Below are 115,343 nucleotides of genomic sequence, written 5' to 3' on the forward strand. Positions count from 1 at the left end.
GCCGAAAATCCGTGTTTCATATGCGGGATTGGCTGCTTCCAGTGCAATGGATGCACCCTTGCGGCGGAACCGCTTCAACGTCGCTTCCTCATCATCGACGAGCGCCACCACAATCTCACCCGGATTGGCGCTTTCACCGCGTTTGATTATGACTGTATCGCCATCGAAAATCCCGGCGTCAATCATCGAATCGCCCTTAACCTCAAGCGCATAATGCTCGCCAGCGCCGATCATTTCAGGTGGAAGGCTCAGGAAATGCGTTTGATTCTGAATCGCCGAAATCGGTACACCCGCAGCGATGCGCCCCATTACGGGCACCGACACGGTCGCGGACGTATCATCATTCGTCGCGACTGGAGCAGGGCGACTTGGCTGCGGTGGGGCTTTACCCAAACTGCCTTCTATGACGCTTGGAGCGAATTTCTTCTGCGAATTCAGCCCCGGAGCGATGGAGTCGGGCAGGCGCAACACTTCAAGCGCCCGCGCCCTATTGGGCAGACGACGGATGAAACCACGTTCTTCCAAAGCCGTAATGAGACGATGGATACCAGACTTTGAGGCCAGATCGAGCGCTTCCTTCATTTCATCGAAAGATGGCGGAATCCCCGTTTCTTTCAGACGTTGATGAATAAACAGCAGAAGCTCGTGCTGCTTGCGGGTCAACATGCGACACCCTCCCGGCCCAGAATAGAGAAAAACAAAACCAGAACGAACACTATATGTTCCAGTCTTGTTCTGCAATGGTTTTAAAATGATTAACGTGCGGTGGAGTGTTTCCGTGCGCGCTCCGGCGTCGGCCGTGATCGCCATGCCAGATTGTTATAGATAGAAAATATACGTTATATAATAATTAGTTATGGAAACTTTCTTACCTATATTCTCGTACGATTTCCGTTGTCGACTCAGAGCATAAGAACGCGACAGACATCGCCGGCGGCGGCGGCGGGTGCATCTTCATCGCGGATAAGCAAGGCTTTCGATCCGACAAGAGCGGACAGCATCGACGAATCCTGAACCGGAAAAGGCCTGGCTATCAGCGTACCGTCAGGCGCTGATTCGACGGTCGCGCGGATATAATCGCGACGATGGTCGTTTGCGGGAAGGGCTGTGCCGAGTTTCGCGGACCGAATGTCGGCTTCAATGTGAGCGCCCGCGAGCCTCGCGACCAGAGGACGGAGAAAAACCAGGCTGCAAACGAGGCTGGAAACCGGATTTCCGGGCAAGCCGATAACGTGTACGGTTTTGCCTTTCACCTCGATGCGGCCATACATCAGGGGCTTTCCGGGGCGCATGGCAATTTTCCAGAAGTCGAGATCAACCCCGCATTTCTGCAGCGCACCGTGAACGAAGTCGCGGTCACCAACCGAAGCGCCGCCGATGGTCACCAGAATATCGGCTCCGCTTTGTAGTGTGTCAGCGATTGCGCGCTCCGTTGCGGCCGGATCATCTCGGATGATGCCGAGATCGTCGGGAGTACCGCCCGCGCGGCGAACGAGTTCAGCGATCCCGACGCTGTTCGATGCGACGATCTGATCTGGACCGGGAGTTTCGCCTGGGAGGACCAGTTCGTCACCTGTTGCCAGTATCGCCACACGTGGCTTCTGGAAGACTTCCAGCGTCGCGTTACCGCTTGCGGCGGCGAGGGAGAGCGCGGACGGGTCCAGCTCTCTCCCAACCGGGATGACGATATTGTCGGGGGAAAAATCAAGGCCAGCCCGGCGGATATGCCGTCCCGGCTGGATTCCCTCATTTATTATCAACCTGTCGCCGGAACGTTCGGTATGCTCCTGGATGACGATCGTATCCGCCCCGTCGGGGAGTGGTGCGCCGGTAAAGATGCGAACCGCCTCACCGGTGCCCAATTTGCCATCGAAACGCTTTCCCGCAGCCGATTCACCTATGACGGTGAACTCCGCAGGATAGGTTACGCCGTCCGGAGCGATGAGTGCATAACCGTCCATGGCGGATCCGTCGAAAGGGGGCTGCATATAATGCGCCAACACCGGAGACGCAACGATACGACCTCCGGCCTCTGCCAAGGCGACCTGTTGTTTACCGCGTGGTTCTGCGGATTTCAGGATTCGAGTCAGGGCTTCATCGACGGGAAGAAGGGACATCGCGTTTCCTCTCGAACTGAATTTTTTGCGTTATTTAGCACAGGGAGAAATCACGGGAGTTGATCCTGCGCAAAGTTCAGCGCTCAGGCTTTCCAGTCGCCTGATTTACCGCCGCTCTTTTCCGTAACCCTGATGTTGCGGATCTCCATGTGCCGATCGACGGCTTTGGCCATGTCGTAAATCGTGAGACACGTGACGGAGACGGCCGTCAGCGCTTCCATCTCCACGCCGGTGCGTCCGTTCAGCTTGACCAGTGCCTGCACACGTAGCCCCGGCAGGGTATGGTCAGGCTCGATATCGACGGCCACTTTCGTCAGCATGAGAGGATGGCAGAGCGGAATCAGATCGGAGGTTCTTTTGGCCGCCATGATACCTGCCAGGCGAGCCGTGCCGATCACATCCCCTTTTGCGGCATTACCTTCCAGAATGAGCGCCAGCGTTTCCGGCTTCATTCTGACCGAACCCTCGGCGACGGCCTGACGTTCGGTTTCGTCCTTGGCGCCGACATCCACCATGTTGGCTGCACCGGTCTGGTCGATATGGGTAAGCTTGCCCGCCATTGTTCAGACCGCACCGATCAGCAGTTCGCGGGTGGCGGCGGTAACGTCCGCCTTGCGCATCAGGCTTTCTCCGATGAGAAATGTTCCGATCCCGGATTTTTCCAACCGCAGGCAATCTTCGTGAGTGAATATGCCGCTTTCGCCAACCAGCACCCGATCGGCAGGCGCCATTTTTGAAAGGCGTTCTGAAACCGCGAGGTCAACTTCGAAAGTGCGCAGATTGCGATTATTGACGCCAAGAAGTCTGGAAGAGAGTTTCAGCGCACGCTCCATTTCCGCTTCATCATGAACTTCGATAAGCGCATCCATGCCGAGATCGAACGCGGTTTCTTCCAGCGCTTTCGCCAGATCGTCGTCAACGCTTGCAAGAATGATAAGGATGCAATCCGCACCCCAACTACGGGCTTCATGCACCTGATAGGTATCGAACAGAAAGTCCTTGCGCAGCGCTGGCAGATTACAGGCGTTGCGTGCCGCAGTCAGAAATTCGGGTGCGCCCTGAAAGGAAGGCGTATCGGTGAGAACGGAGAGGCAGGCCGCACCGCCAGCTTCATAAGCTTTTGCAAGCGCTGGCGGATCGAAGTCGGGGCGGATCAGGCCCTTTGATGGGCTTGCCTTTTTGATTTCGGCAATCAGCGCGAATTCACCGGTCGATCGTTTTGCTTCGAGAGCCTTCAGGAAGCCGCGCGGCGCTTCCTGATCGTGCGCCCGAGACTTGAGGTCGCCGAGGGGTCGTTGAGCCTTGGCCGCAGCAATTTCTTCACGCTTATACGCCTCGATCTTGCGAAGAATGTCGGTGGACATACGCGATCCTTTCCGTCAGGCCGCTTTATCGTTCGAAACGGCAATCACCTTCTGCAAGACGGCGAGCGCCGCACCGCTGTCGATTGACTGCGATGCCATCGCAATGCCATCCTTTACGTCCGCCGCCTTGCCGGCAACAACAAGTGCGGCACCGGAATTGAGCAGAACAATATCCCGGTAGGCATTTTTCTTGCCTTCGAGAACACCCAGCAAGGCGACCGCATTCACCGAAGCTTCACCGCCCTTGAGTTCCGCCGGATCACAGCGCCGGAGGCCGATCTCTTCCGGTGTGATTTCAAAGGTCCGAATGGTACCGTTTTCCAAGGCCGCGACCTGTGTGGTACCTGCGGTAGTCATTTCGTCCAGTCCGTCTCCATATACAACCCAGGCAGATTCGGAGCCGAGTTCCTTAAGCACCTGAGCCAGCGGTGTGACCCATTGCGGGGCAAACACTCCGACCAGTTGGCGCTTTACGCTGGCAGGGTTGGAAAGTGGTCCAAGCAGATTAAAGATGGTGCGGGTGCCAAGCTCCACGCGGGAGGCCCCGACATGACGCATGGCGGAGTGATGCATAGGCGCAAACATGAAGCCAAGGCCCGCTTCCGCGATGCTGCGCCCGATGGTGTCCGCATCGGCTTCGATATTGATGCCGAGTGCAGCAAGGGCGTCTGCCGCGCCGGACCGTGAGGAAAGCGCGCGATTGCCATGCTTGGCAACCGGAACACCGGCGCCTGCAACGACGAAGGCGGAGCAACTTGAGACATTGTAGGACCCGGACTGGTCGCCTCCGGTCCCGACAATATCAATTGCGTCGGCGGGCGCCTTGACCGGCAGCATACGGGCGCGCATTGAAGACACGGCGCCAGCGATTTCCGGCACGGTTTCACCGCGCACACGCAATGCCATCAGAAATCCACCGATCTGCGATGGCGTCGCCTGGCCTGACATCATGATGTCGAAGGCGGCTTTGGAATCTTCCAGCGAAAGCGGCTCACCGGATGCGGCTTTCGCAATATACGGTTTTAGATCAGCCATTTGGATATCCACCAGCCTTAAAACGCCAAGGCGTTGTTGATGACGGTCTGGTTTATCTTCACTGGATACTGCTTCTGCAGTTCTCCGACGAGTTGTTCAAGAACATCGTCCGATAGCGAGGTCGCCAGATATTTCTGCTGCTGTTCCGGAATGGCTTCCGGCCCCGTTGCGGCGGGTTCGGTCACTTCCGTTACCTTGAAAAGAATCTGTGCATCATCCGACGGTGCAGCTGCACTGCCGGTGAAGTCAATCGGACCACGGAATATCTGCGCAGCGGCAGCCGTTCCGATATCGGCATCATTGGTGGAGCGGATTACGCCGCGCTTGGTCTGCTTTTCAGTGCCTAGTTCGGTAGCGATGGTTTCAAGTGTCGCACCGCCATCGAGACGCTTCTTCAGTTCGTCCACACGCTGATTGAGGCGCTTCACAGCCTCTTCACCCTTCCATGCAGCCACGACCTTGTCCGTGACTTCGTCAAGCGTACGGTCACGAGCGGGCGTGATACCGTCGACCTGATACCAGAGGTAGCCGATAGTGCCCATGGTGAGCGGATTATTGTCAAATCCCTGATCGGCCTGGAAGGCAGCGGTGAGCAATGCCTCGGCGTTCGGCAACTGTGAAGGATTGCCGGAAGGATCGTTGCCTTCGGCGTCGACAGCCTCGACCGTGACGGATTTGAGGCTAAGTTTCTTTGCAACATCCGTCATTGAAGCGCCATCGGAACGTTCCTGTTCATAGGAATCATGAATGTCGTTGATGCTGCTCGCGGCGATATTGTTTGCCAGCGTCGTGCGAATTTCGCCTTCCACTTCGGAAAGCGCCTTTACATGAGCAGGCTCGATCCGGGTCACACGCAGGATCACGGGGCCGAAGCTGCCTTTAACGACAGGACTCACACCGTTTTCCGAAAGCGCAAATGCCGCTTCAGCCATTGCCTGATCGGGAATGGCGGATTTCTCGAAAGTGCCAAGTTTCAGATCGTCTTCGGTTTTGCCCTGTTCCTTGCCGATATCGACGAAGCTCGTACCGGCGGCGATCTTCTGGTGCGCTGCTTCAGCGGCTGCATCGTCCGCAAAATTGAGCTGTTCGATGGTCCGCTTCTCGACCGTGCTGAAGCGATCCTTGTTCTTCTCGAAATATTCGCTGATTTCGTCCTGTGTGACGGCGGCCGGATCGGCAATGTCAGCCGGTTCCAGTTTCACATAGGTGATTTTGCGGTATTCGGGCGCCTTGTATTCGTCCTTATGTTCATCGAAATAAGCTTTGAGCACGTCGTCTGCAGGGGCAGGGACGGCATCGGCCTTTTCGGCCTGAATGGTCACATAGTCGACGCTACGGGTTTCGCCCTGATGGAGCGCCAATGCCTTGAGGGCCGCGTTCGGAAGTTTCATCCCATCGGTTGCCGCTTCAACGATCTGCTGGCGACGAGCCACTTTGGCGCGGTTTTCGAGATAGTCCTGCGCGCGAATGCCTGACTGGCGCAGCACCGCATCGAACTGGGCGCGATTGAAATTGCCGCCTGCATCGTGAAAAGCCGGGTCTTCCGCAGTCAGGCGGGCAATTCCGTCCTTCGACAGGCCGAGTTGCATGTTGCGCGCGCCTTCATCCAGCACAACGCCAGCGGCAAGCTGGGAGAGGACCTGATTTTCGACGCCTATGGCTTTTGCCTGTTCGCGTGTCAGCCTTTGGCGGAACTGCTGCGACAGGCGCATCATCTGCTGTTCATAGGCAAAACGATAATCGGTGGCACTCACTTCAGAACCGCCTGCGATCAGGGCGGCATTGCCCGCAAGGCTGCCGCGGAAGACATCGGAGATGCCCCAGACTGCAAAGCTCAGAACAAGCAGGCCAAGCAGAAGTTTGGCGACCCAGGATTGAGCGGCGGAACGCAGGCTGTCGAGCATTGGAAACCCTTCAAGAACAAATCGAAGCTCGGATTTTATAAATTGAGCCAGTCAGGGGATAACCTCAAGCAAGCCCCATATGCAAGGTCTCATTGCATATGGAGGCCCAAGAACATTTGCATTGCAGCACGAATACGCTTAGTCAGTGGCAAAATTTGGCGCTGGTCTGCTTCGGGAGTGCGGCCGCGCCTGCTGTTTTAAACAGGCGAGGAGAATGAAATGACTCCGGGAATCCGTCCGCTGGTTGCTGGCAACTGGAAGATGAATGGTACAGGGGAATCCCTGACCGAATTGCGCGCTATCGCCGCCGGACTGAGCTCCGATCTCGGCCGTAAGCTCGATGCTGTCGTCTGTGTGCCAGCGACGCTCCTTTCTCGCGCAGCGGAAACGCTTGAAGGCGAAACGGTCGGTCTCGGAGGTCAGGACGCACACCATAAGGTATCGGGCGCGCATACCGGCGACGTTTCGTCCGAGATGCTTAAGGAAGCGGGCGCGTCGCATGTCATTATCGGCCATTCCGAGCGTCGGACCGATCATCACGAAAGCAATGAGACTGTTCACGCCAAGACCGAAGCGGCATGGGCGGCGGGTCTGGTTGCTATCGTTTGTGTCGGTGAAACCGCCGATGAGCGCAAGGCCGAGCTTACGCTCGATGTCATCGGCAAACAGCTCGCCGGGTCCTTGCCGGACAATGTAAATGCCGAGAACACCATTATCGCTTATGAGCCGGTGTGGGCTATCGGCACGGGCCTTACCCCCACGGTTCAGGATGTTCGTGCCGCGCATGCTTTTATGCGTGAACAGCTGATCGAACGTTTTGGCGCCAAGGGCGCGCATCTGCGGCTTCTCTATGGCGGTTCCGTCAAGCCTTCCAACGCCGCCGAATTGCTCGGCATTGCGGATGTCGACGGTGCACTTGTTGGCGGAGCAAGCTTGAAGGCAACCGATTTTCTCGCCATATGCGAGACCTATCGAAATTTGTAACCGGTAAATCGCTCCGCCTATCTTGGCCATGGGGCTTGGATTATCGGATAATAGCGTGTAAAGAGCCGCTCTAGTTTTAGGGATATAAAGACCGTAACCCATGCAGACCGTACTCATTGTCATTCATTTGTTGATCGTGCTGGCGCTTGTCGGCGTTGTGCTCATCCAGCGTTCGGAAGGCGGCGGCCTTGGCATCGGCGGCGGTTCGGGGTTCATGACGGCACGTGGCGCGGCAAACGCGTTGACCCGCACCACGGCGATCCTTGCCATCGGCTTCTTCGCTACGTCGCTGATCCTCGGTATCATGGCGCGTTATGGCGAAAAGCCGACGGACATTCTGAACCGTATTCCGGCGGCAACCGATGGTCAGACGGCCCCGGCTGGCGGTAATGGTGGCGGAATTCTCAACCAGCTTGGCGGCGAATCCTCGCGCACCAACACCAATGAGGCCGCGCCAGCGGCTCCTGATGCTACGCAGCCGCAGGCTCCGGCAGTTCCTGAAACTCCAGCCAATCCGGTTCCAAGTTCACAGTAATAGCTGATGACATGGCGTGAATTGCAAAACCGGCCCTTGAGGCCGGTTTTCTTTTTGTTAACCGTGAGGCCACAAAGTGTTGCAGTCAGGCAATACGCGGCCGCGAATCGCAATGCGAAACTGCGGCGGTGAATTGAGAACGAGAAGGCTTTGAAGTAAGGAATGCAAAAGCCTGACTTGTCGCTCATTGTGGCAGGCTGTTTCCTTTGTGCTTGAATTTTCGGGACCCGATCATGTTTTCACGCCGTATTCTGATTGCCGGTGTTGCTGGCTTCTGCATTGGAGCGACCGCTCCGGCATTTGCCGCGTCGCCGATAAATGCTGAAGCGCAGCTCAACCAAGCCGCTGCGTCGGTTCAGCAGGTTGCGCTTTCAAGCGAAACCAAAGCCAACCCGGAAAAGCCGAAGAAAAAGAAGAAGGCTTCCAAAAGCGGCAATACGGTCAAGGCGAACAAGTATAATATTGATCCGAAGTTCCGTCCGCAGGACGTGGCTTTCACAGGCTACAAGCCGGGTACGATTGTTATCGATCCGAAGAAGCGCTTTCTCTACCTCGTAGAAACGTCCACGACTGCCCGCCGTTACGGCATCGCCGTTGGCAAACAGGGACTCGAGTTTCAGGGCAAGGCTACGATCAACGCCAAGCGCGAATGGCCACGCTGGATCCCGACCAAGGAAATGATCGAGCGCGATCCGGCTCACTATGGACGTTTCAAGAACGGCATGGATGGTGGTCCGGGCAACCCGCTCGGTTCACGCGCGATGTACCTCTTCCAGGGCAATAAGGACACCTACATTCGCATTCACGGCACGGTGCAGCCATGGACTATCGGCAGCTCGGCTTCCAACGGTTGCTTCCGCATGATCAATGAAGATGTCATGGATCTGTACGAGCGTGTCGGTCTTGGTACGGAAGTGGTTGTACTTTAATTCACGGGCAACTATCTGAATGAGGCTGGGCTCATCGAGTCCGGCCTTTTCTTTTGCGTTTGACTGTTTCAGGAAGCGGAAGCTGTGGATTTCGAGCTTCGACGTGGCTTTCTGGGAATAGGGGCGCTAGAGAATGACTGACGTATTCGCTCCGGGGTTTCTGGCTCCGGTTTTTCTTTGTGCAACGACGATTTTCGCCTGACCCCGGCAAAAAAATGCCGCCGGGAAGCATTTTTTTGTGGCGGAATCAATCAGGAAAGTCTAACGAGATAAGCCCATGGCGCGATATGTATTCATCACTGGCGGCGTGGTTTCTTCCCTTGGAAAAGGCATAGCTGCCGCAGCACTGGCTGCACTCCTTCAGGCACGTGGTTACCGCGTGCGTATCCGTAAACTCGACCCTTATCTGAATGTCGATCCCGGCACGATGTCGCCTTACCAGCATGGTGAGGTGTTCGTTACTGACGATGGTGCCGAAACCGACCTTGATCTCGGTCATTACGAGCGGTTCACCGGTCGTCCAGCAAACCAGCAGGACAATATCACCACCGGTCGCATTTACCGCAACATCATCGAAAAGGAACGCCGCGGCGATTATCTCGGTGCGACGGTTCAGGTCATTCCGCATGTGACCGACGAGATCAAGAATTTTGTCCTCGAAGGCAATGACGATTATGATTTCGTGCTGTGCGAGATAGGCGGTACGGTCGGCGATATCGAAGCCATGCCGTTCCTCGAAGCGATCCGCCAGCTCGGCAACGAGTTGCCGCGTGGCACGGCAGTTTATATCCATCTGACGCTGATGCCCTATATCCCGGCTGCGGGCGAATTGAAGACCAAGCCGACCCAGCATTCCGTTAAGGAACTGCGTTCTATCGGCATTGCGCCGGATATCCTTCTGGTCCGCGCTGATCGCGAGATTCCTGAGTCGGAACGTCGCAAACTCTCGTTGTTCTGTAATGTGCGTGAAAGTGCGGTCATTCAGGCACTTGATGTGGCGACCATCTATGATGTGCCAATTGCCTATCACAAGGAAGGTCTTGATTCCGAAGTGCTGGCGGCTTTCGGTATTGATCCGGCGCCCAAGCCGCGCATGGACCGCTGGCAGGAGGTTTCCAATCGCCTGCATAATCCGGAAGGCGAAGTCACCATCGCCGTTGTCGGCAAATATACCGGCCTGAAGGATGCCTATAAGTCGCTGATCGAGGCGCTGCATCACGGCGGTCTGGCCAATAAGGTCAAGGTCAATCTCGACTGGATCGAGGCGGAAGTCTTTGAAAGCGAAGATCCGGCTCCTTATCTGGAAAAGGTGCACGGCATTCTCGTGCCGGGCGGTTTCGGCGAACGCGGTGCAGAAGGCAAAATTCTCGCTGCGAAATTCGCCCGCGAACGCAAGGTGCCCTATTTCGGCATTTGCTTCGGTATGCAGATGGCCTGTATCGAAGCGGCGCGTAACCTGGTCGGAATTGAAAATGCTTCTTCCACCGAGTTTGGTCCGACGAAAGAACCGGTTGTTGGCCTGATGACCGAATGGCTCAAGGGCAATATGCTCGAAAAGCGCGCGGCTGCGGGTAATCTGGGTGGAACGATGCGTCTTGGTGCTTACGAGGCAGCGCTGAAGTCGGGCTCGAAGATCGCGGAAATCTATGGGTCTACCGATATTCACGAACGCCACCGGCATCGTTATGAGGTCAATATCGACTATAAGGATCGCCTCGAAGGGGCTGGTCTCAATTTCGCAGGCATGTCGCCGGACGGCGTGTTGCCGGAAACTGTCGAATATCCCGATCATCCGTGGTTCATTGGCGTTCAGTACCATCCGGAACTGAAATCGCGCCCGTTTGAGCCGCATCCGCTCTTCGCCTCGTTCATCGAGGCGGCAATCGAACAAAGCCGGCTTGTATAAGATAATACGCGCCCTTCAGGGGCGCGTATTTGTTTTGCGGCCTTGTTTTTGAAGCCGTTGCACGCCAGATAAAGCGCCTGAACAGGTGCAAGGATTCGAGGTTCATGATGGCGACCGCCAATTCCTCCGTTAAAATCGGTAATGTCACTTTTTCCAACAGTGCGCCATTCGCATTGATTGCGGGTCCGTGCCAGATGGAAACACGCCAGCACGCTTTCGATATGGCGGGCCGTTTGAAGGAAATGACCGATAGGTTGGGCATCGGGCTCGTCTATAAGTCGAGCTTCGACAAGGCCAACCGCACGTCTCTGAAGGCAGAGCGTGGTATCGGTATCGAAAAAGCGCTGGAAGTTTTCAGCGATCTGAAGAAGGAATTCGGCTTTCCGGTTCTGACTGATGTTCACACCGAGGAACAATGCGCCGAGGTTGCGCCCGTCGTCGATGTGCTCCAGATTCCGGCTTTCCTGTGCCGTCAAACTGATCTTCTGATTGCTGCCGCCAAAACCGGCCGCGTGATCAACGTCAAGAAGGGCCAGTTTCTGGCGCCGTGGGATATGAAGAACGTTCTGGCCAAGATCACCGAGAGCGGCAATCCCAATGTGATGGCTACCGAGCGCGGCGCTTCATTCGGCTACAATACGCTTGTCTCCGACATGCGCGCATTGCCGATCATGGCCGGCTTCGGTTCGCCAGTAGTGTTTGACGCCACTCATTCGGTTCAGCAGCCAGGCGGGCAGGGCGGTTCAACGGGTGGGCAGCGTGAATTCGTGGAAACACTGGCGCGCGCTGCCGTGGCCGTCGGCGTGGCCGGGCTGTTCATCGAAACCCATCAGGACCCGGACAATGCTCCGTCGGACGGGCCGAACATGGTTCCGATCGACAAGATGCCCGTTTTGCTGGAAAAACTGATCGCTTTTGATCGCATCGCCAAGGGAATGTAAAAATTCAAGGGTAATTGTGAGAGGCGGGGGATTTTCCTCCGCCTTTTGTTTCGGTATTGAAGGCTCGCATCGGATTTGTTTAGCAGCTCCGCGCATGACGCGGGGCGAGATCTATAGGGAAGGACTGGCTCCTATGACTGCAATCATCGACATCGTCGGCCGCGAAATTCTTGACAGCCGCGGCAATCCGACCGTCGAAGTGGACGTGGTGCTTGAAGATGGCTCTTTCGGCCGTGCCGCGGTTCCGTCCGGCGCATCGACCGGCGCACACGAAGCCGTCGAATTGCGTGACGGTGGCAGCCGCTATCTTGGCAAGGGTGTGGAAAAGGCCGTGGAAGCCGTCAACGGCAAGATTTTTGACGCCATCGCCGGCATGGATGCCGAAAGCCAGTTGCTGATCGACCAGACGCTAATCGATCTTGATGGCTCCGCCAACAAGGGTAATCTTGGCGCCAATGCCATTCTCGGCGTTTCGCTGGCTGTTGCCAAGGCTGCCGCTCAGGCAACCGGCCTGCCGCTCTATCGCTATGTCGGCGGAGCTAATGCGCATGTGCTGCCCGTACCGATGATGAATATCATCAATGGTGGCGCCCATGCCGACAATCCGATCGACTTTCAAGAATTCATGATTCTGCCAGTTGGCGCTTCATCGATCCGTGAGGCTGTGCGTTACGGTTCGGAGGTTTTCCATACGCTCAAGAAGCGTCTCAAGGATGCCGGTCACAACACCAATGTCGGCGATGAAGGCGGCTTTGCGCCGAACCTGAAAAACGCGCAGGCAGCACTCGATTTCATCATGGAATCCATCGAGAAAGCCGGTTTCAAACCGGGTGAAGACATTGCGCTTGGCCTTGATTGCGCTTCGACCGAATTCTTCAAGGACGGCAATTACGTCTATGAGGGCGAACGCAAGAGCCGCGATCCAAAGGCGCAGGCCAAGTATCTTGCCAAGCTTGTCGGCGATTATCCGATCGTCACCATCGAAGACGGCATGGCTGAAGACGACTGGGAAGGCTGGAAGTATCTGACCGATCTGATTGGCAATAAATGCCAGTTGGTTGGCGACGATCTTTTCGTAACAAATTCGGCTCGTCTTCGCGACGGTATCCGCATGGGCGTTGCCAATTCGATCCTCGTCAAGGTCAACCAGATAGGCTCGCTGTCGGAAACGCTCGACGCTGTCGAAACCGCGCATAAGGCCGGTTATACCGCCGTCATGTCGCATCGTTCGGGTGAAACCGAGGATTCGACGATTGCCGATCTGGCAGTTGCCACCAATTGCGGTCAGATCAAGACCGGTTCACTGGCTCGCTCCGACCGTACGGCGAAGTACAACCAGTTGATCCGCATCGAGGAGGAGCTTGGCAAGCAGGCCCGCTACGCAGGCCGTAACGCTCTGAAATTCCTCTGATCCTTTCTGGAAATCCCTAAAGGCGGGCTTCGTGGCCCGCCTTTTTTGTTTCGCGCTCGATATGGCATCAGGGTTTGACCTAATGTAACTATATTGATATCAATGTTATTGCAATGATGTTGAATCTAGAGGGAGCGGCGTGGAATTCGCATGATGGCGCCGTGGGCGGGAAACTTTCACGGGAGAGAGAAAATGGCTTACATTGAAGGATTTGTCGTCGCTGTTCCGAAGGCAAACAAGGAAATCTACCGTAAACATGCAGCAACGGCTGCGGAACTGTTCAAGGAATTCGGCGTCACTCGGATGGTGGAGGCGTGGGGCGACGACGTTCCCGATGGCAAAGTGACGGATTTTCGTCGTGCGGTGCAGGCCACACCGGACGAGGAGGTGGTTTTCTCCTGGTTCGAATATCCCGATAAGGCGACGCGCGATGCGGCCAACAAAAAGATGATGAGCGACCCGCGCATGAAGGCAATGGGCGACCAGATGCCTTTCGACGGCAAGCGCATGATCTTTGGCGGATTTTCAACGATTGTCGATATTTGATCGAGCCCGTTGCTTCGCTTGCCGAGCTTGTAGTTGATCAATTATGCGTACCCCTCCGGGAGATGGTTTTCCCGGAGGGGCTTGTCGGCGTTCGTTTCCCGTTATCATTGGTGCTTCGGTGAAAAGGAGGCGGATGGCATCCGTGGGCCGAAAAGCGGAGCCGTTTTTATGGTCCGTTCATCCCTGGTATTGGTTCATGGTAAATCTCTGTTAAGCAAAATCGCGCTTTATGGTGGAATTCGGATTTATGGCCGGTCTCGGGCGGGAGTCTGTTCCGAGAGGCGAGAAGGAAGCGGAAATGTGGACCAAGCAGAAGCGTAGATCGATCCGTGGGCGTCTCGTCTTGCCTGTCTTGACAGTCGCGTTTCTGAGCTATTTCGGTTTCCACGCCTATCACGGAGAGTACGGTCTCTATTCTCGCATTCAGCTCGAAGAACAAAAGAGTCTCCTTGCCGGGCAACTCGATCAGGTTACGGCAGAGCGTAATGCGCTGGAAAAGCGAGTGACGCTTTTGCGCGACGGTTCCATCGAAAAGGATATGCTTGACGAGCAGGCGCGCAGGGCGCTTAATCTCTCCCATCCCGACGAGGTGACGATTATCACTTCGAGGGAAGATCGATCGAATTAACTGAAATCAAGTTAATTTTCTTTTTGTGATATGTTTTTAAGGGCTTGGCGGCATAGCAGCTATGCTCTGGGTGCATATTGTATCTTGTGGTATGCCCGTATAACGTCACGAGAGAACGACAATACTAGGGAGCGAGATATGGCACCGAGGGCTAAAAAGATGCCTGCTGGCAAAATGCAGGCATCTTCTGTGACGGCACCCAAGGCACCTGCGCCAGCGAACTTCGATAAAAAGCAGGAGTTGGAAGCCTATCGCGAAATGCTGATGATTCGGCGTTTCGAGGAAAAGGCCGGCCAGCTTTATGGCATGGGCTTCATTGGTGGATTCTGCCATCTTTATATCGGACAGGAAGCTGTCGTCGTCGGCATGCAGACCGCATTGAAGCAGGGCGATCAGATCATCACGTCCTATCGCGATCACGGTCATATGCTGGCGACCGGCATGGAAGCGCGTGGCGTGATGGCCGAGCTGACCGGCCGCCGTGGAGGTTACTCCAAGGGCAAGGGCGGTTCGATGCACATGTTCTCCAAGGAAAAGGGCTTCTACGGCGGTCACGGCATCGTCGGCGCTCAGGTTTCGCTTGGAACGGGCCTTGCCTTTGCGAACAGGTATCGCGGCAACGATAATCTCTCGACCGTCTATTTCGGCGATGGCGCGGCCAATCAGGGACAGGTCTATGAAAGCTTCAACATGGCCTCGCTGTGGAAGCTGCCTGTGATCTATGTCATCGAAAACAACCGCTACGCCATGGGCACGTCCGTTTCGCGCTCGTCCGCTGAAACTGACTTCTCCAAGCGCGGCGTGTCGTTCAATCTTCCCGGCATTCAGGTGGACGGCATGGATGTGCGCGCCGTTTCGGCGGCTGCGAAATTTGCTGCCGACTGGGCGCGTGCCGGCAAGGGGCCGCTGATTCTTGAAATGCTGACCTATCGCTATCGCGGGCATTCCATGTCCGATCCGGCGAAGTATCGCTCCAAGGAAGAAGTGCAGAAGATGCGCTCCGAGCACGATCCGATCGAGCAGGTCAAGCAGCGCCTGATCGACAAGGGCTGGGCAACAGAAGAAGAGCTGAAGGAAATCGACCGCCAAGTTCGCGACATTGTCGCCGATGCCGCCGATTTCGCTCAAAACGATCCGGAGCCGGATGTTTCCGAGCTCTACACGGATATTCTGCTCTAAGTTCTGGAAAGGTGTTGTCATGCCCGTAGAAATTCTCATGCCCGCCCTTTCTCCGACGATGGAAGAAGGCAAGCTTTCCAAATGGGTGAAAAAGGAAGGCGACAAGGTTACGTCCGGCGACGTGATTGCCGAGATCGAAACCGACAAGGCGACGATGGAAGTCGAAGCTGTTGACGAAGGTGTCATCGGCAAGATTCTCGTGGCCGAAGGCACCGAAGGCGTGAAGGTCAATACGCCGATTGCCGTGCTGCTTGGCGATGGCGAAAGCGCTTCCGATATCGGTTCGGCGCCGGCTGCCAAGGCCGAAGCGCCCAAGGAAGAAGTCAAGGAAACGCCGAAGGCGGAAGAAAAGCCGTCGGCCAGCGTTCCGGCTGCTCCGAAAACCGAAGTTGCCGCCGACCCGGATATTCCGGCCGGTACGGAAATGGTTTCGATGACGGTGCGTGAAGCGCTGCGCGATGCCATGGCCGAAGAAATGCGCCGCGACGACAATGTCTTCATCATGGGTGAAGAAGTTGCCGAATATCAGGGCGCTTATAAGATCACGCAAGGCTTGCTCGATGAATTTGGGGCCCGCCGCGTTGTCGATACGCCGATCACCGAGCATGGCTTTGCCGGTGTGGGCGTCGGTGCCGCCATGGCCGGCCTGAAGCCGATTGTCGAATTCATGACCTTCAACTTTGCCATGCAGGCGATTGACCAGATCGTAAACTCTGCCGCCAAGACGTTGTATATGTCGGGCGGTCAGATGGGTGCGCCGATGGTATTCCGTGGTCCTTCGGGGGCTGCTGCACGCGTTGGCGCCCAGCATTCGCAGTGCTATGCGGCATGGTATAGCCATATTCCGGGCCTGAAAGTCGTGATGCCGTACACGGCGGCCGACGCCAAGGGTCTGCTCAAGGCTGCGATCCGCGATCCCAATCCGGTCATCTTCCTCGAAAACGAAATTCTCTACGGTCATCATTTCGATGTGCCGAAACTCGATGATTTCGTGCTGCCGATTGGCAAGGCGCGGGTTCACAAGCAGGGCAAGGATGCGACCATCGTCTCCTTCGGTATCGGCATGACCTATGCCGTCAAGGCTGCGGAAGAACTGGCCGCACAGGGCATTGACGTCGAAATCATTGACCTGCGCACGATCCGCCCGATGGATATTCCGACCGTGGTGGAATCGGTCAAGAAGACCGGCCGTCTGGTGACTGTCGAAGAAGGTTTCCCGCAGTCGTCGGTCGGCACAGAAATCGCTACCCGCGTGATGCAGGAGGCTTTCGATTATCTTGATGCGCCGATCCTGACCATCGCTGGCAAGGACGTGCCGATGCCTTACGCCGCCAATCTTGAAAAGCTGGCGCTGCCGAATGTTGCCGAAGTGGTGGAAGCGGTGAAAGCCGTGACCTACAAGGCCTGAGGAGGAACGGGACATGCCGATCAATATCACCATGCCAGCGCTTTCTCCGACGATGGAAGAAGGCAACCTGTCGAAATGGCTGGTCAAGGAAGGCGACAAGATCTCGTCCGGCGATGTGATTGCCGAAATCGAAACCGACAAGGCCACGATGGAAGTCGAAGCCGTCGATGAAGGCACGGTTGCCAAAATCGTGGTTCCGGCTGGAACCGAAGGTGTCAAGGTCAATGCGCTGATTGCCATTCTTGCCGCTGAAGGTGAGGATGTTGCGGAAGCAGCCAAGGGCGGCGCTGCTGCCCCGAAGGCTGAAGCCAAGGCCGAAACGCCGAAAGAAGAGCCGAAGAAGGAAGCCGCCCCTGTTGCTGCTCCCGCTCCGGTACAGGCTGCACAGCCTGCTGCTGCACAGGTTGCCAAGGGCGAGCGCGTCTTCGCATCGCCGCTGGCGCGTCGCATTGCCAAGGGTGCAGGTCTTGATATTGCGAGCGTGAACGGCACAGGCCCACATGGCCGTGTCGTTCAGCGCGACGTAGAAGCAGCAATTGCTTCCGGTGGCGCAAAAGCTCCCGCCGCAGCGCCGCAGACGGCCAGCGCACCTGCCGCAAAGCCGATGTCGGACGATACCGTTCTCAAGCTGTTCGAGGAAGGCTCCTACGAGATCGTGCCGCATGACGGCATGCGCAAGACCATTGCGCGTCGTCTGGTGGAATCCAAGCAGACGGTTCCGCATTTCTACCTGACCATTGATTGCGAGCTTGATGCGCTTCTGGCGCTGCGTGCCCAGATCAATGCGGCGTCGCCCATGCTCAAGACGGAAAAGGGCGAAGTTCCGGCCTACAAGCTTTCCGTCAATGACATGATCATCAAGGCAACCGCTTTGGCGCTGCGTGACATCCCGGAAGCCAATGTTTCCTGGACCGAAGGCGGCATGATCAAGCACAAGCGTTCGGATGTTGGTGTTGCCGTTTCCATTCCGGGCGGTCTGATCACGCCAATCGTGCGCCATGCGGAGCAGAAGACACTTTCCGCCATCTCCAACGAGATGAAGGATCTGGCGAAGCGCGCGCGCGACCGCAAGCTGAAGCCTGAGGAATATCAGGGTGGTTCGACCTCGGTGTCGAACCTCGGCATGTTCGGGGTCAAGGATTTTGCCGCCATCATCAACCCGCCGCATGCGACCATTTTCGCAATCGGCGCGGGCGAGGAACGCGTTGTGGTGAAGAAGGGCGAAATGAAGGTCGCGACCGTCATGTCGGTCACACTTTCCACCGATCACCGCGCAGTGGACGGCGCGCTTGCCGCTGAACTGGCGCAGGCCTTCAAGCGCCACATCGAAAACCCGATGGGTATGCTGGTCTGACGAGAACGAGCCGCGCCGGATTATATTCAGCGCGGCCTTTCGTCTTTCGAGAGCAAGGAAAAGATTATGGCCGATATTTACGACGTTATTGTTATCGGATCGGGCCCCGGCGGTTACGTCACGGCGATCCGCGCCGCGCAGCTTGGCCTCAAGACGGCTATCGTCGAGCGCGAACATCTGGGCGGTATTTGCCTCAACTGGGGCTGCATTCCGACCAAGGCGCTGCTGCGTTCGGCGGAAATCCTGCATTTTGGCGAGCATGCCAAGGATTATGGCCTGACGCTGGAAGGCAAGATCACGCCTGACGTGAAGGCGGTTGTTGCACGTTCGCGTGGTGTTTCGGCGCGGCTCAATGGCGGCGTTGCCTTTCTTATGAAGAAGAACAAGATCGACGTGATCTGGGGCGAAGCCAAGCTCGTGAAGGGCGCTTCCGGCTCCAATCCGGCGGAAATTTCTGTCGGTAAAACGTCGAAGCAGCCGATGCTGCCGCAAAATCCGCTGCCGAAAGGCGTTCTGGGCGAGGGCAGCTATAAGGCGAAGCACGTTATCGTTGCGACTGGCGCGCGTCCGCGTGCGCTGCCGGGCATCGAGCCGGATGGCAAGCTGATCTGGACCTATTTCGAGGCTATGGTTCCGCAAGACCTGCCCAAATCCATGCTGGTTATGGGATCGGGCGCAATCGGCATTGAATTTGCCTCCTTCTATCATGACATGGGCGTCGATGTGACGGTCGTGGAAGTCATGCCGCAGATCATGCCGGTGGAAGATGCGGAAATCTCCGCCATCGCTCGCAAACAGCTTGAAAAGCGTGGGCTTAAGATTGTCACTGAAGCCAAGGTTTCCAAGGTGGAGAAGGGCGCAAACAGCGTCACCGCCCATATTGAAACCAAGGACGGCAAGGTGCAGACGCTGACCGTTGACCGGATGATTTCCGCCGTTGGCGTTCAGGGCAATATCGAAAATCTTGGCCTTGAAGCGCTGGGCGTGAAGACGGATCGCGGTTGTGTTGTCATCGACGGCTATGGCAAGACCAATGTGGACGGCATCTACGCCATTGGCGACGTTGCCGGTCCGCCGATGCTGGCACACAAGGCCGAGCATGAAGGCACGATCTGCGTCGAAAAGATCGCAGGTCTTCCGAATGTCCATTCGCTCGACAAGGGCAAGATTCCGGGCTGTACCTATTGCAATCCGCAGGTCGCATCGGTTGGCTTGACGGAAGCCAAGGCTAAGGAACAGGGCTTTGACATTCGGGTCGGACGCTATTCTTTTGGTGCCAACGGCAAGGCGATTGCGCTTGGCGAAGATCAGGGCCTCGTGAAGACGATCTTCGACAAGAAGACCGGCCAGCTTCTGGGCGCACATATGGTTGGCGCGGAAGTGACGGAACTCATTCAGGGCTTTGTCATTGCGATGAATCTGGAGACGACGGAAGAAGAACTGATGCATTCGGTCTTCCCGCATCCGACATTATCGGAAATGATGAAGGAAAGTGTTCTCGACGCCTATGGTCGCGTCCTGAACGCATAAGGAGTGAACCATTCCGCTGATCGAAAATGGAGGGCCATGGCGGCGCGCCGCCTGGCCCGTGATCAAATGGTCTACCGTCACGGGTCTTGCGCTCGGCTTTCTTGCCGGCGTCTTGAGTCTCTCAAGCGGTAACACCATATCGGTCAACGGAACGGCGATTGCCGGTTGGTATGGCGTCTGGACACTGACATTGGCGCTTGGCGTCGGCGGTCTGGTCTTCGGCGTTATCTGCGCTCTGGTTTTCAGGGCGCTCGGGATGGCTGCCCGGCATTGAATAGCCGATGGTCCAAGTTGACAGGGCCGGGGGCAAGGATTAGACCGGCGCAAATTGAGACGATTGCGGGTATGACCGCAAAAGCGCTCTGGATAGGCAGGATACAGCATGGTTACAGTTGTCGATACGGTCAATCAGAGCGCACGTCTGCGGCACCCGGAAAAGGCGCATCGCCCCGACAATGAAATCCAGAAGAAGCCGGACTGGATCAGGGTCAAGGCTCCGGTTTCGCGCGGCTATAGCGAAACGCGTGACATTGTCCGCTCCAACAAGCTTGTGACCGTCTGCGAGGAAGCGGGTTGCCCGAATATTGGCGAGTGCTGGGAAAAGAAGCACGCCACTTTCATGATCATGGGCGAAATCTGCACACGTGCTTGCGCCTTCTGCAATGTCTCGACCGGTATCCCAACCGCGCTCGATCCGAGCGAACCGGAAAATCTGGCCAAGGCTGTCAAACAGATGGGCCTGACCCATGTGGTCATCACCTCGGTTGATCGCGACGATCTGGCCGATGGCGGCGCGCAGCATTTTGCCGATGTCATCCGCGCCATCCGTGAGGCAACACCTGCAACGACGATTGAAATCCTGACACCGGACTTCCTGCGTAAGGAAGGCGCGCTTGAAATCGTGGTCAAGGCGCGGCCCGACGTGTTCAACCACAATTTGGAAACGGTACCGTCGAAATATCTGAAGGTCCGTCCCGGCGCGCGTTATTTCCATTCGATCCGCCTGTTGCAGCGCGTGAAAGAACTCGACCCGACCATTTTCACCAAGTCTGGTATCATGGTGGGGCTGGGCGAGGAGCGTAATGAAATCCTTCAATTGATGGATGATCTACGTTCGGCGGACGTGGATTTCATGACCATCGGCCAATATCTCCAGCCGACGCGCAAGCACCATCCGGTAATCCGCTTTGTCACGCCTGACGAATTCAAATCTTTCGAGACGATTGGCAGGACGAAGGGCTTCCTTCTCGTCGCTTCCAGCCCGTTGACGCGCTCTTCGCATCATGCGGGCGACGACTTCGCAAAATTGAGGGCGGCGCGAGAGGCGCAGGTTGCGGCACAGGCTTCGTAAACAATGCCACAATTTACGACCGTCAGGCGGGTGCATCATCGGGCTGAGCAGATGTTCAGCCTCGTTGCGGATGTAGAAAAATATCCGCAGTTTCTGCCTATGTGCGAAGCTTTGTCGGTTCGTTCTCGCAAGGAACGGGACGGGAAGGCGCTCCTCATCGCTGACATGACCGTTGGTTATAAGCTCATCCGTGAGACATTTACCAGTCAGGTGCTTCTCAAGCCCGATGAAGATACTATCGATGTGAAATATCTCGACGGTCCGTTTCGTTACCTCGATAATCGCTGGACATTCCGGCCCGCTGGCGATGGGAGCGAGTGCGATGTCGAGTTTTTCATCGACTATGAATTCAAAAGCCGCACGCTTGGCCTGTTGATGGGCACTATGTTCGATCTGGCGTTCAAGAAATTCTCGGAAGCATTCGAGAAGCGAGCCGATCAGATTTACGGACTGGCCTGAAGAAGGCCCCGGTTTTCCATGGCTTTGCTGTTACTGTGCCGTGTAGCCGCCATCGACCAGTATGGAGGCTCCAGTAACGAATGAAGCGTCGTCGCTTGCCAGAAACAGAACGACATTTGCTACTTCTTCGGCGCGTCCCAGACGACCTAACGGGTGCAGAGCTACGAGTTCCTGTTTCTTTTCGTCTGGAATGTCTTTCAGAAGAGGTGTGTCGATATAGCCGGGGCAGACGGCATTCACGCGGATATTCTGCGCACCGTAATCGATGGCGAGTGTCTGCGTCAGAAGTTTCACGCCGCCCTTTGCTGCCGCGTAGGCGGTGACACCCGATTTGCCGACATGGCTGTGGATTGATCCGCAATTGACGATTATGCCGCTACCCTGTGAGCGCATCTGATCGATGGCGTATTTATCGCATAGATAAACGCCGGTCAGGTTGATATCGATAGTTCTTTGCCATGCGGTTTCGTCCAGTTCGTCAATCGGACCGTCAGCGGCGATGCCCGCATTGGCGAACATGACGTCGAGTCGACCGTAGGTTTCCACAGTCTTGGCGATGAGCGCTTGAACTGCCTTGCTGTCCATGACGTCCGTTTTGACGAAAAGCGCCTGTTCTGTAGTCCCTGCAAGTTCGCGCGCAAGTTCAGGTCCATGATCGGAAAGATCGGCGATAACGACTTTTGCACCCTCGCGAACAAAAGCGCGGACAGTCGCTTCACCGATCCCGCTTGCTCCACCGGTCACGATAACAATCTTGCCCTCAAAACGCATGGCCTGTGCTCCTCGCTTCTGTTCCCAACCGGTAGAATAGGGCGACTGGTGCGAAAGTGTATGACTTCGATCAATCTGACGAGAGATTTTCCAGCACCAGAGCGAGTGCGGCCAGAACCGTCGCGTGGCGGATTTCCGCACGGCTCAAGGGGCCAAAGCGACATTCGCGGTGCAGCGTTGACTGGCCTTTCCGTGCCGAAGCGATATGCACTAGGCCGACTGGTTTTTCTTCCGAGCCGCCACCGGGGCCTGCAACGCCCGTTACCGCCACGCTGATAGCTGCGCGTGAATGGGCAAGGGCACCTTCTGCCATGGCCAGCGCCACTTCGCATGACACGGCACCAACGCGCCCGATCAATTCCATCGGCACGCCGATCATTTCATTCTTGGCTTCGTTGGAATAGGTGACAAAGCCGCGATCCATGACATCGGATGATCCCGCAATGTCGGTAAGCGCACTGGCGATGAGGCCGCCGGTGCAGGATTCCGCCGTTGCAATCATTACGCCCGCCTTGCGGCAGGCATTCAGTACGGCGATAGCCTGTTCTTCTGCGATAAGGCTGCTCATTCCGGCACCTCGCCGGGATAGATCACGGTTGCCGTGGCAATCGCCGCAATGCCTTCGCGGCGACCGATAAAGCCCAGTTTCTCGTTCGTGGTCGCCTTGATCGAAACGCGGTCGGCGGCAATGCCCAGCATGTCGCAAAGCGCTTCCGTCATGGCGGCGCGATGCGGGCCGACCTTGGGCGCTTCGCTGATCAACGTCACATCGACATTGGCAATGCGTCCGCCAGCTTCACGCACGATACTGGCCGCATGTTCCACGAAGATGCGCGAGGCTGCGCCCTTCCATTGCGGGTCAGACGGCGGGAAATGCGTGCCGATGTCGCCCGCGCCACGCGTGGCGAGCAACGCGTCGGTCAGTGCGTGAAGGGCAACGTCCGCATCAGAATGTCCGTTCAGCTTTGCCTCATGGGGGATTTTGACGCCGCACAAAGTGACATGGTCGCCCGGCTCAAACGAATGCACGTCATAGCCATTGCCTGTGCGAATGTCGGGAAACGAGACGTGGTCCTGCCTCAGGCGCTTATCAGCCATTTCGATATCCTTTGCCCAGGTGAGCTTCGTATTGTCTGCCGAGCCTTCGATGATGCGGACAGCGATACCTTGCCATTCGGCAATGGCAGCGTCATCCGTGAAATCAGAGCGATGAAGCGCGAAGGCTTTCTCGTGTGCCGCGAAGATAGGCGCATATGGGAATGCTTGTGGCGTCTGAGCTGCGAAAAGCCCAGCGCGAGGAACCGTGGTCTTGACCGTTCCGTCGGGGGTGGATTGCTTGAGCGTGTCGGAGACGGCGAGTGCAGGCAGTACGCCTTCATCGGGAGTGAGGTTCCCGACGATGCGTCCAAGCAAATCCTGACTGACGAATGGTCTTACACCGTCATGGATCATCACATATTGCGGCGCGTATTCCTTCAGGGCAACGAGGCCCAGACGGGTCGATTCCTGCCGGGTTGCACCACCATCCACGACGAGGACATTGCTGTGATCGCCGGGAAACGCGCGTTCGTACAGTGCATGATCGTCGGGATGGATGACAACCACGATCCTGTCGACCAGCGGGCAGGCGGTAAAAGCGCGCAGGGTGCGGGCAAGCACGGCTTCGCCGCCGATGCGCCGATACTGCTTCGGCCCCTCGACGCTCTGTCCTGCTCGCTCGCCGCGACCGGCTGCCACAATGACTGCTGCTACGCTTGAAATGATTGTCACCTCTGCCAAAGGTTGCATCTGCTTATTTTTACGTTTGCAAGCCGAATAATGCCTTGCGCTCATAATTGCCAGACGGCAATTGATTTATCGTAACTTCGAGTGCGCTTTTCCTTGCGTTAAAAACGCGGATTGATTAAAGTCTGGGCTAATTGTGCTGTGCACATCAAATAGGCATTCACTGGTGACGCTTCTCAATCAACCTTTAAGTATAGGCGGTGTGACGCTTCCGAATCGCGTTTTTCTGGCGCCCATGTCCGGGGTTTCAGATTTGCCGTTTCGCAGACGTGCGGCGGAAGCGGGGGCGGGCATGGTCGTTTCGGAGATGGTTGCGAGCGCGGAGCTTTGTAACCGCCACAGGGAAAGCATGTTGCGTCTTTCCGGCGAAGGGCTGGGAACGCATGTGGTGCAGCTTGCGGGACGCGAAGCGCGCTGGATGGGCGAAGCCGCCAAGATCGCGGAAGGTGAGGGCGCGGATATCATCGATATCAATATGGGCTGCCCGGCCAAGAAAGTGACAGGCGGTTATTCTGGGTCCGCGCTTATGCGCGATCTCGACCATGCAATGACCCTCGTCGAAGCTACGATTGCTGCCGTCAAGGTTCCGGTCACGCTCAAGATGCGGCTCGGCTGGGATGAGGCTAGCATCAATGCTCCGGAACTTGCCAGACGTGCCGAGGATGCGGGGATCGCCATGGTGACGGTCCACGGACGCACGCGCTGCCAGTTCTATGAAGGCTGTGCTGACTGGGATGCAATTGGAGCAGTTCGCGACGCGGTGACGATACCGCTTGTAGCCAACGGGGATGTAGCAAGCCGTCGCGATGCCGAAGAGATTCTGCGCCGCTCCGGAGCGGATGCCGTTATGGTCGGTCGCGCGTCTTATGGACAACCGTGGCTGGCTGGCGCTATCGCCGGAAGCGATTTTGCGCCGCACTGCCGAAAGGGAATTCTTCAATATATCATAAGGCATTACGAAGATATGCTTGAGCATTACGGTAGCGTTACAGGCGTTCGCCATTCCCGCAAGCATCTCGGCTGGTATCTTGACCGTCATGCGGGCGGTACTGTCTCTTCCGCTGAAAAGGCGCAAGTGATGACCCTTACCGACAAAAGATCGGTTGTCGCGGCCTTGACCCGGATATTCACGCGAGATGCTCTTCGCGTTGACTCTCTCAAAGAGGTTGCCTGATGCGTGAACGAACGGAAACGGGCAATATTCCCTCAGTTGTTCTCGATGCCATCAGCCAGCCGGTTATCATGGTCAGCGCCGAAAACTATATCGCCTATGCCAATCTGGATGCTGAACAGTTTTTTCGTTCCGGTTCGTCCATTCTGGCGCGCAACAGGCTTGAATCCTTTCTGCCGTTCGGCAGTCCGCTTCTGGCATTGGTCGATCAGGTTCGCGCCACCCAGATGCCGGTTAACGAATATCGTGTCGATGTTTCCTCGCCGCGTCTGGGTGCGGAGCGTATTGTCGATATCTATGTTGCTCCAGTGGCAGAATTGCCTGGAGCCGTGGTCATCCTCTTCAAGGAAAAGACCATGGCTGAAAAAATAGACCGCCAGATGACACATCGTGGCGCGGCGCGTTCTGTTACAGGGCTTGCTTCCATGCTCGCTCATGAAATCAAGAATCCCCTGTCGGGTATTCGCGGCGCCGCGCAGCTTCTGGAACAGGTGGTCAGCGACGAGGATCGTGCTCTTGCGCGCCTCATCACCGACGAGACAGACCGTATCGTCTCGTTGGTCGACCGCATGGAAGTTTTCTCGGATGAGCGCCCTATCGAGCGAACGGCTGTCAATATTCATGCGGTTCTGGATCACGTAAAGGCTATTGCGAAAAACGGATTCGCGCGCACAATCCGCTTTGTGGAGGAGTATGATCCTTCGCTTCCTCCCGTACTGGCAAATCGCGATCAACTTGTGCAGGTGTTTCTCAATCTGTTGAAGAACGCTTCTGAAGCGGTCGGCGACCGCGAGGGTGGGGAGATCGTCCTGTCCACGGCCTACCGTCCCGGCATCCGCCTACAAGTGCCGGGCGCCAGCGACCGCGTTGCGCTGCCTCTGGAGTTCTGCGTGCACGATAACGGGCCAGGTGTGCCGCCGGATATGCTGCCGCATCTCTTCGATCCCTTCGTGACCACCAAGACCAACGGCTCGGGATTGGGGCTGGCGCTGGTCGCGAAAATTATTGGCGACCATGGCGGCATCATTGAATGCGACAGCCATCCGTCTCGTACGACTTTCCGCGTGCTGATGCCCGCATGGAAGGGTGCAGGAATGTCAGATATTACGTCTGGCGATACCGGAGATAATGCATGATCGCAGGACGTCCGACTGGAACGATATTGGTGGCTGACGATGATGCGGCCATTCGCACGGTGCTGAACCAGGCCTTGTCGCGTGCGGGCTACGATGTACGTGTGACGTCAAACGCCGCTTCGTTATGGCGTTGGGTGGCGGCGGGCGATGGGGATCTGGTGATTACCGACGTCATGATGCCGGACGAAAACGCCTTCGATTTACTGCCGCGTATCAAAAAAATGCGGCCGGAACTGCCCGTTGTCGTGATGAGCGCGCAAAACACATTCATGACCGCAATCCGCGCCTCCGAGGCTGGCGCTTATGAATATCTGCCCAAGCCATTCGATCTGTCTGAACTTATCAATATCGTCGGCCGCGCCCTTTCTGAACCCAAGCAAAGGCCCGTTGCGACGCTTCCTGACGAACAGGCGGACAATATGCCACTCGTCGGAAGGTCGCCTGCCATGCAGGAGATTTACCGCCTTCTTGCGCGTATGATGCAGACCGATCTGACTGTTATGGTCACAGGTGAATCGGGTACGGGCAAAGAACTCGTCGCACGCGCCTTGCATGAATATGGTCGCCGTCGAAAAGGGCCGTTTGTCGCGATCAATATGGCGGCTATTCCTCGCGATTTGATTGAATCGGAGCTTTTCGGACACGAAAAGGGCGCCTTCACCGGAGCTCAAAACCGCTCCAGCGGTCGTTTTGAGCAAGCCAATGGCGGCACACTGTTTCTGGACGAAATTGGCGATATGCCCATGGAGGCGCAAACCCGCCTTTTGCGGGTGTTGCAACAGGGCGAATATATGACGGTCGGTGGGCGTACGCCAATCAAGACTGACGTGCGCATCGTTGCTGCGACCAACAAGGACTTGCGTCAACTGATAGCGCAGGGGCTTTTCCGCGAAGATCTTTATTATCGGCTGAATGTCGTGCCGTTGCGTTTGCCGCCGCTGCGCGAGCGCAGCGAAGACGTGGCCGATCTCGTTCGACATTTTTTCAAGCGTGCGGCGGAAGAGGGGCTTCCCGAAAAGCGTATTACCAGAGCCGGTCTGGAGATGATGCGTCACTACCCTTGGCCGGGCAATGTGCGGGAACTGGAAAATCTCGTCCGACGCCTTGCCGCGCTCTATCCACAAGAGGAAATCGCGCCGGAAATCATCGAGACCGAACTCAAGGCTGAACTGGCAAAACCGGATGCGGTTCCTGTCGTCAGCAACGACATGGAAAATATCTCCATTTCGCAGGCGGTCGAGCAGAACTTGCAGCGCTATTTTGCTTCCTTTGGCACGGATTTGCCGCCGCCAGGGCTCTATCATCGTATTCTGGTCGAGCTGGAATATCCGCTTATCCTCGCCTGTCTGACGGCCACTCGAGGAAATCAGATCAAGGCAGCTGACCTGCTGGGCCTGAATCGCAATACGCTACGCAAGAAAATTCGCGAACTTGGCGTCAATATATATCGCGGCAACAAAGGGAGTTGATCTGTGGTCGCGAAAATCGTCTATTAACTATATTGCTTAATTCGCGATTAAGCCTGTTGGATTACTGTTGAGCACATGAAAAATCGACAGGCCATTCGCAGCGGAAAGCCGCGACGTATTCTGGAACCGGCAGTGCGGAGCGGTATTCTTGCCGCACCTTTAATACTCATGCTTGCGATTATAGCTGTCATGTCGGGAACTGAACCGCGACTTGCAGCAATGATCGATCAGACTTTTACAGGTTCGATCAGCCCGATCATAAGGTAGGCCGCGAGAGCACAACTTTCCGTCTCCAAGTTGGAGTGGAAAATATCTACTAAACCTCAGTTTCATGCTGGCATTTCTGGAGCGGGTAGCGGGAATCGAACCCGCGCGTTCAGCTTGGGAAGCTGACAGGCTACCATTACATCATACCCGCAATCTGTAAAACATTCAGTACGTTAGGACCGTTTCCCGTAGAAAACGATTGAAGCATTTTACAGGGCGTCTGCAAGCTATGTTCTCATTCTGATCCAGTCAACCTGTTTTATTGGAACTGGATGCAGGATGAGTGGACAACGGAAAAAAGAACCCGCTTTGTTTAAAGCGGGCTTTAATCCAAGACGTTAGGTGACTGGCTCGGAGGTCATTTGAGCCGTTAAAACAACGTTCGAATGCGGGAAACGTTCCATTATTGGTAAAAACGCATGATTTGCCGTTATGCCGCAGGCTTGGTGAGCCGGGTCCTGCGACTAACGCCCGTGCGACTCAACTATCCGAAATTCCGAATGTTTTAATGATCCGTCAATCAATCGGTGACATCACTAATTTATAAAAGCGTGGTCAGTGTTTTCGGCTGCGTCTCTGGGTAATGGGCGTGTGGCGTATGGATTTGAAACGAGGGCTGAAACACCCGATCAACGGCGAGGCAATGAAACTGCGTGAAAGACGCGGGTCTATCGCGGCATTGTCATTCGTGGCAATTGCTGTTGCACTGGCCGGTTGCGCGTCTGGACCGCAACCGAAGTCGAAGACGAAGCGCTCGAAAGAATATTTCGCCGAGTCCAAATACGGCGTGAAGGCCAGTCCCCGCGTCGCCTTTTCCAAGGGAAAGCCCTTGCGGCGCGGTGGCGGCCGTGACCAGACTGGTCGGCCGTATAAGGTAAAGGGGCGTTGGTATTATCCCAAGGAAGACAAGAACTATGTCAAGGTTGGCCACGCTTCCTGGTATGGTGAAGCCTTCCACGGTCGTTTGACCGCGAATGGTGAAGTCTACGATATGACGCATCTGACTGCGGCGCATCCGACCATGCCGCTGCCAAGTTATGCGCGTGTGACGAATCTTGCCAATGGCAGTTCTGTGATTGTACGCGTCAACGATCGCGGTCCGTACGAACATGATCGGGTTATAGACCTTTCTCAGAAGGCCGCTGAAATGCTCGATTATAGGCATCACGGCACTGCCAATGTGAAGGTCGAGTATGTTGGACGCGCGCCTCTTGACGGCAATGACGATGCGTTTCTGATGGCTTCCTATCGTCCTGTCGGTGGCGATCCAATTGGTCAGCCTGCCACGGGCGTCATGATGGCAATGAATGGGCCAACGCCTACATCTCCGAAATCCCGCATCCCCATACCTGCAATGGAACCGAGGCCGGTGCCGGCATCCGCGCCTGAAAATTCACCCTTTGCCGTTAATCCGGCTTATAGCGATCCGTCTGGCGCGAATGTACCGCTATTGCCTGCGAATGTGCCGGTGCCCTCGCATCGTCCGGGGTCCAGTTTCGGCGTTGCCAATATTTCCGGCGTGAGCGGTTTGGCAGGTTATGCTTCAGACCGGCTTGCAATGACTGCTTCTACTGAAGAGCGCACCTACAGCGCCATCCTGACCAATGATGCCATTTCCAGCGCCTGGAAGCGCCGGAACGCCGAAGAACAGGGTGAGTATGTCGAACTCGGCACCTTCAAGACGCTCAATGAAGCGAAGATCCTTCAGAAATCATTGCCACGTACGGCCAGGTTCACGCTTACGAAAATCCCGACGAATACCGGCGAGTTTTACGAGCTGACGGCAGTGGCAGAGGAGGGCGGAAACGATGCTCTGCTGCGCGCGGCGTGGAAAATGGGCGCTGTAGATGCCTTCGTCGTTCGTCTGAATTGATCTTTCACGATAGGGTGATACCCGCGCCTGTATTGATTTTGGCCGGATTCGTTGCGTAAGCTCCACCATATTGCTCACCGGACGGGATTTGCATGGGGCTTGTTTCAAGAATTTTCGCGGTGACCCGAATCGCAACGGTCGGCTTTTTTCTGGCTTGTGCAATGCCGGCCGAAAGTCTTGCTGCGTCGGCGGAAACGGCTTTTGTGACAAAAGCTCCGCAGGTATTGCTGATCGATGATCGAAGCGGCACGGTACTGTTGTCCAAGAATGCCGATGTGCCAATTCCACCGGCCTCCCTCGCCAAGCTGATGACAGCCGAAGTGGTGTTCGAAGCTCTGGAAAAAGGGGCAACTACGCTCGAAACATCGTACACGGTAAGCGAATACGCCTGGAGGACGGGCGGCGCACCTTCCGGGACTTCGACGATGTTCGCTCGTATCAAGTCGGCGCCGACGGTTGCCGACCTCTTGCAGGGCATGATCGTTCAATCGGCAAACGATGGAGCCATCGTGCTCGCTGAAGGGCTGGCTGGCAGCGAACAGGCATTCGCAAAACGCATGAACGACCGGGCGCAGGTACTGGGGCTTTCCGGTTCCAGATTCGTGAATGCGACGGGTTTGCCTGCGGAAGGGCAAGCCGTTTCGCTTCGGGATTTGCTCAAGCTTGCAAGGCATATAAGAACCGCTCATCCTGAATATTACAGATATTATGCCCAGCCCGCTTTTACCTGGAACAATATCATGCAGCGTAACCGTAACCCCTTGCTGCGACTGGATATAGGGGCGGACGGTATGGGCACGGGATTTACCGAAGCGTCCGGTTTTGCGCTGGTAGGTTCGGCGGAACGAAACGGGCGCAGGCTTTATCTGGCAATGAGCGGCCTTGCCAGCATCAAGCAACGGGAAGAAGAGGCAAAGCGGCTTCTTCAATGGGGAATGACGGCCTTCAATGACGTGCAGCTTTTCCCCAAAGGCGAGATCGTGGGCGAAGCGCAGGTTTTTGGTGGCGCTCTTTCCCATGTTCCATTGATGGTGAAAGACAGCGTGGAACTGTTATTGCCGAAAAATGGCCCGGAGAAACTGAAAGCCCGTATCGTCTATGACGGACCACTTCATGCACCGACTGTCGATAATGTGAAAGTGGGTATGTTGCAGCTTGAGCTGAACGGCAGTGTTCTTCGTCAGGTTCCTGTTTTTACGGCTAAACCGGTGAAAAGAGGTAGCCTTTTTCAGCGTGCTCGAGGTAGCGCCATTGAACTTTCTACAGGCTGGCTGAGAAAGTACCTTTAGCGAAAATTCTAAAATTCGTTGAGTTGTTTCCGAGAAAGGTGATCGTGAAATCAAAGGCTCGACCTTGCCGTTGAAGGTCGATATTAACTTTGTGGAAGCCCTTCCGGGGGCATGAATCAAGCGTTCGGATGTCGGTGTGTCGGGATTGTTCATAACATTTGAAGGCGGTGAGGGAGCAGGCAAGTCGACACAGATCGCATTGCTCGCAAAACACTTGCGCGAAGACGGCTTCGATCCGCTCATCACGCGTGAACCGGGCGGTTCTCCCGGTGCAGAGGCCGTTCGGCACGTCATATTGAGCGGTAGTGCCGAGGAATATGGCCCCGCGATGGAAGCGCTCTTGTTCGCCGCCGCGCGGGCCGACCATGTCGATGAGCTTATTCGTCCGGCACTAAAGGAGGGCCGCATGGTTCTCTGCGACCGTTTCATCGATTCAAGTCGTGTCTATCAAGGTGTTACCGGCAATCTGGACAGTACGTACATGGCCGCCGTGGAGCGTATCGCAATTGATGGCGCTATGCCCGATATGACGATCATTCTGGATATTCCTGCGGAAAAAGGGCTGCTGCGCGCTGGAAAGCGGCGGGGCGGCGAAACTGCCGATCGGTTTGAGAAGGAAGACATCGCGGTTCACGAAGCACGGCGCCAGGCTTTCCTCGCTATAGCCGAAGCGGAACCCGAACGTTGCACAGTCATTGATGCCGATCGTTCGCAGAACGAAATCGCTGCTGAAATCGCGGACAAGGTCGACTTCGTCCTGAAGGAAAAGAGGGCACTATGATCGAAGAGCTCGATATTCCCAAAGCTCACGATTCCATAGAAGGGGTGCCAGAGCCGTCGGCAAGCGACTATCTGACAGGGCATGACCAGATCGCCGATTTTCTGGCCCAGGCTTATCGCGAAGGCCGAATGCATCATGCATTGCTTTTTGAGGGCGCTCAGGGGATTGGCAAGGCAACGCTCGCCTTTCATCTCGCCGGTCATATGCTTTCCCATGGCGACAGCAGCGAGGCGCCGCCACATATATCCGCCCCGGATTTTGCGAGGCCGCTCTGGCGACAGATCGCAGGCGGAATGCATCCCGCTGTATTGCATATCAATCGACCGTTCGATCAGAAGAGCGGTAAATTCAAAACGGGTATTCCTGTCGAGGAAATTCGTCGGGTTACGCATTTTCTGACACGAACGGCCTCGGACCATGCCTGGAGGATTGTGATTGTCGATCCTGCTGACGACATGAACCGCAGCGCGGCCAACGCGCTTTTGAAGACGCTGGAAGAGCCTCCAGCGCGGGCGCTCTTCATCCTCATTTCCCATTCGTCAGGACGTTTGCTGCCGACCATCCGGTCGCGCTGCCAGAGCATCGGTTTCAAACCGCTCGATGAGCGCTCGCTGAAAGAGGCATTGCTGCATATTGGTCCGAATGTGGGAATGGAAGCCAGCGCCATTACCGAAACGCTGCTCCGGCAATCGGAGGGAAGCGTGCGAAAAGCCCTTCTGCTCGTGGCGCATGGCGGTATCGAAATCTCCGGTACGGTCGATTCCATTCTTGAAGCGCAGAAATTCGACCTGCCGAAAGCGCAGGCACTTGGCGGCGTTTTGAGCGGGCGCGATTCGGAGGTGCAGTATGAATTGTTCCGCGATCATCTGATGGGGCGGATTGCGGCGGAAGCGCGTCGTCATGCGGAAGCCGGACAGTTGCGGGATGCGGACCGCTGGTCGAGGTTCTGGAGCGGTCTCATACGTGAAACCGTGGATGCCGAAACCTATAATCTCGACCGTCGGCAAGCCGTGGTGATCCTGTTGGAAAAAGCCCATCGTGCTTTTCGTACAGGCCAGCCTCCGCTTGCGTGACATGGCGGCTGACATGGGGTATGTCACCGCTGACGAATTTTCTCCCGCGTACGCTTCATATTGCCTTGGGCGCGCGCTTCCAAACATCGAAAGACCGGGTCCATAATGAGCCGCGAAAAATATTACATCACGACTGCGATTGCTTACCCGAATGGAAAGCCGCATATCGGTCACGCTTATGAACTTATCGCGACCGATGCCATGGCGCGCTTCCAGCGGCTGAACGGCAAGGATGTTTTCTTTCTGACGGGCACGGACGAACACGGCATCAAGATGCTGCAAAGCGCGCGCAAGGAAGGCATTACGCCGCGCGAGCTTGCGGATCGCAACACGGCGGCATTCCGTCATATGGCCGACGTGATGAATGCTTCCAATGACGATTACATTCGTACGTCTGAGGCGCGTCATTACAAGGCAAGTCAGGCGATCTGGAAGGCAATGGCGGATAACGGTGATATCTACAAGGGTGGATATGCCGGCTGGTATTCAGTGCGCGACGAAGCCTATTACGGCGAGGAAGAAACAGAGGTTCGTGAGGACGGGGTCCGTTACGGCCCACAAGGCACGCCGGTCGAATGGGTGGAAGAGGAAAGCTATTTCTTCCGTCTTTCGGCTTATCAGGACAAGCTGCTCGATCTTTATGAAAAGAATCCGGGCTTCATCATGCCTGCCGAGCGCCGCAACGAAATCGTGAGCTTCGTGAAGTCGGGCCTGAAAGACCTGTCGATTTCGCGCACCACGTTCGACTGGGGTATTCCGGTTCCGGGCGACGAAAAGCACGTCATGTATGTCTGGGTTGATGCGCTGACCAATTATATTACCGCGCTTGGCTATCCCGATACGACGTCGGACAAATGGGCCTACTGGCCAGCCGATGCACATATCATCGGCAAGGACATTTCGCGTTTCCATGCGGTCTATTGGCCAGCATTTCTGATGTCGGCTGGCATTCCACTGCCGAAGCGCGTTTTCGCGCATGGTTTCCTGTTCAACCGCGGCGAGAAAATGTCGAAGTCGGTCGGCAATGTCATCGATCCGTTCGATCTGGTTGAAAAATATGGGCTGGATCAACTGCGCTACTTCCTGATGCGCGAAGTGCCGTTCGGTCAGGACGGCAGCTACAGCCATGACGCTATCGTCAACCGTACCAATGCCGACCTTGCCAATGATCTCGGCAATCTGGCGCAGCGTTCGCTGTCGATGATCGCCAAGAATTGTGAAGGCAAGGTACCGGTTCCGCGCGAGTTTTCCGAAGCCGACAAGACCATTCTCGATCAGGCCGATGCGGCGCTGGAAACAGCGCGCAAGTCCATGGCCGATCAGGCGCTGCATCTGGCGCTGGGTGCGATCTTCGGCGTGGTCGCGGAAGCCAACCGCTATTTTGCGGGGCAGGAGCCTTGGGCTTTGCGCAAGACCGATCCGGCGCGTATGGGTACGGTGCTTTATGTGACGGCGGAAGTGATCCGTCGTGTTGGGATCATGGTGCAGCCGTTCATTCCGCAGTCGGCGGAGAAACTGCTCGATATTCTGGCTATCCCTGCCGATAAGCGCCAGTTCGCCGATGTGTTGGCAAGCCGTCTTGTTGGCGGCGCCGAATTGCCCGCGCCGCAGCCGGTCTTCCCGCGCTATGTGGAAACCGAAGAACAGAACTGAGTTTGACCATGCTTGTCGATACCCACTGCCATCTGGATTTTGCCGAATTCGAACCGGAGCGCGATGACGTCGTGCAGCGGGCGCTCGACGCTGGTATCAAGCGTATGGTGACGATTTCCACGCGGGTGCGTAAGTTCGACACCATTCTCGCCATCGCGGAAACCTACGATAACGTCTATTGCTCGGTCGGTACGCATCCCAACAATGCGCATGAGGAACTCGACGTCACTGCCGATGATCTCGTGCGGCTTGCTGAACATCCGAAAGTCGTGGCTCTTGGCGAGGCGGGACTGGATTATCATTATGACTATGCTCCGCCGGAGGCGCAGCGTCAGGGTTTTCTTACGCATATCGAGGCTGCGAGGCGCACGCAGTTGCCGCTGGTTATCCATGCCCGCAGCGCCGATGAAGACATGGCCGAAATTCTGGAGCAGGAAACGGCGAAAGGGGCTTTTCCTTTCATCCTGCATTGTTTCTCGTCTGGCCGCGCATTGGCGGAAAAGGGCGTTGAACTGGGTGGCTATATTTCCTTTTCCGGTATCCTGACCTTCAGGAACTCACCGGAAATCCGCGAAATCGCCACCATTGTCCCGCGTGATCGTCTTCTGGTGGAAACCGATGCGCCGTTCCTCGCGCCGCTGCCGCATCGTGGCAAACGCAACGAGCCGTCCTTTGTTCAGCATACTGCGGCCATGCTTGCCGATACGATTGGCGTGAGCAGCGACGAGATTGCCCGGATTACGAGCGACAACGCATTCCGGCTATTCTCCAAAATGTCGCGTCCGTCAGAGGAAGTTTAAGCGTGACTTCACCCCGCGATTGCTTGCGTTTCACGATTTTGGGCTGCGGTTCGTCGCCCGGTGTGCCGCGCATCAACGGCGATTGGGGCAATTGCGATCCGCTAAATCCGAAGAACCGGCGCACACGCACCTCACTTCTGGTCGAGCGTTTCGATGCTGGCGGCAGGCACACGACCGTCGTTATCGATACGGGGCCGGATTTCCGAACACAGATGATCAATGCCAACGTTCCATCGCTCGATGCGGCGGTTTATACGCACCCTCATGCCGATCATATTCACGGCATCGATGATCTGCGCACCTATGTGGTGGATAATCGGCGACTGATGGATGTTTATGCCAATCGCTTTACGCGCAACCGGCTTTATGACGCTTTCGGCTATTGTTTCGAAACGCCTCCGGGATCGAGCTATCCGCCAATCCTGAGTATGCATGATATTGAGGCTGAAACGCCGTTTTCGGTCGATGGGCCGGGCGGCGAAATCCATTTCGTGCCATTTTCACAAGTCCACGGCGATATCGAATCCTTTGGATTTCGTATTGGCAATGTCGCCTATTGCACCGATGTCAGCGCTTTCCCTGATCAAAGCCTGCAATATATTCGCGGCGCGGATGTACTGATTCTCGGAGCTTTGCAGCATCGTCTGCACCCAAGCCATTTTTCGCTACAGCAGGCGCTGGAATGGATTGAGCTGCTTCAGCCAAAACGCGCGATCCTGACCCATATGCATATTCCGCTCGATTACGAAACGGTCATGCGCGAAACGCCCGATCATGTCGAACCCGCTTATGACGGGTTGCGTTTTGAAGTACCGCTCTGAATTGAAAAAGCCCGGCACATGCCGGGCTTTTATTTCGGGAAAATCAGGCGCGAACCGGGAAAGGCATTACGTTATCAGCCTCGACGGGTTTTGCAGGCGTTTCCTCCAGCGCCAGACAGCCTGCGCGCAGCAGGTCGGAGAAGCGTCCGCCACGGGCGGCAAGCTCGGCGAAACTGCCGTGCTCGACCAGATGGCCCTTGTCCATGAACAGGACCTGATCGGCAGAGCGGACGGTTGAAAGCCGGTGTGCGATGATAAAGGTCGTGCGGTTCTCGCTCAGATCGTCTACGGCCTGCTTGACCTTTTCCTCCGTCTCGACGTCGAGTGCGCTGGTGGCTTCGTCAAGCACGAGGATGGGCGAGTCCTTCAAAATTGCGCGGGCAATCGCCAGACGCTGGCGTTCACCGCCGGACAATTGTGACCCGCGTTCACCGACAACAGTGTCGTAACCATTGGCCTTCGCGAGAATGAAGTCGTGCGCTGCAGCGGCTGTTGCCGCGGCGTGTATATCTTCATGCGATGCATCTTCGCGACCGATGCGGATATTTTCTTCCACGGATCGGTTGAAGAGGCCAGCATCCTGAAACACGGTCGCGATGGCATGACGCAGCGAACGACGGCTGACGGTACGCGTATCTGTGCCGTCGATGAGGATGCGGCCTGCCGCCGGATCGAAAACGCGCTGAAGCAGATTGATCAGCGTGGTCTTGCCCGCGCCGGTCGGGCCGACGATAGCAATTGTCTGACCGGGCTTCACTTCGAAGGAAACGTCATAGACGCCCTGACCCGAATTCGGGAATTCGAAGGTGACGTTGTCGAAGACAATACCGCCATTGACTTCCTTGAGATCGGTAACACCCTGTGGTTCCTGACGGTCGGCGGTGGCGTCTTCCATCTCAAAGAATTCTTCGAGTTTGGCGCGCGCCGTGACGGTCTGGTTGATGAAGGCGCTGATCTGATCGAGACGGCCGATCATCAGTTGTGCGAAACCGATGAAGGCAATCACGTCACCAACGCGCATCTGGCCTTTGGTCACGAAGTAAGCGCCAAGGACAAGAACGACGACCATCGAGAAGGTCGAGGCCATGCGGTTGAGGCCCGATGCCAGCGCCCACCAATTGAGAACCGGAAACTGTGCCGTTTCCAGATTTCTGGCATAATCGCGCAGCGACCGGGTCTCGGTTGCAATGCGGTTATAGCTCTGGACGACCGAAACGTTGCTGATCGTATCGCTGACATGCTCGAACAACTTGTGATGGTGCTTTTCGACAGCGGTCTGCCCGTCCTTGGTCTTGCGCATGACCAGTTGACCGATCATCACATAGATGACGCCAAGCACGATCAGTACCATTGACATGCGCAGGTCCATGTTCATTGCAACCGGTATAAGCGTGCCCAATGCCACAACCGTGGTCAGATGCTGGCGCATGAATTCCAGCCACAGGGTGAACAGCGAATCCGTTGCACGGATCAGCGTGTGCAATGCGTTGGAAGTGCCCCGTTTCTGATGCCAGGCGAGCGGCATCGTGATGATGCGCTCATAGGAGTCGATCATCACGCCAAGCCGACGCCGATGCGCAAGCCGGTCTGCTCCGCGTGCAACGAAAACTGCGGCGACGATATTGAAACCGCCAAGAACAGCCCACATCGCCAAAGGCGAGAAGATGTCACCTTTGTCGGAAATGGCCTGAATGACCCGACCGAACAGAATCGGTTCGGCAAGGGTGACCAGGGCGACCAGTACACTGGCAACACACATGGTGATCGTTGCGGCCTTCTCGACCGCAAGATACTGCATGGCGCGCCAGTAGATTTTGAGCAATGACACTTTCGCACTCCCGCTCGTTCTATTACACGGGACTAAATGGTATAGGCCCGATGTTCTATCAATAATCGATGGCGGCTAGAAGTGGCGATTGGGTGTCAAGATCGACCATAAATTAAAAACGCATGTAACCGAGTGTGAAGATTCAGACTGGAAATTGAATTCTCCGCGGGCGCCATATAGGTCAGGCCGGAACACCAGAAAAGCAGTTTTCGGGAATTCCCCTAGCAATCATCGGGACTCGCGTCTATTGACAGATTAAGAGCGCATCCCGAACAGCCAGCCGCTTTCGGATGAGGTGCGGCAGGCGCGTTGGTTCGTGCCGTGTTGAGAGATTTTGATCGGGTTTATTCATGGCAGGTGTAGAACAGAAGATTGTGGATGCAGGCGAGGCGGGTATGCGGCTCGATCGCTGGTTCAAGGTCCATTATCCCGGCCTTGGTTTCGGTCATCTGCAAAAGCTCCTGCGTTCGGGACAAATTCGCATCGACGGTTCGCGCGCTAAAGCTGATACGCGTATTCAATCCGGACAGACAGTCCGCATTCCGCCGCTTGGAGTCGATGAAAAAGCATCTGGACCCATGACGGCCAAAACCATCCGTAATCAGCAGGACGGCGACGTGCTTTCGCAGATGCTTCTCTACGAAGATCCGAAGGTGTTCGTTTTCAATAAACCGGCTGGTCTGGCGGTGCAGGGTGGCTCGGGCCTCGTGCGCCATATTGACGGAATGCTGGAAGCGTGGCGCAACAAGAAGGGCGAGAAGCCGCGCCTCGTGCACCGTATCGACCGCGATACGTCGGGCGTCCTTGTGGTGGCGCGCACACGCGGCGCGGCACAGGCGCTGACTGCCGCTTTTCGCGAACGCGATACCAAGAAGACCTATTGGGCATTGGTGAAAGGTGTCCCGCGCAAGCGCGAGGACAAGATTTCCACCTGGCTTGTCAAGGAACAGACGCCGGATGGCGACAAGATGCGTGTCTGCCAGCATGGCGAGCCGGATTCCGATCATGCCGTTTCCTATTACCGCATCATTGAAAAGGCCGGAAACAACCTGACCTGGCTGGAGATGGAACCCTATACAGGCCGCACACACCAGCTTCGTGTCCATGCCGCCTATATAGGTCATCCGATCATCGGCGATCCGAAATATTTCGAGGCCGATCAGAACTGGGAATTCCCCGGCGGCATTCAGAAGCGCCTGCATCTTCACGCACGGCGTATCCGTATTCCCAATCCATCGGGAGGCACGATCGATGTGACGGCGCCGCTGCCGCCTCATATGGTGCAGTCATGGAACCTTTTGGGTTTTGACGAGGAAAACGCGGAAGATTAAATAATGTCAGGCGAAGCGGGGGGGCCGTCTCAGGGACGGGTTTCGTTCGATGGGCTGGCCATCATGCTGGTCATGTTCATCATGTTTAGCTGGGGGCTGAACCAAGTTGCCATCAAGATCGGCAATCAGGGTTTCAATCCCATGCTCATGGCGGCGGGCCGTTCTGCCCTGGGAGGCCTGTGCGTCTTTCTCTGGTGCTGCTGGCGTCGTATTCCATTGTTTAGCCGTGATGGCACGCTCAAAGCAGGTATTGTTGCGGGGCTGTTGTTTGGAACGGAATTCGTTCTGATTTTCCTTGCGATGGAACTGACGAGTGCAGGACGCGTCACGCTCATGATGAATGTCATGCCATTCTGGGTGGCGATAGGCAGCCATTTTCTTCTGGGTGAACGGATGTCCGTCCGCGCATTCATTGGTATGTGTGTTGCATTTCTGGGCGTGTTCCTGGTCTTCTCCGATCACATAAGCCGACCGGGGCCTTATGCTCTCTATGGAGATTTGATCGCGCTGGTGTCCGGTGTTCTGTGGGGACTGACCACCTTGGTCATCAAGCGGAGCAAACTCGCAAATACCGCTCCGGAAAAGACGCTTCTCTATCAGTTGGTAGTTGCGGCTCTCGTACCGCTTCCGTTCGTTTCGTTGAGCGGCCCCTTGCTGCGTAATCCTGATGCGCTTTCCGTTGCGGCCTTCCTTTTTCAGGCCATGTTCGTGGTGGCTTTTACTTACCCGTTGTGGTTCTGGATGATGCGCCGATATCCCGCATCCAAACTGTCGAATTTTGCCTTTCTCACCCCGGCATTCGGCGTGCTATTGAGCGGTGCCATTCTGAACGAGCCTTTGAGCTGGAAAATATTCGCGGCTCTCGCATTGATCGGTTGCGGGCTCATGATTATCAATAAACCGGCAAAGGTCTCCAACGCCCGATGAAACTGGTACTTTTCGACTGTGACGGAACGCTGGTCGACAGCGGCGATTTCATTCATCGGTGCATGGCGACGAGTTTTGCCGATGCCGGTCTGGAGCCTCCAGCAATCGAGAATACCCATTCTATTATCGGCCTCTCGCTTCCGTTGGCGATAGCGAAGCTGCTGAAGCGCGAACCGGACGACGAAGTGCATTGGCTGACGCAGCGTTACAAGGAAAATTTCGTGACTTTGCGGCAGGCCCCCGATTTCAAGGAACCTCTCTATGACGGGATTTTGCCGCTATTGACCGAACTGGGGGCGAGAGACGATCTTCTCCTCGGTATCGTGACCGGAAAGTCGCAGCGCGGCGTCCGTTCGGTTTTCGAACGACATGGCATAGGTCATCATTTCATGGTAACGCGCACGGCTGACGACTGCCCATCCAAGCCGCATCCCGCCATGGTGCTTGAATCCTGCGCCGAAACGGGAATAGATGCGAATCGCACGATCGTTATCGGCGATGCGGTTTATGATATGCAGATGGCGCGCTATGCTGGCGCTATGGCCGCAGGTGTGTCATGGGGCTATCATGACAGGCAGGGTCTGATAGAAGCCGGTGCCCATCATATTCTGGAAGCTCCGTCCGAACTCCATGCCTTGCTGCATGAAATGGGCGGATAAGCTGAAAGAAATTGTTCGGGTGAAGTCCTGAAACGGCATGGCGGCGGAGTTTTGAGAATTCAACCAGATGGAGCTGTCGCCCGAAATGTCGGTGACATAGAACCGGAAAAAACATGCGTGACATTTTAAGTGATCTCGAGGCAGGAAAGCAGCTTTCCGACGAAAACCCGATTGTGCGAGCGCAAAAGCAGATGTTGGCGCAATTGCCCAAGCGCTTTTACGAAAAAGCCGAAGTGGTGGAAGTCGAGGGCGGATTCGCTGTCCACCTGGACGGACGCCCGGTAAAGACACCGGCGCGTAATCTTCTGCGCCTCCCGACATCAGCCGCTGCTCAAATGATTGCGGACGAATTTGCCGCTCAGGAAAAGGTCATCGATCCGGCGAAAATGCCGGCCACACGCCTTGTGAATACTGCACTTGATGGAATCGCCCAGGACCCTCAAGCGGTATATGAGGACATTCTGCGTTTTTCCGGCACTGACATGCTTTGCTATCGAGCCGATAGCCCACAGGAACTCGTTTCGCGCCAAACCCGGCAATGGGATCCGTTGATCGACTGGCTGGAGGGGATGGGGGCTCGCTTCTCGCTCGCGGAGGGCGTGATGCATGTCGAACAGCCGCGGGAAGCGATTGCCGCTTTTGGCGTTCTTCTGGCTGCATTCAAAGACCCGATCGCACTGGCCGCATTGCATACGATGACCACGCTTACCGGGTCTGCCATCATTGCGCTTGCCATCGCAAAGGGTGAGGTGACAGCGGAACATGGCTGGATCATTGCGCATGTCGATGAGGACTGGACAATAGAACATTGGGGATCGGATGCGGAAGCCATGGCACGACGCACGATCCGTGAGGCCGAAATGACCGTTGCCGCCAGAATGCTGCAAGCCATTCAGTAGCTTCATCTTCGCTTGAAGAACGTATCATATGATACTGATATAATGAAGAAACCCCGGAAATGCCGGGGTTTCTTTTTGCACGCAATCATCAGGTGTTGCGCGTCGTTCCCCTCGGTAACTGAAATCAGTTGCTAGGATAGCGCGGACATCTGAATGTCCGCGCCTGTTGCTTAAACCGAGTAGTACATGTCGTATTCGACCGGGTGTGGCGTCGTTTCATAACGCATCACTTCGGCCATCTTGAGCTCGATGAAGGAATCGATCTGGTCATCATCGAACACACCGCCGGCCTTCAGGAACTCGCGATCCTTGTCGAGAGACTGGAGCGCTTCGCGAAGCGAGCCGCAGACGGTCGGAATCTTCTTCAGTTCCTTGGCAGGGAGATCGTAAAGATCCTTGTCCATCGCCTGACCGGGATGGATTTTGTTCTTGATGCCGTCGAGGCCAGCCATCAGAAGGGCCGCAAAGCAGAGATACGGATTTGCTGCCGGGTCCGGGAAGCGGACTTCAAGACGCTTCGACTTCGGCGAGGAGCCGAATGGAATACGGCACGAGGCCGAACGGTTGCGGGCCGAGTAAGCCAGAAGAACCGGTGCTTCGTAGCCGGGGACAAGGCGCTTGTACGAGTTGGTCGATGGGTTGGTGAAGGCATTCACAGCCTTGGCGTGCTTGATGACACCGCCAATGAAGTAAAGGCAGTTTTCGGACAGGCCGGCATATTCGTTGCCTGCGAAGGTCGGCTTGCCGTCTTTCCAGATCGAGAAGTGAACGTGCATACCCGAGCCGTTATCGCCAAAGACGGGCTTGGGCATGAAGGTTGCCGTCTTGCCGTAGGCATTGGCGACCTGATGCACGACGTACTTGTAAATCTGCATCTTGTCGGCATTACGGACCAACGTATCGAACTTCACGCCGAGCTCGTGCTGGGCGGAAGCGACTTCGTGGTGGTGTTTCTCAACCGTTACACCCATCTCGGTGAGGACGGTCAGCATTTCGGAGCGCATGTCCTGAGCGCTGTCGACCGGAGGAACGGGGAAGTAGCCGCCTTTGACACGCGGACGGTGTCCGAGATTGCCTGTTTCGTAGTCGGTGTCGTCGTTTGACGGGAGTTCGGTCGAGTCGAGCTTAAAGCCGGTATTGTAAGGGTCAGCCTTGTATTTCACATCGTCGAAGACGAAGAACTCGGCTTCCGGGCCAACATAAACGGTGTCGCCGATGCCGAGCGATTTCATGTAGGCTTCGGCCCGCTTGGCGGTCGTGCGTGGGTCACGGCCATAGGCTTCACCCGAAATCGGGTCGAGAATGTCGCAGAAGATGACAAGCGTGGATTGCGCGAAGAACGGGTCGATATGAGCGGTCGTGGGATCCGGCATCAGAACCATGTCGGACTCGTTGATGGCCTTCCAGCCGGCGATCGAAGAACCGTCGAACATCACACCGTCAACGAACATGTCTTCGTCCACGAGGCCGATATCCATCGTAACGTGCTGTAGCTTGCCCTTCGGATCGGTAAAGCGAAGGTCGACAAACTTGATGTCGTTGTCTTTGATCAGTTTGAGAATATCGTTGGCAGTCGTCATTTTAATTCCCTGTTTGCACGACGATGGGTTGTATGCAGGTCGTATCAGATTGCATCCACGCCGGATTCACCGGTACGGATACGGATAACTTCTTCAATGTTGGAGACGAAAATCTTGCCATCGCCGATGCGCCCCGTCTGGGCGGCCTTGCGGATGGCTTCAATGGCACTGTCCATGGTTTCATCCGCGACGATGACTTCAACCTTCACCTTGGGGAGAAAGTCGACGACATATTCGGCGCCGCGATAAAGCTCGGTATGTCCTTTTTGCCGTCCGAAGCCCTTGGCTTCGATGACGGTGATTCCCTGCAAGCCGACTTCCTGAAGGGCTTCCTTCACTTCATCCAGCTTGAAAGGCTTAATGATGGCTTCGATCTTTTTCATCAGAGAATTGTCTCCGCTCTTCTTCGGAAATGGACATCGTGCCCGTTTCACCAATAGAGAAGCATAAAGTGTGCCAGTTTGATTTCGATACGATATTTTTCCGATTTCAGTTTTCAGCGGCCAGAGTGGCACTATTAGCGGTATTTATGCAAGCCGGACTCTGCTCCCGACGCATTACGGGTTTTATTTCCTGAATATTGCTGGCTAAAGAATAACCAATATGCCTAAAAATCGAGCAGGCTTGCATAAGGCACCACGCCGTCTATTTAATCACTTGGCCTTCCGACATTGGAAAAGATACGCGATGTACGAACTGCTGACCCCGCATGAAATGGCACAAGCCGACAGCCGGACGATAGAGAGCGGTATCAAGGACGGGTTTTCGTTGATGCTGGCCGCTGGATATGTCGTTGCCGAGGTCGCGCAACGCATGTTTCCGCGCAACGCGCCCATCGCGGTTCTCTGCGGTCCTGGTAATAATGGCGGTGATGGCTATGTCGCGGCGCAGTTTCTGCTGAAAGCCGGGCTGGAGGTCATGTGCTTCGTGTCGGCTCCGCCCAGACGCGGTTCTGACGCGATGCTTGCGTCTCTTTTCTATAAGGGGCCGGTCACGAACCTGGCTGAGTTTTCGGTGGCGAGTTTCGGTGGTGTGATCGATGCGCTGTTCGGTGCGGGACTATCGCGCGAAATTCATGGGGCAGAGGCTGTGGCGATCGACGCCGTAAACGCTTCGGGTGTACCGGTGGTGGCTGTTGATCTGCCGAGTGGCATATCGGGCGAAAGCGGGGCCATACTGGGTACCGCGATCAGCGCGCGTGCCACGGTTACGTTTTTTCGCAAGAAGCCCGGTCATCTGTTGCAGCCGGGAAGGGCGCATTGCGGTGTTCTGCACGTTGCGGATATCGGTATTCCCGATCATGTATTGGCGACGATTGGCTTTCGTGCATTCGAGAATGCGCCGGACCTCTGGCTGAGCAGTCTGCCGGCCCTTGGCGTGGAAGCGCATAAATATAGTCGCGGACATGCGGTGGTCTTTTCAGGTGGGGTGCACGCGACCGGCGCGGCACGCCTGTCAGCGCTGGCCGCCGCTCGTAGCGGGGCAGGCGCGGTGACGCTTCTGTCGCCGCCGGACGCCATGGCGGTAAATGCCGCGCATCTGACCAGCATCATGGTTCGTGAAACACGAAGTTTGAAGGATGTCAGGCAGTTCGTCAGTGATCGCAAGGTTGCGGCTGCGGTTCTGGGGCCCGGCTATGGTAATCCCGCATTTGCGCGAGAACATGCATTGCACCTCGCAAGTGGCGGTGTTGAAGGGCTTCATGGTCTGGTTCTGGATGCTGACGGGATTACAGCGTTCGAGCACGATCCAATGCAGCTTTTTGACGCGCGGCGCGAAACCGACGTAGCTCTCGTGTTAACCCCGCATGAAGGAGAATTCCGGCGGCTATTTCCCGATATTGCATCGCGAGAACTCTCCAAGCTTGAAAAGGCACGGGAAGCCGCCGGACGTGCCAATGCGGTCGTTATATATAAAGGACCTGATACCGTGATTGCCGAACCTGGCGGATTGGCGGTGATCAATGCCAACGGTACGCCTTTGCTGGCGACTGCGGGTTCGGGCGATGTGCTCGCCGGTATCGTATGCGGGTTGCTTGCCCAACGCATGCCTGCTTTTGCTGCGGCCTGTGCGGCCGTATGGACACACGCCGATGCCGCGAGGCGCTTCGGTCATGGGCTTATTGCCGACGATCTGCCTCTCCAGCTTCCTGTGGTTTGGTCGGCGCTGGCGCAGCTCAAAAAAGGTTAGCGACCCGAAATCCGGCTGTTTCCGGTTCCGACGTCGATAGTAATGTCACCGGAAACTGACACGTCCGTATTGCCGATGCGGAAATTTTTCCATGTCTCGACCGGTGGCTGATCTGGTTCGGGAGCGGGCGGCGGCGCGGATATGATCGGCTTTGGTAGTTGGACACCAGGCAGCCCCGGCGAGCGGTCGTTTGCGAGAGCAAGAACTGTTGGAAAGATAGCTGAAAAAGCAACGCTAAACATAAGAAAACGTGGCATAATCATCTATCTTCTCTTCGTCTATACGGGGTCGGCGACCGCATCGATGAGCTGTTCGGCCATTTCGAGTGTGAACTCATCATAATGCGAAATAACACGGCTTGGATCGTAATGCTGCACGGGCAGATCGGTATAGCCGAAATCGACGGCGACCACTGGAATGCCGGCTGCTTTCGCCGTATCGATATCGGTACGGCTGTCTCCGACCATGAGCGCCCGGTCGCGATGGCCGCCAGCGCGGGCAATGGTTTCGGTCAGGTGGCGTGGATCGGGCTTGCGATAGGGAAAGGTATCCGCACCGCAAATGGCGGCAAAGCGCCTTGCTTCACCCATTGCGGTCAAAAGATTGACCGAAAGGGTTTCGAACTTGTTTGTGCACACGGCCAGTTCGTAGCCACGTGCTGAAAAGCGGTCCATTGCGGCCAGAACACCCGGATAGAACGTCGAATTTCCCGGCATATGGGCGGCGTAATGTTCGCGGAACTCTTCCACCAGACGATCAAGCTGGGCTTCTTCGACCTGCTTTTGCTGTGCGGCAAAAGCGCGTTCGATCATGACCCGGCCTCCTTGGCCGACAAATTTCCGCAACGATTCACGATCAGCGGTCTTGAGACCGGATATGGCTAGACAGTGATTGAGGCTGTCGAGAAGGTCCGGCGCCGTGTCAACGAGCGTGCCGTCGAGATCAAAGACAATGATGGACCTTGGAGCAGACATGGGCTTCTCATATTCGAAATGGATGTCACGCATTCCTATCCGATTGTTTCCGTCGGCTCAACCTTGCGATCAAACTCGTCTGAAAGCCGAGATTCTGCGTCTTTATTCGAATAGGCGCTTTGTTGTGTCGCCTCCACATGCTAGAGGCGAACCGGACCACGATGAGAATCCGCATGGGGATAACGGGAATTCAGACATGGACGAAGCCCGCAAGCTGAAAATCGCCGCCGCCGCCGAAGCACTGACGCATGTCAGGGATGGGATGCGCCTGGGGATCGGTACCGGTTCGACAGCCGAAGAATTTGTGCGTCTGCTTGCCGAAAAGGTAAAGGACGGCCTCAAGGTCATCGGCGTGCCGACTTCCGAGCGTACCGCCAGGCTCTGCGAGGAACTTGGCGTTCCGCTTACCACGCTTGAGGAAACACCGCATCTCGATCTCACGATCGACGGCGCCGACGAAGTTGACACCGACCTTTCGCTCATCAAGGGTGGTGGCGGAGCGCTACTGCGTGAAAAGATCGTTGCCGCTGCGTCGGATGCAATGATCGTCATTGCCGATGGCTCGAAGGTTGTCGAAACGCTTGGACGTTTTCCCCTGCCTATTGAAGTCAATCGTTTCGGTCTGGGCGCGACCATGCGTGCAATTGAACAAGCTGCGGAGCGGAGCGGCCTTGCAGGCCCACTCAAGCTGCGTTTAAAAGACGACTCACCCTTTGTAACAGACGGTGGGCATTATATCGTGGATGCATCTTTTGGCCGCATTCCCGATCCAAAGACACTATCTGACGCTCTCTTCGCGATACCTGGCGTTGTCGAGCATGGAATTTTCATCGGACTGGCACGTGTGGCCGTGATTGCCGGCAAGGACGGCATCCGCACCATGAACCGGTCCTGAATTGTTTAAACGGAGTACTGACCATATGATCCCGGCAACTGGCTTTCGCCGTCTGATAGCACCGTTTTCCGCGCTCGTACTGATGTCGGGCATTCATGCTGCTTCCGCACAGGAAATCACCGACGCTCACCTGGAAGCTGCGCGCACCGCGATTTCCGCGATCAATGCGACCGAGCAGTTCGACGAAATTTTGCCGAATGCCGCTCGTGCTCTCAAGGGTGAGCTCATTCAGAAGGACCCGAATCTGGAAGCTCTCATCACCAAGACGGTCGATGACAAGGCCCTCGCTCTTGCCTCCCGCCGTGCAGATCTGGAAACCGAATCCGCCCGCGCTTATGCCAAGGCGTTTTCTGAAGATGAGCTGAAAGCAATCGCGGCGTTCTATACTTCGCCCGCAGGCAAGAAGCTCCTTTCCGAAGGGCCAATCGTGACGCGTGAAGTCGTCAAGGCTGCAAATATCTGGCAGAACGGCATCGCCCGTGACCTGGCAACAAGCGTTGGCGAGGTTCTGGCCGCTCAGGCTGGCGCGGCAGCTCCAGCACAGCCAAAACAGTAATAATTTGCTGCGGTAACACCGAATATGAAAGCCCGGACACTTGGCCGGGCTTTTTCTTTTGCTTACATATTGGACAATCTGATTTTTTCTGGAGAATCCCATGACTGGCTTCGACTATGATCTCTTCGTTATCGGCGGCGGCTCCGGCGGTGTACGGGCAGGGCGTCTTGCCGGGGCTATGGGCAAGAAGGTTGGTCTTGCGGAAGAATACCGGATGGGCGGCACCTGCGTTATTCGTGGTTGCGTACCGAAAAAGCTTTTTGTGTATGCTTCGCAATTTTCCGAGCATTTCGAGGATTCGGCAGGATACGGTTGGGATGTCGGTACCACGAGTTTTGACTGGCGGAAGCTGATCGAAGCCAAGGATAAGGAAATCGAGCGGCTTGAGGGGCTTTATACGAAAAGCCTTCAGAACTCGGAGGTTGAGATTTTTACAAGCCGTGCCGAACTGATTGACGAACACACTATCGAACTGAAGGCCGACGGGCGTCGTATCACGGCAGATCAGATATTGGTCGCGACCGGGGGGTATCCGAGTATGCCGGAATCGCTGCCGGGCCGGGAATATTGCATCAGCTCCAATGAAGCGTTTCATCTCGAAACACTGCCGAAATCGATTGTCATAGCCGGCGGCGGTTATATAGCGGTAGAATTTGCGAATATTTTTCATGGTCTTGGCGTGGAAACGACGCTGGTCTATCGCGGACGGGAAATTCTGTCGCGCTTCGATCCCGATCTGCGCCATCTGCTCCACGAGACGATGGTGGCAAAAGGAATTCGGATCATCTGCGCTGCGGTTTTCGAGAAAATTGAGAAGCAGGCTGACGATTTTCTCAAAATATCGCTCAGCAATGGTGAAGAACTGCTGGCCGAACAAGCTATGATGGCTATCGGACGCAGGCCCAATACCGGAGGGCTCGGTCTGGACAAGGCTGGTGTCGAGATCGACGAACTGGGCGCGATCATCGTCGATGAATATTCGCGCACGAATGTTGCAAATATCTGGGCTGTGGGTGACGTTACGAACCGCGTCCAGCTAACCCCCGTCGCTATTCACGAAGCCATGTGTTTTCTTGAAACGGCATTCAAGGACAACCCGACGAAGCCGGATCACGAATTGATCGCCACGGCGGTATTCTCCCAGCCGGAAATCGGTACGGTGGGCCTGCCCGAGGATACGGCCGCAAAGAAATATCGCGAAATCGAGGTTTATCGAGCGCTCTTCCGCCCGATGAAGAACACACTTTCCGGTCGCAATGAGAAAACGCTGATGAAACTCGTCGTGGATACGGCAAGTCGTAAGGTCGTCGGTGCGCATATCATGGGCCCAGATGCCGGAGAGATGGCCCAGATTGTGGGAATTTCGCTGAAGTCGGGTGCTACCAAGGACGACTTCAACCGTACCATGGCGGTCCACCCGACTGCCGCGGAAGAACTGGTTACAATGTATAAGCCCACCTACCGGGTGGTGAACGGCGAAAAAGTTGAAGGCTGATTGTTTCGTCGCAGGTTCGCCCGGTTAACGAATATTGCTGGCATAAAGTCTTCACCTGCATTATATCAGCGCGACCACGCACGCCGGATTTTCTGGGCAGACTGGCGCTTTTGTCAGGTGCAGGCTGTCCGATCAGGAATTTCGGCTTTCGTGTAAGGAGGATATAATCCGAGAGAAATCGAGCGGATAAACAAACAGGTGCTAGAATGACGAAGAACTGGACCCCGCATTCCTGGAGAAACAAGCCGATCAAGCAGGTGCCGTTTTATCCCGACGCACAGGCTCTGAACGATGTTGAGGCCCGTCTTCGCACCTATCCACCGCTGGTTTTTGCAGGTGAAGCGCGCAAGCTCAAGCAACAACTGGCCGACGTCGCCGAAGGCAAGGCATTTCTGCTCCAGGGCGGCGACTGTGCCGAAAGCTTTGCCGAGCATGGCGCCGACAACATTCGCGATTTCTTCCGCGTCTTTCTTCAGATGGCGGTCGTGCTTACGTTCGGTGCGTCAAAGCCGGTCGTGAAGGTTGGCCGTATTGCCGGTCAGTTCGCCAAGCCGCGCTCGTCGGATATGGAAACGCAGAACGGCGTCGAGCTTCCGTCCTATCGTGGCGATATCATCAATGGTATCGAGTTCGACGCGGCTTCCCGCATCCCGGATCCACAGCGTCAGGATATGGCGTACCGCCAATCGGCGGCGACGCTCAACCTACTGCGCGCATTTGCGCAAGGCGGTTACGCCAATCTGGAAAACGTTCACCAGTGGATGCTTGGATTCGTCGGCAAGAGCCCGCAGGCGGAGCGCTATGCAGCTTTGGCGCAGCGCATTTCCGAAACCATGAACTTCATGCAGGCGATCGGCATCAACGCTGAAAGCAACCATTCGCTGCGCGAAACTGACTTCTACACGAGCCATGAAGCCCTGCTTCTGGGTTATGAAGAAGCGTTGACCCGTGTCGATTCGACATCCGGTGACTGGTACGGTACGTCCGGCCATATGATCTGGATCGGCGACCGTACGCGACAGGCGGATCATGCGCATATCGAATATTGCCGTGGTATCAAGAACCCGCTCGGTCTCAAGTGCGGCCCGTCTTTGCAGCCGGATGATCTCATTCGTCTGATCGATCTCCTGAACCCTGAAAACGAAGCAGGGCGTCTGACACTGATTGCGCGTTTCGGTTACGACAAGGTCGGCGATCACCTGCCGCAACTGATCCAGGCTGTCGAACGGGAAGGCCGCAAGGTCGTATGGTCTTGTGATCCGATGCATGGCAATACGATCACTGCCGGCGGCTACAAGACGCGGCCATTCGACCGTATCCTCAAGGAAGTGGAAACTTTCTTCGCCATCCACAGCGCGGAAGGCACCCATCCGGGTGGTATTCACATCGAAATGACGGGCAAGAACGTGACCGAGTGCACAGGCGGTGCCCGCGCGATCTCTGCTGACGATCTGCGAGATCGCTACCATACGCATTGCGACCCGCGTCTGAACGCCGATCAGGCGCTGGAACTGGCATTCCTTCTGGCTGAACTGCTCAAGAAGGAGCGCGATGCCGGTGCTGAAAAGCAGGCCGCGAGCGCCTGAGGGTTTCGGCCTGATAGTTGAATTATACAGGGCGGAGGTTTAGATCTCCGCCCTGTTGCTTTTCAGGAAAACTCACCTATTGATTGCTTTGGCCAATTTCATTGGGGGTATGTATGCAGCGCATTTTTCTGGCTTTTCTCAATTCCATGCGAGCGCTGAAATATCTTGCTGGACATGAAAAGGCCGTGCAACAGGAACTGATGCTGTTCCTCGTGTCGTTACCTGTCGCTTTCTTTCTCGCCCCGAACTGGCTGTCGTTTTTCGTCATGACAGGAGCAATTCTGTTTCTCATACTGGTGGAAGTGCTCAACACGGGTATCGAGGCAACCTGCGACGCCGTTTCACGCGATTTTCACAAGGAGATTCAGATCGCCAAGGACTGCGGTTCGCTCGCGGTCCTGATCTCCATCGTGTTCGTGGTTGTTGCGTGGGGCTATATTCTGATCGACACCTATATTGTCTGACAAAGGAGCGGTTGATAAGCCGCATCCGTTGCATTCGCTTGTCCAGGCGCGCTAAAGCTGGGCAATGTTAGCCTCTCACGAGAATCTTGCCATGCTTCGTATTGCTGTTGCACAGCTCAATCCCGTTATGGGTGATATTACCGGAAATCTGGCCAAAGCACGCGCCGCGCGTGCCGAAGCGGCCAGCATGAAGGCCGACCTCATTTTATTCACGGAACTATTCATCTCCGGTTATCCGCCGGAAGACCTCGTTCTGAAACCATCCTTTCTTGCTGCCTGCGAGAACGCCGTGCGTGAACTGGCGAATGATACCGCCGACGGTGGTCCGGGTGTTATCATTGGTACGCCGCTCAGCCGCCAAAGTGGCCTGCACAATTCGATTGCCGTTCTGGACGGTGGCGAGGTCATCGCCGAGCGATTCAAGGTCGATCTGCCGAACTACGGCGAATTTGACGAGAAACGCGTGTTTCAGGCTGGACCGATGCCGGGCCCCGTAAATTTTCGTGGCATTCGCATCGGGATCCCGATTTGTGAAGATATCTGGGGCGATCTCGGTGTTGCCGAAACGCTGGCAGAAAGCGGAGCCGAAATTCTGCTGGTGCCGAACGGTTCGCCCTATCATCGCGCCAAGATGGACAGGCGCTATCAGGTTGTTCTCAAGCAGGTGATAGAGACCGAACTCCCTATGGTTTATGCCAATCAGGTAGGCGGTCAGGATGAACTGGTATTCGATGGCGGATCGTTTGCATTCAACGCCGACCGATCGCTGTGTTTGCAGATGCCGCAATTTGCGGAACAGATCACACTGACCGCCTGGCATCGCGACGGCAATGGCTGGCGCTGCGAAGACGTCGGCAAGGCGAGACTTCCCGAAGGGTTGGAGGCCGATTATTCCGCCTGTATGCTCGGACTTCGGGATTATGTGAACAAGAACGGCTTCAAGGATGTGGTTCTGGGGCTTTCCGGCGGTATCGACTCGGCGATCTGTGCAGCCCTTGGGGTGGATGCGCTGGGCAAGGAGCGGGTGCGCTGCATCATGCTGCCTTATCGTTACACATCGGAGGAATCGCTCAAGGATGCCGCAGATTGCGCCAAGGCGCTTGGTGTCCATTACGATATCGTCCCGATTGCGGCTCCCGTCGAAGGATTCCTGGAGGCGCTCGATCCGCTCTTTGAAGGAACCGAGAGCGGTGTGACTGAAGAAAACCTGCAAAGCCGTACGCGCGGCACCATCTTGATGGCTGTTTCGAACAAGTTCGGTTCCATGGTGGTTACGACCGGCAACAAGTCCGAAATGTCGGTTGGCTATGCAACGCTGTATGGCGACATGAATGGCGGATTCAATCCGATCAAGGATGTCTACAAGATGCAGGTCTATGCAATGTCGGAATGGCGTAACAGCCACGTTCCGCAGGGCGCGCTTGGGTCGGCAGGCGAGGTGATCCCGCATAATATCATATCAAAAGCGCCGTCTGCCGAGCTTAGAGAAAACCAGACCGATCAGGATAGTCTGCCGCCTTATCCTGTTCTCGACGATATTCTCGAATGTCTTGTCGAGGACGAGATGAGCAATACGGAAATCGCCGCGCGCGGTCATCCGCTCGAAACCGTGCAGCGGATTGAACATTTGCTTTATCTGGCGGAGTACAAGCGCCGGCAATCGGCGCCGGGTGTCAAGATTACCAAGAAGAATTTCGGACGTGATCGCCGCTACCCTATCACGAACCGTTTCCGCGACCGCTGAAAGACCGACAGATGACAGTTACCGTTCGTTTTGCTCCATCGCCGACAGGCTATATCCATATTGGCAATACGCGCACTGCGTTGTCGAACTGGCTTTTCGCACAAAAGAACAATGGCAAGTTCATTCTGCGGTTTGACGATACGGATGTCGAACGTTCCCGCGACGAATATGCGCAGGCAATCGCGGTCGATCTCGACTGGCTCGGTGTCAAGCCCGATCGTGTAGAATACCAGTCGAAACGTTTCGATGTTTACGCCAAGGCGGTAGAGAAACTCAAAGAAGCGGGCCTTCTATATGCCTGCTATGAAACAGCCGAAGAACTGGAGCGTCGTCGCAAGTTGCGTCTTGCCCGTCGCCTGCCGCCTGTCTACGGCCGCGAGGGTCTCAAGCTGACCATGGAAGAGAGGGCTGCGTTCGAAGCTGAAGGACGCAAGCCGCATTGGCGTTTTCTGTTGCCCAATTTTGAATCCGATCCGTTCGATACAAGGCGTACGGAAGTGCATTGGGACGATCTGGTTCGCGGCCCGCAGACGGTGGATCTGGCATCCATGTCCGATCCGGTTCTTGTGCGCGAGGACGGCACCTATCTTTATACGTTGCCATCCGTAGTCGACGACATCGATCTGGGGATTACCCATATTATTCGCGGCGATGACCATGTGACCAACACCGGTGTGCAGATCGCGATTTTTGAGGCGCTCGGTGCCAAAGCGCCAATTTTCGGTCACCATAATCTTCTGACGACGATTTCGGGTGAGGGGCTTTCCAAGCGGAGTGGGGCGCTGTCCGTCGGATCGCTCCGTGAAGCGGGATTCGAAGCGATGGCTGTTGCCTCGCTTGCGGTGTTGATAGGCACATCGGAAAGCGTTGCCGCGGCGCCCGATATGAAAAAGCTGGCCGAGCGCTTCGACCTCGCTTCGATATCGAAGTCTTCCGCGAAGTTCGATCCAGCGGAACTGGACACGCTCAACCGCGCCCTGCTTCATGATATGTCGTATCCCGAAGCAAAGTCCCGTCTGGAGGCGTTGGGTATTTCGGGCGACAAGGCTGAAACCTTCTGGATCGCGGTGCGGGGAAATCTCGACCGTTTCAAGGATGTTGTCCATTGGTGGACCATTGTGACCGGCGATTTGCCGACGCCTCTCGAACCATCGGAAGAGGACCGTGAGTTTCTGAAACAGGCCTTTGCTCTCTTGCCGCCAGTTCCATGGGATCGCCAGACATGGAAGGTATGGACGGATGCGGTCAAGGCCGAGACTGGACGTAAGGGCAAGAACCTTTTCATGCCCTTACGTCTGGCACTCACGGGGCAGGCGCATGGGCCGGAACTAGCTGATTTGCTGGTGCTGATTGGTCCGGAAAGAACGATGAGCCGACGACCCTGACCTTGCTGTTGTCGTTGTAAAAACGCATCTGGGGTACTGGCCCCGACGGAGGTGCGATGTAAGTCGGCATCGCCGGAGCGGAGGCGATCGGCTCCGGTGCGTAGTTGATCGGCTGGATTTCCTGATCTGTGAACGTTTCCTCGTTCGGTTTGGTGGTATTCTTATTGAGCGGTCGTTTTCTTCGTTCGTCCACAGCCACGGTTTTTCGCGGTGCGACCGCAGATTTGGGTTTCTTCCGAGTTCGACGGACTATGATCCATGTCGCTTTGCAGGATTTAACGTAGGTCGAAGAGGACGGGCGTCCTGCGAGCGCCGCGTTCAATTCGAGCAGACGCCCCTGAAGTGTTTCGATCTCGGTTTCCAGACGCTCAATCCGGCTCGTCAAACGGGTGCAGCGATTAGATTTGACAGCATGTGAAAACAGACTTCCCACGCATCGCTCATCCGTCGCAGCCTTTCGCTTTCGCGAAAGCTCGGCCTCTTTACGTCGCAGGCGCTTTTCGGTCGGGGTCACATATTTTCGAAGGCGCTGCTTTTCCGCAACCGAGCAGACTTCGGGAGGGCGCACTGTCGTACATGCGGTCAATATCCCCGACATGGCGAATAACGCTGCCAAGAAGAAAAGAACATTTATCTTGAATGATTTTAAAAACATAATCAGTCACCAAATTGAATAGTGTCCGAAAATGCTTGTTAAATATAGTTAATTAAATATTAACGTCGAGTATATTTTAGTATACTCGACGTTATATTCATTTATTATTGTGGACTTATATTCTCTGTTTATCTTTTGCGCTGGGCCGATTCGCCAGACTTCTGCAGGGCTTCCACGACTGCAAGCGCTGTCATATTGACCACGCCACGCGATGTGACCGACGGGGTCAGAATATGCGCGGGCCGGGCCGAGCCGAGCAGGATTGGGCCTACATGCAGGGCATCGGTGACGGTCTTGACCACATTCAGCGTGATATTTGCCGCATCGAGATTCGGGAACACCAGGAGGTTGGCTTCACCCTTGAGGCGTGAATTCGGAAATACGCGATCACGCAGTGCTTGCGACAGCGCGGAGTCACCATGCATCTCGCCATCGGATTCGAGGTCGGGTGCTTTTTCCGCAAGAATTGCTGCCGCTTCGCGCATTTTTTCCGCGCTTGCCGATTCCTTCGAACCGAAGTTGGAGTGCGAGACAAGCGCGGCCTTGGGGGCTATCCCGAAACGGCTGATTTCCTTTGCGGCAAGAATGGCCATTTCGGCAACCTCGTTCGCACCCGGCTCGACATTGACATAAGTGTCGGTGAGAAAGAGTGCGCCGCGTTGCGATATAAGCAGGCTGAGAGCGGAATAATCGCGAATGCCGGGCACCTTGCCGATGATCTGGCGCACGACACGCAGATGCCTCTCGAACCGGCCTTCGAGGCCGCAGATCATCGCATCGGCTTCGTTGCGCATGACGGCGAGCGCCGCAATGGCGGTCGAGTTGGTGCGCACGATGGTACGCGCGGCTTCCGGCGTGACACCCTGCCTGCCTGTGTAGGACAGATAGAGGTCGACATAATCGCGGTAACGCGGATCGTCTTCCGGATTGATGAGATCGAAATCCGTACCGGGGCGAATTTTCAGACCGTAGCGACGCAGGCGGGTTTCGATGACCTGTGGACGTCCAACGAGGATCGGTGCGGCAATCCGCTCTTCGATCACGACCTGAGCGGCGCGCAGCACGCGTTCGTCTTCACCGTCGGCATAAATGACACGCTTCGGCTTTTCCTGCGCACGGGCGGCGGCGAATACGGGCTTCATGATGAGGCCGGAGCGGAACACGAAACGGTTCAGACGATCGAGATAGGCTTCCATGTCTTCGATCGGGCGGGTTGCAACGCCGGTATCCATGGCGGCCTTTGCAACAGCCGGGGCGATGCGCAGAATCAGGCGCTGATCGAACGGAGAAGGAATGATATAGTCCGAACCAAAGGTCGGCGTGTCGCCCGAATAGGCGCGCGCGGCGACGTCCGAAGGTTCCTCACGGGCAAGCGCTGCAATGGCGCGCACGGCTGCGAGTTTCATTTCCTCATTGATTGCGGTCGCGCCGACATCGAGCGCGCCGCGGAAGATATAAGGGAAGCAGAGGACGTTGTTCACCTGATTGGGATAGTCGGAACGCCCGGTGCAAATCATGGCGTCCGCACGCACTGCACGGGCTTCTTCCGGCATGATTTCTGGCTTCGGATTGGCGAGCGCCATGATCAACGGCTTCTCGGCCATCTGGCTCAGCAGTTCCGGTTTCAGCACGCCGGCTGCCGAAAGCCCCAGGAAAACATCGGCGCCGCCGATAACATCGGCGAGCACTCGCGCATCGGTCTTTTGCGCGTAGACATCTTTCCAGCGGTCCATCAGCGTGTTGCGGCCTTCGTAGACGACGCCGTCAATATCGCAAACCCAGATATTTTCGCGTTTTGCGCCGAGATTGACCAGAAGATTGAGGCAGGCGAGGGCCGCAGCTCCAGCACCAGAGGTGACGATCTTTGCATCCGCGATCTTCTTGCCGGCAAGTTCCAGACCGTTCAGCACTGCTGCGGCGACGATAATCGCAGTTCCGTGCTGGTCGTCATGAAACACCGGAATGTTCATCTTGGTGCGGAGTTGTTCCTCCACTTCGAAACATTCCGGAGCCTTGATGTCTTCGAGATTGATACCGCCGAATGTCGGTTCCAGAGCGGAAACGACATCGACAATGCGATTGATCTCGTGAGCTTCGATTTCGATATCGAATACGTCGATATCGGCGAATTTCTTGAAAAGAACCGCTTTGCCTTCCATCACCGGCTTCGAGGCGAGGGCACCGATATTGCCAAGACCGAGAACAGCGGTTCCGTTGGAAACGACGGCGACGAGATTTCCGCGCGCAGTATATTCGGCCGCAGTTGAGGGGTCTTCATGGATCGCGATGCACGGGGCGGCAACTCCGGGCGAATAGGCCAGCGCCAGGTCGCGCTGATTGCCGAGAGGCTTCGTGGCCTGAATTTCGAGCTTTCCGGGCTTCGGATAGCGGTGGAAAAACAGAGCTGATTCCTCAAAATCCGAACGCGTGGAAGTCGTTTTCTTCGTCATGGTAGCATCGCTTTCCAAAGTCTTTCGCGTCAGTAGAGCTTTCCGCTGCGCGTGGAGCGTGCAGGTTTCTGCACGCCGGGCCTTTATCGTTTCTAGTCTATTGTCTCAAATTCCAGTAGGCCCGTTTTCGAGAATGAGTTTTTCCAAATTTGCAGGTCTGTTACAGGACGCCGTCAAAAAGCGCTCTGATACGCGCCGCCATCGATGAGTAGATTCTGTCCGGTTATGAATCCCGAATGCGCGGCGCAAAGAAAGGCACATGCCTGGCCGAATTCCCTGGGTTGGCCGATCCTGCCTGCCGGAATGGCTGCGGCGCGCTTTGCTGCTTCAGCCTCGGGAGTCGTACCATTTTTCTGGGCGGAGAACGCAAATCCGTTGCGCAGCCGGTCTGTATCGAAAGCGCCTGGCAGGATGTTATTGATCGTAACATTGGAAGCCGCGACGGTGCGTGCAACGCCTGCGAGAAAAGCCGTCAGCCCTGCGCGGGCGCCGGATGAAAGATCGAGCCCCGGAATCGGAGCGTAAACAGACGCCGAGGTGACGTTGACGATGCGGCCGAACTTTCGTTCGACCATGCCGTCGATGACAGCTTTGATCAGTTCGATTGGCGTGACCATGTTCTGTGTAACGCCTTGCAGGATCGCGTCCCGGTCGAGAACCCGGAAGTCGCGAAAGGCGGGGCCGGCATTGTTGTTCACAAGAATGTCCGGAGCCGGGCAGGCAGCAAGAAGGGCCTCCTGTCCTTCTGCGGTCGATACATCTGCTGCGACAGGAGTGACCTTGACGCTGAAGGTTGCCCGGATCGCCTCGGCGGTCTCATCGAGAGTTTCCCGATTCCTGCCGTTCAGGACGATTTCACATCCAGCCTCCGCGAGCGCTTCGGCGCAGGCTCGCCCGAGTCCTTTGCTTGATGCACATACTATGGCTTTCCGTCCTTCAAGACCCAGATTCACGATCAATCCTCACAACTTGTTCAATCCTAGTGGTCTGATTCCGACATTTGCATCCCTCTGATACAGGCGTTGAGCAAATGCCGGAATCGAAAAGACCACTAGTAAGTTTATGTATCTAGTGGATTTTTCGAATTTAACGTTTGAAACAGCGTCTCATTCAGTCGGGATTCAAACGTCAATTTCAATCCACTAGACACATGCCACCAAGCGAGCGGTGCGATCAACCGGATTCTGGTTCATGAGCGCATATGTCCACCTCTTCCGGGGCATCGCGAACAATATTCCGTGACTATTACCGGGGATCGTCCGCGCTTTGCATTTGAATATCCTGACATTAGGCATTGTTATTATTCAATAGGGGGAATGAATTCTGCTCTCGGGCGAATGAGCGATCCGCTTTCGGCTTGCTCCAGCGCATGAGCGAGCCATCCCACAATTCGAGCGAGGGCAAAAAGATAAAGTGGGGCATTCGGTGGCAGATCGTAGATTTCGGCGATTGCAGAGAGAGCAAAATCGACATTGGGCTTCTCACCGAGAATTTCAGCGGCGTGGTGTTGCAGTTCGAGATATTGGGACGGCAGTTCAAGGTCCGCCAGCAATAGGCTGGCCCGAATATCGCCCGTTTCCCGATAGAGCAGGTGGCCAAAAGATTGAAGCGGGGTTCCGTGCAGGAGATTTAACCGGATTGCCTCTTCAGCACCGACAAGGCGTGCCCGCTCTACTATAGCTGCGGTGGCGGTCGCCGCGCGCCCATGTAGCGGGCCTATCAGTGCGGACAATCCAGACAGTACGGCGGCAGACAGAGGTGCACCTGTGGAAGCGGTGACGCGTGCTGCGAAAGCTGACGCGTTCAGTTCATGATCGGCGAGTAGTACGAGCGCGCGTCGAATCGTATCCGCTGCATCAGGCCTGTCCCAGGTCTGCGCAATATGTTCATGCAAGAGCCCCCGTACGGTTTGTGCGCCCAGCACCGTGTCGTGAAAAAGCTGGAGAATATCCCAAGCTTCCCGTTTCAATATGCTGGGCGACCGGCCCATGCTTGGCAAATCGTTTGCCGCCCGGATGCCGAAGACCTTGAACAAACGCTCCAGCGGATGACCATCGACCGCCTCGCGGTTGTCCATTATCTCTAGGTCACGTTCATTCGGCTCGGCCTGCCATAACAGGGCAACCACATCTTCCAGTGTCGCGGTTGGGGAGAGATCCGAGGCGTCATATCCGCGGTAGAGAAGACGGCCATCCGTAACGGTGGATATTGCCGAGCGCATGATGGGCAGTCCCCAACGGATCGTGTCCGCAGCAACCGCTCTCTCTCTTTTACGTCCGGGCCGACGCTCCGCCAGCCGATATACATCTTCCGATTTGTAAAGACTGCGCCTTGGATCGTCAGGAAAAGGCTTGGAGCGAACGCGTCCACGACTGACATTTGCGTACAATGTTTGCGGCTTTGTCTGAAGAATAGCGAGGGCTTCCTCTGCGGTTAGCCAGTCCATCCTTGCTCCCTACATTGATCTATTTCGTCAAGATTGACGTCAACTATACTTACTCTCAATGTCTCAAGGCAAACAAGGAGAAATCGCTATGAGCAGCGGACTTGAAGATGTGATCGCCGCCGAAACCGTGTTGTCTGATGTTGATGGCCTTGCGGGGCGGCTGGTCATTCGCGGGCGGTCACTTGACGATCTGGTGCCGCAAAGCCGGGTTGAAGACGGAATCGAGCTTCTGTGGGACGGCTTTTTCGATGAGCTTCCAAAGGGGGAGGAATTGCAGAAAGCGCTCGGCGAAGCGCGTGTTCAGGTATTCGCACATACTGACGCACTCGACGATACGCTGATGGAAATGTCTCCCATCGAGGCGCTGCGCGCATTGATGGCTCGTATCCCGGATGACGACGACCTGACTGTTGCACTGCACTTGATGGCGGCACCTGCGGTATTCACGACCGCCATCCTGCGTGGGCGCAAGGGCCGGCATCCCATATGTCCTGATCCTTCCCTTCCGCACAGTGTCGATATCCTGCGAATGGTCAATGCCAGAATGCCGGATGAGGCTGAGATAGCCGGACTGGATACATATCTTATGGCCGTATCCGATCACGGCCTCAACGCATCGACTTTCGCGGCACGCGTGGTGGCGTCGACGAGGGCGGGTCTTACTTCTTCCCTTCTGGCCGCGATCAGCGCTCTCAAAGGGCCGCTTCATGGCGGGGCGCCGGGGCCGGTTCTCGACATGCTGGATGCGATCGGTGTCGCGGAAAACGCTGATAGCTGGCTGGAGGACGCTCTCGCAGACGGTGAAAGGTTGATGGGGTTCGGGCACCGCATTTATCGCGTCCGCGATCCGCGGGCGGATGCATTGAAAGGGGCTTTGAAACGAATTGCCGAGATCGGAGGTGGGAACGGGCAACGTATCGAACTGGCCGAGGCTGTCGAACAGGCCGCTATTGCGCTTTTGAAACGCCACAAGCCGGGACGTTCACTCGAAACCAATGTCGAGTTCTACACAGCGCTCCTGCTTGAGCAACTGGGCTTCCCCCGTGAGGCGTTTACCTGTGTTTTTGCCATGGGCCGGACTATGGGCTGGGTGGCTCACTGTCGCGAACAGGTGGCGGCAAACAAGCTGATCCGCCCGCAGTCACGTTACATCGGCCCAAAGATCGATCTCGTCGCCTGATCGGCTCATGAACTGGCGACGGTTGCGGAGCACGGGCATCGTCATACGCCTGTGACAAGAATCGGGTTTTCTGCGCTCAAATTCGGGTTGCCATTGAGAGGGACAACCAAATGAGCACAGATAACCCGCAAACCAGGAAATTCCGAACCCTGTTCATTTCGGATGTGCACCTTGGTTCCAAAGCGGCGCAGGCCGACCTGCTTCTCGATTTCTTGCGTGTTCACGAGGCTGAGACGATCTATCTGGTCGGCGATATCGTGGACGGCTGGCGGCTGCGCCGTAACTGGCACTGGCCACAGGAACATAACGATGTGGTGCAGAAGCTGCTTCGCAAGAGCCGCAAGGGTGCCAACATTATCTATATTGCCGGTAATCACGACGAGATTCTGCGGAATTTTCAAGGTACGCATTTCGGTGGAATTGAAGTGATGAACCGGGCGATCCACGAAACCGCGGATGGACGCAAATTCCTTGTCATTCACGGCGACCAGTTTGACGTCGTCGTGCGCAACGCCCGTTTCATCGCCTATTTGGGTGACTGGGCCTATGATACCGCCATCTGGATAAACACGGTTATGAACCGCGTGCGCTCGTTCTTGGGTCTGCGGTACTGGTCGTTCTCGGCCTGGGCGAAGTTTCGAGTAAAGAAAGCCGTGAATTTCATCGGCCAGTTCGAGAATGTAGTGTCGGAAGAAGCGCAGCGTATCGGTGTCAATGGCGTTATCTGCGGCCATATTCACCATGCCACTATCGAGAATATGAACGGTGTCGAGTACATCAACACCGGCGATTGGGTTGAAAGCTGCACCGCCGTCATCGAGCATTTCGATGGACGGATGGAATTAATCGAATGGACCGAGCGCCTGGACCGTCGACCGGTTGGCCCGATTCATCCCGGCGAGGACGAACAGGTGAAGGGCAGGGTCATTCGGTTGCCCCGCCCCGTTCGGGAACTGGCGAAAATCGGCCGATGAAAAAAATCGTCATCGTTACCGATGCCTGGCACCCTCAGGTCAATGGCGTGGTGCGGACGCTGACCAAATGCCGTGACCTGATGACCGCTCGCGGATACGACATGATCGTCATTTCGCCGCTCGACTACCGATCGGTCCCGTGCCCGACCTATCCTGAAATACGGCTGGCGCTGACGACGCCCGGTGCTTTCAGGTGGCGGCTGGCGGCGTTGAAGCCGGATTATGTGCATATCGCGACCGAGGGGCCTCTCGGTTTCATGGCCCGGCGCGCTTGCCTGAAGATGGGCTGGTCCTTCACAACGAGTTTCCATACGCGCTTTCCCGAATATCTCGCGGAGCGTTTTCCTGTCCCTCCGAGCTGGAGCTACGCTTTTCTGAGGCGATTCCATAATGCGGCACTGCATACGCTCGTGCCGACCCAATCGATTCTCGATGATCTCAAGGCGCGCGGTTTTACGCGTCTCGACTTATGGACCCGTGGTGTGGACAGGACGCTTTTCCACCCACGCCCGGACGTGACGAAGGACTTGCCGCAGCCCGTGTTCATTTGCGTTGGACGCGTCGCAGCGGAAAAGAACCTTCCGGCCTTTCTGGAGCTTGATCTTCCTGGCACGAAACTGGTCGTGGGCGATGGCCCATCTCTGGATGAGCTGAAAGCGCGTTTTCCTGACGCACTGTTTGTGGGCAAAAGGGAAGGTGAGGCGCTGGCAAGCACCTATGCAACGGCCGACGTGTTCGTTTTTCCAAGCCGGACGGATACGTTCGGTCTTGTACTTCTTGAGGCAATATCGTCCGGCTTGCCTGTTGCAGCCTATCCGGTGCCCGGATCGCGGGATGTGGTCGGAGCGACCGGAGCGGGGGTGCTTTCCGAGGACTTGCGGACGGCATGTCTGGCGGCGCTTGAAATGGGACCATTCGAACCTGGAGAGGTGTTGAAGCCATTTACCTGGGATGCTTGCGCGGACATTTTTGAAGATGCCCTCGCGCCGATTCATGGAACCGGCAATGAGAGCTATCAACGCCTGTCTCATCCCCAGACGGCTGCTTCAGGCGGATAAACCAGAGCGCCGTCATAACGCAGGCCGGGGTCGCGGTCGCGCGCAAGGAGCAATGGGCCATCGAGATCGACCACGCTGGCTTTCTGGGCGAGAAGAACGGCGGGCGCCATCCCGAGAGACGTGCCGACCATGCAACCAACCATGATCTGCAAACCAAGGTCGATGGCCTTATCACGCATGACGAGGCCTTCGGTCAGGCCGCCTGCCTTATCGAGCTTGATGTTCACGGCATCGTAACGTTTGGCGAGTTCTTCCAGGCCGACCGATGTGTGAACGCTTTCGTCGGCACAGATGGTGACGGGGCGCTCCATTTCACCAAGAATGTGATCCTTGTCGACCGGTAGGGGCTGTTCGATCAAGACGACGCCTGCGTCTGCCGCAGCCCGTATGTTTTCAGCAATGTTGTCTGCCGTCCAGCCTTCATTCGCATCGATGATGATACGGCTGTTTGGCGCGGCTTTGGCAACGGCCCGGATTTTCTCGATATCGTCATCGCCTCCCATCTTTGCCTTGATGAGCGGATAATGGGCGACTTTCGCCGTAGATTCCGCCATTTCTGAAGGTGTTCCCAGCGATACGGTGATAGCCGTCTCCAGCGGCCGCGCAGGCGTTCCGAGCATATGGGCGACACTCCCGCCGGACTGTTTGGCTTCCAGGTCCCAGAAGGCGCAATCTACCGCGTTGCGGGCGGCTCCGGCTGGCATCAGCTTCTGGATATCCTGTCTTCCGGCGCCATGTTCGATAGCGGCGCGCGCTGCCTCGATCTGTGCGACGACGCTTTCGATGCTCTCTCCGTAACGCGCATAAGGGACGCACTCGCCCCGTCCCTCAAGAGAACCGTTGCCGATCACACACACCACGACGGCAGCTTCCGTCTTGGAGCCTCTGGAGATTGTGAATTTTCCGGCGATGGGATAGCGTTCGACAATGATATTCAAGGTATTGTGCATGGAAGTGCCCTCTGGGACGCAGTATTTCGGTCGCGTGACGACTCGTATATGAGGTAGGCCATGTTGACCGACGCCGCCAACAAAGCAAGAGCCGACAATTCTGCGCCGATGATCAAAGTGGCGGAGGAAGAGGGGGTGCGCCGCATCCGATTGAGCGGTCGCTGGGTATCCCAAAGCGTCAATCTCGTCGATGACAAGATGCGCGGTCTTGAAAAGGTGAATGGCGGCAAGTCCACCGTCATCGATATTTCTGGGGTTTCCGGTCTCGATACGGCAGGCGCCTGGCTGATCGAACGGATGCGTCAGCGGCTGGCTGCGGGGGGCGTCGATGCGCATCTTGACGGCGTACGCGAGGCCTGGCTTCCTCTCATGGAGGAAGTTGGAGGAGCCGTCGAACGCACTCTGGACATTCCGCGCCGCAGGAAGCCTTTCTTTTTGGTTTCCTTCCTCGCGGCCCTTGGAGGAGGAGTTATCTCCATGGGCAACGATTTCAAGATGGCGATGCATATTCTCGGTGCAACCATTCGTGGAGCCCAGCTGAAATACGGACGCGGCAGCGGCATTCCTTTCGCGGCCATCGTCACGCAGATGGACCGGATGGGCGTCGGAGCGATTCCGATCATCATCCTGATGTCGACGATCGTCGGTGCAATCATCGCACAGCAGGGCGCTTTTCAGCTTCGTTATTTCGGTGCGGAAATCTTTGTCGTGGATCTGGTCGGCATTCTGGTTCTGCGCGAACTTGGAGTGCTTTTGACGGCAATCATGATTGCCGGCCGTTCGGGCAGCGCGATCACGGCTGAAATCGGCTCCATGAAAATGCGAGAGGAGACCGATGCCTTGACCGTGATCGGTCTCAATCCGGTCGGTGTGCTGGTTTTTCCTCGCCTTGTGGCGCTTGTGATCGTTTTGCCGCTTCTCACGATAATTTCTGACCTTGCCGCCCTTGTCGGAGCGGGCGGGGTCGCGTGGTTTTACTCAAATATTTCACCGGGAGCCTTTATCAGTCGCTTGCATGATGCGGTCGCGCTCAATACTTATTTTGCGGGTCTCATCAAGGCGCCTTTCATGGCCATGATTATCGGAATTCTCGCATCGGTAGAAGGCATGAAGGTTGGCGGAAGCGCAGAATCGCTTGGCCGGCGAGTGACGGCATCAGTCGTGAAAGCCATTTTTGTCGTTATCGTCGTCGATGGTCTGTTTGCGATGTTCTATGCGGCAATCGATTTTTAGCAATCACTGATAATCATTGTTTTCAATGGGTTCTTTGAGACACAGTTGCACAGAAATTTGACCGGACAGCCCTGTTGGGCGGTTCAGTCCGAAGCCAAGCTCGGTTAAAGAATGGTTATGGAGAACGGCATCGACCATCGGTCGCAACCGCAGGACGAAGATAGTCGCCAGACGGCCGCACCGATAATCTCGGTGCGCGACGTTACGGTTTCGTTCGGCCGCCAGACTGTACTGGATGAGTTGTCGCTTGAAATTTATCAGGGCGAGGTGCTGGGTTTCATTGGCCCGTCCGGATCGGGCAAATCCGTGCTGATGCGGACCATTCTCGGTCTCAACAGGAAGCAATCGGGCGAGATCGAGATTCTCGGTCGCAACATCGATGAGTTGAATGAACTGGAAAAGATGGCCATCGACATGCGCATGGGCGTTCTGTTCCAGCATGGCGCACTGTTTTCGGCATTGAATGTGCTGGAAAATATTCAGGTTCCGATGCGCGAATATCTCGATCTGTCACCCAAACTGATGGATGAACTGGCGCGACTGAAGATCGATCTTGTCGGATTGAAGCCGGATACGGCGGAAAAATTCCCGGCGGAGCTTTCCGGCGGCATGATCAAACGTGCGGCCCTGGCGCGTGCGCTGGCTCTGGATCCCGACATTCTGTTTCTCGATGAGCCGACATCCGGTCTCGATCCGATCGGGGCCGCGGAATTCGATGATCTTATCGCCAATCTGCGCGATACGATGGGGTTGACCGTCTATATGGTTACACACGATCTCGACAGTCTTTTTGCAATCTGCGATCGCATCGCGGTGCTTGGAAACAAGAAAGTGGTGGTCAGCGGTACCATCGAAGACATGCTGACGGTGGACGATCCGTGGGTTAAATCCTATTTTCGGGGCAAGCGCGCACGCCAGATCGATCCGTCGGCGCCAACGAGACGGCGGCCCGGCAACCGCTTGCAAACTGGGTAAGATATGGAAACTAAAGCCAATTACGTACTGGTGGGTGTTTTTACGCTGATCGTCAGCCTGTTGGCTTTCGCATTCGTGTTCTGGATCGCCCGGTTTGGGGAGGCACGCGACTCATTGCCCCTCGATGTCCGTATTCCTGGTTCTGTAACGGGGCTTTCGCTGGGAAGTCAGGTCCTGTTCAACGGGATCAAGGTCGGCGACGTCCGCAAGCTTCATCTCGATGAAACCAATCCCGAGATGGTGATCGTCCAGACCCGCGTGAACGCGACGACCCCGATTACCCGCTCGACGGCAGCAACGCTCGGCTTTCAGGGATTGACGGGGCAAGCCTATATCGAGCTGAAGGGCGGGCGCCTTGACGAGCCCAATCTTCTGACCGAAGCCGAAAAAGCGGAAACCGTGGCGCGCATCGATGCCGATCCGTCCGCCGTGAACAATCTCCTCGCTACCGCACAGGACATCGCCGCGCGCGCCAACGCCGTGCTGGAACAGCTTGAAGGGTTTGTGACGGATGCGCGCGGACCGCTTACGGATACGATCAACAATACGAAGACCTTCACCGACGCCTTGGCGAAGAACGCGAACATCATTGAGGAACTCGGCGAAAACACCGGAAATATCAACCAGATCGTGACCGACGCGAAAGACATGATGAAGCGCTTGAACGAAGCTTCGGTTCGTGTCGATGCCATTCTCGCAAAAACCGACAAATTGCTTTCGAGCGATGACAAGGACGGTGTCGTTGCGCAGGCGAAGGCAACACTGGAATCGATACGGCAGACGTCTGACAATCTCGATAAGAGGCTTGCACCGATTGCCGATAATCTGCAACGCTTTTCAGGACAGGGATTGCGTGACGTGCAGTCCGTCGTCGTGGACAGCCGTCGCTCCATCCAGCGCATAGAACAAGCTATTACCGACCTTGAGCGCAACCCTCAGCGCCTGATTTTCGGCGGGCAGGGCAACGTACCCAAATATGACGGGAGGACGCGACATTGATTTCCCTTGCCAGAATTGTCGACATGAAATCACATCGCAAATTTCGCCATACCGTCTCGGTTTCAGTTCTCTTCGGTGTGCTCCTTGCCGGGTGCGGAACGACTATGCCGCTGGATACCTTCAATCTTTCCGCTCCTGAGCCCGGCATATCTTCGCCGAAACGCAAGGGAACGCAGTTGCTCGTTCCTACGCCGACCGCGTTGAAGGCGCTGGATAGCGAAAACATCGTGGTCAGTTCCGCGCCGGGTTCCATCGAATATCTGAAAGGTGCCCAATGGGGCGACAGACTGACCAATATCGTGCAGTCGCGCATCATCCAGGCCTATGAGAATACCGGTCTTTTCGGCGGTATCGGACGCCCCGGAGACGGGCTTGCAATCAATTACCAGATACTGACCGATCTGCGCATGTTCGGCATTCAGGCTTACGCCTCACCCAAACTCGCAGTGGTTGAACTCGCCGTCAAACTGATGAACGACAAGAACGGCGAGGTTCGTGCGACGCGTGTGTTCCGCACTGCAATTCCGGTCAACGGCGCCAGCAATGCGGCTTATGTGAAGGCGCTTGACGCCGCATTCGAACGTACTGTGAGTGAAATCGTAAGCTGGACAGTGACGACACTCTGAATAGCCTGTTCCAAAAGTCGCCTTGAGCGGCTGCGAATGAGGATTTGCGTCAAGCTCCGGGACTCGCAAATCACCATTTTCGCGCGCGCGTGTCGCTCTTTGATTCAGATTCTGACTGCTTGTTACAAACGGATGCGCTTTGAACGACTTCGGAAATGAAGTTGGGCCAAACAAAAAACGCGACCCAGAGGTCGCGTTTTTTGTTCGTCCAGTTTTCTGCTTGCGGAAGAGAACCTAAAGCGCGTTGCATTCAGTTGTACTCAAGCAATACGCTTTAAGCTTTTTTTTCGCAGATGTCTCTATTCCAAAGCGGGTTCGCGCTTTTGGGAGACATGCGTTAGCGAAGGCGTCCGCTTGCATGAGCCAGCATGGTGTAGACCTTGCCGGTATCGGACGTGAGATAGGTCTGCGTTACCATGTTGTCGCGGTCGTTGCGGGCTACGTCCTCGAGCAGGCGCTGGAAGTCATCCATGTAACGGTCCACCGCGCGGCGGAATTCTCCATCCGTCTGATACTTGCGCTTGATATCGTCGAACGTCTGCTGCCCCTTCAGGGTGTAAAGGCGGCGGGTGAAGACGTTGCGCTCGCCGCGGCGATAGCGATCCCACAATTCAACGGAAGCCTCGTGATCGATCGCACGGGCGATATCGACTGAAAGCGAATTCAGCGATTCAACCACATGGCTGGGCGAACGGGGCGTCGCGGTCGGTTGAGCCTTCGGATGCTGCGCCAATTCCTCTTCTTCACGGGAAGCGCGAGCCAGAAGGTCCGATACCCATCCACGCGGCTTTTCTGGCTGCGGTGCCGATGCGGCCGGAGCCTTCGGAACCTCGACCGCACGCTGGCGGATTGCAATCTCTGCCTGCGGTGCTGCGGGTGCCTGAACCGGAGCCGCCGGACGCGACGCTGCGGAAGCCGGACGCGAAACCGGACGGTCGGCGCGGTTTTCTCCGACATCGATCAGACGGCCTGATCTATTGACGATTTCCGCAAGTTCCTTGAGCGCGTTGATCTGCTCGCTGACTGCCTTGCGCATGGCGCTTGTCGTTTCCTTCGCCTCGGCGGGCATATCCAGAACGCCGCGTTTCAGCTCGCCACGGGTCGTGTTGAGTTCGTTGCGGATTTCGCTCGCCGTGCGGCGGATATCGTCGGTGGCGGCAGAGAACTTCTGGGCGGCCTGTTCAACGATTTCCGATACGCTTTCACGCATCTTCTCCGCAGACGAACGGGTCTGGCCTTCTGCACGCTGGAATGCGGACGAAACCAGTTCTTCGAAGGACTGCATGAGTTTCTCGACGCCTTCCGACTTTTCGACCAGGCCGGAAGCCAGCTTGTCGAGCGCCTGATGACGGTCCTCAAGCGTGCTGACGAGGCCGTTCTGAGCCTTGTCGATCATACCGGAAGCCGAAGCGAGAACCTTTCCATGTTCCTCGAAACGGTCGGCAATGTCGGCGACTTGCGACAGCGTGCTGTCTGAGAGCGCACGCAGCGTGCCGATATTGTTGTCGATCAGTCCGGTCGAAGCCTGGAACATCTGCGCCGCGCGGTTGGTATTTTCGACAAAGCTCGACGTGGTGTCGACCAGACGACCGTCGATGTCGGTGAGATTACGCGTGGCTGCGTCGATCAGCTTGCCAAGCTCGCCGTTGGAAGCCGCCAGACGATCGATCAGTTCGCTGACGTTTTCCGACAGGCCTGTCTTGGCCTGCTGAACCGCGGCAATCGTTTCCGCCGTGCGGCTCGCCAATGCGTTGACCAGAGCCGTATTCTCGGAACGCAGTCTATCGGTCGCGGCATGAGTCGCTTCTTCAAGTTGCTGGGCCAGTCCGCGACCACTGTCCGCGAGGCGCTGTACGAGCGGCTCGGCCGTATCGTTGAGGATATTGGTAATCTCCTGCGAGCGGGCAGCAAGGACGGCGTTCAGTTCGCGGGTGCGCTCTTCCAGCGTAACGGCGGTCGTGTCGGTGACCTGCGCGATACGGGCCTCGACCGAGCCGAGTTCCATCGTAATGCGCGAGCCGATGTCGCCGAGACGGGTTGCGATCGCATCGGCGCGCTCGGTAAGACGTGCCTCGGTGCCAGCGAGATTGTCGGCAACGCTGGCCGAGAAGGATTCGCTGTGGCCGGCAAGGGTTTCGCTCGTCTTGGAAGCCGTATCGGCGATGCGCGCCTCGATGGTGCTGAGTTCGCCGGTCAGGCGGTTTTCGATGGCTTCAAGACCGCTCGCGATAGCGTTGGCACGTTCGCTGAGGCGGTTTTCCGTGCCAGCCAGATTGTCGGCGACGCTGGCCGAGAAGGCTTCGCTATGACCCGCGAGCGTTTCACTCGTTCTGGCCGCCGTGTCGGCGATACGCGCCTCGATGGAGCCGAGTTCACCGGTAAGGCGATTTTCGATCTCACCCAGACGGCCGGCAATTGCGTCGGCCCGGTCGCCCAGACGGGCTTCGGTACCTGAGAGATTGTCGATGAGGTGCGCGCTGAATGCTTCACCGAAGCCGTTAAGCGCTTCGCCAGCCTTCGCGGCTTCGGCCGAAAGCGTGCTTGCGGCTTCACCGATCTTTTCACGCAGCGAACCGGCGACGACACCAGCGCTCTGTTCCAGCGCACGGCGAACATTGTCGACACCGATGGTGAGAGCCTTCTCCATCGTCTGGGTGCGTTCTTCGATGATGCCGGTCTGGCCTTCGAAGGCGCGGCTGATGGTCGAGCTGCTGTCGGTGATGGCGTTATAAAGATTGGTCGTACGCTGTTCGAGAATGTCGCTGTGGTCCTGCAGTGTCTGGCTCAGCGATGCGGTGTTTTCGCTGAGGGTCGAGCGGATTTCGGCAGCGCGGCTTTCAATCGTCTGCTCATGGCTGTCCAGAATGTTGGCGAGCGCGGCGTTATGTTCGTTGAGAACGCCATGCAGGCCGCTCGTGCGCTCTTCGACCTGGCGAACATGATCCCCCAGAGCGGCGACGAAAGCATCGCGACCGGTGTTGATCGATTCACTCATGCTGCTTGCGCGTTCGTCAAGAATGCGAGCCAGCGTATCCTGGTTGTCGGCAATGAGAGATTGAATCGAGTGAACGCGTTCATCGAAAGTATGTGCGAGGATTTCGCGGTTTTCGTTGAAATTATCGCGCATTGCGGCGGCACGTTCATCCATCAGGTGAGCAAGTGCGGCCTGATTGTCCGAGATAACGCTGTGAAGCGCCGAGGCGCGTTCTTCCAGCGACCGGGCATGATCGGCAAAGCTTGCATCGAGCAGGGCGGATTGACCCACCATCGTTTCACGCAGCGCTTTTGTGCGTTCTTCCAGAATTGCTGCATGGCTGTCGGCAACGGAGTTTAGCGCGGAAGCGCTGGCGTTAACAGCGTTCTCGATATCGCTCGTGCGTGCAGCGAGCGTGTCGGCATGGCCGCGAATGACCGAGGAAACCCGTTCGGTTTCGCCTTCCAGCGAGGCAGCGAGCACGTCGCGACTTTCCGCAAGCTTGCCTGCGAAGGCATTGGCCTTCTCGCCGAGAATGTTGCCGACGCTTTCACCGATAGACGTCAGGTCTTCGCCGATCTTGGTCTTTGTATCATCGATCATCGTGCTCAGCGACGTGCGGCCGCTGGAGAAGGTTTCCGCGATTTCCCGGGTGCGGGCGATGAGATTTTCATTGATCTGGCGCGAACGGGTCTCAAGCGCGGCATTGAGCTTTTCGGTGCTGCTGTCGAGAGCATGGGCGCGCGCCTCGAATTCAGATAGCAGCGAGCGACCGCGCTCGGAAAGTGTGCTTTCGAGGTTTACGAGGCGGGTGTCGAATTCATCGACCATGGACTGCGTCGCGCCGCCGAGCAGGTTGGCGATGCCGGTTGTCCGCTCGTCCAATGCTTCGGAAAGGCGCTCCGATACCGTGCGCGATTGCTCATCGAGCGTTGCAATACGTGTATCGAGCAGGTTCGCGAATGCCTCGCCGGAGGTCGTGATGCGCGAGCCGATGTCGCCGGTTCGGGTTTCGATGGCTTCGGCAATCGCGCCACCGCTTTCATTGATGCTTCCGATGAGACGCTCACCGGATTCGCCCAGAAGCGTGCTCAATTGCTGCGAAGCGGAGAGGACATTGTCACGGATGATGTTGGAAGCACTCGACAGTTCTTCCTTGAGTTGTTCATGCGCGCCGGAGATCGAGGAACGTACGCGTTCTGCGTGGCTGACCACCGCTTCACGTTCATTACCGAGATCGCTGACCAGCGAGCGGATACGCACTTCGTTGTCGCTATAGGCGCGTTCGAGCTGATTGACTTCCGACTGGACGAGCGTTTCCAGTTCGACGGCGCGAGCAAGTGTGCGCTCAATGCCTTCGTTCATTGCTGCAACTTCACGACGCACGGCTTGTCCGAGTGTGGACACACGATCGCCGGAGACGGCTTCGGGCTGGAGCAGCCGCAAAGCGGCTTCAGACATGCTGCGTGCAGCATTGTGCATTTCCTGCGCACGCTTCACGAGTTGAGTAAAGCCCCAGAACATCGCCACAGGAAGGGCCATGCCTGCGACAACACCCAGACCGGCGGGCGAGGTGAAGAAATCCTTGGTCGCCTGAAGGCTTGAGAATACATCCGGACTGATGGACTTGCTGAGAGCGACACCGCCCGCTGCCCACAGAACGCTGATGGCCGTGGTCGTCCAGAAAAGCCTGGAGGAGTTTTCGGTAACGCGACGAGGGGTAGCGACAATTGGCCGTTCGCTGCGCGAATCGTCATTGGCAGGCGTAAAGGCAGGCGATGCGCTGGCGCTGGCCGAGGCTACGGCTGGAGCAGCCTTGGCGGTAACTTCCGGCGCAGGAGTAGAGGGTGTCGGGCTGTTGGCTGCCTTGTGCGGAGTGCCGACAACGGTCCGTGGAGCCGCGCCAACCGCTTTAACGACCGGCGGCACAGGCGGTGCGGCGGGCGTTGCGATTACGGACGCGGTTGTGATGGCAGCTACTTTTGCAGCGCTTTCCACCGGAGCGGGCTCGATGACCTTGCTCTTCTGCTCGGCCACGAGTTCTTCGGCAGCGCGCGAAATCTGCTCTTCCAGATCGTCGACGGAAAAGCCGTCATCGATCGCACTCAAGTCCATGTCAATATCAAGATCGTCCCCGAAATCGATATCAAGAGCCTGTTCCAGTGCCTTTTCAACCTCAAGGTCGAGCTTCTGTGCCTTGGATTTGGAAGCCATTGTTTGCCTACCTCGTACTCGCTACTGCGACGGCCGGATCATAAAAGAGCCGTTACAAAACTTTCTCCGCCATTTTGCATCGTATCGGCTTGGGCCTGTTAAGGAAATAGGCGACTTTTACCGATACCTAAAACTTTAAATACAAGGTTAACGGAAACAGGTTCAATTCGTGAAAATTCGATATTTCCGGGCTTTCGGCATCTGTTATGAAGCTGTGGAAATCGGCTCATGCGGTTTCCGGTTTTCGGTCGGGTTAAGTCAATTCGTTAACAGAAATACCCGCCATAGGTGTTTCGTCATGGCAGTTTCGCTTCAGGCGTGCCAAAAGCTGTAGATGGATTCTATCCCGTATTCCCTCGTTCTCCCACTCATTATTATCATATGCCGCATTTTTGCGTTGCGACAAGAAGAGAGTTTGTTTTGCGCGCTGGCAACTGTCTGCTCTATCAGGCCGGCTTTTATCCAAAGCTCGGCATATTGGGCACGGCATATTGGCGCAGATACGGGCTTGATGGTCGCTGCGGTTGCAACTATCGGCGGAAGACCGTATCTGCCATCTGGAGCGTGACGTTTTTGCCTATGGCAGCGACGGAACCGGAACCGAGGCCGGAAAAAACGATTGCGCAGGGCTTTGCGCATTTCAGGGAACTAAAATGACGAAGATTGTATTCGTATCAGCCGATGGCGCGACCAGAACCGAAGTTGAAGCCGCAAACGGATCGAGCGTGATGGAAGCAGCCATTCGCAACGGTATTCCGGGTATCGATGCGGAATGCGGTGGCGCTTGCGCCTGTGCGACCTGTCATGTCTATGTGGACGAGGAATGGGCAGAGACCGTCGGTGGGCCGGACGCAATGGAAGAAGACATGCTGGATTTCGCCTATGAGGTTCGTCCGACCTCTCGCCTGTCGTGTCAGATTCCCGTGACCGACGAAATCGACGGTCTGGTTGTACAGGTGCCGGAGCGCCAGAACTGATCTTCTTTAGAGAATGAGATGTGATGGGCGTCGAACCGCAGCATGATGTAATTATAGTCGGTTGCGGCCCGGCGGCGCTTTTTACAGTTTTTCAACTCGGCCTTTTCGGCTTCAGGTGCCAGCTTGTCGATGCCATGGATCGGCCGGGCGGCCAATGCATTGCTCTTTATGCAGACAAGCCGATTTATGATGTGCCAGGGTTTCCCGAAATCATGGGGGAGAAGCTTGTCGAGCGCCTCTTGCAGCAGATAAAACCCTACGCTCCGCTGTTTCATCTCAACCAGATCGTAGAAGGCATAACCGTCAGCGACGGCAGTGTTGCGGTGGCAATCGGGAACGGTACACGGTTGGAGGCCAGAGCCGTGGTGATCGCTTCAGGTCTCGGTGCTTTCGGCGCGGATGGACGGATTGTTCGTCCCGATCCGCTGGCCGGGCTTCCATTGGAAAGGTCTGTCAATGGTCTGGCAGTGAGCGCGGAAACGTTCAGGACTTCGTGCCCGCGCATCTACGCTATCGGCGATGCCTGCCAGTATCCGGGGAAGTTGAGGCTGATCCTGTCGGGCTTCCACGAGGCTGCGCTGATGACGCAGGCGATCCGGGCCGAACTGCGTCAGGCAAGTCGCCTTATTTAGAAACCTGCTGCGCCTGCTCCAGACGATAGGTCAGGAGCCGTTCGAAGCGGCGCTCGAAATTGATCGTTTCGACCCGGTCAAACCGCTCTTGGTCCTTGTCGTGCGCCTCCATAAGCGTGGTCGTGATCTTGTCGATCTCGGCGCGCAGGCTTGTGCAATCGGAACGTGTGCGCAGCCCGCGAATCTTGCGTTCCATTTCGCTTGCAAAACTGCGTGCGATGACGATGTGGCTTTCCTCGTGGCGGCGGATGTCCTGCGAAAGCGTGTCCCAGATCAGTGCCAGTTCTGCAGAAGCCTTGCGGCGCTGCCTCCAGCGGGGTAACGAAACCTTTGCGTGAACGTTCACATATACATTCTGAACCTTGCACGCTTTTCCGGGCGCACGGCCATAGCGGACTTTTGCATCGAAGCGGATTTCGGCCGCGCCAGGATGATGTTGGCCCGTTTTCTTGAGGAAGGGGCCATTGCGTGAAAGTGCCCTGTCCAGATCTGCGGCCGTTCTGCCGCTCACGGGATAATATCTGAAGTCGCGAAAGATGGAGGCGGCTTCAGCCTGCGGGGCAACGATCGCGAGAACTGCCCCCATAGCCAGAACCTTTTTCCGCAAATTCATATTCTGGCACCTCTTCTAAAACCAGTAAGAAACTCAGATTTTGCAGCCGCAAGCATGGCATGCAATCGTCAAGAGAACTATAACGTCATCGACAGAATGACTTTAGCCGGGTTGGTTGCATACCCCAGTCCCGAATGAAGCTTACAGGAACAGCCTGCTATGACAAAAGAATGGCATCTGGCTCACGGACGGAATATCCGGTTGGGAGAAAAGTCCGTAATCATGGGTATATTGAACGTCACGCCTGACTCTTTTTCCGATGGAGGGCATCATAACGATCTTGATCGGGCGATAGAGGCTGCCGAACGGATGCTCGGCGAGGGGGCGATGATCATCGATGTCGGTGGTGAGTCGACGCGTCCCGGAGCTGCAGTGGTAGATGCCGAAACAGAATCCGCCCGCGTGATTCCCGTGATCGAGGCATTGGTGAGGCGGTATGACTGCATTATCTCGGTCGATACCTATCGGGCGTCTACGGCCAGGGTTGCCATCGACGCCGGCGCTCATATCGTCAACGACGTGTGGGGTCTCCAGCGAGAGCCCGAGATTGCTGCTGTCGCAAGGCAGACCGGAGCCGGACTGGTCGTCATGCATACCAGCCGCGAGCGGCAAGTGCTTGCGGATGTCATCGATGACCAGTTTGCATTTTTGAATGTTTCTCTGGAAATTGCGGAGAAAGCGGGGATCGAGCGGTCCCGTATCGTGCTCGATCCCGGTTTCGGTTTTGGCAAGAACAAGGAACAGGATATTGCGTTGATGGCGAGAGCGGACGAATTGCAGAAGTTCGATCTGCCGCTTCTGGTCGGCACATCACGCAAACGCTTCATCGGCGCGATGACAGACAGGGACAATCCGCTGGATCGCGATATCGGAACGGCGGCGACGTCTACCGCACTGCGTCTGGCCGGTGCCGACATCTTCCGTGTTCACAATGTCGCTTTTAATAAAGATGCACTTGCCGTCGCAGATGGTATCCTTCAGGCCAGACGCAGCGAAAACAGAAAGTAAAGCCGTGTATACGATCCGAATTATGAATTGCGCTTTCTTCGCGCATCACGGCGTTTTCGATGAAGAGCATAAGCTTGGCCAGCGTTTTTATGTCGATGCGGTTCTGGACGTCGATCCCGGCAACGCGCTTGAAAACGACGATATCGACGGAACCGTGCATTACGGAATAGCTTTTTCTGTTATTCAGGACATCATCACAGGGCGTCAGCGCTATTTGATAGAGACATTGGCGCTGGATGTGGCGAAGGCGCTGACAGCGCGGTTTCCGCAGGTCAAGCGGGCAGAAATAACGGTACGCAAACCGAATGCGCCTGTACCGGGCGTTCTGGACCATATCGAAGTGACGGTGGTTTATCCGCAGTGATCGCTAACCGACATTATCGCGCCTGGCTCGGACTGGGCGGAAACATTGATGATCCCGTCGCGTCGATGGGGAAGGCTTTGCGATTGCTGGACCGGCGGGCGGATACGCATGTCACAGCGGTCTCGCCGGTTTATCGCACACCGCCATGGGGGAAAACCGATCAGGCATGGTTTCACAATGCCTGTGCTGAAATCGAAACTTCCCTGCCGCCGCTGGAGTTGATCGCGATCTGCCTTGATGTCGAGCGGTCCTTGAAGCGTGTAAGGCTGGAACGCTGGGGTCCCCGCATCATCGACATCGATATACTGGCGGCTCAGGACGACCGCGGCAGGGATATCGTCATGAATGAGCCGGACCTGGAGCTTCCGCATCCGCGTCTGCATGAGCGAGCCTTTGTGCTCGTACCCTTGAACGATATTGCGCCCTCGCTGGAAATCGCGGGCAAGGCGGTTGCCGTGTGGAAATCCGAAGTCGCGCATTCCGAAATCGAAAAAGCCCGCACGGATGCGGGCTGGTGGCGCGAATAGAGTGATTTCGTCAATTCTTTGCGATGCTGCCGACCGCAATATTGTCGACGCGTTTCAGGCTCATGCCGATCACCGGAACCAGTTCCTTATCGACACGGACGGACACCGTCACATTCATTGTATTCGGGCTGGAAACGCGAGCCAGCATCGCGCCGTTAAGCTGTTTGCGGTTCAGGCCGAAAACAACCTTGTTGCCGCCGACCGAGCCTGACGTGATGTCGAGGCCCTTGCCTTCGGCTCCGTCGTTGAACTTGCCGGAATAGGCGGAGCCCACACGCTTGACCGTGGCCTTCATCTGCTGGGAGAAGACACCGACGCGGCAGGTGCCGTCAAGCGTCATTCCGACTTCCACGTCCGGCGTCGATCCGGCCAGATTGCAGACGAATTTCGTTCCCTTGTATTTGCCGGCAACGATTTCACCTGGACCCGACCATTGGCCTTCGATTGTCTGAAAAAACTGCTTGTCCTTGTCGGCAGCCAAAACCGGCGCGGCGGAAAACGACACGGGCAGCAGCGTCAGGCAGGCGGCGATGCAGTTTTTCATATTAGGCTCTATCCCGTGTTCGCGACCTGGATTGGGCGTCATTCGTAATCGTTGTTCGCTCGCAAGTCACGGCCAAAAGCCTGCCATGCTTTGCAAACTGTCAGAAATCCCATATCACCCTGAAGCTCGTTTGATGGAGGGCCCGCACGGAAGTGCCGGTACACCGTATCGCTCGATTCTGGCACGGATTTCTATTCATCTATAATCGTTGCGAATGGTTAATGCTTTCTTTGCGTGAGCCAGAATGTCAACCGGCAGCGGGAAAACAGACAGCTATTTTGCGGAAGTCTTCCTGTCGGTCCGTTCGCTGCTCATTCGTGCAAGATCGCCAATAAAATCGCCAATGCCGGGGCGTTTTTCGGCATTGAAGGGAAATGGCCGCACGACATCCATGGCGGCAATGCCGATGCGTGCAGTCATGAGGCCATTGACCACGCCTTCGCCGAGCTTGGCCGAAAGGCGGGAGGCAAGGCCTTGACCAACAAGCTGCTGGATTACACTGTCACCCATGGCGATTGTACCCGTTACCGCCAGATGTGCGATCACGCGGCGGGCAAGTTTCAGGAAACCCAGTGTTCCGGGACGCCCACCATAAAGTTGCGAAAGCCGGCGGATCAATCGAGCGGATTCAAAGATCACATAGCCGATATCGACCAGCGCGCGCGGGCTGATCGCCGTCACGATGGATACTCGTTTCGAGGCGTTGAGGATCAGTGAGCGGGCGTCGCGGTCGAGTGGGCGGAGTATTTCCGTTTCGGCAAGCCGGATCAGGTTGCGCCCGTCGATGATGTCGTCGGTCAGTCCGTCCAGAAGCTGCCGTCCGCGTGCGGTCTCGGGCAAGCCTGAAGCGATCGAGCGCAGTTCATCGACTGCCTTGCGGGCCGTGGCCATGTCGTCCCGTTCAGCGGCGTCCGCCGCTTCCCTGCGCAGATGCTGCACCGATGCCAGGCGGCGAAGCGCCATCAACTCGCGCGCCGTAATTCCGATGAAAGAGAGCAGGGCGACGATAGCGACGCCAAGAGCCGTCCAGCCCAGCCAGTCTGCCCGTGAAAACAATGCCCGGATAAGGTCTTCGGTCCATATGCCGATGGCAAATGAAACCAGAATACCGAGAGCGCCGAACAGAATCCCGCTGAGCGACCAGCCTTTGTGTTTCGGAGCCTCGAAGGATGGATCGAGTATTTCCAGTTCGGCTTCTTCTTCCTCACTCAATGCGAAAATATCGGGTTGGGATATGACCGCATCGAGATCCTTGACCGCGCGCGGGCGGCGCGGGGCTTCTTCCATGGGGGCGGAATGGGCGGATGGTTCGCTTACCGTGAACGCAGCGGGTTTGCGTGGCGTCTTTTCTGTCATGCGAGACGGTCCCCGATCAGAAACTGCAAAGCGCGATCCAGCCTGATATGCGGCAATGAGAGCGTCAAGCCTTCGGCTGTGCGTTCGAGCCTTGGCGGGCGAAAACGGACAAAGCGGATGGCGGGGTCGTCTTGTGCAAAATTTTCTTCGAAAATAACATTCGGATTCTTCGGCAAGTCACCGGGAAATATGGCTGTTTCGGTTTCACCATCGAATACTTCGCCGTCGATTTTTTCACCTTGAAGCGGTGTGCCGACGATGACGGGAAGCGTTTCCTTGCCTTGCGAGACGGTCGCTTCCCGCGTGGCGCGCACGGCTGCCATGGCGAGAACATCGATGTCGGCGCCGGAAAAATCGGCTCTTTCAATTGCCCGCTCCACCAGACGGCGCACGATTGCCTGCAGGCGGTCGTGGCTTTCGTGGTGCAGATGATCGGCCTTGGTCGCCGCAACGAGAATGCGTCCAATACGGCGTTGTATAAGACCCGTCAGCAGATTGGAGCGTCCGGGTCTGAAGCAGGACAGGATATCGGTCAGGGCGCGCTCGAGGTCGGCGACCACTGCGCCGCCTGAATTCATTGCTTGCATGGCGTCGATCAGAACGATCTGCCGGTCTAGCCGCGCGATGTGTTCCCGGAAAAACGGCTTGATGACATGGGTTTTATAGGCCTCATAGCGTCTCTCCATCATCGCACCCAGAGAACCGCTTTTCAGGTCTTCTGGCGTCAGGTTGGGAAGCGGGGCGAATGTCAGTGCCGGAGAACCATCGAGGTCGCCCGGCATCAGGAAACGCCCCGGCGGCAGGGTCGACAATGCGCGTTCGTCGGCCTTGCCTGCGCGGAGATAGGCGGTGAAGCTTCTGGCCAGGCGCTGAGCGGTCAGTTCATCAGCCTTTTCCGATGCATCGACGAGCGAGGCCTCGGTTATCCATTCCCGCGCCAGATCCCTGTGGGTCGTTTCGTTTGCAAGCGCGAACGAATCGGCGCTGAATTCGGCGTAGGATTTTCCGAGTAACGGCAGGTCGAGAAGCCATTCCCCCGGATAGTCGACGATGTCGAGCGAGAGCCTGCCCGGCGATAGCCAGCGTCCCCAGGCGGATGCCGATTCATACTCTATCGTCAGGCGCAGTTGCGAGATTGCACGGGTCGAGTCCGGCCAGATGCGGTCATCGATCAGCGCCGAGAGGTGTTCTTCGTATTGAAAGCGGGGGACCGCATCGTCCGGCTGTGGCTCAAGGAGTGTTTTTGAAATGCGTCCCGACTTGTAGGCTTCGAACATCGGAAGCCTGCCGCCATGCAGCATGTTATGGACGAGAGCGGTGATGAACACTGTCTTGCCCGCACGCGACAGGCCTGTAACACCCAGCCTGAGCGAGGGGGACAAAAGCCCGGTTGCACGATCCGTCAGCGTATCCAGTGCGATTTTTGCTTCGTCGCCGATACTCGTCAGCTTGGCCAATTATCCCTCACCGGCTTCATTGATCTGTCAGCGGTATAGATAGGGTGGTGTCCATGGGCTTGGCAAGGAAGCTTGCCAAAGCGTCATGAATTCTTCCGGGACAGGGGAAAGCTTTCGAGATAGCCGCTCCCGTGCTCGAGTTCACTAAGTGGACCTTCGAATACTATTGTCGCGAGAGCGGCGGTTGGAAACCCTGCACGAAGCTTGAGCAGTCCGTCCTTCATGCCATTTCCACAGAGAGCCAACGCCAGATCCTCCATGCTTGGATTATGGCCGACCAGCATCAGTCTTTGCGCATCGCGATGTTTTGTTACGGCTTTCATATAGTCTGCCGCGCTACCGCTATATATCGTGTCGTCGATGACTGTCGGGACTTCTATTTCCAGCCGCTCAATAAGTCCGAATGCCGTCTCTCTGGTTCGGCACGAGCCGGAAAGAACGACGAGATCGGGATAGAGAGACGACGCTTTCATGGCCTGGGCAAGGCGATCGAGCGAGGATTGTCCTTCCCGATCCAAAGGGCGATCGAAGTCCTTCATGCCGGGTTTGGGCCATATGGCTTTGGCATGTCTGAGAAGAAGCAAACGACTCATTGGCAAGGTTCCAGGCTGTTTCTTACGGCAGTTCACGGGTTTTTCTGCCAAAATTCCAGCATAAATGTACGCTGCAATCGGTTGTTCTCCCAATTTTTTGATGCTTTACGTCAATATTCACAGCTGTATTGTGCTGAATTTATGGGCAGTTTTGAGAGCGGAGGAAAACTGTTGCCAGCGGTAGAAATTCCAGTGCCGATTATTCTCAATTGATTGAAGTCATTTCGGAAGTCTACAAAGCGACATTTCAAGGATACCTTTAATTTGCCCAAATTTAATGCAAAATCACACAAAACTGATGCACTAAAAAGTAGTGAGATACGATTGTTTGATGTTGTGTCCTTGTTGCTATGGAACTATATAACCGCTCGCGTCTCCTAGATGTGGGGTAATTCAGAATGAGTGAATTGATCGACCTTGACTATAGGCCCACTGAAGACGAGCCGTTCATGAATGAACGGCAGAAGTCTTATTTTCGGGCGAAGCTAATCGCCTGGAAGAATGATATTCTGCGAGAAGCGCGTGAAACGCTTGAGGCGCTACAGCAGGAAAATGCGAATCATCCCGACCTGGCGGACAGGGCTTCCTCCGAAACGGATCGGGCAATCGAGCTACGCGCTCGTGACAGACAGCGTAAACTGATCTCTAAAATCGATGCAGCATTGAGCCGTATCGATGAAGGGACATATGGCTTCTGCGAAGAAACGGGGGAACCTATCAGCCTGAAGCGGCTTGATGCGCGTCCGATTGCTACGCTATCCATAGAAGCGCAGGAACGTCATGAGCGCCGCGAAAAGGTTTATCGCGACGACTAGTGTCCTGAAGGGCGCACGAGGGGTTATCCCGAGCGATAGAAAATTTATAGGCTGCGGAAATCGCAGCCTATTTTGTTTTGGGATGAAATAGACCGGCTGTCCGGTCGTCGCAGCCTTCTCAATTGTGGCGGATTTCGTCCTTGGTCAGCTCCCCAAGGAGCTTTTCCATTTCGCCCTCGATATCGTCTTTCGACTTGTCATCGACGGCGTCATCGGCTGCGGAAATATCAAGAGAACTCAGAAGTTCGCTTTCGAAGAACTCGGTATCGAAAGCCGTTGTCTCAGCGTTTTCGCTGTCGTTAATTTCGACGTTGAGATCGCTGTCCAGATCGGCGGCGATGGCGTCATGCAGAGCACTGCCGAGGTCTTCGAGATCACCGAGCGCCGTTTCTGTCGTGGGTTCGGTCGCTTTCGCTTCCGCAGCGGTATTGAATGCCGGCGCCTCGGTCGATGAAACGGTGGGGCCGGTCACATCCGCCGCAACGAGTTTCTCGACATTTGTCGTTTCGCGCTCGGGTACGATACTGCCGAGGTTCGCGGAAGTCACGGCGGCTGCGGCCACACCGGTGGTGTTTGCAGTGTTCGACGTGGAACTCAGAACGCCGCGTGAAACCTGGCTCAGCGGATAGGCTGGATGCGCGCGCACCGATTGCGTTTGCGCCGGGCGCGGCGGCACTACAGTGCGCGGCTGTGGTGGGTAGTTCGGGGCAGGGCGCGGTTGCGGGTGAGGCTGAACCGGCTTGCTTGCCGTCGGCTCCTGTCGCGGCGCCGGGCGCGGAGGAACCGGGGGGACGGGAGCCTGCGTCTGGATATGAACGGTTGGAGCGGCTTGTTTGACCGCCTCGGGGTTTGCTGGTTCGGGCTTGCGATAAGCGGGCGTTTCTATAGCGGAAGTAAGCTGTATCGCAGCATCCCTCTCTTCAGACGATTGCGTCTGTGGGGGAAGGGCGGGGCGCTCCGTCTTTTCCGCGGCCAGAGTCGCTTCATGTTGCCTGAAGCGCTCTATATGCTCCGGCTCGATACGCGAGGCCTGCATACGCGCATTGGCGCGCGCCTCCATGACGATATTCTGTTCCACGACCACGTCGGTCGGGCCACCGATAAGCAACAGATGTTCAACATCGTCGCGGCGGATGAGTACGAGCTTGCGTCGGCCGTCGACCGCCGCTGCGTCCATCACCGAAAGGCGGGGTTGCCGGGTGCGCCCATTGGCGACGAAAGTACCGCCACTGAAACGGCGAATGATGCTGAGCACAACGAAAATTCCGCCAAGAATGATCGCAAATATTAGAACGAAACCGACAATATTAGCCGCGCTTTCGCCAACGATGCCGCTGAGCCATTCCTTCATGCGGATACCCTCTTATACAATAAACGAAACACCGGCGATGATCGGAAACTGCGCTTCCCCTGACACTCCGCATCATCGCGCCGGTTGCACAGTAGTTCAATTTGCAGGCCTTGGGAATATTTCATCGAAATGGGGGAAATATATGATCCCCAGGCAAAACGGTGCAAAAATGGCCCTTTTGCACGGTTTCCGCGCAGCGATGCTTGTGCTGCGCGCCGATTAACGCATTCTGCGAATCGGGTATACCCTGACATATCGGTTGCGCTGCCAACAGCCGTGGCTGAAACGCCCGAAAGTGCGCACGACAAATTCGGATATGCTGATGATTGAAATGACGTCCTGGCTGACCAAAAGAATAAGCAGCTCCGCGCAGCCTTTGAACCCACGGCTGCGCAACATGAAAGGGCAACTGGCTTGATGTCGCGACAGACGGATAACGCTTACCCGAAACCTCTCGTTATGCCCAGACGCAACCGCAGCGGCGCCCTGCGCCTGCTGGTGGTTGGCATTCTGCTTACCGTTGCGGCTGTTGCCTATTTTGTCTTTCACGATCGGCTTGGTGACGGATTCGCCCTTGTACTCATGGGCATTCTGTCGATGGTCGGCGTGTTTTACCTTTTTGGAGCCGCGACCGGGCTTATCCAGTTCAGCCAGAAGAACGGCGATCAGGACCTCGCTCATTCGTTCATGGATTCGCAGCCCGAAGGCACGGTCATTTCCGATGTCCGTGGCCAGATCGTCTATGCCAATCAGGCCTATGCGAGGATGACCGGTGTCGCAAACGCCGATGGCGTCCGCTCTCTCGATAGTGTCCTGACGGCAGAACCGGCGGCGTCCGATGCCATCTATCGGCTAACTAACGCGGTGCGCGACGGACTGTCGGCACAGGAGGAAGTGCGGATTTCGGGCGGCATTTCCCGAGAGGGCCATGGATCGCTGGCGCCGGTCTGGTACCGCATCAAGGCCCGTCCTATCGAGGCAGGACAGGATTTCAACGGCCCGCTCGTTGCCTGGCAGATAGCGGATATTTCGGACGAGCGTGCCGAGCAGGAACGCTTTTTTCAGGAATTGCAGGAAGCCATCAATCATCTCGATCATGCGCCTGCCGGGTTCTTTTCGGCCGACCCTGCTGGGCGCATCATTTATTTGAACGCCACGCTTGCCGAATGGCTGGGCGTCGATCTCACCCAGTTCACGCCGGGATCGCTGACCCTCAACGATATCGTGGCGGGTAGCGGCATGGCTCTCATCAAGGCCGTGAAAGCCGAACCCGGCACCAGTCGGAACACCGTGATCGATCTCGACCTCATCAAGCGGAACGGGCAGAGCCTTGCCGTGCGCTTCTATCATCGGGTTCAGGCGGCACGCGACGGAACGCGTGGCACGAGCCGCACCATCGTGCTGGACCGTGCCGAGGGTGACGATTCATCCGTTGCGCAGCGTTCGGCCGAAGTGCGGTTCACGCGCTTCTTCAATTCGGCGCCGATGGCTATTGCCGCGGTCGATGCCGGGGGACATATGCTGCGCACCAATGCGCGCTTCCTCGATATTTTTTCACCTGTTGTCGATCGCGATGCAATTGACGGCAATGCGAAGCTTGAAATCGTGGTGCATGAGCGTGATCGCGAAACGTTCAACCGGACGCTTGCCGCTGCCTTTGCCGGGCAGGCGAGCATTTCTCCCGTCGATACCGTGTTGCCAGGTAATGAAGAGCGGCATATCCGTTTCTATATGAGTCCCGTTACTGATCTCGGCGGCGAGCGGGCGGAAGAGGCGGCAATCATTTCCGCCGTCGAAACGACGGAGCAGAAAGCGCTCGAAAACCAGATGGCTCAAAGCCAGAAAATGCAGGCGGTGGGGCAGCTTGCAGGCGGTATCGCGCACGACTTCAACAATGTCCTGACCGCGATCATCATGTCGTCGGACCTGCTCCTGACGAACCATCGCGCATCCGATCCGTCCTTCCCGGACATCATGAATATCAAGCAGAATGCCAACCGAGCCGCGTCGCTCGTGCGCCAGTTGCTTGCTTTCTCACGTCGTCAGACGCTTCGTCCGGAAGTGCTGGACCTCACCGACGTGCTTGCCGATCTACGTATGTTGCTGGCGCGTCTCGTGGGCAAGGATATCGAACTCAAGATCGACCACGGTCGCGATCTGTGGCCGGTCAAGGCCGACCTCGGGCAGTTCGAGCAGGTCGCCGTCAATCTTGCCGTCAATGCGCGCGATGCCATGCCGGAGGGGGGGGAGATCACGCTGCGTACCCGCAATGTGCCGATGCAGGAAGCGACAAAACTGCATTATCGCGATCTGCCTGACGCCGACTATGTGGTCTTCGAGGTCGAGGATACGGGAACGGGCATTCCGGCCGATGTCATCGAGAAGATTTTCGAACCGTTCTTTACCACGAAGGAAGTGGGCAAGGGTACTGGCCTCGGCCTTTCGATGGTCTATGGCATCATCAAGCAGACCGGCGGTTTCATCTATTGCGATTCCGAAGTCGGCAAGGGGACAACCTTCAGGATATTCCTGCCACGCCATATCGAGGAAAAGCGGGCCGACGATGCACCGGTAACGGTGAAGGAAAAGAAGGTCGAGAAGGCAACCGATCTTTCCGGTTCGGCGACGGTTCTGCTGGTCGAAGACGAAGATGCTGTCCGTATGGGCGGAGTGCGAGCACTCCAGTCGCGCGGTTACACGGTTCATGAAGCGGCATCAGGTGTTGAAGCTCTGGAGATCATGGAAGAACTCGGCGGCGAGGTGGATATCGTCGTGTCGGATGTGGTCATGCCTGAGATGGACGGGCCAACATTGTTGCGTGAGCTGCGCAAAACTCATCCCGACATCAAGTTCATCTTCGTATCCGGCTATGCGGAGGATGCGTTTGCGCGTAATCTTCCGGCCGATGCCAAGTTCGGATTCCTTCCAAAGCCGTTTTCACTCAAACAGTTGGCAACCACGGTTAAGGAGATGCTGGAGAAACAGGACTGATGCTGCGGTGGAGCCTCGATTGCGATGTCTGACGGGAATGTCGCCATTCTCGGAGGTGGCCCGAGCGGGCTGATGGCTGCGGAAAGACTGTCGGCGCGGGGCTACCGTGTGACGGTTTACGAGCAGATGCCGACGGTTGGCCGCAAATTCCTGCTTGCCGGAAAATCGGGTCTGAACATCACGCATTCGGAAGATTTCTCCATTCTTGCAAACCGTTTCGGTGCCAGTAGCGAACGGCTGTTGCCTGCCTTGAAAGTCTTCGGGCCGCAGACGTTGCGTGACTGGGCCGACGAACTGGGCGCTGAGACATTTGTCGGGTCTTCGGGCCGCGTTTTTCCGAAGGCCATGAAAGCCTCGCCGCTTCTGCGCGCATGGGGAAGGCGGTTGGAAAAGCAGGGTGTCCGCATTCTCACGCGTCATCGCTGGGTCGGGTTTGAAGGCAACGATCTTCGGATCGAAAGCCTGGATGGCGTTCAAACCGTCGCTTGCGATGCCGCGCTTTTCGCCTTTGGTGGCGGAAGCTGGCCGAAGCTCGGTTCGAATGGCGTCTGGATCGACGAGTTTTGGCGCAAATCGATCGACACGGCGCCGTTCCGTCCCGCCAATTGCGGTTTCGATGTTGCCTGGAGCGATTTCTTTGTCGAGCGCTTCGCCGGAGAGCCGGTGAAGTCAGTCATTGCCAGCTCGGACGCGGGTGCGATACAGGGCGAATTCGTAATCTCTCGAAACGGGATCGAAGGCAGTCTCGTTTATGCCCATTCAGCAGCCTTGCGTGACGCTCTGGAGAAAAAGGGTAATGCGAGGCTGATGCTTGATCTCGCGCCGGGGAGAACACTCGAGCGGCTTGAAGCGGATTTTGCCCGGCAGGGCGCCAAGCTGAGTTTTGGCAACCTGTTGCGCAAAGGGGCTGGCTTGACCGGCGTAAAAGCTGCACTGGTGATGGAGTTCATCCACGACAGAAATGCGAAAAAACTTGCCGCCGGCATCAAGTCTCTTCCTGTTCCGGTCGTTCGTCCGCGACCGCTTGAAGAAGCAATTTCGTCCGCGGGCGGTATTCGCTGGCACGAGGTCGACGGCGGCTACATGCTGTCGAAACTTCCGGGTGCCTTCGTTGCCGGTGAGATGATCGACTGGGAAGCGCCGACCGGGGGATATCTTCTGACCGCTTGTTTCGCGATGGGGCAGGCGGCAGCCGAGGGTATTCATGCATGGATCGAAGCGGGCAACACGTTTTCCGGGCGGTGACGGGCTGCTGTCCTAGTGTGGTGGCTTTGAATCCGAAATTCGTTCGCCACACTAGTGGTCTGATTCCGACATTTGCATCCCTCTGATACAGGCGCCGAGCAAATGTCGGAATCGAAAAGGCTACTAGTAAGTTTATGTATCTAGTGGATTTTTCGAATTTGACGTTTGAAACAGCATCTCATTCAGTCGGGATTCAAACGTCAAATTCAATCCACTAGGGTCGCGGCTTTCAATGTTAGTTGGCCACGCATATCTAAACCCTGTTCACGCGGGACCTGTTTTGAAAGCTTATCGCGCAACATGACGGACACCCCAACCACTGTTCAGCCTCCAACCGGAGACAGCCATGTCAGGATTGCTCGCAAGGTCGACATTGTGGTCATTGGAGCCGGACAGGCAGGATTGTCGTCGGCTTATCACCTGAGCAAGCTCGGTCTGGCAGGAGAACGGCAATTCGTGGTTCTCGACAAGGCTGCGGGACCGGGTGGAGCGTGGCAGTTTCGGTGGCCGTCGCTGACGCTGAGAACGGCAAATGCCATCCACGACCTTCCGGGTATGAAATTCGAGGATGTGGTCGAAACGACGAATGGCGAAGTGCGTGCGTCGGTCGCCGTGCCGCAATATTATCGCGCTTATGAGAACGCGTTCGATTTGCCCGTGCGCCGTCCTGTTACGGTGAAAGTCGTTTGCGATCGCGGCGAGCGGCTGCGGGTGGAAACGGATCAGGGCGACTATTCCGCGCGCGGTATCGTCAACGCGACCGGTACCTGGGAGTCGCCCTATATACCGCCCTATCCGGGTGCAAACCGGTTCAAGGGGCGACAGCTCCATACGCGCGATTACAAGACGGCGGATGTCTTCAAGGGAAAGCATGTTCTGGTTGTCGGCGCGGGCATATCGGCGGTGCAGCTTCTGGACGAGATATCGCGTGTGACGGAAACCGTTTGGGTCAGCCGCAGAGAACCGGCCTTCCGGGAAGGCCCGTTTACGCCCGAATTGGGGCGCGCTGCGGTCGCTCTGGTTGAAGAACGGGTACGACGGGGATTGCCGCCGGGGTCGGTCGTCTCCGTGACCGGCTTGCCGCTTACCCCGACAATCGAGGCGGCGCGGGCTCGCGGTGTGCTCAATCGGCTGCCCATGTTCAGCGAGATCACCGAGAAAGGCGTGCGCTGGGCTGATGGTGCGGAGCAATCTTTCGATGTCATCTTATGGTGTACGGGCTTCCGCAGCTCGCTCGATCATCTCGCTCCACTGCAATTGCGCAATGACGCAGGCGGCATCCTGATGACCGGTCGTCTTGCAACTGAGGTGGCGTCCGATCCGCGCATACATCTTGTAGGCTACGGCCCGTCCGCCTCGACAATCGGGGCGAACAGGGCGGGCGGCGCCGCTGCAAGGGAGTTGGCAACCCATCTTGGCCTGATATGATCCGGCCCAACGGTATATGGGGCGAGATGCGGATGGCGCGTATTGCAAAGCGGCTTGGCGGTTTTCTACTGGTTGTCTTACTGGGAGCGGTGATTTGGCTTGCCGTCAAACCACCTGAACTTCTGCGGGTCGGCACCGGTTATGCGGCGAAGATTGTCTGTTCCAACGTTTTTATCGCGGGCCGTGAAGCCAATGCTGTTCTTGCGGACGATGTTCAGGCGCCGGGACATCCGCTGCTTCGATTTCTGAACAAATCGGTGGATCGGAACAGCCGGACCGTTACGACGCGCATTTTCGGTTTTTTTGCTCCAAGTATTGCTGCATATCGCCCGGCATTGGGCTGCGCGAATATCCATGAAGGCGACCTGCGACCAGACATCCCGACTGCCCCCCGGATACCGGCAGAGCCGCTTCAGGTCGAGACCGATCCGGCTGTTCAGGCTGTGATCGAAGATGCAGCGTTGGCCGGCCCCGGTATGCGCGCGGTCGCGGTCATTCGCGACGGCAAGCTGATTGCAGAAACCTACGGGGCGGGCTTCGATGCAGATACGCCTCTGCTTGGCTGGTCCATGACCAAGTCGGTCATGGCGACGCTGATCGGTATGCGCATTGCGGAAGGTCGCATGAAACTGGAAAGCACAGACCTGCTGCCGCAATGGAAAGGCGACGACCGGGTCAATATTTCGCTTGCCGATCTGATGGCGATGGAAAGCGGCCTTCGCTTCGATGAGGATTATGGCACCGTCGCCGATGGGATTCTGCAGAAACTGGAACGGCGTTCAATCTGTTCGTCGAGTTGAGCCATTTCCACAGTTTCGGGCATTCCAGACATAATAAAACTGACTGGCCAAGGCGCGTAATTCATTACGCCTTTAAAGGCCTTGGCAAGGTTCTTCCGCTCTGAATCGCCTGTGGTATGCCGGAGCATGTGCTGTGTTTCATCAACGTAAATCAGAAGTACGCGGCGCTGCCGAAGTTGGTTTGGGAGCATGTCCCAAAGCTCGCCCTGTTCCATTCTCTGGCGAATAGGATATCCGATTGTCTCCAGGATGTTTTTGCCTAGTTGTTTGGTTTACGGATTTGAAGTTCCTGAACGTAGATGCCAGGCAAATGATAGGAACTTCAAATCCACCACACTAGCGAAGGCGTTTCGGGCGTACTTCGACCAGTTCTCCGGCCATGCGGCGATCCAGATATTCCGAGCATTCGTCGATCAGTTCATCACCGTGGCCGGTGAAGAAATGGTTCGCGCCGGATATGGTGTTCTGCGTGATCGTGATGCCCTTCTGCGTCTTGAGCTTGTCCACCAGAGCCTGAACGTCCTTGGGCGGCGCAACCTTGTCCTGATCGCCATGGATGATGAGGCCCGAGGACGGGCAGGGAGCGAGGAAGGAGAAATCATAGGTGTTCGGCTGCGGAGCGACCGAAATGAAGCCTTCGATCTCCGGACGGCGCATCAGGAGCTGCATACCGATCCAGGCGCCGAAAGAATATCCGGCGACCCAGCAATTCTTGGAATCGGGATGCAGTGCCTGTACCCAGTCGAGCGCGCTTGCCGCATCCGACAACTCGCCCGCGCCATGGTCGAATTCGCCCTGGCTGCGCCCGATGCTGCGGAAATTGAAGCGTAGCGTGGTAAACCCGCGCTGCTGGAACATATAGAAAAGATCATAGACGATCTTATTGTTCATCGTGCCGCCGAACTGCGGGTGCGGATGCAGGATGAGGGCAATCGGCGCGTTCTTTTCCTTGGAAGGCTGATAGCGGCCTTCGAGGCGTCCGGCAGGTCCGTTGAAAATGACTTCTGGCATGTGTACTCCGCTGGTGACCGGAAGATCGGGTTCCTCGCAGCGAACTTGACGTAGGGGAGCGCCGCTTCTAGAACCGATTGAAAATTTCGAGTGACTGAAACGAGTTTCAGTTTCTTAAGCGGCTTCATAGGCTTTTCTTGGTTGAAAATTCAAGAAAATTGCGACTTCAGGCCGCTCGAAGGCGTTGTTAGGGAGATAGGTAAGGTGATCGGGAGCGGCAAGAGGCTCTATCTGGATTATAATGCCAGTGCGCCTTTGCTTGATGAAGCGCGCGATGCGATCATCGAGGCATTGGGCATCACCGGGAATCCATCCTCCGTCCACAGCGAGGGGCGGGCTGCGCGAGCGCTTGTCGAATCCGCACGCCGCAAAGTTGCAGCGCTGGTCAACGCCAGGCCTGAACACGTGTTCTTCACCTCTGGTGCGACCGAGGCCGCTTCGACTCTTCTTACGCCCCATTACATGATGGGACGTTCGCCCGTGCGCCTGTCGCATCTCTATGTCAGCGCCACCGAACACCCGTGCGTGACGGCGGGCGGTCAGTTCTCATCGGAAGATGTTACCATTCTGCCGGTCGATGCCAGTGGCATATTGCGGCTGGATGTCCTGCGCGATGCGCTGGCCGCGCACGACAAGAGCAAGGGGCTTCCGCTGGTTGCGGTCCAGGCAGCGAATAACGAAACGGGCGTTATCCAGCCGATTGCCGAAATCGCCTCTGTTGTGAAAGCCGCAGGCGGCATCTATATCATCGATGCGGTGCAGGCAGCAGGGCGCATTAAATTAGATATTACAGATAATTGCGGCGATTATCTCATAATATCATCGCACAAGATCGGTGGTCCGAAAGGTATTGGAGCTGTGATTGCGGTTTCCGACCTCATGATGCCGCGGGCGCTGGTGCGCGGCGGCGGTCAGGAGAAAGGGCATCGTGCGGGCACGGAGGCGCTTCCGCTCATTGCAGGCTTTGGTGCGGCTGCCGATGTGGCAAAGCTGCGAATCGACGGTGATAGTTGGTCATCGGCCATGCGGGACCGTCTTGAGCAAGGTATCGTCGAAATTGCTCCGACGGCCATCATTCACGGAAGCTCGGTGCCGCGCCTGCCGAATACCACCTTTTTCTCGCTGGAAGGCCAGAAGGCCGAGACGGTCCAGATCGCCTTCGATCTGAGCGGTGTTGCACTTTCCGCCGGTTCGGCCTGTTCGTCGGGCAAGGTAGGGCCGAGTCATGTCCTGGCGGCTATGGGACATACGGAAGGAGTGGGGGCGATCCGCGTGTCACTTGCCCCCGATGTCAGCGCGGAAACGGTCGATCAGTTTCTGGATGCCTTGCGCAAGATTGTCGAACGGCACCAGCGCTCAAAGCCCCATTCGGGCGCGGCTTGACGCTTCCTTGTAAATAATTCTTGAATTTTAGGGGCAATTTTAAATCCCGCGCTTGAAATTCAGTTTAGAGAGGTTTTAAAGAAGCGTCACGCACACTATATTGAGGCGGTATTCAAGACAGTATCGCCTTGACGTTTGCAACTGTCGGGCCTTGACCCCGACGAGGATGGAGAACGCCAATGCCTGCCGTGCAGGAAACCATTGAACAGGTCCGCGGCCTTGACGTGGATCAGTACAAATATGGATTTGAGACGACCATCGAAGCCGAAAAGGCTCCGAAGGGCCTCAACGAAGAGATCATCCGCTTCATCTCTGCCAAGAAAAACGAGCCGGAATGGATGCTGGAATGGCGTCTGAAGGCTTATGAACGCTGGCTCACCATGGAAGAGCCGGCCTGGGCGCGTGTCGATTATCCCAAGATCGACTTTCAGGATGCCTATTATTATTCCGCGCCGAAGAATCAGTCTGGCCCTAAATCGCTCGATGAAGTCGATCCCGAACTTCTGAAGACTTATGAGAAGCTCGGTATTCCGCTGCGCGAGCAGGAAATTCTCGCAGGCGTTCGCAAGCAGGGCGAGGCCAGCGAAATCGACGGCAATCCGGCCGACAATGTTTATGCGTCCGGCCGTGTGGCCGTCGATGCCGTGTTCGACAGCGTTTCGGTCGTGACCACCTTCAAGGAAGAACTGTCCAAGGCGGGCGTGATCTTCTGCTCGATCTCCGAAGCCATTCGCGAGCATCCCGAGCTGGTGCAGAAATATCTGGCGTCGGTGGTTCCTGTTTCGGACAATTATTACGCGACGCTGAATTCGGCAGTCTTTACCGACGGTTCGTTCGTTTACGTGCCGAAGGGCGTTCGCTGCCCTATGGAGCTTTCGACCTATTTCCGCATCAATGAAAAGAATACTGGCCAGTTCGAACGCACGCTGATTATCGCCGACGAAGGCGCTTATGTCTCCTATCTGGAAGGTTGCACCGCGCCGCAGCGCGACGAAAACCAGCTTCATGCCGCCGTGGTGGAACTGGTCGCGATGGAAAATGCCGAAATCAAATATTCGACGGTCCAGAACTGGTTCCCCGGCGACAAGGACGGCAAGGGCGGCATCTACAACTTCGTCACCAAGCGTGGCGATTGCCGTGGCGACAATTCCAAGATCTCGTGGACGCAGGTGGAAACCGGTTCGGCGATTACCTGGAAATACCCGTCCTGCATCCTGCGCGGCGACAATTCGCGTGGCGAGTTCTATTCGATTGCCGTGTCCAACGGCCATCAGCAGATCGACAGCGGCACCAAGATGATCCATCTGGGCAAAAACACGTCGAGCCGCATCATTTCCAAGGGTATTTCGGCGGGTAAGTCGAACAATACCTATCGCGGACAGGTTTCGGCGCATCGCAAGGCGGAAAACGCTCGTAACTTTACCCAGTGCGATTCGCTCCTGATCGGCAATGACTGCGGCGCGCATACGGTGCCCTATATCGAAGCGAAGAACGCCACGGCGCAGTTCGAGCACGAAGCCACCACCTCAAAAATTTCCGAAGATCAGCTGTTCTATGTGATGCAGCGCGGCATCCCGGAAGAAGAGGCGATTGCGCTCATCGTCAATGGCTTTGTGAAAGAAGTCATTCAGGAACTGCCGATGGAATTCGCAGTCGAAGCGCAGAAGCTGATCGGCATCTCGCTTGAAGGCAGCGTCGGCTAAGCGCCAGTTTTCTCTGATTTTTTCTGGCCAGAATTTGAACTGGCGTCTGAAACAAGGTTTACAAGAATGCTTGAGATCAAGAACCTCCATGCCAAGATCGCTGACACGGATACCGAGATCATCCGTGGCCTGAACCTCACTGTGAACAAGGGTGAAGTGGCCGCGATCATGGGGCCTAACGGCTCTGGCAAGTCCACGCTTTCTTACATTCTCGCCGGTCGTGACGACTATGAAGTCACTGAAGGCGACATTCTCTACAACGGCGAGTCAATCCTCGAACTGGATCCGGCTGAGCGCGCCGCCAAGGGCATTTTCCTCGCCTTCCAGTATCCGATGGAGATACCGGGCGTTGCCACGATGGAATTTTTAAAAGTTGCGATGAACAGCCAGCGCAAGGCGCGCGGCGAGCCGGAACTGAAAATCCCGGAATTCATCAAGCGCGTGAAGGAAGCCGCCGGCGGCCTCAACATCGACATGAACATGCTCAAGCGCCCGCTCAATGTTGGTTTTTCGGGCGGTGAAAAGAAGCGCGCTGAAATCCTTCAGATGCAGCTCCTGGAGCCGAGCCTGTGCGTACTTGACGAAACCGATTCCGGCCTCGACATCGACGCGCTGAAGATTGTTTCGGAAGGAGTCAATGCGCTGCGTTCGCCCGACCGTGCCGTGATTGTCATCACGCACTATCAGCGCCTGCTCGAACACATCGTTCCCGACAGCGTGCATGTGCTCTACAAGGGACAGGTCATCAAGTCCGGTGACAAGAGCCTTGCGCTGCATCTGGAAGAAAACGGCTATGCCGATGTGATCGGCGAAGCGGCCTGAGGGGGAATGGATCATGAATATCCAGACCACCCAAAACGTAAAGCCGCGAACGCCGGCTGAAAGCGTGCTGATCGACGGCTTTGCCGAGCGTATGGGCGATCTGCCGGGCAATGGCGATGTCGTAGTGGCGCGTGACACGGCGCTCGAAGCACTGAAGGTGCACGGACTGCCGTCACGCCGTATCGAAAGCTGGCATTACACGGATTTCCGTACGCTGCTGAAGGGCGTGGCCGCTTTCGACGGTGCAGCCGGTACGCAGGCGCTTGGCCCGTTGATCTCCGGTTCTGCCATTGTCGCCGCCAGTAATGGCGTGGCACTGGATGCCAAGGCGCCGGAAGGTGTTTCGCTGACGCCGGTTCGCGAAGCCCTGGCCGACGGTTCTCTGGTTCTCCAGATGAAGCCGCGCGGAAGCGACGACACGATCGGCCAGATCAACGCCGCCTATGCCAGCGACGGCTGGATGGTTTCGATTGCTGATGGCACGACACTGGAAGCACCGCTGGAACTTCAGAATATCCAGAAGACCGGACAGGGACATACCCGTTTTCCGGTGCGCATCGGTTCTGACGTCAAGGCGACGATCATCGAGCGTCAGAGTGGCGGCGAGGGCGATGCCTTCTCCACCTCGGTCAGCCATGTGACGGTTGGCGATGGCGCGGAAATCCTCTGGGTGATCCTGCGCGATTTCGGTCAGGCAACGCAGCTTTCGCAGTTCAATGCGACCATCGGCAAAGGCTCGAAGCTGACGCTTTATATCGTCAATGCCGGCGGCAAGCTGGTGCGTCAGGAAGTGCATGTCAATGTCACCGGCGAGGATTCCGATTTCCAGCTTCGCGGTCTGAACCTTTTGGCCAACGACAGCCATACGGACGTGACCATGACCGTTGGTCATCTGGTGGAAAATACCCGCTCGACGGAAATCATCCGCAACGTGGTCAAGGATCGTGCGCGCGGCGTTTTCCAGGGCATGATCCGCGTGGCACAGGTTGCCCAGAAGACCGACGCCCGCATGGCCTGCAACACGCTGCTACTCTCGGATGAGGGCGAGTTCGACGCCAAGCCGGAACTGGAAATCTTCGCTGACGATGTGGCCTGCGGCCATGGCGCGACGGTTGCGGAATTGTCCAGGGACTATCTGTTCTATCTGATGGCCCGTGGCGTTCCGGAAAACGAAGCGCGCGGCCTTTTGATCAAGGCGTTCATTGCCGAGATCATCGAGGAACTGGAAGACGAGACGCTGGTTGAGGCACTGGAAGACGTGCTGTCCAACTGGCTCGCCGTTCATGCCTGATTGAGAATGAGGCAGAGTGCACGGATGCCTCTGCCTTTTCTTCAAAGGAACGATCATGGATCAGAAGAATCCGCCCGCTGCGACCTATGTTGCAGCCTATGACGTGGAAGCCATCCGCCGGGATTTTCCGATCCTGTCGCGTCAGGTGCATGGCAAGCCGCTCGTCTATCTCGATAACGGCGCTTCGGCGCAAAAGCCGCAAAGCGTTATCGATGCGGTGACACATGCCTATGCAAATGAATATGCCAATGTTCATCGCGGCCTGCATTTCCTCTCCAATGCCGCGACCGATGCTTACGAAAAGTCGCGCGAGACGGTGCGGCGTTTTCTGAATGCCGGTTCGGTGGATGAAATCGTCTTCACCAAGAATGCCACCGAGGCGATCAACACCGTCGCCTATGGCTATGGCATGCCGCATATCGGTGAGGGTGATGAAATCCTCGTTTCGATCATGGAGCACCACTCCAATATCGTGCCATGGCATTTCATTCGCGAGAGGCAGGGCGCAAAGCTGGTTTTCGCGCCGGTCGATGATGAGGGCACCTTCCATATCGAGGAATTCGAGCGGCGTCTGACTGAGCGCACCAAGCTTGTCGCCATTACGCATATGTCGAATGCGCTGGGCACCGTCACGCCGATCAAGAGGATCGTTGAACTGGCACACGCGCGTGGCATTCCGGTGCTGGTCGATGGCAGTCAGGGCGCGGTGCATCTGCCGGTCGATGTGCGGGATCTGGGCTGCGACTGGTACGTCTTCACAGGCCATAAGGTCTATGGCCCATCGGGTATCGGCGTTCTGTATGGCCGCACCGAAATGCTCGAAAAGATGCGGCCCTTCCAGGGCGGTGGCGAAATGATTGAGGAAGTGACGGAAGAAAATGTCACATACAATCATCCGCCGCATCGCTTCGAGGCTGGCACGCCACCCATCGTTCAGGCTATCGGACTGGGTGCAGCACTGGAATATATGGAAAAGATTGGTCGCCACGCCATCCTCGCCCATGAGGAAGGGCTGCGCGATTATGCCCATGAACAACTGGGCAAGATCAACAGCTTGCGTATATTTGGCAATGCGCCGGGCAAGGGGGCAATCGTTTCCTTCGCGCTGGAAGGCATTCATGCGCATGATGTATCGATGGTGATCGACCGGGCAGGCGTTGCCGTGCGCGCGGGTACGCATTGCGCTCAACCTCTCTTGAAACGCTTTGGCGTCACCTCTACATGCCGCGCATCCTTTGCCATGTATAATACGCGCGCCGAGGTGGATGCTTTGGCGGAAGCCTTGGAAAAGGCAAGGAAGTTTTTCGGATGACCGATATGGAACCCAAAGCTGAAGCTCAAACCGCCTTCTCCGCATCTGCCATTCCGCAGGATGAACTCTTGCGTATGACAGACGATATCATCGCGGCGCTGAAAACGGTCTATGATCCTGAAATCCCGGCGGATATCTACGAGCTTGGTCTTATCTACAAGATCGACATCGAAGATGACCGCACTGTCAAGATCGAAATGACCCTGACGGCTCCCGGTTGCCCCGTCGCGGGCGAAATGCCGGGCTGGGTGGAAAACGCCGTCGGCGCTGTTGAAGGCGTTTCGATGGTTGAAGTCACCATGACATTCGATCCGCCATGGACCGCCGACCGCATGTCCGAGGAAGCGCAAGTCGCTGTCGGCTGGTATTGATGGTTTGAACCTGGAAATGCGGCCTCCGGGTCGCATTTTTGTATCGAGCTATGGTCTCAGAATCCAGTTGTGCTCGAATAGTGTTTTGAGCTTATTCCAAACAGAGCTCCAAAAAGACCTGTAATACCCCCAAGCGCCATTGCCATCGAAATGAGCGCCGGTCCGGCGGTGAACGGCAATGTGAAAACGGATGTAATCAGCTTCCAAAGGCGGCTCAGGAGTTTTGTCGGAAACCGGCGAAGCGCCAGCCTGCGATTTTTACGATAAAGAACTCCAAACTCCGTCGCATTGTGATCTCTGTTTCTTCGAAAATGGTAGGAAAGACTTATCCGGCAGCAAGGCACCGTTTCATAAACGATTGCATCAGGAGCCCAGCCGGTCTTGGCGCTGAGTTTCCTGGCCTGAATCCAGAGATTCCAGTCCTCGCCACCTGCCAGACCGATCCGTGAATCGAATCTCAAACTCGTCCGACGGAAAAAATCCATCTTTCCCATCCAGCTGCCCGTAGCGATCTTGATGGTGTCGGCCTTGTTTTCGCTCCATTTCATTCTTGCTTTCCGTTCGGCCTTGATACTGTGTGCCTCGATGCCCGACCAGACCAGTTTTTTCCATGGATTGAGGTTCGGTTTCGCCGGAATTGGCCTGACTGGGGAACCGACAATATCGAGATCAAGTCTTTGCTGTTCGCTGACAAGCTTGACAAGCCAGTCCGCTTCAACCTGCTCATCGTCGTCGACGAAGACGAGAAAATCGGCATCGCCCTGAATGGCATATTCGAGTGCGCGATTGCGTGCGTTGGAGATGCCTATGTTTGTTTCAAGAAGATGCGTAACCGTTCTGTCTGCCATTGAAGAACGAACGTCATTCAGCCATTTATACGATGTATCTTCAGTGTTATTCTCCACTATAAGAAATTCTGTTGTGCATTCGTGGGGGAGGTATATTGATGAAAGAGACTTGTATAAGTAACAAATCATAACGGGACGATTGCGTGTTGTCGTTGCAATAATGATTTTCATGTGATTTCATCTAAAAATTAATCAATTTCTATTATTTTAATAAAGAAATATTGCGATATAAATGGCAATATATATATTGCAAATAATTGCGAAAGAAAAGATATGGTTTCTTTGGGAGGGCGTCAGGAAAATGCGACGCCTATCGCCACATTGATGGTATCTGAATGTGGGGAGAGAAAATAATAATAATATTAACACGATAACGTGTCTTGTTATGTGGAAATGGTGCCCCCAGAGAGACTCGAACTCCCGACCCCCTGATTACAAATCAGGTGCTCTACCAACTGAGCTATAAGGGCACTTGCGCCCGATTAGCACAAATGCAGCATATGTAAAACGAAAATTCATCGTTCGCAGGTCATGGTGCCTGGCTTTTTCCTGTGATAGCCAGTGTCGGGTTGGGGAACCAGTGGCAAGTATGCCAGAGTCGGTGGAGTTCGGGACTGTAACTATGAAAGATAAACCGCTTGCGCTTCATTTTCTTTCATCGGGAGTCGAAGAGTCTCTCCTGGCCCAGAAGGAACTGGTCAGGCGCTATGGTCATGCGGCCGCTGAAGACGCGGATATCGTCGTTGCACTTGGCGGCGATGGAACCATGCTGCAGGCCCTTCGCGACTTCATGAATACCGGCAAGCCGATCTACGGAATGAACCGGGGCTCGGTCGGCTTTCTCATGAACGAATTCAGTATAGAAAACCTCCCCGAGCGGATTCTGGCTGCTCAGATGGAAACGATCCGCCCTCTGGTCATGGTGGCTGAAACTGAAGACGGCCGCTCGTTCGAGGCTTTGGCAATCAACGAAGTCTCGCTGTTCCGTCAATCCTATCAGGCCGCGAAGGTGCGAATAACGATCGACGGCAAGGTTCGCCTCGAAGAATTGGTCTGTGACGGCGTGATGGTCGCGACACCCGCCGGTTCCACGGCCTATAATCTCTCGGCGCAGGGGCCGATCCTGCCGCTCGAAGCGCCGCTCTTGGCGCTGACGCCGGTGAGCCCATTCCGTCCGAGGCGATGGGGTGGGGCGCTGCTGCCGAAGCATGTGACGGTGCGTATGGACCTCCTGGAAACCGAAAAACGCCCCGTCAATGCGGTGGCGGACAATAATGAAGTCAAATCGGTCAGGTCGGTGACGGTGCGCGAAGCGCCCAACAGTCAGGTGGCCATTCTGTTCGACAAAAGCCATTCATGGGATGAGCGTATCCTGACCGAGCAGTTCAGGCATTGAGTAATCCAAAGCGTTTTTCAGGTGACGCCCGAACGTTGGCTCGGGCACCAAGCGTGACATAAGATTGCGAATGCCGGATGTTCTTTAGTTTTTTATAAATTGATTTAATTTGTTTCGTATTGCCCGGAACGGGTTCAGTACAGCCCCGATCGGAGCAATTTAATATCTTTCGTTGGTATTTTAGTTGACTTTTGCACGCTGTGGACGTACGCGATGCTGCAAGAAGACGCTAAAAGCGTTGCAGACGCCTTATTCTGCCTTGGTTCCTGCGCCCGACGACGCGGCTGCAACGACAGGATGGGTGGAACTCATTTCCAACAGAGAGCTGCGCCTCCATTGACGACATTTGCCGAACTCGGTCTTTCCCCGAAAGTGATCGCTGCTGTAGACGCGGCGGGATATACTGCGCCCACTCCCATTCAGGCGGGAGCCATTCCTCCTGCGCTCGAACGCAAGGATGTGCTCGGTATCGCGCAGACGGGCACCGGCAAGACGGCGTCGTTCGTGCTGCCGATGCTGACGCTCCTGGAAAAAGGCAGGGCGCGGGCGCGTATGCCGCGTACGCTCATTCTGGAGCCGACCCGCGAACTGGCGGCGCAGGTCGAGGAAAACTTCACTAAATACGGAATCAACCACCGTCTGAATGTTGCCTTGCTGATCGGTGGCGTTTCCTTCGATGAGCAGGAACGCAAGCTGGAGCGTGGCGCCGACGTTCTCATCGCAACGCCGGGTCGTCTGCTCGACCATTTCGAACGCGGCAAGCTGCTCCTGACCGGCGTCGAGATTCTTGTCATCGACGAAGCCGACCGGATGCTCGACATGGGCTTTATTCCGGATATCGAGCGTATCTGCAAACTCATTCCCTTTACCCGTCAGACGTTGTTTTTCTCGGCCACCATGCCGCCGGAAATCACCAAGCTGACCGAGCAGTTTCTGCATTCTCCGGCACGCATCGAAGTGGCGAAAGCTTCGTCCACGGCCAAGACCGTGGCCCAGCGTCTGGTGAAATCGAGCAAGAAGGATTGGGACAAGCGCGCCGTGCTGCGCGATCTCATCCGCGCCGAGGGCGACACGCTCAAGAATGCGATTATCTTCTGTAACCGCAAGAAAGATGTGTCCGAACTGTTCCGTTCGCTGACCCGTCACGAGTTCAATGCCGGTGCCCTGCATGGTGACATGGATCAACGCGCCCGCATGACCATGCTGTCGAATTTCAAGGATGGCAAGCTGCAATTGCTCGTCGCTTCCGACGTCGCCGCGCGCGGTCTCGACATTCCCGATGTCAGCCATGTTTTCAATTTCGATATTCCGATTCATTCGGAAGATTATGTCCACCGCATTGGTCGTACGGGCCGCGCGGGGCGGTCTGGCAAGGCGTTCACCATCGTGACGCCTTCAGATACGAAATATCTGACCGCTATCGAGGACATGATCGGCGAAAAGATCGAATGGCTGGATGGCGATCTGTCCACATTGCCTGTCTCGGACGAGACGGAAGAGCCGCGCAAGGGCAGGAATGCCCGTGGTAAAGGCAAGGATGCCAAGGGCAAATCGAAGGACAAGGATAAAGCCAAGGGCAAGGCGGTAGAAACGCTCGATCCCGCCGAACAGCCGCAGCCGGTTATCGAGTCCAGCGACCGCCGCGATGCGATCCGTGCATCGAACGACGAACGCCGCGGCAAGCCGCAGCACGAACAGCATAAGCGCCGCCGCGACCGCGACGATGACGGTCCGACACCTGTGGGCTTCGGCAACGAGATCCCGGCATTCATGCTGATCCCGACCGGCGTCTGACCGGACGCTATTTTGGATTGAACTATTCGGCCGCAGCGGAACGCCTGGCGGCCGATTTCTTTTTGGGCTTGGCCTTTTCGCTGCGAAGCGCGGCCTCATAGGCGAGGCGGGCCCATTTCGTCATGATTTCCAGATCGTCGAAAGCTTCGCTCGGCACGCTCCAATAAGGCATGGCAATGGGTTCGCCGCCCTTGCGCCCTTCAAAGGTCCATTGCACGGACCCGGCATCGACGAACTGCGGAGCGGTGAGTTCGTCTGCCTTGAACAACAGTTCGTCGCGCACCACGAGCGCGAAAATCAATCCCTGATGATAAATACCTTTTCCGCCGAACATGCGGCGGATACTGACGGGCCCGAAATCCTGCAACAGATCGCGAAGGGTTTCGTCGTCCATGGTCGCCTCTCTCTTTCGATCAGGCGGCGCCCTGCATCTGGCGGAGACTCTCCGGGGAGGCGGCTTTGATCTCGACGGATTCGCCGCAGCCACAGGCCGAAGTCTGGTTCGGATTGTTGAACACAAACCCTGTGCGAAGCGTGGTGACTTCGAAATCCATCTGCGTGCCGAGCAGGAAAAGAACGGCTTCAGGCGCGATGAAGACGCAGGCGCCGTCCTTCTCGATCACATCGTCGCCGGCTTTGGCTTCCGTCACGAGATCGATGGTATATTCCATTCCGGCACAGCCGCCTTTTTTCACGCCGACCCGGATACCAAGAGCGCCTTCACGCGATGTGATGATCTCGCGAACGCGATCTGCTGCGGCATCGGTTAGCGTCATGACTGTGAAACGGCCCATTTTCTCTCTTCCGGCATGGTGCTGGCATCTGATCGGAGAATCATCCAATCTCGTCGCGACGGGCTGGTCTCCCTGCGATTGCCACGTTTTCAATATAGTTAGTGTTGTAACATCATTACTGCAATACACCAAATCGGGAGCGCGCCTGGCACGCCCCGCTAATCATCGCGAGAAGAGGAGAAACGTATGTCGAACGACCGGATGAAACCTCTCATGCTGGCTGCCTTGATCGGCCTCCTGGGCACAAGCGCCACAGGTCTTTCGGTTGATGATGTCCTGGCGCAGAAAGCTCCCAAGGCCGCGTCGGGGGAGGCCCCGGAAAATGCACAGGACAAGCAGGCTTCCAAGCCCGTTGAGGAAACGAAACCGTCCGAGCAAACGCAGGATGCAGCCGATGGCGTGACCGTACCCGACTATCGCGATGATCGCTCGACACCGCAGGCGCTGATCGAATCCTATTACAATGCGATCAATCGCAAGGAATATAGCCGCGCCTATAGCTATTATTCGGAAGCGGGCCGGGAGCCTGACTTCAAGACCTTCGTGAAGGGGTATGCAAATACCCGGAGCGTCAAGGTCGCGCTGCGCAAGACCGACCCCGATCCGGGTGCCGGGCAGATTTACTGGAGCCAGCCGCTGGCTATCGAGGTGGAAACGGAAGATGGCAAGAAGCAGGTCTTCACGGGGTGCTACACCATCCATCTCACAAACCCGGCAATGCAGGAAGAACCGCCGTTCAAGCCGATGCAGATCGCAACGGGTTCGCTGACAAAATCGCCGCTGGAACTCGAAAAGAGCGTGCCGGAAGCATGTGAAGCTCCATGACAGAGCGGCTGAAATAAGGCTTGACCTTGCCACGATGGCAAGCTGCATCCTGCGCGCATCCGCTGACGCAGAGATGTGCCGGATGGCGGGTCAACAAAGCCATGGCGGTTCCGGCCTGTGGGAGCTGCTTTGAAGGAGTAACTGTAGTCATGAAATTTTCCATTCCCAAGATGAAGTGCGGCGGTTGCGCCGATAATATCACCGTTGCGCTGCGCAAACTCGATGCAACGGCCCCCATTGAAATCGACCTTGACCGGAAAGAGGTCGAGTTTGGCGGAAATGTTCCGCAGGACACCGTGCTTTCCGCATTGGCTGAGGCTGGCTACCCGGCGTCGAACGCTCGATAATGTGATTTCCAGGGCGCTTGTGTCTATGCGCTGCAAAAGCTACTTGCCGGGAAGTCAAAAACTTCCCGGCATTCTCGTCTCTCGCTCGTCTCTTGGATCGGTGGACTGCTGGTTGTTTGAAAGCGCGTTTCGGTGGGATAAGCGCCGCAAATGCTGTGTTTCATTGACTGGACCCGCGATTTTTGCCACATCAGCGGCAAATCTCGTTTATGGTGCGCTGGCAGCGAGATATGGATCGGGTTCGCCGCTGGAAAGAAGCGGGTCGATCCATGCTGGCAGATGCTTTGTGGCATGAAACTTCGCATTCCGCGACAAGGAAGGGTTTAGGGCTATGGCAGCCGATTTCCAGGATCTTCGTACAAAGATGGTCGACAATCAGATCCGTACGACGGACGTAACCGATCTGGCGGTTATCGACGCTTTCCTGACCGTTCCGCGCGAGGCATTCGTTCCCGCTGCCCGTCAGGTTCTTGCTTATATCGATGAGGATCAGCTTCTCGAAAGCGATGGCCCGCAGCCGCGCTATCTCATGGAGCCGTCGCCTTTCGCAAAGCTCGTGCAGCTTGCCCGCATCAAGAAAACCGATGTTGTTCTGGATGTCGGTTGCGGGACCGGCTACTCTTCCGCCATTCTCTCCAGACTGGCAGGCTCGGTCATCGGGCTGGAGAATGATTCCACATTGTCGGCTACCGCGACAGCTCGCCTCGCCGAACTCGGCTATGACAATGTTGTGATCGTTTCGGGCGAACTTCAGGCAGGTTACGCTTCTGAAGCGCCATATGACGTGATCGTTATCGAGGGGGCCGTCGATATCATTCCGGACACGCTGCTTGGCCAGCTCAAGGACGGCGGACGTCTCGTCGCCGTCGAAGGCCGTGGAAATGCCGGGGTCGCGCGGATTTACATCAAGGAAAATGGAGTTGCATCGGGACGTGGTGTGTTCAACACTGCGGTTCGCCCGCTGCCGGGATTCGAGCGCGTTCCGCAGTTCGAGTTTTAATTTTAGTGCATGGTACAATTCTGCAACGCTGTGGAATTTGTTTGTGTATGCTCTGGCGGGAGCAATGGAAATAACCCAATTTAGAGGTTATAGAATTTGCCCGAACCGATTGGTTCGATAGTTTGGATTCGTTGTTCTTAAAATGAGGTACCCGGTGTTCAAAACGTGCAAAGGACTGATAGCGGCCGCAGCATTGTTGTCCGGCACCATTTTATCGGGGCAGGCGGCATTCTCGGAAACGCTGACCGGCGCTCTCGTCAAGGCCTATAAGAACAATGCCAGCCTGAATTATTCCCGCGCAGGCGTTCGCGTAAGAGATGAAGACGTTGCCATTGCCAAGTCCGGCTATCGTCCTCAGATCACCGGTTCCTACAATGTAGGGCGCGGCAAGACGCCGACAAGCCAGGGCTACCGCACGACGGGCACGTTCGGCATTGAGCTCAACCAGATGCTGTTCGACGGGTTTCAGACCAAGAACAACGTTGCCGCCGCAGAAACCCAGGTTTTCGCCCAGCGCGAAAACCTTCGCAACGACGAGCAGAACAAACTCCAGGAGGCGGTAACCGCCTATATGGACGTTTATCAAAATCGTCAGATTGCCGCTCTGCGCGAGCGTAACCTTGCAGCCATGAACGAACAGGTTCGCGCGGCGAGGGCTCGCCTCGATGTGGGTGAGGGCACCCGTACGGACGTCGCGCAGGCTGACGCCAGCCGTTCCACCGCCGTCGCGGCGCTGAATTCCGCCCGTGCCGATGTGAAGTCGGCGGAAGCGGCCTATGTGCAGGTTGTCGGCGTTCAGCCTGACAAGCTGGCTGCTGCGAGTGCCGCCAAGAATCTGCCGCGCTCGCCCGCTCAGGCCTTTGCAATCGCCAATACCGGCCACCCCGGCATTCTCGCGACGCAATATGCGGTGAACGCGGCCGGTTATAACGTCAAGGCCAAGGAGGGCGCTTTGTTGCCGTCGGTCGGCCTCACGGCAAGCGCCAGCCATCTCGACACCTATGCGGGCACATCGCAGGCCGATGGTAATTCGGCATCCATCGGTGTCGGCGTTAGCATTCCGATCTATACGGGTGGGCGTAACTCCGCTCAGGTCCGTCAGTCCAAGGAACAGCTTGGCCAGGCCCGGATCGAGGTCGATGTTGTCCGTGATCAGGTTCGCCAGGCTATTGCCTATGCGTGGTCGCAGCTCGAAGCAGCCCGCGCTTCGGTTCAGGCAAATCGCGACGGTATCGCTGCCGCTCAGCTTGCTCTCGATGGTGTTATCGAGGAACGCAAGGTCGGACAGCGCACTACGCTCGATGTGTTGAATGCACAGAACGATCTGATTAACGCGCAGATCGCTCTGGTCGAATCCCAGCGCAATGTGGTCGTTGCAAGCTATGCCCTGTTGAACGCGACCGGTCGCATGACCGCAAAGCAGATGGGCCTGCGGGTTGCTGAGTACAAGCCGGAAGAACATTACGAGGCCGTCAAGGACAAGTGGTTCGGCCTGCGTACGCCGGATAGCCGCTGAGCGTGGCAACGCATAATGTTAAAAAAGGCGCTTTCGGGCGCCTTTTGTTTTGCAAAAGATTCGCTGATCCGTCACCGTCAATTCTTAACAAATCCATAAAGCTGTGAGTTTGCAGGGACGCGCCTTGGCCGGGGATTCTCAAAACGGGGATCGTCCGCTACCCTTAATCCATTGATTCTCTGTCTTTTGCAGACATTGTCGCAATACAGGAAAGCGGATAGCAGCCATGGCACAGACATCCAGCGCAGCACGTGAACCGTCTATGGAAGAAATTCTCGCTTCCATCCGCCGGATTATAGAAGATAGCGATGTCTCGCGTCAGCCCGTGCCGACTCCGCCGGTTCGCGGCGAGGTGGCTGAATTTCGCCGTCCTGTCGCTGAGAAGCCGATGGAGCAAACTGAAAAACCCGCCATGATGCGCGACGTCTTTGAGGACGAACCGGCCTTGCGCGGTTCCATTGACGACCTTTCAGAGAAGACGGAAGAGCCGGAGGACGAGGATGAAATCGTTCTCAATGCCGAGAATGACGATCGCTCGGCCATGAAGCCCCCATTGCCAGCCGAACCGGAAACGGTGATCGAGGCATTGTCTCCGTCGATCGATGCCCCCAAAGTAGCAGAAACACAGGCCGTTCCCGAACCTGAAGCGGTGAATGCGACGGTATGTGAGGAGGAGCAGGCCGAAGGCACTACTGCTTCGACCGAGCCGGTTGTGAAAAAGCAGCCTGCTGCCCATATATTGTCACAGGTGGCTGAACGTCAGGTCGCCGCAGCATTCGAGGATTTGAATCACGCGGTTCGTTCCGAGCCGCGCCGTTCGTTCGACGATATTGCAGCGGAGTTGCTGCGCCCCATGCTGCACGATTGGCTCGATCATAATCTGCCGCCGCTCGTGGAGCGGCTTGTGCGAGAGGAAATCGAGCGCGTGGTTCGCGGCGAGCGGTAAAGGCAGTCAGCCGCTTTTTCGGCTAGGACCCGTCTGGATCACAGGCGGGTTTTCACTTTTGGGGGTACGCCGTGGCGACTGGTCACTTTTAAAGTGATTTGTCACCTGTTAGTTGCTATTGAGCCCTCAATTCATTCATCTCGCATAAAGACCGGATATTTCCATGCTTGAGAAGACCTATGACGCCGCGGCGATTGAGCCGAAAATTGCCGAACGCTGGGAAGAAGCGGGCGCATTCAAGGCGGGTGCGGGCGCGAAGCCGGGAGCTGATCCTTTCGCTGTGGTCATTCCTCCGCCGAACGTCACCGGATCGCTACATATGGGCCATGCGCTCAACAACACGATCCAGGACATCATGGTCCGCTTCGAGCGTATGCGCGGCAAGAACGTGCTGTGGCAGCCGGGCATGGATCATGCGGGTATCGCGACCCAGATGGTCGTTGAACGCCAGCTTATGGAGCGGCAGGAACCCAGCCGCCATGCGATGGGTCGCGAAAAATTCATTGATCGGGTCTGGCAGTGGAAAGCCGAATCCGGCGGCATGATTTCCAACCAGCTTCGCCGTCTCGGCGCGTCCTGCGACTGGTCACGCGAACGCTTCACCATGGACGAGGGGCTGTCGCGGGCCGTTCTGGAGGTTTTCGTTACACTCTATAAGCAGGGCCTGATTTATCGCGACAAGCGTCTGGTCAACTGGGACCCGAAGCTTTTGACCGCTATTTCCGATATCGAGGTCGAATCCCGCGAGACGAAGGGGCATTTGTGGCATTTCCGCTATCCGCTGGAAAACGTGCCGTTCGATCCCGAAAATCCGCACACTTATATCGTGGTCGCGACCACGCGCCCGGAAACGATGCTGGGCGATACCGGCGTTGCAGTCAATCCGAAGGACGAACGTTATCACGCTCTGGTCGGCAACGATGTGGTGCTACCGCTCGTTGGTCGCCACATTCCGATTGTTGCCGACGATTATGCCGATCCCGAAGCCGGTTCCGGCGCGGTGAAGATCACGCCTGCGCATGACTTCAACGATTTCGAGGTCGGCAAACGCAACGATCTTCAGGCGATTAACATTCTGACGCCCGACGCTGCTATCGCAATCAAGGACAACGCGGATTTCCTTGAAGGGCTGCAACTGACGCCGGAGTTGAAAGCGCTCATCCACGAGCTGGAAGGGCTCGACCGTTTCGCGGCGCGCAAGCGCATCGTGGAACTGATGGAAGAGCGCGACTATCTGGAAAAGGTGGAAGATCACACCCATGCGGTCCCGCATGGCGACCGTGGCGGCGTTCCGATCGAGCCTTATCTGACCGACCAGTGGTATGTGAATGCGGCCGAACTCGCCAAGCCCGCCATGGCAGCGGTTCGCGACGGTCGCACGAAGATCGTTCCGAAGAACTGGGAAAAGACCTATTTCGACTGGATGGAAAACATTCAGCCGTGGTGCGTCTCGCGCCAGCTCTGGTGGGGGCATCAGATTCCGGCTTGGTATGGCCCGGATGGCCAGTGCTTTGTCGAAAAGAGCGAAGCTGAGGCCAAGGCGGCTGCACGCGCCCATTATGGTGAAGACGTGGCTCTTGAACGTGACACCGACGTTCTGGACACGTGGTTTTCGTCGGGTCTCTGGCCGTTCTCAACGCTCGGCTGGCCGGACAATACGCCGGAACTGGCAACCTATTATCCCACCAGCGTTCTGGTCACGGGCTTCGACATCCTGTTCTTCTGGGTCGCCCGCATGATGATGATGGGCCTCCATTTCATGGAGGAAATCCCGTTCCACACGGTCTATCTGCACGCCCTGGTCCGCGACAAGCACGGCGCGAAGATGTCTAAGTCGAAGGGCAATGTCATCGATCCGCTGGAACTCATGGATGAATATGGCGCCGACGCTCTGCGCTTCACGCTGGCGATCATGGCGGCCCAGGGACGCGATGTGAAACTCGATCCTGCGCGTATTGCTGGCTATCGCAATTTCGGCACCAAGCTGTGGAATGCGACGCGCTTCGCCCAGATGAACGGTGTGAAACCCGATGTCGCGTTCCAGCCGCAAAATGCAAAGCTCGCCGTCAATCGCTGGATTCTGACGGAGTTGACCCATGCGACGCAGGCCGTCACCGACGGCATTGCCACCTATCGCTTCAATGACGCGGCAGGCGCGGCCTATCGCTTCGTCTGGAACCAGTTCTGCGACTGGTATCTGGAACTGTTGAAGCCGATTTTCATGGGCGACGATGAAGCCGCCAAGGCGGAAGCACAGGCAACGGCTGCTTATTGCCTCGACCAGATATACAAGCTCCTGCATCCGTTCATGCCCTTCATGACCGAAGAACTCTGGACGCTTACGGCAGGTGAGGGGCAGAAGCGTGATACGGTGCTGGCGCTCGCTGCCTGGCCGGACCTGACATTCGAGGACGAAGAAGCCGCAGCCGATATCAACTGGCTTGTCGATCTCGTCACCGGCATTCGCTCCGTTCGCGCCGAAATGAACGTTCCTGCTGGCGCTGTTGCTCCGGTTGTCGTTCTTGATGCCAATGAGGCGACAAAAGACCGCTTTGCTCGCCATGATGCGGCTATCAAACGCCTGGCCCGTGTTGAAAGCGTGTCCTTCGAGGCGAAGGCTCCGAAAGGAGCGGCTCAGATGCTGCTTGGAGAGGCGACGATCTGCATTCCGCTCGGCACTCTGATCGACCTGAAGGCAGAAGCCGCGCGTCTGGCCAAGGAAGCCGGTAAGATTGCCGCTGAAATGGACCGTATCGAGAAGAAGCTTTCCAACGAGAAGTTCGTCGCCAATGCACGTGAAGAAGTTGTGGCAGCGGAACGGGAACGTCTGGTCGAGTTGAAGGAAGCCGCACAGCGTGTGGCTATTGCTGAAACACGCATACGTGATGCAGGCTGATTTGACTTAATTAGAGAAGCGGATCCTTTTCGAATCATAAGCCCGGCAGCGAAAGACGCTGCCGGGCTTTGGCTTGAAAAGCGTCGGAGTCCGGCGCATTTTGTCATTTCAAGGGGTCATCGAACCAGCGTTTCGATTGTTTTTCGGCATTGTTGCGCTTTCGCAACAAGACCAAAAATTGGTCGAAAAATGGCAGATTTGGGCAGATTTTGAAGCCAGTCCGTCGAAAATCTCTAATGAAGCTACGTCATAAATGATGTTTTAGACATATTTTGACCGATGGCGCCTGAATTGGCTCCCGCCGATCCGGGCTAATGCATCTTGCAGGCGGAATCCTTCCTGATTTACGTTTCCGTCAAAGTAATGCCGTTGCTGTGTGGGAGGACATTCATGAGTGTACAGCGGGTAAAAATGGCCGGAATGGTCGCAGCTCTGCTCGGAAGCGCTGTCGCGGCTAATGCGGGCGGTTTCGAACGTGGTTCGCAGGATTTCGATATTCTTTTCGAAAAAGGCAATGCTGTCGACGCGACGGGCACCTATGTCGCTCCGCAGCGCAAGCTGAAAAACATCCATGGTTCGCCGATCAGCGCCGCAACAGGCGGCATCAATCCGGCTACGAGCAGACCTTATGAAACCGAGGTCGATGAAGCCAAGAGCTACTGGGTCCCGAAGGTTTCGGCCAAGTTTGACCTGACCGACGACCTTGCGTGCGCCGCGCAGTATCGCCAGCCCTGGGGCATCATCACCGATGTCGGTGTCGATACCGTCCGTATGTTCACCGCAATCGAGCAGAAAATTTCCTCGCACGATTATGGTGTAAACTGCTCGTATCGGTTTGCTGCCGGTGAAAAGGGTTATTTCCGTATTCTTGGCGGCGTCAGCTATCAGGAACTCAAGGGCGAGCAGACCAAGATGGTTCCGCCCGGCTCAGCCTTTGGCGGTACTTTCCGTGTCGCTTCGCTGGATGTTGAAGACCAGTCCGTTGGCTGGCGTCTTGGCGCGGCCTATGAAATTCCCGAATATGCGATGCGCGCTACGCTCGTTTACCAGTCGGAGGTCAAGTACAACCTCGAGGGAACGATTGACAATCTGGCGCTGAATCCGCTCACGGGGCGCGGGATGCCGATCAATGTCGAAAGCGATGTTGCAACGCCGCAGTCACTGGAGTTCAGGTTTCAGACCGGTATCGCTCCGGATTGGCTGGCATTCGGTTCGATCAAGTGGACTGACTGGTCGAGCCTGACTTCGGTGGACTTCGCTTCCGCGGATAGCAGGATTGTCCCGAAGGGCACCAAGATCACCAGCCTCAATCTCTGGTATCAGGATGGCTGGACGGTCAGCGGCGGTGTTGGCCACAAGTTTAACGACCAGTGGTCGGTAGCCGGTACGGTGACCTGGGATCGCGGCACAAGCACCGGCCTGACGTCCCAGACCGATCTCTGGCTGTTCGGTCTCGGCACCAATTACAAGCCGAACGATCAGTTTGAAGTTCGTCTGGCGGGTGCGGCCGGCTGGCTTACCTCGGGGGAACTCGACGACACTGTCGTAAACGGCAAACCGAACCTCACCGGCTCGAAGGGCGAATTCGGCAACGACTTCGTTGGCGCACTCTCGCTCACTGCCAAGGTAAAATTCTGATTTTCGAACGCGTGAAAAAAAGCCCGGCAGCGATGCCGGGCTTTTTTCGTTGAACGGACGCAGATTATTTTTCGAGACGGGCAAGCAGCGAGGATGTGTCCCAGCGATTGCCGCCGATCTGTTGCACTTCCTTGTAGAACTGGTCCACCAGCGCCGTTACGGGCAGACGCGCGCCGTTTCGATCTGCTTCATCGAGGCAGATGCCGAGATCCTTCCTCATCCAGTCCACCGCGAAACCGAAGTCATATTTGTCCTGATTCATGGTCGCGGAACGGTTTTCCATCTGCCAGGAGCCGGCCGCGCCCTTGGAAATGACCGAAATCAGCTTTTCAATATCGAGACCGGCTTTCTTGCCGAAATGGATGCCTTCGGCGAGCCCCTGAACAAGACCGGCAATGCATATCTGGTTGACCATCTTGGCGAGTTGTCCCGAGCCTACGGGACCCATGAGGCCGACCATACGTGCATAGGCGTCGATAACCGGTTTCGCACGATCGAAAACGGTATCGGACGCGCCGACCATGACCGTCAGAACGCCATTTTCCGCGCCCGCCTGTCCGCCGGAGACCGGGGCGTCGATGAAATGAAAGCCGCGCTTTTGCGCTTCATCCGCCAGTTCGCGGGCAACCTCCGCCGAGGCCGTTGTGTTGTCGATAAAGATCGCGTCCTTTTTCATCGTTGAAAAGGCGCCGTCAGGGCCGATGGTGATCGAGCGAAGGTCGTCGTCATTGCCGACGCAGGCGAAGACGAAATCCGCGTCCCGTGCAGCTTCGGCTGGTGTTGCGGCGAAACGGCCTGCAAATTCGCTGGCCCATTTTTCGGCTTTGGCGGCGGTGCGGTTATAGACCGTTACGTCATGACCGCCCTTGTTTTTGAGATGGCCAGCCATGGGATAACCCATGACGCCTAAGCCAAGAAAGGCGACTTTAGCGCTTGTTGTCATTCGTTCGTTCCTCTGGAAATGCTGCGAATTCAGGTAAGGGGCGTCATGACGGCCGTCTTGTAGGCCGGGCGCTGCTTGAGACGGTCGTACCAGTCTTCAAGACGGGGCAGGGAAGGCCGCTCGATCGGAAACTCGAACCAGGCATAGGCAAAACATCCGATCGGAATGTCTCCGATGCCGAAATTTTCGCCGGAGAGCCACGGGGCATCCCCGAGGGCTTCGTCGGCGATCTTCATGGATCGTGCAAGCCCCTCCAGACCGCGTACCAGAATGGCCGGATCGCGTTCGGCTTCCGGTAGGCGGATCAAATGGCGAATGACATCGCTGAAATTACCGGCAAGCGAGGCGGACGCCCAATCCATCCACTTCTCGGCCTGGGCGCGCTTGGCCGGATTTTCGATCCAGAGGCTGCCCTTGCCGTAAACGGCGGCGAGATAGCGCGTGATCGTGTTGGATTCCCAGAGCACGGTTTCTCCATCTTCCAGCAAGGGAACAAGACCGTTCGGATTGCGGGCAAGATAGGTGGGGTCCTGCAATCCGCCGAACGGACCTCCAAGATTTATCTGTTCAAACTCAAGATCGAGTTCATGCGCTGTCCAAAGCGCCTTCTTCACGTTTGTGGAATTGGTACGACCCCAGATTTTCAGCATGATCCAGCCTATTGCATCGCTGTTGGTGGCTGCGTGTCGACGCAGAATGAGACGAAGCAAGTTTAAACAGATCGCCCCCGGAGGCCGCAAGGCTACCGGGGACGATATTTTGGATTTGCGTCGTTTTGGGATTCAATCTGTGTTTTCAAGCACGTCTTTCTCCCGGCGACTGCGGTTTCACTTGTAGGAAGTCTGTTCTAACGAACGAGATGCCGGGTCAGTCGCCGTTCGAGGAAATCCCAGATATGCCGCAGGCATTCGACGATCAGGAGATAGATGACCGCTGCCCACAGATAGGTCTGGAAATCGAACGTGCGCGAATAGGCTCGACGCGTTTCGCCCATAAGGTCGAGCACAGTAATGATCGCCACGATTGCCGACCCCTTGATCATCAGGATGATCTCGTTACCATAGGGGCGAAGAGCAACGATCAATGCCTGCGGAAGAATGATTTTCCAGAAGGTCACCCGCTTGGAAATGCCGAGCGCTGCCGCACCTTCCCATTGCCCCGGTGCAACGCTTTGGATGGCGCCGCGCAGGATTTCAGCCTGATAGGCCGCGGTGTTGAGTGAGAAGGCCAGAATGGCGCAGTTCCATGCATCGCGGAAAAATACCCATAGCCCGATGCTATCAAGAAACGGACGAAAAGTGCCGAAGCCATAATAGATCAGGAAGGTCTGCGCGAGCAGGGGGGTGCCGCGGAAGAAATAGACATAGCCGAAGGCGATGCTGCGCAGCCAGCGATTGTTTGACATGCGCGCAGCCGCGATCGGCAATGACAGCAGGGCGCCGATGATGATCGATACGGCAACGAGCTTCAGTGTGATCAGAAGCCCGGACCAGTAGCGTGGCGCATAGGATTCAAACAGATCGATACGCCACGCATTGTAGAGATAGATCGCAAGACCGGCGAAAAGCACCAGCCAGAAACCAACGATGATATGACCGGCGATACGCGCGCGCGTCCACTGTTTTACGACGGGTGGCGGCGCAAGAACTTCGTTCGTGGGGTTGGAGGCCGTCTGGCTCATATCATGCCCTCCTTGAACGGTTGGCGCCCGCATCGGCCCAGCGGGCAATCCGGTCGATGAAATAGGACGAGATGATCGCCAGCGCCAGATAGAGCAGGCAAGCGACGCCGAAGAACAGGAATGGCTCCTTGGTCACGCGCGCTGCGATGGAGGTCTGGCGCAGGATATCGGACAGGGTAATGACCGATACGAGTGACGTATCCTTGAGCAGCACCAGCCACAAATTGGCAAGGCCGGGCAGGGCGATGCGGATGAGCTGCGGCAGGATTACCTTGCGCATCGTCAGCCAACGCGACAGGCCGACCGCATAACCGCCCTCATATTGCCCGTTCGGAATGGCGCGGAACGCCGAAAGGAATACCTCGCTCGAATAGGAAGAAAACACGAAACCGAGCGCGACCATGCCCG

Annotated in this window: 102 protein-coding genes, 2 tRNA genes and 2 pseudogenes (2 of these 106 running past the window's edge); 69 read left to right on the forward strand and 37 right to left on the reverse strand. The window is 56.4% G+C overall.

The features are described from left to right. The 6 genes from lexA to FHS76_RS08260 all read right to left on the reverse strand — a co-directional run. A protein-coding gene (gene lexA / locus FHS76_RS08235) for a transcriptional repressor LexA (RefSeq protein WP_183650954.1) crosses the window boundary here: on the reverse strand, nt 1-666 show its 5' portion. The gene continues 54 nt to the left of window position 1, outside the view; the window shows 666 of its 720 coding nt (coding positions 1-666); its start codon is at nt 664-666; the stop codon falls past the left edge of the window. A 236-nt stretch (nt 667-902) separates the two neighbouring features. Then, on the reverse strand, nt 903-2,117 hold the full coding sequence (locus FHS76_RS08240; RefSeq protein WP_183650591.1) for a molybdopterin molybdotransferase MoeA: 1,215 nt from the start codon (nt 2,115-2,117) through the stop codon (nt 903-905). 83 nt (nt 2,118-2,200) lie between these two features. Beyond that, nucleotides 2,201-2,677: a cyclic pyranopterin monophosphate synthase MoaC gene (moaC, locus tag FHS76_RS08245; RefSeq protein WP_183650594.1), complete on the reverse strand. Its 477-nt coding sequence runs from the start codon at nt 2,675-2,677 to the stop codon at nt 2,201-2,203. A 3-nt stretch (nt 2,678-2,680) separates the two neighbouring features. Continuing rightward, entirely contained in the window at nt 2,681-3,481 is an 801-nt protein-coding gene (trpC, locus tag FHS76_RS08250; protein WP_183650597.1) for an indole-3-glycerol phosphate synthase TrpC, read from the reverse strand. Nucleotides 3,482-3,496: 15 nt separating this feature from the next. Then, nucleotides 3,497-4,516 carry an anthranilate phosphoribosyltransferase gene (trpD, locus tag FHS76_RS08255; protein WP_183650599.1) on the reverse strand — a complete coding sequence of 340 codons (1,020 nt, stop codon included), beginning with the start codon at nt 4,514-4,516 and terminating at the stop codon, nt 3,497-3,499. A 17-nt stretch (nt 4,517-4,533) separates the two neighbouring features. Beyond that, the gene (locus FHS76_RS08260) at nt 4,534-6,420 is read right to left on the reverse strand and encodes a peptidyl-prolyl cis-trans isomerase (RefSeq protein WP_183650602.1); all 1,887 of its coding nucleotides are present in this window, start codon (nt 6,418-6,420) and stop codon (nt 4,534-4,536) included. A gap of 219 nt (nt 6,421-6,639) precedes the next feature. On the opposite strand from FHS76_RS08260, the gene tpiA reads away from it, so the two are divergent. The 15 genes from tpiA to FHS76_RS08335 all read left to right on the forward strand — a co-directional run bounded on the left by tpiA (nt 6,640) and on the right by FHS76_RS08335 (nt 21,581). After that, complete coding sequence (gene tpiA / locus FHS76_RS08265; RefSeq protein ID WP_183650605.1) at nt 6,640-7,404, forward strand: triose-phosphate isomerase; 765 nt, start codon at nt 6,640-6,642, stop codon at nt 7,402-7,404. A gap of 100 nt (nt 7,405-7,504) precedes the next feature. Beyond that, complete coding sequence (gene secG, locus FHS76_RS08270; RefSeq protein WP_183650608.1) at nt 7,505-7,939, forward strand: preprotein translocase subunit SecG; 435 nt, start codon at nt 7,505-7,507, stop codon at nt 7,937-7,939. 233 nt (nt 7,940-8,172) lie between these two features. Next, a complete protein-coding gene (locus FHS76_RS08275) occupies nt 8,173-8,868 on the forward strand; it encodes a L,D-transpeptidase (protein WP_183650611.1) in 696 nt (231 codons plus the stop codon). 277 nt (nt 8,869-9,145) lie between these two features. Next, entirely contained in the window at nt 9,146-10,774 is a 1,629-nt protein-coding gene (locus tag FHS76_RS08280) for a CTP synthase (protein ID WP_183650614.1), read from the forward strand. 107 nt (nt 10,775-10,881) lie between these two features. After that, nucleotides 10,882-11,715 (forward strand): 3-deoxy-8-phosphooctulonate synthase, encoded by an 834-nt coding sequence (gene kdsA / locus FHS76_RS08285; RefSeq protein ID WP_183650956.1) that lies wholly within the window; start codon nt 10,882-10,884, stop codon nt 11,713-11,715. Nucleotides 11,716-11,848: 133 nt separating this feature from the next. Next, on the forward strand, nt 11,849-13,126 hold the full coding sequence (eno, locus tag FHS76_RS08290; protein WP_183650618.1) for a phosphopyruvate hydratase: 1,278 nt from the start codon (nt 11,849-11,851) through the stop codon (nt 13,124-13,126). A 192-nt stretch (nt 13,127-13,318) separates the two neighbouring features. Continuing rightward, the gene (locus tag FHS76_RS08295) at nt 13,319-13,672 is read left to right on the forward strand and encodes a DUF1428 domain-containing protein (protein WP_183650620.1); all 354 of its coding nucleotides are present in this window, start codon (nt 13,319-13,321) and stop codon (nt 13,670-13,672) included. A gap of 298 nt (nt 13,673-13,970) precedes the next feature. Beyond that, a complete protein-coding gene (locus tag FHS76_RS08300) occupies nt 13,971-14,300 on the forward strand; it encodes an FtsB family cell division protein (protein ID WP_183650623.1) in 330 nt (109 codons plus the stop codon). A 138-nt stretch (nt 14,301-14,438) separates the two neighbouring features. Then, nucleotides 14,439-15,479 (forward strand): pyruvate dehydrogenase (acetyl-transferring) E1 component subunit alpha, encoded by a 1,041-nt coding sequence (gene pdhA, locus FHS76_RS08305; protein WP_183650626.1) that lies wholly within the window; start codon nt 14,439-14,441, stop codon nt 15,477-15,479. 19 nt (nt 15,480-15,498) lie between these two features. Then, entirely contained in the window at nt 15,499-16,887 is a 1,389-nt protein-coding gene (locus FHS76_RS08310; protein WP_183650629.1) for a pyruvate dehydrogenase complex E1 component subunit beta, read from the forward strand. A gap of 13 nt (nt 16,888-16,900) precedes the next feature. Continuing rightward, nucleotides 16,901-18,241: a pyruvate dehydrogenase complex dihydrolipoamide acetyltransferase gene (locus FHS76_RS08315; RefSeq protein ID WP_183650632.1), complete on the forward strand. Its 1,341-nt coding sequence runs from the start codon at nt 16,901-16,903 to the stop codon at nt 18,239-18,241. Nucleotides 18,242-18,307: 66 nt separating this feature from the next. Continuing rightward, a complete protein-coding gene (gene lpdA, locus FHS76_RS08320) occupies nt 18,308-19,771 on the forward strand; it encodes a dihydrolipoyl dehydrogenase (RefSeq protein WP_183650634.1) in 1,464 nt (487 codons plus the stop codon). Between the two features lie 58 nt (nt 19,772-19,829). After that, on the forward strand, nt 19,830-20,045 hold the full coding sequence (locus FHS76_RS08325) for a hypothetical protein (RefSeq protein WP_183650970.1): 216 nt from the start codon (nt 19,830-19,832) through the stop codon (nt 20,043-20,045). Between the two features lie 108 nt (nt 20,046-20,153). Then, nucleotides 20,154-21,122 carry a lipoyl synthase gene (gene lipA / locus FHS76_RS08330; RefSeq protein ID WP_183650638.1) on the forward strand — a complete coding sequence of 323 codons (969 nt, stop codon included), beginning with the start codon at nt 20,154-20,156 and terminating at the stop codon, nt 21,120-21,122. A 3-nt stretch (nt 21,123-21,125) separates the two neighbouring features. Next, nucleotides 21,126-21,581 (forward strand): type II toxin-antitoxin system RatA family toxin, encoded by a 456-nt coding sequence (locus FHS76_RS08335; RefSeq protein WP_183650641.1) that lies wholly within the window; start codon nt 21,126-21,128, stop codon nt 21,579-21,581. A gap of 30 nt (nt 21,582-21,611) precedes the next feature. Here FHS76_RS08335 and FHS76_RS08340 read toward each other — a convergent pair whose 3' ends face one another. From FHS76_RS08340 to FHS76_RS08350, 3 genes are all read right to left on the reverse strand, one after another. Beyond that, nucleotides 21,612-22,352 carry an SDR family NAD(P)-dependent oxidoreductase gene (locus FHS76_RS08340; protein ID WP_183650642.1) on the reverse strand — a complete coding sequence of 247 codons (741 nt, stop codon included), beginning with the start codon at nt 22,350-22,352 and terminating at the stop codon, nt 21,612-21,614. Between the two features lie 70 nt (nt 22,353-22,422). Further along, entirely contained in the window at nt 22,423-22,920 is a 498-nt protein-coding gene (locus FHS76_RS08345) for a CinA family protein (protein WP_183650645.1), read from the reverse strand. Continuing rightward, nucleotides 22,917-24,140, reverse strand: a complete 1,224-nt coding sequence (locus FHS76_RS08350) for a bifunctional 2-C-methyl-D-erythritol 4-phosphate cytidylyltransferase/2-C-methyl-D-erythritol 2,4-cyclodiphosphate synthase (protein WP_183650648.1) — start codon at nt 24,138-24,140, stop codon at nt 22,917-22,919. Before FHS76_RS08350 ends, FHS76_RS08345 begins: the two co-directional genes overlap by 4 nt. A 163-nt stretch (nt 24,141-24,303) precedes the next feature. On the opposite strand from FHS76_RS08350, the gene dusB reads away from it, so the two are divergent. From dusB to ntrC, 3 genes are read left to right on the forward strand one after another with little or no spacing between them, the layout of a single operon-like run. Next, nucleotides 24,304-25,311, forward strand: a complete 1,008-nt coding sequence (gene dusB / locus FHS76_RS08355) for a tRNA dihydrouridine synthase DusB (RefSeq protein WP_183650651.1) — start codon at nt 24,304-24,306, stop codon at nt 25,309-25,311. Next, a complete protein-coding gene (locus FHS76_RS08360) occupies nt 25,311-26,444 on the forward strand; it encodes a two-component system sensor histidine kinase NtrB (RefSeq protein ID WP_183650654.1) in 1,134 nt (377 codons plus the stop codon). The genes dusB and FHS76_RS08360 overlap by 1 nt, the downstream gene beginning before the upstream one ends. Next, nucleotides 26,441-27,913: a nitrogen regulation protein NR(I) gene (ntrC, locus tag FHS76_RS08365; RefSeq protein ID WP_183650657.1), complete on the forward strand. Its 1,473-nt coding sequence runs from the start codon at nt 26,441-26,443 to the stop codon at nt 27,911-27,913. The genes FHS76_RS08360 and ntrC overlap by 4 nt, the downstream gene beginning before the upstream one ends. A gap of 344 nt (nt 27,914-28,257) precedes the next feature. Here the strand turns inward: ntrC and FHS76_RS08370 are convergent. Continuing rightward, nucleotides 28,258-28,331, reverse strand: a tRNA-Gly gene (locus FHS76_RS08370). Between the two features lie 447 nt (nt 28,332-28,778). On the opposite strand from FHS76_RS08370, the gene FHS76_RS08375 reads away from it, so the two are divergent. From FHS76_RS08375 to FHS76_RS08405, 7 genes are all read left to right on the forward strand, one after another. Continuing rightward, on the forward strand, nt 28,779-30,053 hold the full coding sequence (locus FHS76_RS08375) for a septal ring lytic transglycosylase RlpA family protein (RefSeq protein ID WP_183650660.1): 1,275 nt from the start codon (nt 28,779-28,781) through the stop codon (nt 30,051-30,053). A 92-nt stretch (nt 30,054-30,145) separates the two neighbouring features. Beyond that, the gene (locus FHS76_RS08380; RefSeq protein WP_183650662.1) at nt 30,146-31,342 is read left to right on the forward strand and encodes a D-alanyl-D-alanine carboxypeptidase family protein; all 1,197 of its coding nucleotides are present in this window, start codon (nt 30,146-30,148) and stop codon (nt 31,340-31,342) included. Nucleotides 31,343-31,478: 136 nt separating this feature from the next. Then, a complete protein-coding gene (gene tmk / locus FHS76_RS08385) occupies nt 31,479-32,123 on the forward strand; it encodes a dTMP kinase (protein ID WP_183650665.1) in 645 nt (214 codons plus the stop codon). After that, entirely contained in the window at nt 32,120-33,196 is a 1,077-nt protein-coding gene (locus tag FHS76_RS08390; RefSeq protein WP_183650668.1) for a DNA polymerase III subunit delta', read from the forward strand. Before tmk ends, FHS76_RS08390 begins: the two co-directional genes overlap by 4 nt. A 105-nt stretch (nt 33,197-33,301) precedes the next feature. After that, nucleotides 33,302-34,849, forward strand: a complete 1,548-nt coding sequence (gene metG / locus FHS76_RS08395; RefSeq protein WP_183650671.1) for a methionine--tRNA ligase — start codon at nt 33,302-33,304, stop codon at nt 34,847-34,849. Between the two features lie 8 nt (nt 34,850-34,857). Next, complete coding sequence (locus FHS76_RS08400) at nt 34,858-35,649, forward strand: TatD family hydrolase (RefSeq protein WP_183650673.1); 792 nt, start codon at nt 34,858-34,860, stop codon at nt 35,647-35,649. Nucleotides 35,650-35,651: 2 nt separating this feature from the next. Then, entirely contained in the window at nt 35,652-36,470 is an 819-nt protein-coding gene (locus FHS76_RS08405; RefSeq protein ID WP_183650676.1) for an MBL fold metallo-hydrolase, read from the forward strand. Nucleotides 36,471-36,513: 43 nt separating this feature from the next. Here the strand turns inward: FHS76_RS08405 and FHS76_RS08410 are convergent, their stop codons facing one another. Next, complete coding sequence (locus tag FHS76_RS08410; protein WP_183650678.1) at nt 36,514-38,298, reverse strand: glucan ABC transporter ATP-binding protein/ permease; 1,785 nt, start codon at nt 38,296-38,298, stop codon at nt 36,514-36,516. Nucleotides 38,299-38,648: 350 nt separating this feature from the next. Between FHS76_RS08410 and FHS76_RS08415 the strand changes: the two genes are divergently transcribed. The 4 genes from FHS76_RS08415 (at nt 38,649) to FHS76_RS08430 (ending at nt 42,114) form a co-directional block, all read left to right on the forward strand. Continuing rightward, on the forward strand, nt 38,649-39,629 hold the full coding sequence (locus FHS76_RS08415) for an RluA family pseudouridine synthase (protein WP_183650681.1): 981 nt from the start codon (nt 38,649-38,651) through the stop codon (nt 39,627-39,629). A gap of 3 nt (nt 39,630-39,632) precedes the next feature. After that, the gene (locus FHS76_RS08420; RefSeq protein ID WP_183650684.1) at nt 39,633-40,556 is read left to right on the forward strand and encodes a DMT family transporter; all 924 of its coding nucleotides are present in this window, start codon (nt 39,633-39,635) and stop codon (nt 40,554-40,556) included. Further along, on the forward strand, nt 40,553-41,215 hold the full coding sequence (locus FHS76_RS08425) for an HAD-IA family hydrolase (protein WP_183650687.1): 663 nt from the start codon (nt 40,553-40,555) through the stop codon (nt 41,213-41,215). The genes FHS76_RS08420 and FHS76_RS08425 overlap by 4 nt, the downstream gene beginning before the upstream one ends. 113 nt (nt 41,216-41,328) lie before the next feature. Continuing rightward, nucleotides 41,329-42,114: an ATP12 family chaperone protein gene (locus FHS76_RS08430; protein ID WP_183650689.1), complete on the forward strand. Its 786-nt coding sequence runs from the start codon at nt 41,329-41,331 to the stop codon at nt 42,112-42,114. Between the two features lie 170 nt (nt 42,115-42,284). On the opposite strand, the gene glnA is transcribed toward FHS76_RS08430, so the two are convergent. Both glnA and FHS76_RS08440 read right to left on the reverse strand, forming a co-directional pair. Continuing rightward, nucleotides 42,285-43,694, reverse strand: coding sequence for a type I glutamate--ammonia ligase (gene glnA, locus FHS76_RS08435; RefSeq protein WP_183650691.1), 1,410 nt, complete (start codon nt 43,692-43,694; stop codon nt 42,285-42,287). 44 nt (nt 43,695-43,738) lie between these two features. Beyond that, on the reverse strand, nt 43,739-44,077 hold the full coding sequence (locus tag FHS76_RS08440; RefSeq protein ID WP_183650693.1) for a P-II family nitrogen regulator: 339 nt from the start codon (nt 44,075-44,077) through the stop codon (nt 43,739-43,741). A gap of 304 nt (nt 44,078-44,381) precedes the next feature. Here FHS76_RS08440 and FHS76_RS08445 point away from each other — a divergent pair, with 304 nt between their 5' ends. Then, nucleotides 44,382-45,884, forward strand: coding sequence for an NAD(P)H-hydrate dehydratase (locus tag FHS76_RS08445; protein ID WP_183650695.1), 1,503 nt, complete (start codon nt 44,382-44,384; stop codon nt 45,882-45,884). Here FHS76_RS08445 and FHS76_RS08450 read toward each other — a convergent pair. Together FHS76_RS08450 and FHS76_RS08455 are read right to left on the reverse strand one after the other, a co-directional pair. After that, a complete protein-coding gene (locus FHS76_RS08450; protein WP_183650697.1) occupies nt 45,881-46,147 on the reverse strand; it encodes a hypothetical protein in 267 nt (88 codons plus the stop codon). The genes FHS76_RS08445 and FHS76_RS08450 overlap by 4 nt on opposite strands. 15 nt (nt 46,148-46,162) lie before the next feature. Further along, a complete protein-coding gene (locus FHS76_RS08455) occupies nt 46,163-46,858 on the reverse strand; it encodes an HAD family hydrolase (protein ID WP_183650699.1) in 696 nt (231 codons plus the stop codon). Nucleotides 46,859-47,054: 196 nt separating this feature from the next. On the opposite strand from FHS76_RS08455, the gene rpiA reads away from it, so the two are divergent. The 7 genes from rpiA (at nt 47,055) to gltX (ending at nt 54,983) form a co-directional block, all read left to right on the forward strand. Further along, nucleotides 47,055-47,753 carry a ribose-5-phosphate isomerase RpiA gene (rpiA, locus tag FHS76_RS08460; RefSeq protein ID WP_183650702.1) on the forward strand — a complete coding sequence of 233 codons (699 nt, stop codon included), beginning with the start codon at nt 47,055-47,057 and terminating at the stop codon, nt 47,751-47,753. 25 nt (nt 47,754-47,778) lie between these two features. After that, a complete protein-coding gene (locus tag FHS76_RS08465) occupies nt 47,779-48,309 on the forward strand; it encodes a DUF2059 domain-containing protein (RefSeq protein ID WP_183650705.1) in 531 nt (176 codons plus the stop codon). Between the two features lie 100 nt (nt 48,310-48,409). Then, nucleotides 48,410-49,804: a glutathione-disulfide reductase gene (gor, locus tag FHS76_RS08470; RefSeq protein WP_183650708.1), complete on the forward strand. Its 1,395-nt coding sequence runs from the start codon at nt 48,410-48,412 to the stop codon at nt 49,802-49,804. 206 nt (nt 49,805-50,010) lie between these two features. Further along, nucleotides 50,011-51,390, forward strand: a complete 1,380-nt coding sequence (locus FHS76_RS08475) for a class II 3-deoxy-7-phosphoheptulonate synthase (protein ID WP_183650711.1) — start codon at nt 50,011-50,013, stop codon at nt 51,388-51,390. Between the two features lie 113 nt (nt 51,391-51,503). Then, on the forward strand, nt 51,504-51,854 hold the full coding sequence (locus FHS76_RS08480) for a diacylglycerol kinase (RefSeq protein ID WP_183650714.1): 351 nt from the start codon (nt 51,504-51,506) through the stop codon (nt 51,852-51,854). A gap of 64 nt (nt 51,855-51,918) precedes the next feature. Continuing rightward, complete coding sequence (locus FHS76_RS08485; protein ID WP_183650717.1) at nt 51,919-53,598, forward strand: NAD+ synthase; 1,680 nt, start codon at nt 51,919-51,921, stop codon at nt 53,596-53,598. Between the two features lie 11 nt (nt 53,599-53,609). After that, nucleotides 53,610-54,983, forward strand: a complete 1,374-nt coding sequence (gene gltX, locus FHS76_RS08490) for a glutamate--tRNA ligase (RefSeq protein WP_183650720.1) — start codon at nt 53,610-53,612, stop codon at nt 54,981-54,983. Here gltX and FHS76_RS08495 read toward each other — a convergent pair. From FHS76_RS08495 to FHS76_RS08510, 4 genes are all read right to left on the reverse strand, one after another. Further along, the gene (locus FHS76_RS08495; protein WP_183650723.1) at nt 54,901-55,638 is read right to left on the reverse strand and encodes a hypothetical protein; all 738 of its coding nucleotides are present in this window, start codon (nt 55,636-55,638) and stop codon (nt 54,901-54,903) included. The genes gltX and FHS76_RS08495 overlap by 83 nt on opposite strands. Before the next feature lie 128 nt (nt 55,639-55,766). Beyond that, complete coding sequence (locus FHS76_RS08500; RefSeq protein WP_183650725.1) at nt 55,767-58,088, reverse strand: NADP-dependent malic enzyme; 2,322 nt, start codon at nt 58,086-58,088, stop codon at nt 55,767-55,769. A 173-nt stretch (nt 58,089-58,261) separates the two neighbouring features. Next, the gene (locus tag FHS76_RS08505) at nt 58,262-59,041 is read right to left on the reverse strand and encodes an SDR family oxidoreductase (protein ID WP_183650727.1); all 780 of its coding nucleotides are present in this window, start codon (nt 59,039-59,041) and stop codon (nt 58,262-58,264) included. A gap of 347 nt (nt 59,042-59,388) precedes the next feature. Beyond that, nucleotides 59,389-60,534: a citrate synthase gene (locus FHS76_RS08510; protein WP_183650729.1), complete on the reverse strand. Its 1,146-nt coding sequence runs from the start codon at nt 60,532-60,534 to the stop codon at nt 59,389-59,391. An 88-nt stretch (nt 60,535-60,622) separates the two neighbouring features. Between FHS76_RS08510 and FHS76_RS08515 the strand changes: the two genes are divergently transcribed. The 3 genes from FHS76_RS08515 to FHS76_RS08525 all read left to right on the forward strand — a co-directional run bounded on the left by FHS76_RS08515 (nt 60,623) and on the right by FHS76_RS08525 (nt 63,746). Then, on the forward strand, nt 60,623-61,714 hold the full coding sequence (locus FHS76_RS08515) for a citrate synthase/methylcitrate synthase (RefSeq protein WP_183650731.1): 1,092 nt from the start codon (nt 60,623-60,625) through the stop codon (nt 61,712-61,714). A gap of 110 nt (nt 61,715-61,824) precedes the next feature. After that, entirely contained in the window at nt 61,825-62,688 is an 864-nt protein-coding gene (locus FHS76_RS08520; protein ID WP_183650734.1) for a UDP-2,3-diacylglucosamine diphosphatase, read from the forward strand. After that, nucleotides 62,685-63,746, forward strand: a complete 1,062-nt coding sequence (locus tag FHS76_RS08525) for a glycosyltransferase family 4 protein (RefSeq protein ID WP_183650737.1) — start codon at nt 62,685-62,687, stop codon at nt 63,744-63,746. Before FHS76_RS08520 ends, FHS76_RS08525 begins: the two co-directional genes overlap by 4 nt. On the opposite strand, the gene dgcA is transcribed toward FHS76_RS08525, so the two are convergent. Beyond that, nucleotides 63,716-64,696 (reverse strand): N-acetyl-D-Glu racemase DgcA, encoded by a 981-nt coding sequence (gene dgcA, locus FHS76_RS08530; RefSeq protein WP_183650740.1) that lies wholly within the window; start codon nt 64,694-64,696, stop codon nt 63,716-63,718. The two genes, FHS76_RS08525 and dgcA, sit on opposite strands and share 31 nt — an antisense overlap. Nucleotides 64,697-64,756: 60 nt before the next feature. Here dgcA and FHS76_RS08535 point away from each other — a divergent pair, with 60 nt between their 5' ends. The 4 genes from FHS76_RS08535 to FHS76_RS08550 all read left to right on the forward strand — a co-directional run bounded on the left by FHS76_RS08535 (nt 64,757) and on the right by FHS76_RS08550 (nt 68,529). Continuing rightward, nucleotides 64,757-65,929: an ABC transporter permease gene (locus tag FHS76_RS08535; protein WP_183650743.1), complete on the forward strand. Its 1,173-nt coding sequence runs from the start codon at nt 64,757-64,759 to the stop codon at nt 65,927-65,929. A 111-nt stretch (nt 65,930-66,040) separates the two neighbouring features. Continuing rightward, nucleotides 66,041-66,904: an ABC transporter ATP-binding protein gene (locus FHS76_RS08540; protein WP_183650747.1), complete on the forward strand. Its 864-nt coding sequence runs from the start codon at nt 66,041-66,043 to the stop codon at nt 66,902-66,904. A gap of 3 nt (nt 66,905-66,907) precedes the next feature. Beyond that, nucleotides 66,908-67,903: an MlaD family protein gene (locus tag FHS76_RS08545; RefSeq protein ID WP_183650751.1), complete on the forward strand. Its 996-nt coding sequence runs from the start codon at nt 66,908-66,910 to the stop codon at nt 67,901-67,903. A gap of 23 nt (nt 67,904-67,926) precedes the next feature. Further along, entirely contained in the window at nt 67,927-68,529 is a 603-nt protein-coding gene (locus FHS76_RS08550; protein ID WP_183650754.1) for an ABC-type transport auxiliary lipoprotein family protein, read from the forward strand. A gap of 337 nt (nt 68,530-68,866) precedes the next feature. On the opposite strand, the pseudogene FHS76_RS08555 reads toward FHS76_RS08550, so the two are convergent. Beyond that, nucleotides 68,867-73,318: pseudogene (locus FHS76_RS08555) on the reverse strand (apolipoprotein A-IV repeat region-like domain-containing protein); the annotation flags it as partial. A gap of 1,052 nt (nt 73,319-74,370) precedes the next feature. Between FHS76_RS08555 and FHS76_RS08560 the strand changes: the two are divergent. Together FHS76_RS08560 and FHS76_RS08565 are read left to right on the forward strand one after the other, a co-directional pair. Beyond that, nucleotides 74,371-74,694 (forward strand): 2Fe-2S iron-sulfur cluster-binding protein, encoded by a 324-nt coding sequence (locus tag FHS76_RS08560; protein WP_183650758.1) that lies wholly within the window; start codon nt 74,371-74,373, stop codon nt 74,692-74,694. A gap of 23 nt (nt 74,695-74,717) precedes the next feature. Beyond that, nucleotides 74,718-75,326: an NAD(P)/FAD-dependent oxidoreductase gene (locus FHS76_RS08565; protein WP_183650761.1), complete on the forward strand. Its 609-nt coding sequence runs from the start codon at nt 74,718-74,720 to the stop codon at nt 75,324-75,326. Here the strand turns inward: FHS76_RS08565 and FHS76_RS08570 are convergent. Then, a complete protein-coding gene (locus FHS76_RS08570) occupies nt 75,319-75,939 on the reverse strand; it encodes a DUF922 domain-containing Zn-dependent protease (RefSeq protein WP_183650764.1) in 621 nt (206 codons plus the stop codon). The two genes, FHS76_RS08565 and FHS76_RS08570, sit on opposite strands and share 8 nt — an antisense overlap. Before the next feature lie 159 nt (nt 75,940-76,098). On the opposite strand from FHS76_RS08570, the gene folP reads away from it, so the two are divergent. The 3 genes from folP (at nt 76,099) to folK (ending at nt 77,838) form a co-directional block, all read left to right on the forward strand. Continuing rightward, nucleotides 76,099-76,947 carry a dihydropteroate synthase gene (gene folP / locus FHS76_RS08575; RefSeq protein ID WP_183650767.1) on the forward strand — a complete coding sequence of 283 codons (849 nt, stop codon included), beginning with the start codon at nt 76,099-76,101 and terminating at the stop codon, nt 76,945-76,947. Nucleotides 76,948-76,951: 4 nt separating this feature from the next. Next, nucleotides 76,952-77,311, forward strand: coding sequence for a dihydroneopterin aldolase (gene folB, locus FHS76_RS08580; RefSeq protein ID WP_183650770.1), 360 nt, complete (start codon nt 76,952-76,954; stop codon nt 77,309-77,311). Between the two features lie 65 nt (nt 77,312-77,376). Continuing rightward, the gene (folK, locus tag FHS76_RS08585) at nt 77,377-77,838 is read left to right on the forward strand and encodes a 2-amino-4-hydroxy-6-hydroxymethyldihydropteridine diphosphokinase (RefSeq protein WP_235992614.1); all 462 of its coding nucleotides are present in this window, start codon (nt 77,377-77,379) and stop codon (nt 77,836-77,838) included. A 10-nt stretch (nt 77,839-77,848) separates the two neighbouring features. Here folK and FHS76_RS08590 read toward each other — a convergent pair whose 3' ends face one another. The 4 genes from FHS76_RS08590 to FHS76_RS08605 form a co-directional block, all read right to left on the reverse strand. Next, nucleotides 77,849-78,382, reverse strand: coding sequence for a hypothetical protein (locus FHS76_RS08590; RefSeq protein ID WP_183650776.1), 534 nt, complete (start codon nt 78,380-78,382; stop codon nt 77,849-77,851). 273 nt (nt 78,383-78,655) lie between these two features. Then, the gene (locus FHS76_RS08595) at nt 78,656-79,738 is read right to left on the reverse strand and encodes a YcjF family protein (RefSeq protein WP_183650778.1); all 1,083 of its coding nucleotides are present in this window, start codon (nt 79,736-79,738) and stop codon (nt 78,656-78,658) included. Further along, a complete protein-coding gene (locus FHS76_RS08600) occupies nt 79,735-81,195 on the reverse strand; it encodes a YcjX family GTP-binding protein (protein WP_183650780.1) in 1,461 nt (486 codons plus the stop codon). The genes FHS76_RS08595 and FHS76_RS08600 overlap by 4 nt, the downstream gene beginning before the upstream one ends. An 83-nt stretch (nt 81,196-81,278) precedes the next feature. After that, nucleotides 81,279-81,788 (reverse strand): SixA phosphatase family protein, encoded by a 510-nt coding sequence (locus FHS76_RS08605; RefSeq protein WP_183650958.1) that lies wholly within the window; start codon nt 81,786-81,788, stop codon nt 81,279-81,281. A gap of 398 nt (nt 81,789-82,186) precedes the next feature. Between FHS76_RS08605 and dksA the strand changes: the two genes are divergently transcribed. After that, nucleotides 82,187-82,603, forward strand: a complete 417-nt coding sequence (gene dksA / locus FHS76_RS08610) for an RNA polymerase-binding protein DksA (RefSeq protein ID WP_006466858.1) — start codon at nt 82,187-82,189, stop codon at nt 82,601-82,603. A 118-nt stretch (nt 82,604-82,721) separates the two neighbouring features. On the opposite strand, the gene FHS76_RS08615 is transcribed toward dksA, so the two are convergent. Then, nucleotides 82,722-83,954: a flagellar biosynthetic protein FliO gene (locus FHS76_RS08615; RefSeq protein WP_183650783.1), complete on the reverse strand. Its 1,233-nt coding sequence runs from the start codon at nt 83,952-83,954 to the stop codon at nt 82,722-82,724. Nucleotides 83,955-84,371: 417 nt separating this feature from the next. On the opposite strand from FHS76_RS08615, the gene cckA reads away from it, so the two are divergent. The 4 genes and pseudogenes from cckA to FHS76_RS08635 all read left to right on the forward strand — a co-directional run. Next, nucleotides 84,372-86,945: a cell cycle histidine kinase CckA gene (gene cckA / locus FHS76_RS08620; RefSeq protein ID WP_183650787.1), complete on the forward strand. Its 2,574-nt coding sequence runs from the start codon at nt 84,372-84,374 to the stop codon at nt 86,943-86,945. 24 nt (nt 86,946-86,969) lie between these two features. Next, nucleotides 86,970-88,190, forward strand: a complete 1,221-nt coding sequence (locus FHS76_RS08625; protein WP_183650789.1) for a TIGR03862 family flavoprotein — start codon at nt 86,970-86,972, stop codon at nt 88,188-88,190. Between the two features lie 300 nt (nt 88,191-88,490). Further along, entirely contained in the window at nt 88,491-89,618 is a 1,128-nt protein-coding gene (locus tag FHS76_RS08630; protein ID WP_183650793.1) for an NAD(P)-binding domain-containing protein, read from the forward strand. Nucleotides 89,619-89,650: 32 nt separating this feature from the next. Further along, nucleotides 89,651-90,370, forward strand: a pseudogene (locus tag FHS76_RS08635) (serine hydrolase); the annotation flags it as partial. Here the strand turns inward: FHS76_RS08635 and FHS76_RS22885 are convergent. Both FHS76_RS22885 and FHS76_RS08645 read right to left on the reverse strand, forming a co-directional pair. Next, nucleotides 90,352-90,633, reverse strand: a complete 282-nt coding sequence (locus FHS76_RS22885; RefSeq protein WP_374828589.1) for a TniB family NTP-binding protein — start codon at nt 90,631-90,633, stop codon at nt 90,352-90,354. The pseudogene FHS76_RS08635 and the gene FHS76_RS22885 sit on opposite strands and share 19 nt — an antisense overlap. A 121-nt stretch (nt 90,634-90,754) precedes the next feature. Beyond that, nucleotides 90,755-91,429, reverse strand: a complete 675-nt coding sequence (locus tag FHS76_RS08645) for an alpha/beta hydrolase (RefSeq protein WP_183650797.1) — start codon at nt 91,427-91,429, stop codon at nt 90,755-90,757. A gap of 204 nt (nt 91,430-91,633) precedes the next feature. Between FHS76_RS08645 and FHS76_RS08650 the strand changes: the two genes are divergently transcribed. The 6 genes from FHS76_RS08650 (at nt 91,634) to FHS76_RS08675 (ending at nt 98,311) form a co-directional block, all read left to right on the forward strand. Then, on the forward strand, nt 91,634-92,812 hold the full coding sequence (locus FHS76_RS08650; RefSeq protein ID WP_183650800.1) for a cysteine desulfurase family protein: 1,179 nt from the start codon (nt 91,634-91,636) through the stop codon (nt 92,810-92,812). Nucleotides 92,813-92,991: 179 nt separating this feature from the next. Then, complete coding sequence (gene sufB, locus FHS76_RS08655; RefSeq protein WP_183650803.1) at nt 92,992-94,515, forward strand: Fe-S cluster assembly protein SufB; 1,524 nt, start codon at nt 92,992-92,994, stop codon at nt 94,513-94,515. Between the two features lie 66 nt (nt 94,516-94,581). Next, a complete protein-coding gene (gene sufC, locus FHS76_RS08660) occupies nt 94,582-95,337 on the forward strand; it encodes a Fe-S cluster assembly ATPase SufC (protein WP_183650806.1) in 756 nt (251 codons plus the stop codon). Between the two features lie 13 nt (nt 95,338-95,350). Continuing rightward, nucleotides 95,351-96,628, forward strand: a complete 1,278-nt coding sequence (gene sufD / locus FHS76_RS08665; protein WP_183650809.1) for a Fe-S cluster assembly protein SufD — start codon at nt 95,351-95,353, stop codon at nt 96,626-96,628. A 55-nt stretch (nt 96,629-96,683) separates the two neighbouring features. Then, entirely contained in the window at nt 96,684-97,940 is a 1,257-nt protein-coding gene (locus FHS76_RS08670) for a cysteine desulfurase (RefSeq protein ID WP_183650812.1), read from the forward strand. Beyond that, a complete protein-coding gene (locus FHS76_RS08675) occupies nt 97,937-98,311 on the forward strand; it encodes an SUF system Fe-S cluster assembly protein (RefSeq protein ID WP_183650815.1) in 375 nt (124 codons plus the stop codon). Before FHS76_RS08670 ends, FHS76_RS08675 begins: the two co-directional genes overlap by 4 nt. Before the next feature lie 56 nt (nt 98,312-98,367). Here the strand turns inward: FHS76_RS08675 and FHS76_RS08680 are convergent, their stop codons facing one another. Both FHS76_RS08680 and FHS76_RS08685 read right to left on the reverse strand, forming a co-directional pair. Continuing rightward, nucleotides 98,368-99,330 carry a glycosyltransferase family 2 protein gene (locus tag FHS76_RS08680; RefSeq protein ID WP_183650818.1) on the reverse strand — a complete coding sequence of 321 codons (963 nt, stop codon included), beginning with the start codon at nt 99,328-99,330 and terminating at the stop codon, nt 98,368-98,370. A 223-nt stretch (nt 99,331-99,553) separates the two neighbouring features. Continuing rightward, a tRNA-Thr gene (locus tag FHS76_RS08685) sits at nt 99,554-99,629 on the reverse strand. A 152-nt stretch (nt 99,630-99,781) separates the two neighbouring features. Here FHS76_RS08685 and FHS76_RS08690 point away from each other — a divergent pair. Together FHS76_RS08690 and FHS76_RS08695 are read left to right on the forward strand one after the other, a co-directional pair. Then, a complete protein-coding gene (locus FHS76_RS08690) occupies nt 99,782-100,555 on the forward strand; it encodes an NAD kinase (protein WP_183650821.1) in 774 nt (257 codons plus the stop codon). 336 nt (nt 100,556-100,891) lie between these two features. After that, the gene (locus FHS76_RS08695; RefSeq protein ID WP_183650823.1) at nt 100,892-102,349 is read left to right on the forward strand and encodes a DEAD/DEAH box helicase; all 1,458 of its coding nucleotides are present in this window, start codon (nt 100,892-100,894) and stop codon (nt 102,347-102,349) included. A gap of 22 nt (nt 102,350-102,371) precedes the next feature. Here the strand turns inward: FHS76_RS08695 and FHS76_RS08700 are convergent, their stop codons facing one another. Together FHS76_RS08700 and sufA are read right to left on the reverse strand one after the other, a co-directional pair. Beyond that, complete coding sequence (locus FHS76_RS08700) at nt 102,372-102,743, reverse strand: TfoX/Sxy family protein (protein WP_183650826.1); 372 nt, start codon at nt 102,741-102,743, stop codon at nt 102,372-102,374. A gap of 19 nt (nt 102,744-102,762) precedes the next feature. Further along, a complete protein-coding gene (gene sufA / locus FHS76_RS08705) occupies nt 102,763-103,143 on the reverse strand; it encodes a Fe-S cluster assembly scaffold SufA (RefSeq protein WP_183650828.1) in 381 nt (126 codons plus the stop codon). A 186-nt stretch (nt 103,144-103,329) separates the two neighbouring features. Between sufA and FHS76_RS08710 the strand changes: the two genes are divergently transcribed. The 7 genes from FHS76_RS08710 to FHS76_RS08740 all read left to right on the forward strand — a co-directional run bounded on the left by FHS76_RS08710 (nt 103,330) and on the right by FHS76_RS08740 (nt 112,311). Continuing rightward, nucleotides 103,330-103,968: a hypothetical protein gene (locus FHS76_RS08710; RefSeq protein WP_183650831.1), complete on the forward strand. Its 639-nt coding sequence runs from the start codon at nt 103,330-103,332 to the stop codon at nt 103,966-103,968. A gap of 149 nt (nt 103,969-104,117) precedes the next feature. Beyond that, nucleotides 104,118-104,315 (forward strand): heavy-metal-associated domain-containing protein, encoded by a 198-nt coding sequence (locus FHS76_RS08715; protein ID WP_183650834.1) that lies wholly within the window; start codon nt 104,118-104,120, stop codon nt 104,313-104,315. 331 nt (nt 104,316-104,646) lie between these two features. After that, nucleotides 104,647-105,315, forward strand: coding sequence for a protein-L-isoaspartate O-methyltransferase family protein (locus FHS76_RS08720; RefSeq protein ID WP_183650837.1), 669 nt, complete (start codon nt 104,647-104,649; stop codon nt 105,313-105,315). A 142-nt stretch (nt 105,316-105,457) separates the two neighbouring features. Next, nucleotides 105,458-106,831 carry a TolC family outer membrane protein gene (locus tag FHS76_RS08725; RefSeq protein WP_183650840.1) on the forward strand — a complete coding sequence of 458 codons (1,374 nt, stop codon included), beginning with the start codon at nt 105,458-105,460 and terminating at the stop codon, nt 106,829-106,831. Nucleotides 106,832-107,057: 226 nt separating this feature from the next. Then, nucleotides 107,058-107,777 (forward strand): PopZ family protein, encoded by a 720-nt coding sequence (locus FHS76_RS08730; protein ID WP_183650842.1) that lies wholly within the window; start codon nt 107,058-107,060, stop codon nt 107,775-107,777. A gap of 163 nt (nt 107,778-107,940) precedes the next feature. Beyond that, complete coding sequence (locus tag FHS76_RS08735; protein WP_183650856.1) at nt 107,941-110,673, forward strand: valine--tRNA ligase; 2,733 nt, start codon at nt 107,941-107,943, stop codon at nt 110,671-110,673. A 420-nt stretch (nt 110,674-111,093) separates the two neighbouring features. Next, nucleotides 111,094-112,311, forward strand: a complete 1,218-nt coding sequence (locus tag FHS76_RS08740) for an OmpP1/FadL family transporter (protein ID WP_268902631.1) — start codon at nt 111,094-111,096, stop codon at nt 112,309-112,311. Nucleotides 112,312-112,375: 64 nt separating this feature from the next. Here FHS76_RS08740 and FHS76_RS08745 read toward each other — a convergent pair whose 3' ends face one another. From FHS76_RS08745 to FHS76_RS08760, 4 genes are all read right to left on the reverse strand, one after another. Continuing rightward, a complete protein-coding gene (locus FHS76_RS08745) occupies nt 112,376-113,254 on the reverse strand; it encodes an NAD(P)-dependent oxidoreductase (protein ID WP_183650859.1) in 879 nt (292 codons plus the stop codon). A 29-nt stretch (nt 113,255-113,283) separates the two neighbouring features. Further along, nucleotides 113,284-113,904 (reverse strand): glutathione S-transferase family protein, encoded by a 621-nt coding sequence (locus tag FHS76_RS08750; RefSeq protein ID WP_183650862.1) that lies wholly within the window; start codon nt 113,902-113,904, stop codon nt 113,284-113,286. A gap of 197 nt (nt 113,905-114,101) precedes the next feature. Then, nucleotides 114,102-114,935: an ABC transporter permease gene (locus tag FHS76_RS08755; protein WP_183650865.1), complete on the reverse strand. Its 834-nt coding sequence runs from the start codon at nt 114,933-114,935 to the stop codon at nt 114,102-114,104. Between the two features lies 1 nt (nt 114,936). Further along, nucleotides 114,937-115,343 carry the 3' portion of an ABC transporter permease gene (locus FHS76_RS08760; protein ID WP_183650867.1) on the reverse strand. Its footprint extends 316 nt past the window's final position, so the window shows 407 of its 723 coding nt (coding positions 317-723); its start codon lies beyond the right edge, outside the window; it ends in the stop codon at nt 114,937-114,939.

The sequence above is a fragment of the Brucella daejeonensis genome, assembly GCF_014199265.1.
Lineage (GTDB): Bacteria > Pseudomonadota > Alphaproteobacteria > Rhizobiales > Rhizobiaceae > Brucella > Brucella daejeonensis.

Coding starts and splice junctions, on each gene's coding strand:
- FHS76_RS08240 (WP_183650591.1), bottom strand. CDS start 2,117: ATGTCCCTTCTTCCCGTCGATGAAGCCCTGACTCGAATCCTGAAATCC.
- moaC (WP_183650594.1), bottom strand. CDS start 2,677: ATGGCGGGCAAGCTTACCCATATCGACCAGACCGGTGCAGCCAACATG.
- trpC (WP_183650597.1), bottom strand. CDS start 3,481: ATGTCCACCGACATTCTTCGCAAGATCGAGGCGTATAAGCGTGAAGAA.
- trpD (WP_183650599.1), bottom strand. CDS start 4,516: ATGGCTGATCTAAAACCGTATATTGCGAAAGCCGCATCCGGTGAGCCG.
- FHS76_RS08260 (WP_183650602.1), bottom strand. CDS start 6,420: ATGCTCGACAGCCTGCGTTCCGCCGCTCAATCCTGGGTCGCCAAACTT.
- tpiA (WP_183650605.1), top strand. CDS start 6,640: ATGACTCCGGGAATCCGTCCGCTGGTTGCTGGCAACTGGAAGATGAAT.
- secG (WP_183650608.1), top strand. CDS start 7,505: ATGCAGACCGTACTCATTGTCATTCATTTGTTGATCGTGCTGGCGCTT.
- FHS76_RS08275 (WP_183650611.1), top strand. CDS start 8,173: ATGTTTTCACGCCGTATTCTGATTGCCGGTGTTGCTGGCTTCTGCATT.
- FHS76_RS08280 (WP_183650614.1), top strand. CDS start 9,146: ATGGCGCGATATGTATTCATCACTGGCGGCGTGGTTTCTTCCCTTGGA.
- kdsA (WP_183650956.1), top strand. CDS start 10,882: ATGGCGACCGCCAATTCCTCCGTTAAAATCGGTAATGTCACTTTTTCC.
- eno (WP_183650618.1), top strand. CDS start 11,849: ATGACTGCAATCATCGACATCGTCGGCCGCGAAATTCTTGACAGCCGC.
- FHS76_RS08295 (WP_183650620.1), top strand. CDS start 13,319: ATGGCTTACATTGAAGGATTTGTCGTCGCTGTTCCGAAGGCAAACAAG.
- FHS76_RS08300 (WP_183650623.1), top strand. CDS start 13,971: ATGTGGACCAAGCAGAAGCGTAGATCGATCCGTGGGCGTCTCGTCTTG.
- pdhA (WP_183650626.1), top strand. CDS start 14,439: ATGGCACCGAGGGCTAAAAAGATGCCTGCTGGCAAAATGCAGGCATCT.
- FHS76_RS08310 (WP_183650629.1), top strand. CDS start 15,499: ATGCCCGTAGAAATTCTCATGCCCGCCCTTTCTCCGACGATGGAAGAA.
- FHS76_RS08315 (WP_183650632.1), top strand. CDS start 16,901: ATGCCGATCAATATCACCATGCCAGCGCTTTCTCCGACGATGGAAGAA.
- lpdA (WP_183650634.1), top strand. CDS start 18,308: ATGGCCGATATTTACGACGTTATTGTTATCGGATCGGGCCCCGGCGGT.
- lipA (WP_183650638.1), top strand. CDS start 20,154: ATGGTTACAGTTGTCGATACGGTCAATCAGAGCGCACGTCTGCGGCAC.
- FHS76_RS08335 (WP_183650641.1), top strand. CDS start 21,126: ATGCCACAATTTACGACCGTCAGGCGGGTGCATCATCGGGCTGAGCAG.
- FHS76_RS08340 (WP_183650642.1), bottom strand. CDS start 22,352: ATGCGTTTTGAGGGCAAGATTGTTATCGTGACCGGTGGAGCAAGCGGG.
- FHS76_RS08345 (WP_183650645.1), bottom strand. CDS start 22,920: ATGAGCAGCCTTATCGCAGAAGAACAGGCTATCGCCGTACTGAATGCC.
- FHS76_RS08350 (WP_183650648.1), bottom strand. CDS start 24,140: ATGCAACCTTTGGCAGAGGTGACAATCATTTCAAGCGTAGCAGCAGTC.
- FHS76_RS08360 (WP_183650654.1), top strand. CDS start 25,311: ATGCGTGAACGAACGGAAACGGGCAATATTCCCTCAGTTGTTCTCGAT.
- ntrC (WP_183650657.1), top strand. CDS start 26,441: ATGATCGCAGGACGTCCGACTGGAACGATATTGGTGGCTGACGATGAT.
- FHS76_RS08375 (WP_183650660.1), top strand. CDS start 28,779: ATGGATTTGAAACGAGGGCTGAAACACCCGATCAACGGCGAGGCAATG.
- FHS76_RS08380 (WP_183650662.1), top strand. CDS start 30,146: ATGGGGCTTGTTTCAAGAATTTTCGCGGTGACCCGAATCGCAACGGTC.
- FHS76_RS08390 (WP_183650668.1), top strand. CDS start 32,120: ATGATCGAAGAGCTCGATATTCCCAAAGCTCACGATTCCATAGAAGGG.
- metG (WP_183650671.1), top strand. CDS start 33,302: ATGAGCCGCGAAAAATATTACATCACGACTGCGATTGCTTACCCGAAT.
- FHS76_RS08400 (WP_183650673.1), top strand. CDS start 34,858: ATGCTTGTCGATACCCACTGCCATCTGGATTTTGCCGAATTCGAACCG.
- FHS76_RS08415 (WP_183650681.1), top strand. CDS start 38,649: ATGGCAGGTGTAGAACAGAAGATTGTGGATGCAGGCGAGGCGGGTATG.
- FHS76_RS08420 (WP_183650684.1), top strand. CDS start 39,633: ATGTCAGGCGAAGCGGGGGGGCCGTCTCAGGGACGGGTTTCGTTCGAT.
- FHS76_RS08425 (WP_183650687.1), top strand. CDS start 40,553: ATGAAACTGGTACTTTTCGACTGTGACGGAACGCTGGTCGACAGCGGC.
- FHS76_RS08430 (WP_183650689.1), top strand. CDS start 41,329: ATGCGTGACATTTTAAGTGATCTCGAGGCAGGAAAGCAGCTTTCCGAC.
- glnA (WP_183650691.1), bottom strand. CDS start 43,694: ATGACGACTGCCAACGATATTCTCAAACTGATCAAAGACAACGACATC.
- FHS76_RS08440 (WP_183650693.1), bottom strand. CDS start 44,077: ATGAAAAAGATCGAAGCCATCATTAAGCCTTTCAAGCTGGATGAAGTG.
- FHS76_RS08445 (WP_183650695.1), top strand. CDS start 44,382: ATGTACGAACTGCTGACCCCGCATGAAATGGCACAAGCCGACAGCCGG.
- FHS76_RS08450 (WP_183650697.1), bottom strand. CDS start 46,147: ATGATTATGCCACGTTTTCTTATGTTTAGCGTTGCTTTTTCAGCTATC.
- FHS76_RS08455 (WP_183650699.1), bottom strand. CDS start 46,858: ATGTCTGCTCCAAGGTCCATCATTGTCTTTGATCTCGACGGCACGCTC.
- rpiA (WP_183650702.1), top strand. CDS start 47,055: ATGGACGAAGCCCGCAAGCTGAAAATCGCCGCCGCCGCCGAAGCACTG.
- FHS76_RS08465 (WP_183650705.1), top strand. CDS start 47,779: ATGATCCCGGCAACTGGCTTTCGCCGTCTGATAGCACCGTTTTCCGCG.
- gor (WP_183650708.1), top strand. CDS start 48,410: ATGACTGGCTTCGACTATGATCTCTTCGTTATCGGCGGCGGCTCCGGC.
- FHS76_RS08475 (WP_183650711.1), top strand. CDS start 50,011: ATGACGAAGAACTGGACCCCGCATTCCTGGAGAAACAAGCCGATCAAG.
- FHS76_RS08480 (WP_183650714.1), top strand. CDS start 51,504: ATGCAGCGCATTTTTCTGGCTTTTCTCAATTCCATGCGAGCGCTGAAA.
- FHS76_RS08485 (WP_183650717.1), top strand. CDS start 51,919: ATGTTAGCCTCTCACGAGAATCTTGCCATGCTTCGTATTGCTGTTGCA.
- gltX (WP_183650720.1), top strand. CDS start 53,610: ATGACAGTTACCGTTCGTTTTGCTCCATCGCCGACAGGCTATATCCAT.
- FHS76_RS08495 (WP_183650723.1), bottom strand. CDS start 55,638: ATGTTTTTAAAATCATTCAAGATAAATGTTCTTTTCTTCTTGGCAGCG.
- FHS76_RS08500 (WP_183650725.1), bottom strand. CDS start 58,088: ATGACGAAGAAAACGACTTCCACGCGTTCGGATTTTGAGGAATCAGCT.
- FHS76_RS08510 (WP_183650729.1), bottom strand. CDS start 60,534: ATGGACTGGCTAACCGCAGAGGAAGCCCTCGCTATTCTTCAGACAAAG.
- FHS76_RS08515 (WP_183650731.1), top strand. CDS start 60,623: ATGAGCAGCGGACTTGAAGATGTGATCGCCGCCGAAACCGTGTTGTCT.
- FHS76_RS08520 (WP_183650734.1), top strand. CDS start 61,825: ATGAGCACAGATAACCCGCAAACCAGGAAATTCCGAACCCTGTTCATT.
- FHS76_RS08525 (WP_183650737.1), top strand. CDS start 62,685: ATGAAAAAAATCGTCATCGTTACCGATGCCTGGCACCCTCAGGTCAAT.
- dgcA (WP_183650740.1), bottom strand. CDS start 64,696: ATGCACAATACCTTGAATATCATTGTCGAACGCTATCCCATCGCCGGA.
- FHS76_RS08535 (WP_183650743.1), top strand. CDS start 64,757: ATGTTGACCGACGCCGCCAACAAAGCAAGAGCCGACAATTCTGCGCCG.
- FHS76_RS08540 (WP_183650747.1), top strand. CDS start 66,041: ATGGTTATGGAGAACGGCATCGACCATCGGTCGCAACCGCAGGACGAA.
- FHS76_RS08545 (WP_183650751.1), top strand. CDS start 66,908: ATGGAAACTAAAGCCAATTACGTACTGGTGGGTGTTTTTACGCTGATC.
- FHS76_RS08550 (WP_183650754.1), top strand. CDS start 67,927: ATGAAATCACATCGCAAATTTCGCCATACCGTCTCGGTTTCAGTTCTC.
- FHS76_RS08560 (WP_183650758.1), top strand. CDS start 74,371: ATGACGAAGATTGTATTCGTATCAGCCGATGGCGCGACCAGAACCGAA.
- FHS76_RS08565 (WP_183650761.1), top strand. CDS start 74,718: ATGGGCGTCGAACCGCAGCATGATGTAATTATAGTCGGTTGCGGCCCG.
- FHS76_RS08570 (WP_183650764.1), bottom strand. CDS start 75,939: ATGAATTTGCGGAAAAAGGTTCTGGCTATGGGGGCAGTTCTCGCGATC.
- folP (WP_183650767.1), top strand. CDS start 76,099: ATGACAAAAGAATGGCATCTGGCTCACGGACGGAATATCCGGTTGGGA.
- folK (WP_235992614.1), top strand. CDS start 77,377: ATGGGGAAGGCTTTGCGATTGCTGGACCGGCGGGCGGATACGCATGTC.
- FHS76_RS08590 (WP_183650776.1), bottom strand. CDS start 78,382: ATGAAAAACTGCATCGCCGCCTGCCTGACGCTGCTGCCCGTGTCGTTT.
- FHS76_RS08595 (WP_183650778.1), bottom strand. CDS start 79,738: ATGACAGAAAAGACGCCACGCAAACCCGCTGCGTTCACGGTAAGCGAA.
- FHS76_RS08605 (WP_183650958.1), bottom strand. CDS start 81,788: ATGAGTCGTTTGCTTCTTCTCAGACATGCCAAAGCCATATGGCCCAAA.
- dksA (WP_006466858.1), top strand. CDS start 82,187: ATGAGTGAATTGATCGACCTTGACTATAGGCCCACTGAAGACGAGCCG.
- FHS76_RS08615 (WP_183650783.1), bottom strand. CDS start 83,954: ATGAAGGAATGGCTCAGCGGCATCGTTGGCGAAAGCGCGGCTAATATT.
- cckA (WP_183650787.1), top strand. CDS start 84,372: ATGTCGCGACAGACGGATAACGCTTACCCGAAACCTCTCGTTATGCCC.
- FHS76_RS08625 (WP_183650789.1), top strand. CDS start 86,970: ATGTCTGACGGGAATGTCGCCATTCTCGGAGGTGGCCCGAGCGGGCTG.
- FHS76_RS08630 (WP_183650793.1), top strand. CDS start 88,491: ATGACGGACACCCCAACCACTGTTCAGCCTCCAACCGGAGACAGCCAT.
- FHS76_RS22885 (WP_374828589.1), bottom strand. CDS start 90,633: ATGGAACAGGGCGAGCTTTGGGACATGCTCCCAAACCAACTTCGGCAG.
- FHS76_RS08645 (WP_183650797.1), bottom strand. CDS start 91,429: ATGCCAGAAGTCATTTTCAACGGACCTGCCGGACGCCTCGAAGGCCGC.
- sufB (WP_183650803.1), top strand. CDS start 92,992: ATGCCTGCCGTGCAGGAAACCATTGAACAGGTCCGCGGCCTTGACGTG.
- sufC (WP_183650806.1), top strand. CDS start 94,582: ATGCTTGAGATCAAGAACCTCCATGCCAAGATCGCTGACACGGATACC.
- sufD (WP_183650809.1), top strand. CDS start 95,351: ATGAATATCCAGACCACCCAAAACGTAAAGCCGCGAACGCCGGCTGAA.
- FHS76_RS08670 (WP_183650812.1), top strand. CDS start 96,684: ATGGATCAGAAGAATCCGCCCGCTGCGACCTATGTTGCAGCCTATGAC.
- FHS76_RS08675 (WP_183650815.1), top strand. CDS start 97,937: ATGACCGATATGGAACCCAAAGCTGAAGCTCAAACCGCCTTCTCCGCA.
- FHS76_RS08680 (WP_183650818.1), bottom strand. CDS start 99,330: ATGAAAATCATTATTGCAACGACAACACGCAATCGTCCCGTTATGATT.
- FHS76_RS08690 (WP_183650821.1), top strand. CDS start 99,782: ATGAAAGATAAACCGCTTGCGCTTCATTTTCTTTCATCGGGAGTCGAA.
- FHS76_RS08700 (WP_183650826.1), bottom strand. CDS start 102,743: ATGGACGACGAAACCCTTCGCGATCTGTTGCAGGATTTCGGGCCCGTC.
- sufA (WP_183650828.1), bottom strand. CDS start 103,143: ATGGGCCGTTTCACAGTCATGACGCTAACCGATGCCGCAGCAGATCGC.
- FHS76_RS08710 (WP_183650831.1), top strand. CDS start 103,330: ATGTCGAACGACCGGATGAAACCTCTCATGCTGGCTGCCTTGATCGGC.
- FHS76_RS08715 (WP_183650834.1), top strand. CDS start 104,118: ATGAAATTTTCCATTCCCAAGATGAAGTGCGGCGGTTGCGCCGATAAT.
- FHS76_RS08720 (WP_183650837.1), top strand. CDS start 104,647: ATGGCAGCCGATTTCCAGGATCTTCGTACAAAGATGGTCGACAATCAG.
- FHS76_RS08725 (WP_183650840.1), top strand. CDS start 105,458: ATGAGGTACCCGGTGTTCAAAACGTGCAAAGGACTGATAGCGGCCGCA.
- FHS76_RS08730 (WP_183650842.1), top strand. CDS start 107,058: ATGGCACAGACATCCAGCGCAGCACGTGAACCGTCTATGGAAGAAATT.
- FHS76_RS08735 (WP_183650856.1), top strand. CDS start 107,941: ATGCTTGAGAAGACCTATGACGCCGCGGCGATTGAGCCGAAAATTGCC.
- FHS76_RS08740 (WP_268902631.1), top strand. CDS start 111,094: ATGGTCGCAGCTCTGCTCGGAAGCGCTGTCGCGGCTAATGCGGGCGGT.
- FHS76_RS08745 (WP_183650859.1), bottom strand. CDS start 113,254: ATGACAACAAGCGCTAAAGTCGCCTTTCTTGGCTTAGGCGTCATGGGT.
- FHS76_RS08750 (WP_183650862.1), bottom strand. CDS start 113,904: ATGCTGAAAATCTGGGGTCGTACCAATTCCACAAACGTGAAGAAGGCG.
- FHS76_RS08755 (WP_183650865.1), bottom strand. CDS start 114,935: ATGAGCCAGACGGCCTCCAACCCCACGAACGAAGTTCTTGCGCCGCCA.